This window comes from Acinetobacter sp. 148, from assembly GCF_031196675.1.
Classification (GTDB): domain Bacteria; phylum Pseudomonadota; class Gammaproteobacteria; order Pseudomonadales; family Moraxellaceae; genus Acinetobacter; species Acinetobacter baumannii.
Window position 1 is genome coordinate 1 of sequence record NZ_JAVIMT010000071.1, and the last position, 115,343, is coordinate 115,343.

The 115,343-nt window shown below is 39.4% G+C and carries 98 protein-coding genes, 1 tRNA gene and 1 pseudogene (1 of these 100 running past the window's edge); 66 read left to right on the forward strand and 34 right to left on the reverse strand.

The features are described 5' to 3' along the window. Together RFX69_RS12325 and RFX69_RS12330 are read left to right on the forward strand one after the other, a co-directional pair. Positions 1–546, forward strand: a 546-nt coding sequence (locus RFX69_RS12325) for a tyrosine-type recombinase/integrase (protein WP_309169455.1), incomplete at its 5' end; no start/stop codon positions are given. 278 nt (positions 547–824) lie between these two features. After that, positions 825–901, forward strand: a tRNA-Pro gene (locus RFX69_RS12330). A 155-nt stretch (positions 902–1,056) separates the two neighbouring features. Here RFX69_RS12330 and add read toward each other — a convergent pair. After that, positions 1,057–2,052 (reverse strand): adenosine deaminase, encoded by a 996-nt coding sequence (gene add / locus RFX69_RS12335; RefSeq protein ID WP_045900414.1) that lies wholly within the window; start codon positions 2,050–2,052, stop codon positions 1,057–1,059. A gap of 403 nt (positions 2,053–2,455) precedes the next feature. On the opposite strand from add, the gene RFX69_RS12340 reads away from it, so the two are divergent. Then, on the forward strand, positions 2,456–3,631 hold the full coding sequence (locus tag RFX69_RS12340) for a zinc-binding dehydrogenase (RefSeq protein WP_000843791.1): 1,176 nt from the start codon (positions 2,456–2,458) through the stop codon (positions 3,629–3,631). 88 nt (positions 3,632–3,719) lie between these two features. On the opposite strand, the gene RFX69_RS12345 is transcribed toward RFX69_RS12340, so the two are convergent. After that, entirely contained in the window at positions 3,720–4,667 is a 948-nt protein-coding gene (locus RFX69_RS12345; protein WP_002124034.1) for a LysR substrate-binding domain-containing protein, read from the reverse strand. Positions 4,668–4,912: 245 nt separating this feature from the next. On the opposite strand from RFX69_RS12345, the gene RFX69_RS12350 reads away from it, so the two are divergent. The 3 genes from RFX69_RS12350 (at position 4,913) to RFX69_RS12360 (ending at position 8,964) form a co-directional block, all read left to right on the forward strand. Beyond that, complete coding sequence (locus tag RFX69_RS12350) at positions 4,913–6,133, forward strand: acyl-CoA dehydrogenase (protein WP_017393219.1); 1,221 nt, start codon at positions 4,913–4,915, stop codon at positions 6,131–6,133. Between the two features lie 226 nt (positions 6,134–6,359). Continuing rightward, on the forward strand, positions 6,360–7,682 hold the full coding sequence (locus RFX69_RS12355) for an MFS transporter (protein WP_086377864.1): 1,323 nt from the start codon (positions 6,360–6,362) through the stop codon (positions 7,680–7,682). 52 nt (positions 7,683–7,734) lie between these two features. Beyond that, positions 7,735–8,964: a CaiB/BaiF CoA-transferase family protein gene (locus RFX69_RS12360; protein ID WP_289332866.1), complete on the forward strand. Its 1,230-nt coding sequence runs from the start codon at positions 7,735–7,737 to the stop codon at positions 8,962–8,964. 104 nt (positions 8,965–9,068) lie between these two features. Here the strand turns inward: RFX69_RS12360 and tcuB are convergent, their stop codons facing one another. The 6 genes from tcuB to RFX69_RS12390 form a co-directional block, all read right to left on the reverse strand. Next, positions 9,069–10,202, reverse strand: coding sequence for a tricarballylate utilization 4Fe-4S protein TcuB (tcuB, locus tag RFX69_RS12365; protein WP_289332867.1), 1,134 nt, complete (start codon positions 10,200–10,202; stop codon positions 9,069–9,071). After that, positions 10,192–11,598 (reverse strand): FAD-dependent tricarballylate dehydrogenase TcuA, encoded by a 1,407-nt coding sequence (gene tcuA / locus RFX69_RS12370; RefSeq protein WP_000543960.1) that lies wholly within the window; start codon positions 11,596–11,598, stop codon positions 10,192–10,194. Before tcuA ends, tcuB begins: the two co-directional genes overlap by 11 nt. Positions 11,599–11,701: 103 nt before the next feature. After that, complete coding sequence (locus RFX69_RS12375) at positions 11,702–12,631, reverse strand: LysR substrate-binding domain-containing protein (protein ID WP_000421131.1); 930 nt, start codon at positions 12,629–12,631, stop codon at positions 11,702–11,704. A gap of 131 nt (positions 12,632–12,762) precedes the next feature. Beyond that, a complete protein-coding gene (locus tag RFX69_RS12380) occupies positions 12,763–13,557 on the reverse strand; it encodes a substrate-binding domain-containing protein (RefSeq protein ID WP_289332868.1) in 795 nt (264 codons plus the stop codon). Between the two features lie 92 nt (positions 13,558–13,649). Next, the gene (locus tag RFX69_RS12385; protein ID WP_000383639.1) at positions 13,650–14,960 is read right to left on the reverse strand and encodes an MFS transporter; all 1,311 of its coding nucleotides are present in this window, start codon (positions 14,958–14,960) and stop codon (positions 13,650–13,652) included. Between the two features lie 278 nt (positions 14,961–15,238). Next, entirely contained in the window at positions 15,239–16,168 is a 930-nt protein-coding gene (locus RFX69_RS12390; protein WP_000403829.1) for a LysR family transcriptional regulator, read from the reverse strand. Positions 16,169–16,467: 299 nt separating this feature from the next. Between RFX69_RS12390 and RFX69_RS12395 the strand changes: the two genes are divergently transcribed. Together RFX69_RS12395 and RFX69_RS12400 are read left to right on the forward strand one after the other, a co-directional pair. Continuing rightward, positions 16,468–17,853 (forward strand): long-chain fatty acid transporter, encoded by a 1,386-nt coding sequence (locus RFX69_RS12395; protein ID WP_001012250.1) that lies wholly within the window; start codon positions 16,468–16,470, stop codon positions 17,851–17,853. A gap of 33 nt (positions 17,854–17,886) precedes the next feature. Further along, a complete protein-coding gene (locus tag RFX69_RS12400) occupies positions 17,887–19,254 on the forward strand; it encodes a M20 family metallopeptidase (RefSeq protein WP_031999817.1) in 1,368 nt (455 codons plus the stop codon). Between the two features lie 58 nt (positions 19,255–19,312). On the opposite strand, the gene RFX69_RS12405 is transcribed toward RFX69_RS12400, so the two are convergent. Further along, a complete protein-coding gene (locus RFX69_RS12405; RefSeq protein ID WP_289332869.1) occupies positions 19,313–20,320 on the reverse strand; it encodes an AraC family transcriptional regulator in 1,008 nt (335 codons plus the stop codon). 216 nt (positions 20,321–20,536) lie between these two features. On the opposite strand from RFX69_RS12405, the gene RFX69_RS12410 reads away from it, so the two are divergent. After that, positions 20,537–21,562 carry a fatty acid desaturase gene (locus RFX69_RS12410; RefSeq protein ID WP_098729695.1) on the forward strand — a complete coding sequence of 342 codons (1,026 nt, stop codon included), beginning with the start codon at positions 20,537–20,539 and terminating at the stop codon, positions 21,560–21,562. Between the two features lie 101 nt (positions 21,563–21,663). Here the strand turns inward: RFX69_RS12410 and RFX69_RS12415 are convergent, their stop codons facing one another. Further along, on the reverse strand, positions 21,664–22,272 hold the full coding sequence (locus tag RFX69_RS12415) for a LysE family translocator (protein WP_289332870.1): 609 nt from the start codon (positions 22,270–22,272) through the stop codon (positions 21,664–21,666). A 255-nt stretch (positions 22,273–22,527) separates the two neighbouring features. Here RFX69_RS12415 and RFX69_RS12420 point away from each other — a divergent pair, with 255 nt between their 5' ends. The 5 genes from RFX69_RS12420 to RFX69_RS12440 all read left to right on the forward strand — a co-directional run bounded on the left by RFX69_RS12420 (position 22,528) and on the right by RFX69_RS12440 (position 27,733). Next, complete coding sequence (locus RFX69_RS12420) at positions 22,528–23,400, forward strand: LysR family transcriptional regulator (protein WP_245147164.1); 873 nt, start codon at positions 22,528–22,530, stop codon at positions 23,398–23,400. A 366-nt stretch (positions 23,401–23,766) separates the two neighbouring features. Continuing rightward, on the forward strand, positions 23,767–24,753 hold the full coding sequence (locus tag RFX69_RS12425) for a DUF1852 domain-containing protein (protein WP_000031355.1): 987 nt from the start codon (positions 23,767–23,769) through the stop codon (positions 24,751–24,753). Between the two features lie 21 nt (positions 24,754–24,774). Continuing rightward, positions 24,775–25,818: a methionine synthase gene (locus RFX69_RS12430; RefSeq protein WP_289332871.1), complete on the forward strand. Its 1,044-nt coding sequence runs from the start codon at positions 24,775–24,777 to the stop codon at positions 25,816–25,818. 187 nt (positions 25,819–26,005) lie between these two features. After that, a complete protein-coding gene (locus RFX69_RS12435; RefSeq protein WP_000249482.1) occupies positions 26,006–26,497 on the forward strand; it encodes a flavin reductase in 492 nt (163 codons plus the stop codon). Between the two features lie 681 nt (positions 26,498–27,178). Further along, positions 27,179–27,733: a TetR/AcrR family transcriptional regulator gene (locus tag RFX69_RS12440; RefSeq protein WP_289332872.1), complete on the forward strand. Its 555-nt coding sequence runs from the start codon at positions 27,179–27,181 to the stop codon at positions 27,731–27,733. A gap of 37 nt (positions 27,734–27,770) precedes the next feature. On the opposite strand, the gene RFX69_RS12445 is transcribed toward RFX69_RS12440, so the two are convergent. From RFX69_RS12445 to RFX69_RS12455, 3 genes and pseudogenes are all read right to left on the reverse strand, one after another. Continuing rightward, positions 27,771–28,916, reverse strand: a complete 1,146-nt coding sequence (locus RFX69_RS12445) for a hypothetical protein (protein WP_000242994.1) — start codon at positions 28,914–28,916, stop codon at positions 27,771–27,773. Beyond that, complete coding sequence (locus RFX69_RS12450; protein ID WP_289332873.1) at positions 28,904–31,090, reverse strand: Piwi domain-containing protein; 2,187 nt, start codon at positions 31,088–31,090, stop codon at positions 28,904–28,906. The genes RFX69_RS12445 and RFX69_RS12450 overlap by 13 nt, the downstream gene beginning before the upstream one ends. A gap of 171 nt (positions 31,091–31,261) precedes the next feature. Further along, a pseudogene (locus tag RFX69_RS12455) lies at positions 31,262–31,592 on the reverse strand (darcynin family protein). 121 nt (positions 31,593–31,713) lie between these two features. Here RFX69_RS12455 and RFX69_RS12460 point away from each other — a divergent pair. Next, positions 31,714–32,313: a TetR/AcrR family transcriptional regulator gene (locus tag RFX69_RS12460; protein WP_289332874.1), complete on the forward strand. Its 600-nt coding sequence runs from the start codon at positions 31,714–31,716 to the stop codon at positions 32,311–32,313. Between the two features lie 109 nt (positions 32,314–32,422). Here the strand turns inward: RFX69_RS12460 and RFX69_RS12465 are convergent, their stop codons facing one another. The 4 genes from RFX69_RS12465 to RFX69_RS12480 all read right to left on the reverse strand — a co-directional run bounded on the left by RFX69_RS12465 (position 32,423) and on the right by RFX69_RS12480 (position 40,626). Next, positions 32,423–35,347, reverse strand: coding sequence for a hypothetical protein (locus tag RFX69_RS12465; protein ID WP_289332875.1), 2,925 nt, complete (start codon positions 35,345–35,347; stop codon positions 32,423–32,425). An 832-nt stretch (positions 35,348–36,179) separates the two neighbouring features. Then, the gene (locus RFX69_RS12470; RefSeq protein ID WP_000025827.1) at positions 36,180–37,463 is read right to left on the reverse strand and encodes a ribonucleotide-diphosphate reductase subunit beta; all 1,284 of its coding nucleotides are present in this window, start codon (positions 37,461–37,463) and stop codon (positions 36,180–36,182) included. 137 nt (positions 37,464–37,600) lie between these two features. After that, positions 37,601–37,735: a hypothetical protein gene (locus RFX69_RS12475; protein ID WP_000465010.1), complete on the reverse strand. Its 135-nt coding sequence runs from the start codon at positions 37,733–37,735 to the stop codon at positions 37,601–37,603. 56 nt (positions 37,736–37,791) lie between these two features. Continuing rightward, a complete protein-coding gene (locus tag RFX69_RS12480; RefSeq protein ID WP_000111540.1) occupies positions 37,792–40,626 on the reverse strand; it encodes a ribonucleoside-diphosphate reductase subunit alpha in 2,835 nt (944 codons plus the stop codon). Between the two features lie 329 nt (positions 40,627–40,955). Between RFX69_RS12480 and RFX69_RS12485 the strand changes: the two genes are divergently transcribed. Genes RFX69_RS12485 through bfmS form a run of 3 tightly spaced genes read left to right on the forward strand, consistent with a single transcriptional unit; the run spans position 40,956 to position 43,557 of the window. After that, positions 40,956–41,162, forward strand: a complete 207-nt coding sequence (locus RFX69_RS12485; RefSeq protein ID WP_000143214.1) for a hypothetical protein — start codon at positions 40,956–40,958, stop codon at positions 41,160–41,162. Next, positions 41,159–41,875 (forward strand): response regulator transcription factor BfmR, encoded by a 717-nt coding sequence (bfmR, locus tag RFX69_RS12490; protein ID WP_000076440.1) that lies wholly within the window; start codon positions 41,159–41,161, stop codon positions 41,873–41,875. The genes RFX69_RS12485 and bfmR overlap by 4 nt, the downstream gene beginning before the upstream one ends. 32 nt (positions 41,876–41,907) lie before the next feature. Then, positions 41,908–43,557, forward strand: a complete 1,650-nt coding sequence (gene bfmS / locus RFX69_RS12495; RefSeq protein ID WP_000472466.1) for a sensor histidine kinase BfmS — start codon at positions 41,908–41,910, stop codon at positions 43,555–43,557. A gap of 22 nt (positions 43,558–43,579) precedes the next feature. Here the strand turns inward: bfmS and RFX69_RS12500 are convergent, their stop codons facing one another. After that, positions 43,580–43,933, reverse strand: a complete 354-nt coding sequence (locus tag RFX69_RS12500; protein WP_001047855.1) for a hypothetical protein — start codon at positions 43,931–43,933, stop codon at positions 43,580–43,582. Positions 43,934–44,025: 92 nt separating this feature from the next. Then, positions 44,026–45,447, reverse strand: coding sequence for a sensor domain-containing diguanylate cyclase (locus RFX69_RS12505; RefSeq protein WP_001147027.1), 1,422 nt, complete (start codon positions 45,445–45,447; stop codon positions 44,026–44,028). 427 nt (positions 45,448–45,874) lie between these two features. Here RFX69_RS12505 and ndhC point away from each other — a divergent pair, with 427 nt between their 5' ends. From ndhC to RFX69_RS12580, 15 genes are all read left to right on the forward strand, one after another. After that, positions 45,875–46,426, forward strand: coding sequence for an NADH-quinone oxidoreductase subunit A (gene ndhC / locus RFX69_RS12510; protein WP_001274550.1), 552 nt, complete (start codon positions 45,875–45,877; stop codon positions 46,424–46,426). Between the two features lie 6 nt (positions 46,427–46,432). After that, positions 46,433–47,110, forward strand: coding sequence for an NADH-quinone oxidoreductase subunit B family protein (locus RFX69_RS12515; RefSeq protein ID WP_000878003.1), 678 nt, complete (start codon positions 46,433–46,435; stop codon positions 47,108–47,110). Positions 47,111–47,194: 84 nt separating this feature from the next. Then, positions 47,195–48,982 (forward strand): NADH-quinone oxidoreductase subunit C/D, encoded by a 1,788-nt coding sequence (gene nuoC, locus RFX69_RS12520; RefSeq protein ID WP_000852150.1) that lies wholly within the window; start codon positions 47,195–47,197, stop codon positions 48,980–48,982. 13 nt (positions 48,983–48,995) lie between these two features. Then, positions 48,996–49,505, forward strand: coding sequence for an NADH-quinone oxidoreductase subunit NuoE (gene nuoE / locus RFX69_RS12525; protein WP_000973142.1), 510 nt, complete (start codon positions 48,996–48,998; stop codon positions 49,503–49,505). Further along, positions 49,502–50,833, forward strand: a complete 1,332-nt coding sequence (nuoF, locus tag RFX69_RS12530) for an NADH-quinone oxidoreductase subunit NuoF (protein WP_001091095.1) — start codon at positions 49,502–49,504, stop codon at positions 50,831–50,833. The genes nuoE and nuoF overlap by 4 nt, the downstream gene beginning before the upstream one ends. Positions 50,834–50,844: 11 nt before the next feature. Beyond that, positions 50,845–53,529: an NADH-quinone oxidoreductase subunit NuoG gene (nuoG, locus tag RFX69_RS12535; RefSeq protein ID WP_000190953.1), complete on the forward strand. Its 2,685-nt coding sequence runs from the start codon at positions 50,845–50,847 to the stop codon at positions 53,527–53,529. 3 nt (positions 53,530–53,532) lie between these two features. Beyond that, complete coding sequence (gene nuoH / locus RFX69_RS12540; RefSeq protein WP_001070989.1) at positions 53,533–54,549, forward strand: NADH-quinone oxidoreductase subunit NuoH; 1,017 nt, start codon at positions 53,533–53,535, stop codon at positions 54,547–54,549. A gap of 18 nt (positions 54,550–54,567) precedes the next feature. Next, a complete protein-coding gene (nuoI, locus tag RFX69_RS12545; RefSeq protein WP_000276693.1) occupies positions 54,568–55,110 on the forward strand; it encodes an NADH-quinone oxidoreductase subunit NuoI in 543 nt (180 codons plus the stop codon). Beyond that, entirely contained in the window at positions 55,110–55,628 is a 519-nt protein-coding gene (nuoJ, locus tag RFX69_RS12550) for an NADH-quinone oxidoreductase subunit J (protein ID WP_014205902.1), read from the forward strand. The genes nuoI and nuoJ overlap by 1 nt, the downstream gene beginning before the upstream one ends. Next, positions 55,628–55,936 carry an NADH-quinone oxidoreductase subunit NuoK gene (gene nuoK / locus RFX69_RS12555; protein WP_000529822.1) on the forward strand — a complete coding sequence of 103 codons (309 nt, stop codon included), beginning with the start codon at positions 55,628–55,630 and terminating at the stop codon, positions 55,934–55,936. The genes nuoJ and nuoK overlap by 1 nt, the downstream gene beginning before the upstream one ends. Continuing rightward, positions 55,933–57,822 (forward strand): NADH-quinone oxidoreductase subunit L, encoded by a 1,890-nt coding sequence (gene nuoL, locus RFX69_RS12560; RefSeq protein WP_000121137.1) that lies wholly within the window; start codon positions 55,933–55,935, stop codon positions 57,820–57,822. The genes nuoK and nuoL overlap by 4 nt, the downstream gene beginning before the upstream one ends. A 1-nt stretch (position 57,823) precedes the next feature. Then, positions 57,824–59,422: an NADH-quinone oxidoreductase subunit M gene (gene nuoM, locus RFX69_RS12565; RefSeq protein WP_000429844.1), complete on the forward strand. Its 1,599-nt coding sequence runs from the start codon at positions 57,824–57,826 to the stop codon at positions 59,420–59,422. A 2-nt stretch (positions 59,423–59,424) separates the two neighbouring features. After that, entirely contained in the window at positions 59,425–60,921 is a 1,497-nt protein-coding gene (gene nuoN / locus RFX69_RS12570; protein WP_001011955.1) for an NADH-quinone oxidoreductase subunit NuoN, read from the forward strand. 100 nt (positions 60,922–61,021) lie between these two features. Further along, positions 61,022–61,657, forward strand: a complete 636-nt coding sequence (gene upp / locus RFX69_RS12575; RefSeq protein ID WP_001007343.1) for a uracil phosphoribosyltransferase — start codon at positions 61,022–61,024, stop codon at positions 61,655–61,657. 116 nt (positions 61,658–61,773) lie between these two features. Further along, positions 61,774–62,067, forward strand: coding sequence for a cold shock domain-containing protein (locus RFX69_RS12580; protein ID WP_000806837.1), 294 nt, complete (start codon positions 61,774–61,776; stop codon positions 62,065–62,067). A gap of 19 nt (positions 62,068–62,086) precedes the next feature. Here RFX69_RS12580 and gigC read toward each other — a convergent pair whose 3' ends face one another. After that, positions 62,087–62,974 (reverse strand): LysR family transcriptional regulator GigC, encoded by an 888-nt coding sequence (gene gigC, locus RFX69_RS12585; protein ID WP_001242992.1) that lies wholly within the window; start codon positions 62,972–62,974, stop codon positions 62,087–62,089. Positions 62,975–63,060: 86 nt separating this feature from the next. On the opposite strand from gigC, the gene RFX69_RS12590 reads away from it, so the two are divergent. Then, positions 63,061–63,822, forward strand: coding sequence for a ferredoxin--NADP reductase (locus RFX69_RS12590; protein ID WP_024433423.1), 762 nt, complete (start codon positions 63,061–63,063; stop codon positions 63,820–63,822). A 46-nt stretch (positions 63,823–63,868) separates the two neighbouring features. On the opposite strand, the gene RFX69_RS12595 is transcribed toward RFX69_RS12590, so the two are convergent. Continuing rightward, the gene (locus RFX69_RS12595; protein WP_289332895.1) at positions 63,869–64,288 is read right to left on the reverse strand and encodes a hypothetical protein; all 420 of its coding nucleotides are present in this window, start codon (positions 64,286–64,288) and stop codon (positions 63,869–63,871) included. A 292-nt stretch (positions 64,289–64,580) separates the two neighbouring features. Here RFX69_RS12595 and RFX69_RS12600 point away from each other — a divergent pair, with 292 nt between their 5' ends. The 3 genes from RFX69_RS12600 (at position 64,581) to RFX69_RS12610 (ending at position 67,011) form a co-directional block, all read left to right on the forward strand. Next, positions 64,581–64,808, forward strand: a complete 228-nt coding sequence (locus tag RFX69_RS12600) for a hypothetical protein (RefSeq protein WP_000543705.1) — start codon at positions 64,581–64,583, stop codon at positions 64,806–64,808. 227 nt (positions 64,809–65,035) lie between these two features. Next, on the forward strand, positions 65,036–66,712 hold the full coding sequence (locus tag RFX69_RS12605) for a mechanosensitive ion channel (protein WP_001001666.1): 1,677 nt from the start codon (positions 65,036–65,038) through the stop codon (positions 66,710–66,712). A 128-nt stretch (positions 66,713–66,840) separates the two neighbouring features. Continuing rightward, positions 66,841–67,011, forward strand: coding sequence for a hypothetical protein (locus RFX69_RS12610; RefSeq protein ID WP_000742883.1), 171 nt, complete (start codon positions 66,841–66,843; stop codon positions 67,009–67,011). 12 nt (positions 67,012–67,023) lie between these two features. Here the strand turns inward: RFX69_RS12610 and RFX69_RS12615 are convergent, their stop codons facing one another. Further along, a complete protein-coding gene (locus tag RFX69_RS12615; protein WP_162277848.1) occupies positions 67,024–68,220 on the reverse strand; it encodes an NAD(P)/FAD-dependent oxidoreductase in 1,197 nt (398 codons plus the stop codon). Between the two features lie 279 nt (positions 68,221–68,499). Between RFX69_RS12615 and RFX69_RS12620 the strand changes: the two genes are divergently transcribed. Genes RFX69_RS12620 through RFX69_RS12635 form a run of 4 tightly spaced genes read left to right on the forward strand, consistent with a single transcriptional unit; the run spans position 68,500 to position 71,146 of the window. Further along, positions 68,500–68,901, forward strand: coding sequence for a hypothetical protein (locus RFX69_RS12620; protein ID WP_032009317.1), 402 nt, complete (start codon positions 68,500–68,502; stop codon positions 68,899–68,901). Positions 68,902–68,903: 2 nt separating this feature from the next. Continuing rightward, positions 68,904–69,560, forward strand: a complete 657-nt coding sequence (locus RFX69_RS12625; protein WP_001243391.1) for a CDP-alcohol phosphatidyltransferase family protein — start codon at positions 68,904–68,906, stop codon at positions 69,558–69,560. A 3-nt stretch (positions 69,561–69,563) separates the two neighbouring features. Next, a complete protein-coding gene (locus tag RFX69_RS12630) occupies positions 69,564–70,208 on the forward strand; it encodes a 1-acyl-sn-glycerol-3-phosphate acyltransferase (protein ID WP_001076400.1) in 645 nt (214 codons plus the stop codon). Beyond that, complete coding sequence (locus RFX69_RS12635) at positions 70,205–71,146, forward strand: phosphatidate cytidylyltransferase (protein ID WP_289332876.1); 942 nt, start codon at positions 70,205–70,207, stop codon at positions 71,144–71,146. Before RFX69_RS12630 ends, RFX69_RS12635 begins: the two co-directional genes overlap by 4 nt. A gap of 31 nt (positions 71,147–71,177) precedes the next feature. Here the strand turns inward: RFX69_RS12635 and RFX69_RS12640 are convergent, their stop codons facing one another. The 4 genes from RFX69_RS12640 to RFX69_RS12655 form a co-directional block, all read right to left on the reverse strand. Next, on the reverse strand, positions 71,178–72,038 hold the full coding sequence (locus RFX69_RS12640) for a 1-aminocyclopropane-1-carboxylate deaminase/D-cysteine desulfhydrase (RefSeq protein WP_289332877.1): 861 nt from the start codon (positions 72,036–72,038) through the stop codon (positions 71,178–71,180). A gap of 65 nt (positions 72,039–72,103) precedes the next feature. Continuing rightward, positions 72,104–73,219: an HlyD family secretion protein gene (locus tag RFX69_RS12645; RefSeq protein ID WP_289332878.1), complete on the reverse strand. Its 1,116-nt coding sequence runs from the start codon at positions 73,217–73,219 to the stop codon at positions 72,104–72,106. A gap of 40 nt (positions 73,220–73,259) precedes the next feature. After that, positions 73,260–74,903 (reverse strand): MFS transporter, encoded by a 1,644-nt coding sequence (locus tag RFX69_RS12650; RefSeq protein WP_000047790.1) that lies wholly within the window; start codon positions 74,901–74,903, stop codon positions 73,260–73,262. Next, positions 74,900–75,469: a TetR/AcrR family transcriptional regulator gene (locus tag RFX69_RS12655; RefSeq protein WP_000044601.1), complete on the reverse strand. Its 570-nt coding sequence runs from the start codon at positions 75,467–75,469 to the stop codon at positions 74,900–74,902. The genes RFX69_RS12650 and RFX69_RS12655 overlap by 4 nt, the downstream gene beginning before the upstream one ends. A 178-nt stretch (positions 75,470–75,647) precedes the next feature. Here RFX69_RS12655 and RFX69_RS12660 point away from each other — a divergent pair, with 178 nt between their 5' ends. Further along, on the forward strand, positions 75,648–76,271 hold the full coding sequence (locus RFX69_RS12660) for a LysE family translocator (protein ID WP_289332879.1): 624 nt from the start codon (positions 75,648–75,650) through the stop codon (positions 76,269–76,271). A 162-nt stretch (positions 76,272–76,433) separates the two neighbouring features. After that, positions 76,434–76,622, forward strand: a complete 189-nt coding sequence (locus RFX69_RS12665; protein WP_000735804.1) for an NF038215 family lipoprotein — start codon at positions 76,434–76,436, stop codon at positions 76,620–76,622. Between the two features lie 127 nt (positions 76,623–76,749). Here RFX69_RS12665 and metG read toward each other — a convergent pair whose 3' ends face one another. Continuing rightward, a complete protein-coding gene (gene metG / locus RFX69_RS12670) occupies positions 76,750–78,813 on the reverse strand; it encodes a methionine--tRNA ligase (RefSeq protein ID WP_001226780.1) in 2,064 nt (687 codons plus the stop codon). A 286-nt stretch (positions 78,814–79,099) separates the two neighbouring features. Here metG and RFX69_RS12675 point away from each other — a divergent pair, with 286 nt between their 5' ends. The 3 genes from RFX69_RS12675 to RFX69_RS12685 all read left to right on the forward strand — a co-directional run bounded on the left by RFX69_RS12675 (position 79,100) and on the right by RFX69_RS12685 (position 81,993). Next, positions 79,100–79,600, forward strand: a complete 501-nt coding sequence (locus tag RFX69_RS12675) for a hypothetical protein (protein WP_289332880.1) — start codon at positions 79,100–79,102, stop codon at positions 79,598–79,600. Between the two features lie 145 nt (positions 79,601–79,745). Continuing rightward, positions 79,746–80,975 (forward strand): iron-sulfur cluster carrier protein ApbC, encoded by a 1,230-nt coding sequence (apbC, locus tag RFX69_RS12680; RefSeq protein WP_000118708.1) that lies wholly within the window; start codon positions 79,746–79,748, stop codon positions 80,973–80,975. Between the two features lie 145 nt (positions 80,976–81,120). After that, positions 81,121–81,993: a 5'-methylthioadenosine/S-adenosylhomocysteine nucleosidase gene (locus RFX69_RS12685; protein ID WP_001159887.1), complete on the forward strand. Its 873-nt coding sequence runs from the start codon at positions 81,121–81,123 to the stop codon at positions 81,991–81,993. Between the two features lie 30 nt (positions 81,994–82,023). Here RFX69_RS12685 and RFX69_RS12690 read toward each other — a convergent pair whose 3' ends face one another. Then, positions 82,024–82,590 (reverse strand): DUF2062 domain-containing protein, encoded by a 567-nt coding sequence (locus RFX69_RS12690; RefSeq protein WP_000605097.1) that lies wholly within the window; start codon positions 82,588–82,590, stop codon positions 82,024–82,026. Positions 82,591–82,946: 356 nt separating this feature from the next. Between RFX69_RS12690 and RFX69_RS12695 the strand changes: the two genes are divergently transcribed. The 7 genes from RFX69_RS12695 to RFX69_RS12725 all read left to right on the forward strand — a co-directional run bounded on the left by RFX69_RS12695 (position 82,947) and on the right by RFX69_RS12725 (position 92,478). After that, the gene (locus RFX69_RS12695; protein WP_000626780.1) at positions 82,947–83,540 is read left to right on the forward strand and encodes a LysE family translocator; all 594 of its coding nucleotides are present in this window, start codon (positions 82,947–82,949) and stop codon (positions 83,538–83,540) included. A gap of 114 nt (positions 83,541–83,654) precedes the next feature. Further along, positions 83,655–84,224, forward strand: coding sequence for a dCTP deaminase (gene dcd, locus RFX69_RS12700; RefSeq protein ID WP_000985728.1), 570 nt, complete (start codon positions 83,655–83,657; stop codon positions 84,222–84,224). A gap of 296 nt (positions 84,225–84,520) precedes the next feature. Then, positions 84,521–85,822, forward strand: a complete 1,302-nt coding sequence (locus tag RFX69_RS12705; RefSeq protein WP_005129521.1) for a hypothetical protein — start codon at positions 84,521–84,523, stop codon at positions 85,820–85,822. Between the two features lie 223 nt (positions 85,823–86,045). Then, entirely contained in the window at positions 86,046–88,178 is a 2,133-nt protein-coding gene (locus tag RFX69_RS12710; RefSeq protein ID WP_005129520.1) for a hypothetical protein, read from the forward strand. 15 nt (positions 88,179–88,193) lie between these two features. Beyond that, on the forward strand, positions 88,194–88,919 hold the full coding sequence (locus RFX69_RS12715) for a DUF6160 family protein (RefSeq protein ID WP_005129519.1): 726 nt from the start codon (positions 88,194–88,196) through the stop codon (positions 88,917–88,919). Positions 88,920–88,951: 32 nt separating this feature from the next. Continuing rightward, entirely contained in the window at positions 88,952–91,363 is a 2,412-nt protein-coding gene (locus RFX69_RS12720) for a DUF6160 family protein (protein ID WP_289332881.1), read from the forward strand. A gap of 161 nt (positions 91,364–91,524) precedes the next feature. Then, positions 91,525–92,478 (forward strand): DUF6160 family protein, encoded by a 954-nt coding sequence (locus tag RFX69_RS12725; protein WP_000791869.1) that lies wholly within the window; start codon positions 91,525–91,527, stop codon positions 92,476–92,478. Positions 92,479–92,558: 80 nt separating this feature from the next. Here RFX69_RS12725 and RFX69_RS12730 read toward each other — a convergent pair whose 3' ends face one another. After that, positions 92,559–93,503 carry a tRNA-dihydrouridine synthase gene (locus RFX69_RS12730; RefSeq protein WP_001984199.1) on the reverse strand — a complete coding sequence of 315 codons (945 nt, stop codon included), beginning with the start codon at positions 93,501–93,503 and terminating at the stop codon, positions 92,559–92,561. A gap of 84 nt (positions 93,504–93,587) precedes the next feature. Next, positions 93,588–94,397 (reverse strand): inner membrane protein YpjD, encoded by an 810-nt coding sequence (locus tag RFX69_RS12735; RefSeq protein WP_000624642.1) that lies wholly within the window; start codon positions 94,395–94,397, stop codon positions 93,588–93,590. A 140-nt stretch (positions 94,398–94,537) separates the two neighbouring features. Here RFX69_RS12735 and ffh point away from each other — a divergent pair, with 140 nt between their 5' ends. Beyond that, positions 94,538–95,947, forward strand: coding sequence for a signal recognition particle protein (ffh, locus tag RFX69_RS12740; protein WP_000460626.1), 1,410 nt, complete (start codon positions 94,538–94,540; stop codon positions 95,945–95,947). Positions 95,948–95,995: 48 nt separating this feature from the next. Here the strand turns inward: ffh and RFX69_RS12745 are convergent, their stop codons facing one another. Continuing rightward, positions 95,996–96,733: a pantothenate kinase gene (locus RFX69_RS12745; protein ID WP_272247672.1), complete on the reverse strand. Its 738-nt coding sequence runs from the start codon at positions 96,731–96,733 to the stop codon at positions 95,996–95,998. Between the two features lie 15 nt (positions 96,734–96,748). Beyond that, positions 96,749–97,501 (reverse strand): biotin--[acetyl-CoA-carboxylase] ligase, encoded by a 753-nt coding sequence (locus RFX69_RS12750; RefSeq protein ID WP_000362828.1) that lies wholly within the window; start codon positions 97,499–97,501, stop codon positions 96,749–96,751. Between the two features lie 30 nt (positions 97,502–97,531). Between RFX69_RS12750 and RFX69_RS12755 the strand changes: the two genes are divergently transcribed. The 7 genes from RFX69_RS12755 to RFX69_RS12785 all read left to right on the forward strand — a co-directional run bounded on the left by RFX69_RS12755 (position 97,532) and on the right by RFX69_RS12785 (position 108,115). Further along, the gene (locus RFX69_RS12755; protein WP_000420176.1) at positions 97,532–98,335 is read left to right on the forward strand and encodes a sulfite exporter TauE/SafE family protein; all 804 of its coding nucleotides are present in this window, start codon (positions 97,532–97,534) and stop codon (positions 98,333–98,335) included. Between the two features lie 249 nt (positions 98,336–98,584). Next, positions 98,585–99,280, forward strand: a complete 696-nt coding sequence (locus RFX69_RS12760) for a GntR family transcriptional regulator (protein WP_289332882.1) — start codon at positions 98,585–98,587, stop codon at positions 99,278–99,280. Between the two features lie 10 nt (positions 99,281–99,290). After that, positions 99,291–102,740: a chromosome segregation protein SMC gene (smc, locus tag RFX69_RS12765; RefSeq protein WP_045900373.1), complete on the forward strand. Its 3,450-nt coding sequence runs from the start codon at positions 99,291–99,293 to the stop codon at positions 102,738–102,740. 1 nt (position 102,741) lies between these two features. Next, positions 102,742–103,779 (forward strand): cell division protein ZipA C-terminal FtsZ-binding domain-containing protein, encoded by a 1,038-nt coding sequence (locus RFX69_RS12770; protein WP_289332883.1) that lies wholly within the window; start codon positions 102,742–102,744, stop codon positions 103,777–103,779. A gap of 94 nt (positions 103,780–103,873) precedes the next feature. Further along, positions 103,874–105,910 (forward strand): NAD-dependent DNA ligase LigA, encoded by a 2,037-nt coding sequence (gene ligA / locus RFX69_RS12775; protein WP_289332884.1) that lies wholly within the window; start codon positions 103,874–103,876, stop codon positions 105,908–105,910. A 252-nt stretch (positions 105,911–106,162) separates the two neighbouring features. Next, positions 106,163–106,627 (forward strand): bacterioferritin, encoded by a 465-nt coding sequence (gene bfr / locus RFX69_RS12780; RefSeq protein WP_001214863.1) that lies wholly within the window; start codon positions 106,163–106,165, stop codon positions 106,625–106,627. 294 nt (positions 106,628–106,921) lie between these two features. After that, positions 106,922–108,115 (forward strand): MFS transporter, encoded by a 1,194-nt coding sequence (locus tag RFX69_RS12785; protein ID WP_001992131.1) that lies wholly within the window; start codon positions 106,922–106,924, stop codon positions 108,113–108,115. 67 nt (positions 108,116–108,182) lie between these two features. Here the strand turns inward: RFX69_RS12785 and RFX69_RS12790 are convergent, their stop codons facing one another. Continuing rightward, the gene (locus RFX69_RS12790) at positions 108,183–109,613 is read right to left on the reverse strand and encodes a trehalose-6-phosphate synthase (protein ID WP_289332885.1); all 1,431 of its coding nucleotides are present in this window, start codon (positions 109,611–109,613) and stop codon (positions 108,183–108,185) included. Further along, positions 109,601–110,452: a trehalose-phosphatase gene (gene otsB, locus RFX69_RS12795; RefSeq protein WP_114253396.1), complete on the reverse strand. Its 852-nt coding sequence runs from the start codon at positions 110,450–110,452 to the stop codon at positions 109,601–109,603. The genes RFX69_RS12790 and otsB overlap by 13 nt, the downstream gene beginning before the upstream one ends. Before the next feature lie 355 nt (positions 110,453–110,807). On the opposite strand from otsB, the gene RFX69_RS12800 reads away from it, so the two are divergent. From RFX69_RS12800 to bioD, 5 genes are all read left to right on the forward strand, one after another. Next, on the forward strand, positions 110,808–111,542 hold the full coding sequence (locus RFX69_RS12800) for a hydrolase (protein ID WP_289332886.1): 735 nt from the start codon (positions 110,808–110,810) through the stop codon (positions 111,540–111,542). Positions 111,543–111,632: 90 nt separating this feature from the next. Beyond that, positions 111,633–112,913, forward strand: coding sequence for an adenosylmethionine--8-amino-7-oxononanoate transaminase (gene bioA, locus RFX69_RS12805; protein ID WP_000131440.1), 1,281 nt, complete (start codon positions 111,633–111,635; stop codon positions 112,911–112,913). Position 112,914: 1 nt separating this feature from the next. Continuing rightward, complete coding sequence (locus RFX69_RS12810; RefSeq protein ID WP_000054329.1) at positions 112,915–114,072, forward strand: 8-amino-7-oxononanoate synthase; 1,158 nt, start codon at positions 112,915–112,917, stop codon at positions 114,070–114,072. Beyond that, the gene (gene bioC, locus RFX69_RS12815) at positions 114,069–114,818 is read left to right on the forward strand and encodes a malonyl-ACP O-methyltransferase BioC (RefSeq protein WP_000055881.1); all 750 of its coding nucleotides are present in this window, start codon (positions 114,069–114,071) and stop codon (positions 114,816–114,818) included. Before RFX69_RS12810 ends, bioC begins: the two co-directional genes overlap by 4 nt. Beyond that, positions 114,819–115,343, forward strand: partial view of a dethiobiotin synthase gene (gene bioD, locus RFX69_RS12820; protein WP_289332887.1) — the 5' portion only. It continues 132 nt past the right edge of the window; only the first 525 of its 657 coding nucleotides appear in the window; the start codon lies at positions 114,819–114,821; the stop codon falls past the right edge of the window.

The following is a 115,343-nucleotide window of genomic DNA, read 5'->3' on the forward strand; positions in this document are numbered from 1 at the left end:
CCACGATACTGTCTAGGATCACAAATCCCGATAGCTTGGGAAGATATTGATCTTGAAAAGGGGACTATTCAAATTTCTAGGTCGTATGTCCGGGGAATTTACCGGGTGACGAAGAACAGACGAAGAAAGCGGAGAATCAAGTTACTCGAACCGGCAATTACGGCATTAAAAAAACAATATCAAATCACCGGTAATGCTCGAGCTAAAACAATCGAAGTACTTCAGCGTGACAACAAAACAAAGCGAACTGAAAAGGTCCGGTTCGTCTGGATCAATCACGAACGGTCGAACCATTTTGAATATCATGAATTACGGTACCGGTGGAATAAGCATTTAACGAAAGCAAAAGTGCGTAAACGTGGTATTAATCAAGGCCGCCATACATTCGCCAGTCAACTTTTAACTTCTGGCCAAGTTCCCCCGGAGTGGATCGCTGAGCAGCTTGGCCATAGTGATACGTCGATGATCTATAAACATTATGGAAAATTGATCGCTGAAGATATGCCGGACTACATAACAAAGCTGAATAACTACATCATGATGTAATAAAAGGGTACTTAAAAAATACTTCAAAATTTACATTCCAATTTCCTGTAAGTGCTTAGAGACCTAAGCACTTTTTTTTCATTATTACTTTATTACTCCAATATCCCTTTAATCCGGTAAATCAAGATAAGAAAATTCATGGCCATAAACTGGTTTAACTTTCCTTTTCATTCCCATATTCAGTGATTTTTAACATTAAGAAATAGCTAAGTTATTAATTTTTATATATCATTTAATGAAATTGTGGTGGGTTCGAATCCCGTCATTCACCCCAATTTCGGAGCATAGCACAGCCTGGTAGTGCACCTGGTTTGGGACCAGGGGGTCGTAGGTTCGAATCCTACTGCTCCGACCATATTTAAAAGCGTTTAAGCTTTCTAAAATATCCCATATATTAAAATCATTTCTTCTTATCTTATAGATAGAAGGAATTTTTTTATTTTCTATAATAAAATTTTAATTCCAAATTGCTCCAATATCTGAACTTATTTATATAAGCTCTGTTCTTTGCTATTGATATTTCTGTCTTAACTCATCTTTTTCTTGTTCTGATAAAAATGCGATTTTAAGTCCATTTTCTTGAGCTGTATAAATTTGCTCAGGACTTAAACCTGCCAATGGGGCAGCAGTTAAATATTCATGCTGTATCTCAATACCTTCTACAGCAGGGTCATCCGTATTAATAGTGGCAAGTACACCATGTTCTAAAAAAGTCTTTAATGGATGCTCTGCTAAAGAAGGCACTGTGTTGGTTTGAATATTTGAGGTGAGACAAGATTCAATACCAATCTGGTGTTTAGCCAAATAATCTAGAAGTTTTAAATCTTGAACTGCTTTAACACCATGCCCAATCCGTTCTGCACCTAATTCTTCAATGGCTTGCCAAATACTTTCTGGGCCAGCAGCTTCGCCTGCATGTACGGTAATGTGCCAACCTGCATCACGTGCTTTTTTAAAGTGATCAATAAATAAATTGCCCGGAAAACCAAGCTCATCTCCAGCGAGATCCAGCGCTTTAATATCATTTTTATGGGCGAGTAGAGCATTTAACTCTTTTTCACAGGCTTCTTGGCCAAAAGTACGACTCATAATGCCAATTAAATTCGCTTTTACGCCGTACGCCTGACTGCCTTCTTTTACTCCAGCAATAACTGCTTCAACAACGCCTTCAAGTGGGAGTTGATGGGTCATACCCATGTAACCTGGTGAAAAACGTAGTTCTACATAGTCTAGGCCTTGCTGTGCTGCATCCTGCATGTTTTCAAAAGCAATACGTTTGCAGGCATCTAGGCTCACTAATACCTTTACGCCCCAATCGAGCTTCGATAAAAAACTTAATAAGTCGGGTTGGTTATCCATCACTTGTACGTGTGGTCGTAAAGATTCAATGTCGTAAGCAGGTAAATCTAAATGGTATTGTTGCCCCAATTCTAAAATGGTTTGAATGCGGATGTTGCCATCAAGGTGGCGGTGTATATCTGTAAGCGGGAGCGTTTTTGTAATCATAGATTTCTTCTTATCTGTTTGCATCAATTCATCATGCCTGTTTAGATGCACTGATAAAAGTTTGGTTTTGCTATGTTTTTGTGAAAATGGTTGAGTTGAGTTTTTTGAAATTACTATATTTGTATAACTTTTAATTTTGATGACATTGTTCTGGCCTAAGAAGACAACACAGTCTGTGTAAGATACAAGCACCAAGATTTTTATTGTTTTTAATTTCGCAGAGCCTGTTTGTCTGTTGACTCTTTAAGAGTGGATTGGCTGAAGAATGGCCATTGGTATTTTGCCTTTTACTTGTAAAGATGAATAAAGGCTTGCTAAAGACCAAACCGATAAAGCGATTAATTTATCTGTAGAAATCTATTTCTGGCAAGTAAATGAAAAAGAAGAAATAGGAAGCACTCAAATGAAGTCGGTACTTTGTCATCAAGCAACATTGCAAGTAGTGGACCAACCGAACTTAACACCTGCAAAAGGACAAGTTTTATTGGAAGTGGTGCGATGTGGGATCTGTGGTTCAGATTTACATATGCAGCATCACTGCGACCACATGCATGATTTGGCTGCACGTGTCGGGTTTAATGGTTTAGCGAAGTCTACAGACCCATTTGTACTTGGACATGAGTTTTGCGGCAAGGTTTTGGACTACGGTCCAAAAACACGCCATAAATTTAAAGCGGATACACTCGTTTGCGCAATGCCGCTTTTGAATGTAGATCAGCATGGTTATTTGTCTACAGGGCTTTCCCCAAATGCTTCGGGTGGCTATGCCGAGCAAGTATTGGCTCAATCAAGCTTGATGTTTGAAGTACCTAACGGTCTAGATGCGGATAGTGCTGCCATGACCGAACCTATGGCGGTTGCATTGCATGCTGTTCGCCGTAGCCGTGTAAAAACAAGTGAACCTGCGATTGTGATTGGCTGTGGTCCTGTCGGGCTAGGTGTCATATTAATGCTTAAAGCTGCTGGGGTTAAAACCGTAGTTGCCAGTGACTTTTCTCCAAACCGACGTAAGCTTGCCGAGCAATGTGGTGCGGATATTGTGGTAGACCCTAAAGAGACATCGCCATTTGCCAACTGGAAGGAGTTTGGTTTGCTTGGCAATGTTTCTGATGCCATTAACATGGGCATGGGGTTGTTTGATAAGTTGCAAGCGACACGCTTACCGTGGTGGCATGGATGGCGCATGATTGATAAATTGGGCGCTCTACCAAAACGTCCTGTTATTTTTGAGTGTGTGGGCGTACCGGGCGTTTTGCAGCAAATTATTGAAGGTGCACCTTTGTTTTCTCGAATTGTTGGGGTAGGCGTGTGCATGCAAAGTGACAAAATAGAACCAGCACTTGCAATTAATAAAGAGTTAGAAATTCAGTTTGTGTTGGGCTATACACCGCTTGAGTTTAGAGATGCGCTACACATGATTGCAGAAGGGAAAGTGAACTGTTCACCGCTCATTACGGGTGTTGTTGGCCTAGAAGGAGTTACCAATGCATTTGAGGCATTACGTGATCCTGAACAGCATGCCAAAATTTTGATTGACCCAAAACGTAGTGGTTCAGATATTCAATTGATGAGTCATTAATTCAAAGTAATCTATGCTTAACTAAAAGGTTGTGATCTCATCAATCACAATCTTTTTTTATGCGTATAGATCGCACAAAGTAACTTAGCTAATTTGTATTACTTTTTAGTTGTTCTAGTTCTTGGTAAATCCACTCAACAAATTTTTGAATAGTCGGTGAGATGTCTTGGCTCGAATGGATGAGGTAGTACTTTCGGCTGCCTTTTAATTTTTTATTGGAAACAATCACCAGTTCCTTTTTTTGTAGTTCAGACTCAATCAACATTTGTGGAATTAAAGCCATTCCCATGTCATGACTGGCAGCAACGGCAAGCATCGAAAATAACTCATGGCGCTGTCCATCAAAAGGCTTAGGGTGCTGCATGTGATGAGTTAGAAACCATTCTTGCCAAATGCTAGGCCGAGTGGTTTGTTGCAGTAGGGGAATTTTCAGTAAATCTTCAGGACTTAGATCATAGGTATTTTCATTGATCATCACAGCATTTGGAAAATACTTTTCGATTAGTCTTGGTGAGCACACAGGTACAATTTCTTCATCCATTAAATAATGTGCTTGTATGCCGGGCCAATGGTCAATTTGCTGCTGCGTACCTGCAAAAATAGCAGCATCAAAAATATTGTCATTAAATAAAAAGGGCTTGGTACTGGTTTCTAAATGAACCGTAATTTCCGGGTGTTTTTGATTTAAAAGATGGAGCTTGGGTAATAGCCAACGTGTTGCAAAGGTAGGAACCACACCTAATTTTAGTGTGCCACCTAAACCCTTATGAGAAATCACATCGGCTGTACATTTTTCTAGTCCTAATAAGTAGGGCTTGATGCTTTTAAAATACTGCTGACCTGCAATGGTGAGTTCAACACCATGCCGAGTACGTATAAAGAGTTCAACGCCCAAGAAATCTTCTAATTGCTGAATTTGGCGCGAGACTGCACTTTGGGTAATACATAACTCTTGGGCAGCATAGGTATAACTTAGATGTTTTGCTGCACTTTCAAAGCAAATTAGACCCTGAATGGACGGGATACTTCTTCGCATAAACAAATCCTTTTATTTGTCATCATATTTCAAAACAGCATATGACCTAAATGCAGATATCCGAGTTTAGTATAAAAATAAGCCATTTTTAATGAAATACAACGAATTAAATAGTTAAATTTAATGCGACCCATTTTAAATATGCGTAAGTCGCATATCTGCATGAACATTTATCGTTTGATTACTGCATTTTTCACGCATAACATCGAGTTAAATAAAGAAGATCAAATCAAGCAGAGGATGCGATGAATCACATGGTGACAACAAAAAAAGCAAAAGTTCAATTTAACTGGCAAGACCCATTTTTAATTGAGCAACAGCTTAGCCCAGATGAGCGCATGATTCGTGATGCGGCTCATGCCTATTGTCAAGAACGTTTGCAACCCCGTGTACTTGAACAATTCCGTCATGAAACAACAGATCCATCTATTTTCCGTGAAATGGGAGAGCTTGGCTTACTTGGCCCAACCATTCCTGAGCAATATGGCGGCGCGGGTTTGAACTATGTGAGTTATGGTTTGGTTGCGCGTGAAATTGAATATGTCGACTCGGGCTACCGCTCTATGGCGAGCGTGCAAAGCTCATTGGTCATGGTTCCGATTCATGAATTTGGTACTGAAGAGCAAAAGCAGAAGTACTTACCTAAACTGGCTACAGGTGAATACATTGGTTGTTTTGGTTTGACTGAACCTGATCATGGTTCAGATCCGGGCAGTATGATTACCCGTGCTAAAAAAGTTGACGGTGGTTATCGTTTAAGTGGCGCAAAAATGTGGATTACCAATAGCCCGATTGCCGATGTATTTGTCGTCTGGGCAAAAGAAGTTTCTGCTGAAGGCAATGTCGGTGATATTCGCGGCTTCATTTTAGAAAAGGGCTGGGAAGGCCTATCTGCGCCAGCTATTCATGGCAAGGTCGGTTTACGTGCCTCGATTACGGGTGAAATCGTGATGGATAACGTTTTTGTACCTGAAGAAAATGCATTCCCTGAAATTCGAGGCTTAAAAGGCCCATTTACCTGTCTAAACAGTGCTCGTTATGGCATTGCATGGGGTGCAATGGGTGCTGCCGAGTTCTGTTGGCATACAGCACATCAATACACCATGGACCGCAAACAATTTGGTCGCCCGTTGGCTGCAAATCAATTGATTCAAAAGAAGCTGGCAGATATGCAAACTGAAATTGCTTTGGGTTTACAGGCAGCTTTACGTTTTGGCCGCATGAAAGATGAAGGCATTGCATCAGTTGAGGGTACATCTCTAATTAAGCGTAACAACTGTGGAAAGGCGCTTGATATTGCCCGCATGGCACGTGACATGATGGGTGGAAACGGCATTAGTGACGAGTTTGGTGTGGCACGCCATTTGGTCAATCTTGAAGTCGTAAATACCTACGAGGGTACACATGACGTTCATGCCTTGATTTTAGGTCGTGCACAAACTGGCATTGCCGCATTTAGTAACTAACACACTCATTTTTAAAAATAGAGGTGTTCTTTCGGGAGCACCTTTAGGGATTTTTACGCAAAAATTTATGGAAAATGACAAGATTCATCGTAAGGATACTCATGTGAAGATGTGCCTCTATGTACTTAAAACCAAATGTAAGATACTGAAAAATATAGAAGATTAAGTCATACAGAAAACATAAGTAAGCTACCGATGACTCATTTGGGAAAATGAGGAACTAAAGATGAACAATGACGTTCAAGTAATATCGAAAGAATTAAGAAATACATTTCCAAGTAACCTTGGAACATACGAAAGGATTGGACCTCATACATGGAAATGGGCATTGTTATTTGCTTATTTTGCAATGGTGGTCGATGGCATTGATATTATGCTGCTGTCTTATAGCTTGACCAGTTTAAAGGCAGAGTTTGGTTTAAGTACCTTTCAGGCTGGTGCATTAGGCAGTGCTTCTTTAGCAGGTATGGGTATTGGCGGTATTTTGGGTGGCTGGGCATGTGACAAGTTTGGCCGTGTACGAACCATTGCCAACTCGGTGACTTTCTTTTCTGTAGCAACTTGTTTATTGGGTTTTACGCAAAGCTTCGAGCAATTTATGGCTCTACGTTTTATTGGTGCTTTAGGAATCGGAGCACTCTATATGGCGTGTAATACCTTAATGGCTGAATATGTGCCAACTACTTACCGTACAACGGTCTTGGGCACATTACAGACTGGTCAGACCGTAGGTTATATTGCTGCAACGTTATTAGCTGGCGCAATTATTCCAGATTATGGCTGGCGCGTTTTATTCTTCCTGACCGTAGTACCTGCTTTCGTTAATATTTTCCTGCAACGGTTTGTGCCAGAGCCAAAATCTTGGCAGCTCACCAAAATTGAAAGCTTACAAGTCAACAGACAGCCTAAAGAAAGAGTGGTGGCTGAAAAGCCAAAAAGTAGCAGTATCTACAAACAAATCTTTAATAACTTTAAGCACCGTAAAATGTTTTTGTTGTGGATGACCACAGCATTCTTCTTACAGTTTGGTTATTACGGTATTAACAACTGGATGCCAAGTTATTTAGAAACAGAAGTGCATATGAACTTTAAAAACTTAACCAGTTATATGGTGGGTTCATATACTGCAATGATTTTAGGCAAAATTTTAGCGGGTTATCTTGCTGACAAGTTTAACCGCCGTGCTGTTTTTGTGTTTGGAACAATTGCCAGTGCTGTGTTCTTGCCAATCATTATTTTCTTCAATACCCCTGACAATATTTTGTATTTATTGATCACTTTTGGCTTCTTATATGGCATTCCATATGGTGTAAACGCGACCTATATGGCTGAAAGTTTTTCAACCGACGTGCGTGGAACAGCCATTGGCGGTGCCTATAACATTGGTCGTGTCGGGGCAGCGATTGCACCAGCCACCATTGGATTCTTGGCATCGGGCGGTACGTTTACCATGGCCTTTATTGTGATGGGCGCTGCGTATTTTGTTGCGGGTGTATTGCCGGGATTATTTATTAAAGATCGTCAGTACGATCCGCAAAAACAATCATAAACAATGACAGGAAGGTACGTTGAGTACCCTCTAAAAAGATAAGGGTATCGTTATGGGTGCATTACAAGGAATTCGGGTTTTAGATTTAAGTCGTGTGCTTGCAGGGCCTTGGTGTGGGCAAATCTTGGCAGACCTTGGCGCGGAAGTGATTAAAATTGAACGTCCTCGAGTCGGTGATGACACCCGTATGTGGGGGCCACCTTGGATGCCCGATCAAGATGGAAACATGACCCGTGAATCTGGTTATTTCCAGTGTACCAACCGCAATAAATATTCGGTTGCGGTAGACATAACCACACCAGAAGGTCAGGCCTTAATTTATGAAATTGCCAAGACTGCCGATGTCGTGATTGAAAATTATAAGACAGGGTCTTTGGCTAAATATGGTTTGGACTACGCGTCATTAAGTGAGTTGAACCCGAACATTGTTTATTGCTCGATTACCGGTTTTGGGCAAGATGGCCCACGTGCAGAAGAACCCGGTTATGATTTTATTATTCAGGGTATGTCTGGCTTAATGAGCATTACTGGCGAGCCTGATGATGTGGCAGGTGGTGGTGCGCAAAAGGTTGGTGTGGCTGTGGCAGATATTCAAACTGGATTGTATTCCACCATTGCCATTCAAGCGGCACTGATTGCACGCTCACACACAGGACGCGGTCAGTATATTGATATGTCACTCCTTGATGTGCAGGTCGCGGCACTGGCAAATCAGGGAATGAATTATTTAGCTTCAGGTAAAGCCCCACAACGCATGGGTAATCAACACCCAAGTATTGTGCCGTATCAAACTTTTAAGGCTAAAGATAAAGAATTTATTATTGCTTGCGGTAACGACAAACAGTTTAAAGATCTGTGTATTGCGATTGGTTATCCAGAGTTGCTCGAAAATGAAAAGTTTGTGCGCAACCAAGACCGCGTAAAATATCGAAATGAACTGATCCCTTTATTGTCGGAGCACTTTTTGCAGAAAAGTGCCAAAGAATGGGTCGACATGATTCATGCCTTAAAAGTACCTGTAGGTGTCATCAATTCTATTGAAGATGCTTTGGCTGAACCACAAATTGTACATCGCAACTTGGTGGTGAATATTCCTCATCGTTTAAATGAAAACTTCCAAACCATTGGCTCACCCATCAAACTGTCTGATACTCCCGTTGAATATCATCATGCACCGCCAGAGCTTGGTGAACATACTGCTCAAATCTTATCGAGATTTAAAACGGCAGAAGAGCTAGCTGCGTTAAAAGAGAAAGGCATTATTGATGGAAAAATTGCTTAAGCTATTGCCGTTTTCAATATGTCCATTCAATTATCATTGTAGTTGAATATAAAAAACCGCTTTTATAGCGGTTTTTTATTAGGAAGTTTTTCTAATCTTAAACATTATGACTTCTTGGAAATACGCTCTTCGATGGCGAATTTGAGTAAAGAAGCACTGCGGTAAAAACCATGTGCGAACTTTCCAAATGGCATGGTAATAAAAAACGTCATGACCGTAGCTAAATGGAAAATCAGTAAAAGTGCCATGTAAGGGGTATTGCGAAATGCCATGAGTGCTAACCCTGAAGCGCTAATGATAAGTAGAAGGAAAATAAAGCCTCGATCTACAGTTTTTTGCTCACGGTCACCATGTAATGGATGGCGTTTAAGATTTAAATAGAGCAAGCCAGCAGGCCCGACAACTAAGCCAATTCCACCCAAAGTACCCAAAATCACAGGCAAGCTAAAGATAGGGTAAGGCGCATGTAGGTCAAGAAAATAGTGGTATAAAGTCGCTACACCTGTAGCTGCAAAGCAGAGCATAAAGCCATAAAACGTCAGGTGATGGAACACACGGCGGATTTGTGTGTAACGGTCATCTTGCTCATTACAGCCTTTGCCATGTCCACCATCTAAATATTTAAGCGTTAATACGTTTTGGGTAGCTTGAACCAGATCGGGTTTCTCAACTTTGCCATGAATGACTTTAGAGGTTTGACGCCAGAATTTGCTAATTCCAATACCGAGCAAAACAATCGCAACTGTAAAGGTCGCTCCAAACAATAGTGCTAAAAAGTTATGCGGGAAAATCGCATAGAAATTACCTTGATAGCCTGCAAATAAGTCAGTGTCTTTGTACCACACCACAGCTAGCATGCATAAAAAGAAAATAAGTGTTAGAGCCGAGACAAAAGGAATACCTACAGACTTATAAAGTTGACCTAAAGGCTGAGGTGTCGCAAACTCTTGGTAAGTTTCCAAACGTACTTGTGCCATCGCTTTTGGAATGTTTACACCAAACTCATGCGGCGGGGCATATTGGCAAGCGTGTAAACACGCACCACAGTTATGGCACAGGTTTGCGAGGTAATGAATATCGGCTTGGTTAAACTCAAGACGTTTAGTCATGGCAGCAAATACAGCACAAAATGACTCACAGTAGCGACAAGCATTACAAATCTGTAGGGCTCTTTGGACTTCTTGCTCGTGGTCTGAGAGCTGAACAACTGGAATTAGGGCTTTGGTACTAGCATTCATGTTCAACTCCTTGTGAAAGTGCATAGTGGGCTGCATTTTTTCCGGCAATGCGCCCAAAGGTCGTGCCAATCGACATACCAACGCCTGCGGTATAACCCTGTCCGAGTACGTTGCCTGCCATCATTTCACCTGCGACAAACAGGTTGCGGCTTGGCTTATTGTTAAAACGCACAGCAGCATCGTCTTCTACTTTTAAACCTAAATAGGTAAAGGTAATGCCGGGTTTAAGGGCATAGGCATAGAAGGGTGGTTGATCGAGAGGAACGGCCCAATGGGTTTTGTTGGGAACAATATTTTCGGTGGTGCAGTCATCTAAAACCGTGTGGTTAAAGGTGCCTTGTACGCAGGCTTGATTAAATTCTTCTACGGTATGGCATAAGGTTTTTGCATCCAGCCCGATTTTTTCGGCCAGTTCTTGAATGCTATTTGCTTTTACACCTGCAAACACAGGGGGCATAAAGCGACCAATGGCTTTTGAATCAATAATCGAATAAGCAATTTGCTGGGGTTGTTTAGCAACAAGACGTCCCCAAATCGCATAACGTTTTGGCCAGAAGTCTTCGCCTTCATCATAAAAACGTTCGGCTTTGTTATTGACCACAATTCCCAAGGAAACGCAGTCAATGCGAGTACAAATACCACCATCATATAATGGTGCGCGTGCGTCTACTGCGACGCAATGTGATTGTGATGGGTCACCAATAATATCGGCGCCTTGATCTATCATAAATTTGAGTAAGTTGCCCTGATTAAAGCGGGTTCCGCGAATAATGAAATTATCGGCAGGCCATTCACCGTTTTCATTTTGTCCCCATGCTTCTCTTAACCATTCCAAATTTGACTCAAAACCGCCTGCGGCCAATACACAGCTTTTTGCTTTAAACACACGGCCATCTTCAGCAATTGCAGCTTCAAAATGTCCTTGGTTTAACTTTAGATCTTTAATTTTTGTGTTGTATAAAATCTCGATGCCAAGCTCTTGGGCACTTCGGTAATACGCATTAATAAGGGCTTTACCGCCCCCCATAAAAAAGGCATTGGTACGTGCAACATGCAAAGCACCCGATAGGGGTGGTTGAAAATTCACGCCATGTTTACGCATCCAGTCACGACAGGTCGCCGTGCTACGAATAACCAGACGGGCTAAGTGTTCATTGGTTTTGCCCGCAGTGACTTTAAGTAGGTCTTGCCAATATTCTTCTTCTGGGTAAGCATCGACCAATACGTCTTGAGGAGCATCATGCATGCAGCGAAGGTTACGAGTGTGTTGTGAGTTACCACCACGCCACTCTTTGGGCGCTGCCTCTATTACCAACACAGAAGCGCCGCTTTCTTTTGCTGTGAGTGCGGCACACAGTGCGGCATTCCCACCACCAATCACAATTACATCATGCATGGATTTCTCCCTTTCTCAGCTAGGGCTAATGTAGCTTCAAATGGGAAGATGAAGTGAGAGGCTAGGCTTGAATGGGTGTTTAGTAAAAATAAACACTAATGGCTTAAGTGTTTATGAGTTCCGCACCGGGCCAGCGCTTTTCATTAATCAAGTTAATTACACAGGCACGAATCACCACTTTTGTGGCTAAGGTGGCAGGCGAGAGCTCTTCTTCAGAGAGACTAATTAAATAATTAATACGTTCAATAGCAGGTTCTACAACGCGTAGTAAACATAAGTCTTGCCGCGAGTTTAACGATGCACCCGCAGGTTGAATAGTTGCCATTTCGAGTTGGCTAATACTTTCCATTAACAAATGCAGCCCATCAATTTCATATGCCACTTTAAGTTGATGAATTTTCTGTTCAAGCAACAAGCGCAGCCCATGTCGTTGGCTCGGTAAAATTAGGGGAAGTTCTTTAAGCTGTAAATGAGTAATGGTTTGAGTGTCGATACAGCTTTCAAGATGGTACTGACCCAGTACTTCTTTAGGCGAGATTAAAAACATCTGTTCTTTGACTAAAGGTTGTATGGCCCACTGTGGGTCGACATCGTCACTAAAGATGATCGCGACATCGAGCTGCCTTGCATTAACTAAAGCTTTGAGATCACCCGATAACCCTTCAATTAAACGGACTTTAATGTCGGGGTAACGGTTTCTCATCAGTTTTAAAAAGTGTGTGCCAATAACAGCTGCAACACTCGGTGAAAAACCGACGGTGACGTGGCCACTTAAACGTGAAGAATGCGCAGAGTCTACGGCATGGTCTAGGTGTCTAAGTGCCAGTTGCACTTGTTGAAAAAAAGCTAAGCCCGCAGGGGTGGGAACCGTACCCAAAGCAGTACGTTGTAAAAGGCGAATAGAAAGCTCGCTTTCTAATTTTGAGATTTGCTGACTTAATGCAGACGTTCCAATATCGAGATTTTTTGCAGCTTTACCCAAGCTTCCTGACTCGATCACTGCAATAAAATACTTTAATTGTTTAAGTTCCACGGCAAATTCTACTTTGACCTTTGTTAATTATTCTACACTGGTTTATTGCTCTACATTTCGTTCTATTGCTTTGAGTAAACCGTTCAAAGAGGAAAGGCAACATCCTCTCAAAATGCTGCCTTTTAGAGCTTTTATTCTTTAACCTGCTCAAGACCCTGTTCTTCAATAATTTGTGTTGCTTGTGGCGATTTCACAAATTTAATTAACTCTTTTGCGACTTTTGCATGTTCCGAGTTTTTACCAATGCCCGCTGCAAAAACGGTAACCTTTTGGTAAGGCGCAGGGATTGGACCAACTAACTCAACTTGACCATATTTGCCGGTAAAAGGTTTGATTTCACTAATTTGCTGGAAACCAATATCAAACTGGCCTTCGGCAATACGTTTTGCAACGCGGTCGCCTACCACTTTTTCTGCTTTACTCGAAATTACTTTGTATTCGACAGGTGGAAAGCTTGGGAAAACATCTTTTTCAAGATGCGTACCACTCGCACTTGCAGAATAGCCTATGTGCTTGGCATTTAATAAAACTTTTTCAAATTTTGCTGCAGAGCTAATGTCTGGTTTTGGTGCACCTTTAGGCACAGCCATGCCAATGCTTGAATTCACCAAAGCGCTTTGTGAGTTTGGGTCAACATAACCTTTTTCTACAAGTTTGCTTAGTTCAGGAGCAGCCAACACAACGACATCAAAACGTTCACCACGATCAAGTCGATTTGGAATTGCAGTCGGTGACTCCCCCATAGACGAACCAGATGAGAGGTGAACAGTGTGACCAGTTTGCTTTTCAAATATTGGAATGAGCTTTTCCATAGATGAATAGAAACCGCCTGAGCTAATTACTTCGAGCGTATCTGCATTGGCAAATGTAGATCCTAAGCCTGCACCAGCTAGGCAAATGGTTATGAAGATAGGGGACTTTTTCATGGTGCCTCACTTGAATTGCAAGAAAGCACAGTACGGAGATTTAAGGTCTGCCGTACTGTTTATTAAAATTTCAGGTTAAGGAATGAGTTGTTTTAAGCGCTAACCTTTGCAGGTTCAGCAATTGCGTCAGGGTCTTTCTGTTTAGAACCACGACATAAATACAAGCTTGAGATGAGACTACATACCGCAGCGAGCATGAGCCAGAATGCTGGTGTGCTTGCATTGCCTGTGTTTTCCACAAGGTAAGTACACGCCATTGGCGTCATACCACCAAAAATCGCGGCTGCAAGACTAAATGCTAAAGAGAAGCCAACGGTACGTACACGTTTTGGCATCACTTCGGCAAGCGTTGCGACCATAGTGCCGTTGTACATACCAAAGAAGAATGAGAAGTAAGCAAGGGTAATAAGTAGGTTTGAGAAGCTAATGTCGCTCACCAACCAGCTTAAAACCGGATAGCTGGTAAAGATCGCAAGAGTCGTAATACCCACTAATACTGGACGACGGCCAATTTTGTCTGAAAGCAAGCCACCCATTGGTAACCAGAAGAAATTCGACAAACCTACAAACACGGTTGCTAAAAGGCTATCTGTTACCGACATTTCTAAAGTACGTTTCGCATACACCGTGGTGTAAACCGTAATAAAGTAGAATGTTGTCGTAGTCATCGCACTCATCATCATGCCGGCAAGTACAATGCGCCAGTTGCTTACAAGTGTGCTGAAAATTTCTTTTGAAGATGGATGAGTTTTTTGTGCTTTAAAGTCTTCAGTTTCTTCTAAAGTACGACGGAACAAGAAGATTAAAGGAATGATTAAACAACCAATTAAGAACGGGATACGCCAGCCCCATTCACCTACTTGAGCATGAGTTAAAATGGTGTTGAGCCAATAACCAAGTAAGGCCGCAAACACAACCGCAATTTGTTGGCTACCAGACTGCCAGCTAGTAATAAAGCCACGGTTTTTATCGGTTGCAATTTCAGCGAGGTAAATTGAAACACCGCCAGATTCAACGCCTGCCGAGAAGCCTTGTAATAGACGCCCAATCACCACCAAAATTGGCGCGATAATACCAATGGTTTCATAACCCGGCACAAAGGTAATTAAGATGGTGCCAATTGCCATAAGACTTAAAGTCACAATTAAACCTTTACGGCGACCGACTTTGTCGACATAGGCACCCAAGAAAATAGCGCCGAGAGGACGCATAAGAAAACCCGCAGCAAACACGGTAAATGTCATCATTAAAGAGACATATTCATTGTCAGAATGGAAAAACTTTGCTGCGATATAGGTGGCATAGAAACCAAAAAGAAAAAAATCGTACTGTTCTAAAAAGTTGCCACTCGTTACATTTAATATTTTTTTAAAAGTAGCCCTACGGTTATTAACGACATCCATTGGAGACCTCCTTGGCCTAACAAAATGGAAACATTCACGATCTTCAAGGTTTGGACGTAAACTGATTCAATCAATAAACCTAAATAGGAAATGGGTTAGAGATGAGATTTAAAGGTGTCCTTCGTAGAAAATGTGATGCCTTGTTTCCAGTTCAAACTACACATCTATGTTTCGATAAACAGAAAACCACTTATCATTCGAAGGAAAATGTAATCTTAAAAAGCAGGAGGGAGTGAGAGGAGAAAATTAATTAGGTATTTAGAAAAATTAATGACCCTTTATAAAATAATTTCAGAACATGGCCAAATCTGGTTTTGAATCAATTCTTTCACACATGCCTTAATGGCTGACTTGGCAGCAAGTGCGGCAGGTGATAATTCTTCTTCGGCAAGGCTCACCAAATAGTTAATTCGTTCAACTTCCGGGTCGACAACCTTAAGCAATTGCAGCTTGTGTTTATACTCTTGTAAACAAGCACTACCGGGCCTCACACTTGCAAGGTCAAGATGAATCAGGCTGTCCATAAGCAAATGCAAGCCATCAATTTCATAGACGACATTAAGCTGTCCAATCTTGTGCTCAAGCAGTTTTCTTAAGCTATGGCGTTGACGTGGCAGCACTAAAGGAATATCGCCAATTTGCTGCGACTGAATAATTCCACTTTTAATACATTCGCTAAGCCCGTATTTTTCGAGCACTTCTTTGCGTGCCATTAAATACATTTGCTCGCGCACCAAAGGCTGAATTGACCACTGTTTATCAATTTCATTGGTAAAAATAATGGCGATATCAAGCTGACGCGAATTAATCGACTGAATCAGGTTCCCCGACAGCGTTTCTACAATCTCTAAACGAATATCTGGATAACGTTCAGACATTAGTTTCATTAAAGGGATGCCAATTAAAGCGGTAATGGTTGGTGGAAAACCAAGGCTGACATGACCGGAAAGCCGTGCTGAATGTGCAGCATCTACCGCGAAGTTCACTTGACGCAAAATAAGTTGAGAGTGCTTTAAAAAGGCAAGGCCAGCAGGGGTTGGGGTCACACCAAAAGCATTACGCTGTAATAAGCGAATGCTTAACTCTTGCTCGAGCTTACTAATTTGCTGACTAATCGCCGAAGCACCCACATCGAGTTTTTGAGCAGCTTTTCCAATACTGCCTGATTCAACGACCGTCAAAAAATACTTTATTTGCTTGATTTCCATAATAAATGTATTCGCTCATCATCCTTGATTTATAGAGATATGAAGGATTGGGAAATCTATCATGCGTTTTAATATTAACAGCAATACAGGCAAAAAGTTCTTAAAAAAAATAACTTCTCATTTTAAAAGAACAATCGTTTTTAGGGTGATTGAAAAATAATATCCATGTTGTAGCTACACAAACTATAACTTTTCAATATGGCATCTACGGTCAAATTATTGGCGTTTTGAGCTAAGCATAATCGATCAAATCTACATAAAGTGAGGAATCAAAATAAAAAAATATCCAGGATGGAACTATGAATTTTGTTGTGAATAAAAAAATATTTATCTTAGGAATAGCATCGATTTGCACAAGCACATTACATGCTGCTGCATTTGATAAAACAGGGCAGTCTGTAGCGGCATTTTTACAACCGGGCAACTATTTTGAAGCAAGTTTAGGAATAACAGATGCCGATTTAAGTGGTGTAGAGTCGGGTACCAATCCTTCACATCATTCAATTTCAGATATCGCCAATACCGATTATCGGCCTACGGCAGCGTTAAAACTACAGTTGGCACCGCAGTATTCATTTGGTCTGTTATATGATCAGCCTTTTGGTGCTGACACGGAATATTCAGGTGTAAATGGCTTCGTTGCAACGCCAAAAGATACCGTTATGTTACCTGGAATTACAACCACAGGGCTTGCCAGCGCTACATTGGGCCATGCTCCTACAGGAAATGCAAAATCAGAATTTGATATACAAAATTTAAGCTTCATTTTGGGTTACCAACCCACAAAAAACTGGAATCTTTATGCGGGGCCAGTCTATCAAACTTTTAAAAGTCAGGTTGAATTAAGGGGTAATGTATTTAGTCTCTATAATGGATATGACTTTCATACTAAAACTGTCAGTGATTTAGGGTGGTTAGCAGGACTTGCTTACCAAATTCCAGAAAAAGCTGTGAAAGTCTCATTAACCTACCGTTCAGCCATTACCCATAAAGTAAACGCGACTGAAAATGCCCCACTCATTGATATGTTAAGCACTCAACAAGGTCGTGATTTAGTTAATCAGCATCTAGATTACATGATTTCTATTGGTCAGATGACTCCACAAAAGAAAGCTTACTTAAATCAGATTATTGCTAATTTGCCAGAACAAGAAGATACAGGTACAACAAAATTTAAATCTCCTGATTCAGTGAATTTGGAGTTCCAGACTGGACTGCGTCAGGGAACGTTACTATTTGGTAGTTTACGCTGGGTAAATTGGAGTGATCTCGCTCTACAGCCTTATCGCTTCGGTGAGATCTCAAAAGTTGTTGGCGTACTCTCAACGCCAAGCCGTCCGGAAGGTTTTAATTTGGTTCGTTATTATGACGACCAATGGTCTTTAAATTTGGGTTTAGGACAACGCTTTTCGCCAAAATGGTTAGGTTCTGTGTCAGTTGGATGGGACTCTGGAGCAGGAGATAAAGTGTCAACGGGTGGCCCAACTAAAGGGTATTACAACTTGGGCGTGGGTGCTCAATATAGCCCGACATCGCGATACTTTATTTCTGGTGGTGTGAAGTATTACTGGTTAGGCGATGCAAAAGCTCAGCTTGGCGCACAGGCGGGTAGTGACTATTATGTAGGTGAGTTTAAGGATAACCACTCAGTCAGCTATGGCTTAAAAATTGGATATAAATTTTAAAATTAAATTAGTCATTTATAAGGTTTTAATTACATGAATAAAATCATTAAAAACGGTATGTTTTTAGGGTTGTCGACTTTGATTTCAGGTTATGGAACTCTTCTCCATGCGGAAGCAAGTCCAACAAATTTACCCGCAGTTTCACAAAAAGCGTTAACCATTATTGATGGGCAAACCGAGTGGTTAAATAAGGTCTATAAAGACATTCATGAACACCCTGAACTTGGGTTTATGGAAAAGCGTACTTCTGCCATTGTTGCCAAAGAGCTTAAGTCACTAGGTTTTGACGTTAAAACGGGAATAGCCAAAACAGGCGTGGTCGGCATTTTAAAAAATGGTGAAGGGCCAACGGTTATGTACCGTGCCGATATGGATGCCAACACTGTTGAAGAGGCAACTGGTCTACCATACGCGAGTAAAGTGCGCGTAAAACTTGATGATGGAACCGAAACGCCTGTAGCCCATATGTGTGGTCATGATGCACATGTGACATGGATGCTTAGCATGGCAAAAACATTAGTCGCTTTAAAAAAGGAATGGAGCGGAACTATTATTTTAGTTGCACAGCCTGCTGAAGAGCCGATCACAGGTGCAAAAGCTATGGTGACCGATGGCTTATGGACAAAATATAACTTGCCAAAACCTGATTATTTCTTTGCAGTGCATACAACACCTGCACCTGTGGGCGTGGTCATCAATGCACCGGGGCCACGTATGGCAGGAACCGATCAGCTTGATGTTTTATTTAAAGGTGTGGGTGGGCATGGCTCATTACCAATGCTCACCAAGAACCCGATTAGCATGGCGGCCAATGCACTAAATCAATATCAAACCATTATGGGTAATGCAGTTGATCCGCAACAAGCGGCAGTGTTATCAATTGGCTCAATCCAAGCTGGAAATTCGAATAACGTGATTCCTTCTACGGCCTTGGTCAAAATGAATTTGCGCTGGTTTGATCCAAAAGTACGCGAGACCATGTTAAATAACATTAAGTCTATGAGTGAAGGCGCGGCTCAAATGCAGGGGATGGGTAAAGACCAAATGCCGACCTTTACTTTTAAAGGTTCAAGCACACCTGTAATTAACAATAAAGAATTTTCTGCACGTTTAAATGGGCCTTTAAAAGCACTATTGGGAGATAAACATGTTCTAACTGAATATCCTGCGGTTATGGGGTCAGAAGATGTTCATCATTTATTGGGCGAACAAAAAGACATTCCTTTTAACTTTATGTTTATTGGTGTGGCAGACCCAGTTGTGTTTGCAAATGCAGTCAAGCAAGGCAAACCTGTGCCTTATATTCCACATAGTCCAAACTACATTGTTGACTTAAAAGCTTTACCAGTGGGTGCTAAAGTCACTACAGTTTCGATGCTAGAACTACTTACTAAAAAATAAGTTACTCATAAAAAAAAGATGCACTTACATGCATCTTTTTTGTCTAAGTTTTTAAAAGTTAAGAGCAAGCCAGATATTTTTCTCGATAATGGATAGGTGATAAATCGGTCCAGCGGCGAAATGCGCGGGTAAAACTACTGACATCAGTAAAGCCAAGAATATAAGCAATCTCAGTAATATTGTGGCTTGAATTTTTAATATACGATAAGGCGAGTTCGTGCCGAGTCTGATCCAGTAACTCACTATAAGAGGTGTTTTCGGCAGAAAGTTTGCGTTGCAGACTCCGTATGCTTAAGCCCAGACTTTTCGCAATGTCTTGTTGTTGAAAATCACCTGTAGATAATTTTTCAATGAGTTTTACTTTCACTCGTGCCAATATATTTTCTTTATCGAGCCGTGCCAGATAACGAATAATAATTTCATCATACTCTTGGGATAGGCTTGGATTTGCACCTTCAAGCGGCTTTTCTATCGTTGCTGTATCAAACACAATCATGTCTTTAGGTGCATTGAAAATAATTGGTGCTTTTAAAATATTCTGAAACGTGTCTAAATCTTCAGGTTCTGAACGTCTAAGTTCAATCCGTAACGGAGAAAAAAGCGATTCTTGCAGTGCTCGACATGAGCGAATAAATATCGAAATAAAAGCATCAATCGATTCAGGCTGAACTTCCTCAGGCACATGAATAACAAAATAATGATTATTACCTTGCCCATAAAATTCGAGTTCAGGAATATCAGTCACAATACGAAAGTAACGGATAATTTTTAAAAACATTTCTTTTAAAGTTGTACTTGTAGTGAGAGAGTGACCGAGTACATGAAATGTGTTTTGATTAACTTGGCTTGCGACTTTAAGGCCAAAGCACGAATCTTGAGTGGCCTCCACAGCCAGTCTCCATAAAGTTGCAGTGTGCTCAAGTGAGTAACGTGCATCGGGATTATGAAGGGCCTGAATATCTAGACCTGCTTGTTTTAGTAAAGTTTGGCTATCACATCCTGCCTTATCAAGAGCTTTTTGAATTGCTTTAACCCAGCTGGCTAGCGCCGTTGCTGTCTGTGACATGTTATATCCTATAACTTCTGATTTTTATTCCTTACCTCATTATAAAAGAATTAAAAAATAAAAAAATCTTTTGTTTTTTGAGCGAAATATCAATTGGCATCTCCAGCCAATATTTTGGCGTTGTCGGTTAAGCGTATTAAGTAGCTTGGAAATAAAGTAGAACCATGAGAAAAGTGAGGGACAATCATGACCTATATTTATAAAAATCCTGCCGGAATGACCGATAGCGAAAAAACGGAACATATTAAAAAAGTAGTAACAGCAGAAGGCGTGGCTTTACGCAAACGCCATCCTATTTTGAACCATCAAAATGCTATTGGGGCGATGATTCTATTTATATCTTTGGTCGGCATGATAGCGACTGCCGTGCTCTATATAAATCATCAACTTTCAGCTTGGTTTGCAATTCCGATTATTGCTTTTTTTGCATCGCTCACCCATGAGTTAGAGCATGACCTGATTCACTGGATGTATTTTAGAAAGAAACCATGGGCACATCATTTAATGATGGGTTTAGTCTGGTTAGCTCGACCAAGTACAATTAACCCGTGGAAACGTCGTGAGCTGCATTTTAACCATCATAAAAACTCAGGCACCGAAGTTGATTTAGAAGAAAGAGCTTTAACCAACGGAGAACAGTGGAGTATACGTCGTCTCATCGCGATTGGTGATAACGGCTTGGCTGTCTTGTTCCGTATTATTTCTGCAAGCAATTGGACGGTGAGAAAAGTAATTTTTAAACGTGCATTTATGGCTTATTTTCCGTTAGGAATTATTCATTGGTCGCTGTGGTATATCTTTATAGGTTTTCATGCAGTAGATGCTGTTTCAAGTTGGGCAAATGCACCGATTGCTTGGTCAGCTACCACTTTAAATATTATGCATGTGGTTAATATTTTGACTGTTGTTTGGGTTGCACCGAATGTACTGCGTACCTTCTGCTTGCACTTTGTGACTAGCAATATGCATTACTACGGCGATGTCGAATTGGGTAATGTCATTCAGCAAACTCAGGTGTTAAAACCTTGGTGGATGATGCCGTTCCAACTGTTTTGCTTTAACTTTGGTTCAACGCATGCCATCCACCATTTTGTGGTGAAAGAACCATTCTACATTCGCCAAATGACGGCACCGGTTGCCCATAAAGTCATGCGTGATATGGGAGTACGGTTTAACGATGTTGGAACCTTTAAAAGAGCAAATCGTTGGAACATAAATGATTTATCAGAGTCAAAAAGTTAAAACATAGCTTTTTATCTCACTCAAATGGACTGAGTTCTGTACGAAGCGCTCAGTCCATTAACCATAAACTCACTATAGAGTTTCTTAAAAATTAAGCGGCTCTACTGAAACTTAGTAAAAAGCAAAATCACTCCTAATACACATAAAATTGAACCAATCACTTTATTAATCTGCACTTGCTTGGCTAACATTTTTTGTCTCAACAGCATTGAAGAGAAAAGCATAGCTACCAGTGAAAACCATACAAAATGGGCAAAAGACATAAAAAAGCCATAAGCTAAAAGAATGGTTTTAGGCGTGGTTAAACTCACAATTTGCGTATAAGTACTAATCACAAATAGCGTGGTTTTAGGGTTCAGGGCGTTAGTAAAAAAGCCGTATTTTATCGCTTGAAGAGTACCTATAGAATTTAAAGCAGCAGAGTCTAAAACAGGTTTTTGAGTAAAAGTTTTATAGCCAATATAGATCAGGTAAAGCGCGCCAATATACTTAACAATATTCAAAATTTGCGGCGTATAAGTCATCACAAAGGCAACGGCGACTAATGTATAGGTTACATGTACCAACACACCAAGCGATATTCCAAGTGAAGTGAACACACCTATTTTTCTGCCGTACAAGTAACTATTTTTGGTCACAATCGCGAAGTCTGCTCCGGGACTAATCACTGCCAAAATTGTAATGAGAATAACCGCAATAAACTCAGCCATTATCTTGCACCCTCACTGAAAACGAACGGTTTTATCTGTACTTTTTGGAATGTATTCAAGAGGAGAGCTGTTTTACTTAAAGCTGCTATTCTTTTGGTGAGAAAGATTGGGGCTTTACATTTATGAAGATAGATATCGATATTCAATATGTTTTTCATCATCTAAAATGGGGTTTAATAAAGATGATTTTTATTTTGAACAGAAACCTAAAAATAAAAATCGATAAAAACGACAACATAACTATGAGTTTTTGGAATGATCGAGAGAATATCGCTGAATTCACTAAAATTTTTCTATTTTGTGGCGAAGTATGGCAGCGTGACTTTAGCTGCAAAGAAATTATTTGTGACGCAAAGTGCGGTCAGTAAACAGATTTATAATTTAGAAGAAGCTTTAAATACGACTTTATTCGAACGAAAAAATAAAACGCTTGTGATGACTAAGCAGGGTGAGATTTTATTGAGTTGTTGCCATCAGGTTTTTGGTCAACTCGATGAATGTTTAATCCAGCTAAGTCAGCCTAAAACCCACAATAAACAACTGGTTTTGTCGTGCGAACCAACTCTTTCTATGAAATGGCTCATACCACGATTATCAAAATTTAAAAAGCTCGGTCATGATTTTGAGGTTGTGCTACTCACAGCAGGCGGCGTGGTCGATTTTGAAAAAGATAATATTGATATTGCGATACGTCGAAATGACTTTGATTGGGGTGAGCATATCTATAGCGAAAAAATTGCCGATGAATATATCACTCTAGTTCAAGCAACCAAGCCATCGGAAACCAACGACGTACTCATTTCGACTTCTAGACCAAATTTTTTCAAAAGCATTAGCCGTATTGTTGAGTTAAAGCAAAGCTTAAAAGGCTACACCAAAGTTGAACTTGAACATTTTTATTTATGTTTAGAAGGTTGTTTGGCGGGACTTGGCGCGACAGTCATCTCAATTTATATGATTGAAAAAGAGCTTGAGTGGAACTTACTGCAAAAAAATTCATCAGTCGTTCAAGATGGTTCAGCCTATTTTCTACTTTCTCATCGTGCTTTTGAGGAAGATCCACGCAAAACCCTATTTTTAGAATGGCTAAAAGCAGAGATGAATGAGAGTCAACATAAATTGCTCTAGGCTTATCTGTTTTATTTAAAGAAAAATGATTTAATTAACTGAAAATAATAATAAATTCTAAATTTTTAGGCACAACAAAGCGAGTGCTGTATATTGAATTTCTGCTGTCTAAAATTCCCTAAGATGAAAAATATTTAACTTCATACTTATTTATAAAACCCTAAACATGAATTTCACTCAGTTTTGAATGAGACTAAATCATTTTTATTCATGTTGTGATTGCGGTATAAATCTATCCATGCTCTGAAGCGCTCCAGTTATTCACTTTTGATAAGACCACAAGGCACAAAATTGATAAGGCTGGAAAGTTCAAAAAGAGCAAAAAGATTTTTTAGGTTTATCTCAGAAATTAGGGTACTGATCACAATGAGTAAAGAATTTACATTTACGATTAAGAGTATTTGTTTCGATGAGAACTATCGTCCAGCAGACAATACGCGTATTACAACCAACTTTGCTAACTTGGCGAGAGGGATGAGCCGCGAAGAAAATTTGCGCAACACATTACGGATGATCGACAATCGTTTCAATGCCTTAGCTCATTGGGACAACCCTAAGGGCGACCGCTATGGCGTTGAACTTGAAATCATTTCAGTTGAAATGAACATTGATGCCGAAAACCGTACTAGCGGGCTTCCTCTCATCGAAATATTGAAAACCAATATTGTTGATAAAAAAACCAATGAACGCATCGAAGGTATTGTAGGTAACAACTTCTCGTCTTATGTCCGTGACTATGACTTTAGTGTGCTGTTGTTAGATCACAACAAAAACAAGTCTACGTTTAGCACGCCAGAAAAGTTTGGTGAATTGCACGGCAACTTGTTTAAGAGCTTTATTAATTCTGAGACTTATAAAGCTAACTTTAAAAAGGCACCAGTCATTTGCCTAAGCGTTTCAACAAGTAAGGTGTATCACCGTACTGAAAACGAACATCCTGTTTTGGGTGTTGAATACAAGCAAGAAGACTATTCATTAACCGATGAATATTTCCAAAAAATGGGCTTAAAGGTTCGCTATTTCATGCCGCCGCATAGCGTTGCGCCGTTAGCGTTCTACTTTACTGGCGATTTGTTGAGTGATTACACCAACCTTGAGTTGATTAGTACCATTAGTACGATGGAAACCTTCCAAAAGATTTACCGTCCTGAAATTTACAATGCAAATTCAGTGGCTGGAAAGTCTTATCAACCAAGCTTGAAGCACCAAGATTATTCACTTACTCGAATTGTGTATGACCGTGAAGAACGTAGCCGTTTGGCTATTGAGCAGGGGAAGTTTGTTGAAGAGCAATTTATCAAACCATACCAAGCGATTCTTGAGCAGTGGTCTGCGAATTACGCTCCTAATTAATCAACATATAGGTCATTTATTATGAAAAAGTTATTACCGACTTCAACTGCTGGCAGCTTACCTAAACCGTCTTGGCTTGCAGAACCTGAAAAGCTTTGGTCGCCGTGGAAACTCGAAAACGAAGGCTTAGTTGAAGGTAAAAAAGACGCGTTACGTTTAGCACTTCACGAACAAAAACTTGCGGGCATTGATATTGTTAGCGATGGCGAACAAACCCGCCAACACTTTGTGACTACGTTTATTGAACACTTAAATGGTGTAGATTTTGAGAAGCGCGAAACAGTTCGTATTCGTGACCGTTACGATGCAAGCGTACCATCTGTGGTAGGTGCGGTGTCTCGTCAAAAGCCTGTGTTTGTTGAAGATGCAAAGTTTTTACGTCAGCAAACTGATCAGCCAATTAAATGGGCGTTACCTGGCCCAATGACTATGATTGACACGCTTTACGATGGTCACTACAAGAGCCGTGAAAAGCTTGCTTGGGAATTTGCCAAAATCTTGAACCAAGAAGCGAAAGAGTTAGAAGCTGCTGGTGTAGATATTATTCAGTTTGACGAACCTGCATTTAACGTATTCTTTGACGAAGTAAATGACTGGGGTATTGCAACTTTAGAGCGTGCAATTGAAGGTCTAAAATGTGAAACTGCGGTGCACATTTGCTATGGTTACGGTATTAAAGCCAATACTGACTGGAAAAAGACACTCGGTTCAGAATGGCGCCAGTACGAAGAAGCTTTCCCGAAACTTCAAACTTCTAACATTGATATCATCTCGTTAGAATGTCACAACTCTCGTGTGCCAATCGACTTACTCGAACTTATTCGTGGTAAAAAAGTCATGGTAGGTGCGATTGATGTTGCAACAAACCAGATTGAAACACAGGAAGAAGTTGCAAATACACTACGTAAAGCGCTTCAGTTTGTAGACTCAGACAAGCTTTACCCGTGCACAAACTGCGGTATGGCGCCTCTTTCTCGTGAAGTGGCACGCGGCAAGCTAAATGCCTTAAGTGCAGGTGCAGAAATCGTTCGCCGAGAACTGACAGGTTTTGATCTTACTGCTTAATATTTACTAATAAGTGGTATAAAGGGTTACTTTTTTGATGGTGGTTGATAATCAAACAAGTAACCCTCATTTTACTTACTACACATGTCGCTCTAATCAGAACGCATGTCGATAGTACCTTCCTGATGGAGTTGGGCGGTATAGCAAACACACAGGAAAAGGTACGGTTCAATTTAGGAATAATGTCATGGTTCAAGCAACAGACTTTAGAAATGCAATGTCTTTACTCACAAGTGCGGTTAGTGTTGTGACCACGGCAGGCATGTCTGGCCGTTTTGGATTTACTGCCTCTGCTGTTTGTAGTGTGACTGACACACCGCCGACATTATTGGTCTGTATGAACCAAGCTGCGAGTTCACATGCACATTTCCTAGATAACAAAATCTTAACGGTAAATGTATTAGGCGCGCACCACGAACATATCTCAAAAGCATTTTCATCTAAGCTCACACCAGAAGAACGCTTTAAACATGGCGAATGGATTGAGTTAGAAACAGGCGCACCTGTGTTGGAAGATGCTTTGGTGAGCTTCGATTGTGAGATTGAGCAAATTCAACAAGTCGGCACACACACGATTTTTATATGTCCGATTGTGGCGATTAAACAAAGCCAACATGACCAAAGTTTGGTTTATTTTAACCGTGCTTATCACCAAGTGGGGCAGACTGAGACTGTCTAATCCTACTTATCATTTCGTTATTTCATATTAAAAGTCTCATTAAGAAATCAATAAGCACGGATCGCTTCTGTTTAATTTTAAAAATACAATTAAATATAATATCTTAAATAATAATTAAGTTAATCTAATGAAAAACAATAAGAAATTTAATCACTTGTCATTAAAGCTACATTGACACATCTCAACTCTCAGATTATGCTTTGCGTGCTGGCCACATTGCCAGCCGGCTTTGACAGGCCGCGCTCAAGAACATTGAAAAAACTCGTTTTTTTGATGTAGACCCGTTCGTCTCCCTTTTTGTAGCGGTAGGACGGAAGGGGGACACCTTCGGGTGTGCTGGGTCTTGAGCCAGTCTGTCAACCCTCTTTCGTTCTGCCACCATAATTCCAAATGAATGCTTTGGCAGAACTCCCAAAATCAGGAGTTGGCTATGCACATCCACCATTTCTTGGCCTTGAGCGCCAAAAGCTATAACGACACCACTTAATTCATCTTTAAACAGTTTGAAGGCATAACCGCTTTTCAGACTTTAAGTCATTACGGCTAAAAACTTATATCAACAATAAAACTTGAGATGTGCCAAGCACCGTCTTACGGCTTTGCTGTGCCTTTTTTTCTCCCAAAAAGGGCACAGGCTTTTTATCTCATTTAGAAACAACAAGAATTTATAACGGTAAAACTATGCCAATTTTAGAAATATCTTCCAAAAAATTACAGGTGGTCCAAACTGCCATCCAACTCTTTACCACGCATGGGTTCCATAATGCAGGGGTAGACCTCATTATCAAAGAAGCCAAAATACCGAAAGCCACGTTTTACAACTACTTCCACTCCAAAGAACGCCTAATTGAAATGTGCATCGCCTTTCAAAAAAGCCTACTCAAAGAAGAAGTGCTCTCGATTATTTACTCAAGCCGTTACTACACCCAAAAAGATAAACTCAAAGAAATTATTGTCTTACATACCAATTTAAACAGTCTGTACCATTTGCTGCTTAAAGCGGTTTTTGAAATAAAACGGTTGTACCCGCAAGCCTACCGTATGGCAGTTGAATACCGAAAATGGCTACATCGGGAACTTTTTGACCTGATTTTTAGCTGTGAGACCCGTGCTTTTAAATTCGATGCAGATATGGTTTTAAACCTTATAGATGGCTTGATGCTACAGGTTTTAAGCTCTAACAGTTTGGATGAAAGAGATGTGGTGTTGGAGAGGTTTTGGGGGAAAGCCATCTGAGGGATGGCTTTTTTATTACATTAAATTTTAAAAATAATTAATTAATAAAAGAGGGTGAGTTCGCAACAATACATTCATTTATTCCAGAAATACTTTTAATACCCATCTTAAAAGTTGCATGTTCTTGTGTTGATCTAGTTTGGTCCCATAGGAAAACTATTACTTTAGCATCAGAATAGCTTTCCGAGGATAAGTATAAGGAGGCATCTTCTCCAATTTCACCAATTAATTCAGAAAATGACTTCGAAGTATTTTTTCTATATTTAACTTCAATTAGAGTATGCAAAGATGGTATATATAAATCTATCCTAGGTTTTTTTTGACCTATTGATGGTAAATTTTCCTCGTCTTTGATGTCTGGGAAAATAGGAGCCAGTAAAGTGTATAATAAATTTTGAACATGGTATTCGTTATTTATTTGCCAGCGAACAATTTCTGCTCCTTGTGTTCTTGGTTTTAACTCCCAAGTCCATCTTCTTAAATTAGGTGTAATATTATTTAAATAGTTACACAGATCTTCAAAAGACCACCCATTTGGAGGAACTGTCGAAATATCTTTGTCTGCCTTATCAAAAACATAAATTAACGCAGCTAAAATATTTTCAGAAAAGTTTTCATCGATAAAACTATTTTTAAATTCTGTATTTAAAAAAATATGGATTAGATTTAATCTATTTTTATTTTCATAAATGGGTTGTATCTTGAGATAATGTAAAAATAAAGGAATAATGGCGGTATTGTATTTTTCATTTTCTCCGATAATAAATAAGGAAATATCTTTTTCATAAGAAATTAAGTGTCCTTTATTTATTTGATTAGGTAAAAAGCTGGATATCCATATTTTAAATTTCTCAGTTAATTCTAAGTCTTTTAAATTATCGACATAAATTTTTATAGATAATAAGCCCCAGATATCCATAACCCATGGTCTCGGCGTTCCATCCACAATAGCTGCTTGCCCAAATAGTCTAACTAGCTCATTATGTAAATCAACTTCTTTATTAATTAAGCTTTCTATTGTACATTTTTCATAATTTGTTAGATTTGAAATATCAATTTCAGTAATAGGGCTTAAATTCAAATGAATTAAAAAAGCCTTAAGAAAATTATTACTTCTTGAAAACAAATGCAATTTATTTAGTAAAAACTCTCTTAATTCAAATTTATTATTTATAAGAACCATTGTGTCTGACCTAATTTACCTAAAAGAATAGTATCATCCCAACCAGATAGTTTATTTAACCATCCTAAGTTCTCTGCAATTAAATCAGAATAATGAATAGTAACTGGTAAAGGGCTAGGGAAATAGCTACGCCATGAGTGTGAGGAAAAACTAAAAATTTGATTAGATAAATATTTTAAGTCTTGGAAAGAAGAATCTTTATGTAAACTAACTATAACTCCTTGAGGATGACCATCAGATACTTGTTTTAATTCTTTTTGACCTACCAAGTAAAGTAAAATTTCATGAGAAGATAATTCAAAATATTTACCTCGCTTAGGAGCAAGTTTTCCTCTGATCTCACTTTTAGTAGAATGATCAAATAAATGTAAACCATGATCTGATGAGATTTTTAAAAAAGCATATTCAATTTTGTATCCACTATATTTTTTAATTACTTCTTTTACAGCTGAAATTTCATTTTTATTAAAGGTTTTAACTGCTGCATGAAATACTAGGCGAATAGTATCGTTGCTTTGCCAATTCATAAGTTTTTCTACTTTTTTAATTGTTTGTTCTAATGTATCAACTAATGCATTGCAATATTCATTTGGCACTACCGCCTTGGAAGTATTACTTACTATATAACTCCCATCTCCAGAAAAGACAGTCGTAATTCCCATAATCCTTTGATTTAATCCATCTTCTTCAATAATGATATTGGAACTACCAATACCTATTACTAATTCGTGAGATATGGTCGGTGTTGACTTAAGTAACCATGGCTTTCCACTCATTTTAGCATAGCATGCTAAAGCCATATTATTTAAAGAATACTCTAAGTTTTTATCATTTTGGTTAGTTAGCTCTATAGTGAAATCTTGAACTGGAATTTGATGTTGAAAAAACATTTTTTTACCAATGTAATATGGGTTCTGTTCTACTAATAGCTTTTTGAAAGACTGCTTTGTTTGTACTAGAGCAAGGTCCCATTGAGAAGAGTTTTGATTTGTTCTAGTTTGAATAGCTTGTTGGATAGCTAGTTGATAGCTCCCTAAAGAATCATCAGGTGTTGTAAAAAATTCGATTTGACTAAGACCGATATGAAATTTTCCTTCAAAACCAGTTTTGAAGTTGTGACTATTTGGAATACCTTTTAAAAATTTGTGTAAAAATTGTTCAATCTTCCCTTGTTCTTTAGCATTACAAACAACACAAATAGAAGGATTATTTCTATCAAAGTAATTTCTAGTGTATGGCCCATAGTCTTTAAGACCATTTTCTTTTGAATTATTTTCTCTATTATTCGAGAAAAAAAATCTAGGGTAAACTAAATGTTTACACTGTTGACTAATATCTGGAGCAAAACCTATATTTATTTTATCTCCATTAAAAAGAAAAACTCCATTTTGACTAAAAAAGTTCCATATTTTTCCTATGTTAATTTGCTTACTTACTCCTTGAGTAAAAGTAGATATAGCTTTTTTTATATTTTCTTGAATTTGTTCGAATTTATTTGGAAATTTATAAGCTAAATAATCTTTTGTATTTTTACTATTAGCTTCTAAAGTAATTTCTTCTGCATAATAATTTTTTATTTTATCGTATGACTGAACTGTAACGATATTGTTGTCTATACTTAGAATTCTTCCAATTCTTTTATACTTTCCATTTTTCTTACTAATAGCATGTCGATTAATCAAGTTAAAGCCATCATTAATGAAGTAAAATAAATTTTCCTTATTGTACTTTTTTGTTGAACAATCAATAGTTAAACATGGAACTCCTTTTATTATTCTAGTATCTATACTGTATTTTGCATTTATTTGAAAAGGGTAATTATCACCTAAAATTTTTTCAGTAATATTTTCTTTTGGACTTATAAATTCAATAGGCTTAAATTTAAAAGGTTCTCTTCTAATTTGTTTTAAGGTTTTAATAATAGATTCTCTAATAAGAAAAAATAAAATTTTATAATTTTCTGTTAAATTTATTTCTTTTATATTACCTTGAATTGGATAGGATTTAGATTCTGAAAATATTAATATTTGGTTCCCATTACGGATCGCATGATAGTCTTTCTGTGGATGACCATGTAATGAATATAATACTTCTTTATCGTAAGGTACTTCACAAGCTTCTACTACGCCTATATTGCTTATATCTATTGGAAATGCATTCAGCTCTATAGTCATTTATCCCTCAAGTTTTTATCAAAATTTATTTTATATTTAAGAGAACTTATTTTTTATTTCTGGATAAATTCTCATATTGAATTACTATATCAACTCTTTCTTTTTTTGAAAATAAGTATATACACTTTAGAAGTTTGAATTTTTAACTGTAAAGTATGCAAAATAATAGTTTTACAAAGAACCCTCATACTCCACATATCCATCTTCAATTGCAGGAATAATCTCTACAAACTCAAAGTAGGGCACTGTACAAAACTCAGAGTCTCGTATCGCATCAATCACAAAATAATAATCTTGCAAAGATGACGTCTCAAACACAGCAATATCACTTGCTTTAGTGCTAAACGCTTCAACGTCATACCACCGAACTTTTACAGTCGGGTACTTCGCAAAAATAGGTTCAAGCTTTTGTGCACTAAACTCAGCCCGCTTTTCACGAGCTAAAGCCAGCCAAGTAGGCAAAGCTCTTAAATGAATAAAAAAAAGTATAGGTTCTAGACATAACCACTCCATGACTGGGCCGAGTTGTAGTTCAACTGAAAAGACAGGATTTTCTTGTCATATCAATATGACTCAGTCAGTATATGAGTGATTACTCACATTAAATACTCGCATTTCGGCCCATGTCAGAAACACTTCCAGACCCACGTAAACGCCCGCGTCAAGCACGTTCAGTGGCTACCTTTGAAGCTATTTTAGAAGCGGCTGCTCGCATTTTGGAGTCTTTAGGCTTTGCTGGATTTAACACAAATGCCGTGGCTGAACGTGCTGGCGTAAGCATTGGTAGCCTATATCAGTATTTTCCATCTAAAGAGGCTTTAATCGTTGAGTTAATTCGACGTGAACGCGCCAAGCTTTCAACCCATATTGTTGAAGCCATACAGCAGCATGAAGCCGCAGACTTAAAAGAAAAATTAAAACTCATCATACATGCTGCTGTGCAACATCAATTGAGCCGTCCGCAGTTGGCACGAACTTTAGAGTTTGCTTCAGAACTGATTGGAAAAGATGTTGAGGAAAGTGAGCTTCAACACGAGCTTGAGACCATGATTTCTGATCTGTTTATACATTCTGGTATTTCACATTCACAGATAGCCGCACAAGATGTGATTGCTTTAAGCAAAGGAATGATTAACGCTGCAGGTATAGCTGGGGAAAGTGATTTAAATGATTTACAACAGCGAGTTGAAAATGCTGTATTTGGTTATTTAGATCTGGATTAATGGTCTATAAGCATGAGCGTATTACTGTCAAAAGCTCTTTAATAAAAAACACCTTCCAAACTCAAGATTTGAAAGGTGCTTTTATAGGGGTTATATCTTTACGAAAACATTAGACAGTCGGTAAAGCATGTAAAAGTTGGTCAGTTAACTGATTTACTGTGTTAAGTGAAATCGTATGAATCAAACTACCGCCCGTTGGATCAGGTTCACCAACAGCAATACCTTGATTTGAACCTACCGAGCCAAGAATATTTCCTAAAATATCTTCTACATCTACAGAGTTACTATTGTCTGAGTCGCCATAGTTAATGTTAATTAAGCCATCTAGGCCACCCAGTAAACCACCGTCGCCGCTATCAACGCCACCAATAATCGTGGTGATTGAACCCAATAGGCCACCGTTTTCAGTGACTAGGTCATCACCTACAATATGCTGAATAATGGTAGATGCCGTTGAACCATTGGTAATAAGTGTATCAATTACACCAGTAATCGAGCCACTTGCACCCTCAAGGTCAGCGCCTGCAAGGTCAGAAATAGCCTCAAGCGTACCGTTAACACTATCGCGTGAAGTTTCGAAAAGTAGTTTTCCAAGATCTGCAAAATCACCGACAGGGTGCTCTGCATCAGGGAACACACCAATAATTGTTCCGGCAATCGTATCAATACCTGTATTAATCAAACCTGTTTTTAAACTTTCTAAATTTTGTAGAACGTCAATACCGCTTTGAATAATACCTGTAAGTGGGTTATCGCCCAGATCCCCACCGATGCCGCCTATGCCACCGATAATGCCAGTAATCGGGCTTAAGATATCCCCATCACCACCAATACCACCGATGATTCCAGTAATCGGGCTTAAGATATCTCCATCACCGCCAATACCACCAATAACGCCAGTAATCGGACCTAAGATATCGCCTGTACCTTCACCACCAATAAATGAGAAAGAGTTGCCTAATACATTAAGTGGTGTAGTGATAGGGGCAACAACGTCAACATCATCGCCATTACCGTTGCCAATGCCATAATTATGTTCACCGTTACCTGATGAGATGCCATTTAATAGGCCATCACCAGAGCCGTTGCCTGAGTCGCCAGAACCAATCACACCACCTGAAGTGTTGCCGTTGTTAGTAGTGTCATTGTCATTGACTGTGTTTGAAGTAGTTGTCGGTGAAATATTAATAGAGTCAGTCGAAGAACCACCTATACCAGATAAAGCATTGCCCAAAATATTTAAACCGCCAGTAAATGGAAGCGTAAAGTCTGCATCGTCACCGTTTCCGTTACCAATGCCATAGTTATGCTCGCCATTACCAGACGCTGCACCATTTAAAAGGCCATCGCCAGAGCCATTGCCTGAACTGTCACCAAGGCCGCCTGTGTTGGCATTATCAATGGTGTCATTATCATTGACGGTATTGGTTGCCGTGGTTGGTGCTACATTTACCGAGTCACTAGATGAACTGCCAAAGCCTGAAAGCGAGTTGCCGGAAAAGTTAAGTACACCAGTAAGAGGGAAGGTGAAATCTGCATCATCACCGTTTCCGTTACCAATACCGTAGTTGTGTTCGCCATTGCCAGAAGCAGCGCCGTTTAACAGGCCATCACCAGAGCCATTTCCAGAACTTCCACCCACAAGGCCGCCTCCATCATTTCCATTAACAGTCACGTCATTGTCATTAACTGTATTAGTCGTTGTAGTTGGGGCAGTATTAATTGAACTAGAAGATGAATTGCCAATGAGTGAGAAAGAGTTACCAGAGAAATTAAAAACACCTGTAATTGGTGCTGTAATATCTACATCATCACCATTTCCGTTGCCAATGCCGTAGTTATGCTCGCCATTGCCAGAAGCAGCGCCATTAAGTAAACCATCACCAGAGCCATTGCCTGAACCACTACCTGTGCCGCCGCTATTACCATTATCAATGGTGTCATTGTCGTTCACTGTATTTGATGTGGTGGTTGGCGCAGTATTGACTGAACTTGAGGAAGAATTACCAATGAGAGTAAATGAGTTTCCTGAAATGTTTAGAACGCCGGTAATCGGAGCAGTAATATCAACATCGTCGCCGTTACCATTGCCAATACCATAGTTATGTTCACCATTGCCAGAAGCGATACCATTACCTGCGCCATCACCTGAACCATTGCCAGAACCGCCCAGAGCGCTCACGCCGCTATCACCAGTACCATTACCGTTATAGGTGGTGTCGTTGTCATTCACAGTATTTGACGTTGTAGTTGGCGAGGAATTAACAGAACTTGCAGATGAATTGCCAATTAGAGTAATTGAGTTACCAGACAAGTTAATAGGAAGCGTAATTGGGGCTGTAATACTTGCGTCATCCGCAATCCCATTTCCGATACCGTAGTTTTGCTCGCCATTGCCAGAGCCAATTCCATTTAACAAGCCATCGCCCGAACCATTACCAGCACCTGAGCCATTGCCGTTATAGGTGGTGTCGTTGTCATTCACGGTATTTGATGTATTGGTTGCAGAGTTGTTGACCGAACTAGAAGATGAGTCACCAATTAGGGTAATAGAGTTACCCGCAAGGTTAATTGGAATTGAAAGTGGGGTAGTAATGCTTGCGTCATCGGCAATACCATTACCGATGCCATAGTTGTGTTCACCATTACCAGAAGCGGCGCCATTTAAAAGCCCGTCACCAGAGCCATTGCCTGTACCGCTACCAATGGTAGAGCCGTTACCATTATTTGTTACATCGTTGTCATTAACGTTATTTGAAGTGGTGGTTGGAGAGCTATTCACCGAACTTGAAGATGAATTGCCTATGAGAGTAATTGAGTTACCAGAGAGGTTGAGGGGAATGGTAATTGGGGCGGTAATGCTTGCGTCATCGGCAATACCATTGCCAATACCATAGTTGTGTTCACCATTTCCGGAAGATATTCCATTAAGTAGGCCGTCACCAGAGCCGTTACCTAAATTACTGCTTGTGTTACTATTTTCAGGAAGTGGGATAATACTAGTAATCGAAGATAAAATACTTTTAATAAACATAATCTATTTCCATGTGATTTGTTTGAGATGTTGTTATTACTATTTATTGATTATGTGTTTCAGAGCACATAATTGAGAAAGAGTATTTAATTTTTTACTATTTGGTGTCAAGTTGTGTAATTTGTCACGGCTGATATAGCGAGTTTGTAAATATATTCAAAATCAACAAAATAAAAAATACGGTGATTTTTAATAACATTTTTAAACACAAAAAAATGGCTAAGTTAATAAAAATTTTTAAGATTAAAATAATATATGTATTTAAAAAATGATTTATCTTTTTGAAATAAAATAATTTTTACTTAAAATTAAAATATCTATTTTTATAACTTTTTGTTTTTAAAATAAATTTAATTTATTTATAGGGTTTAAAGCTATCTCTTTAAATAAAGAGAGTGACAAAAATAATATAGATAAATTTTGTGATATTTTTACTTGAGTATTTATTCGGATTTGTAAAATAATCGTAGGGATATAAGTTTTTGTAATAATTATTTGGTATATCTACGCCGTCGGCTGAGTTTTCGTTCGTTTAAAAGCCAGAGTGGGTCAGCCGACACCTTATTTTATCTATTTCTAAAATTCTTTTTAAAACAATAATTTTTATTTTAGTATTTTAAATTGTTTTTATAAATTATTTAGATTTTTATATTATTTAATTTTAAATTAAAAGAATATAACTTATATACGATTAAGTTCAGAACAGCCTTATATAAATTATTAAATATTTATTGAATAAAGAATAAATAAATGAGGCTTGAGCTGAGCCTAAATAATTCTGGTAATAAAAAAGCCACTCTAGATGAGCGGCTTTTTGGGAAAGCGGTAAAACTTACCAGCTTAACGCACCACCAGTTTGGTAGTCAGTTACGCGAGTTTCAAAGAAGTTCTTCTCTTTACGTAAGTCCATCATCTCCGACATCCACGCAAATGGGTTAGTTACACCAGCAAATTGCTCTGGTAAACCTAACTGAGATAAACGACGGTTACAGATGAATTTCAAATATTCTTCCATCATGCTTGCGTTCATACCCAATACACCGCGTGGCATTGTGTCACGTGCGTATTCGATTTCAAGCATCGTACCTTCAAGAATCATTTGAATTACTTCTTGTTGGAACTCGGCAGTCCAAAGGTGAGGGTTCTCAATCTTGATTTGGTTAATCATGTCGATACCAAAGTTCAAGTGCATAGACTCATCACGCAAAATGTATTGGAACTGCTCAGCAACACCATTCATCTTGTTACGGCGACCCATACTCAAAATTTGAGTAAAGCCACAGTAGAAGAAGATCCCTTCAAGAACACAGTAGAACGCGATCAAGTTACGAAGTAAACGTTGGTCGTTTTCAGGCGTACCTGTGTGGAAAGTAGGATCACTTAACGATTGAGTGTACTTCAAGCCCCAAGCTGCTTTACGCGCAACCGATGGAATCTCGCGGTACATGTTGAAGACTTCGCCTTCGTCCATACCTAAAGATTCGATACAGTATTGGTAAGCGTGAGTGTGAATTGCTTCTTCAAACGCTTGACGCAAAATGTACTGACGGCATTCAGGGTTCGTGATGTGACGGTAAATTGCCAATACGAGGTTGTTCGCAACCAAAGAGTCCGCAGTCGAGAAGAAACCTAAAGAACGCATAACGATCGTACGCTCATCTTCAGTTAAGCCATTTTCAGACTTCCAAAGTGCGATATCGTGGTTCATGTTCACTTCTTGAGGCATCCAGTGGTTTGCACAACCATCTAGATATTTTTGCCAAGCCCACTCATATTTAAATGGAACAAGCTGGTTCAAGTCGGCGCGACAGTTAATCATGGCTTTGTCGTCAACCTGAACGCGTTGCGCGCCCATTTCTAACTCTTCAAGGCCAGGAGCAACATCCAAATGTTCTAAGGCTTCAGATGCTCGAGCCATTGAATCGGTTGGATTTGTTGATCGCACGGAATGGGTTCCAGTGGATTGTGGAGCTGCCACGCTCTGCGATGATGGCTGCGCAGCAGATACATTCTGCGAATCAGGCGTTTTTTCCGGGTTGACGGGCGCAGACTTGTGTTCAGGTGCAGCCGGTTTTTGCGAATCATCTTCAAAATCGTCCCAACTAAGGATAGACATTGTTGTTCTCTCTTCGTTGTATATATCTATGTTCGACATCTCTAAACGAAGATGTCACTACTATACGCTCATAATGTGTAAACAAAATTAAGTTTTATTGATGTATGACCAAATTTTGGGCCTTTGGTCCATTATCCCTACAACTTATTTTGCTTACGCTGTTGTTTACGGATTTTAAAAAAGGCGTAAACCATAGGCGTATAAAAGAAAATAAAGGCAAAGATTAAGATTCCAACACCAAGCATATAGTTATGGCTGAGATGAAAAAACATAATCTTTACCTCGTTTAAAGTTGCTCTTTTGTGTTAAAGAGCAACTTTATTGAATGTTATTGGCAAGCTTCGCAATCTGGGTTGTCGATTGAACAAGCCATAGGAACCGGAGCTGCTTGAGTGAAGCCGTCTTCTTCAACTGCTTCAGGCTTCTTCGCTTCTACGACCGGAGCTGCCGCAGGTGCTGCTGCTTCTACAGTTGCAGGTTTAACCGCGTTTAACGCACCTGTGTTAATTGTAGATTTTTCAGCAGATGTTGCACCTAACGCACGGAGGTAATAAGTCGTCTTAAGACCACGTAACCATGCCATCTTATAAGTGATGTCAAGTTTCTTACCGTTTGCACCAGAGATGTAAAGGTTAAGAGATTGTGCTTGATCAATCCATTTTTGGCGGCGTGATGCAGCATCAACAATCCAGCGTGGTTCAACTTCAAACGCAGTTGCAAAGATTGCTTTTAATTCTTCAGGAATACGAGCAATTTTTTGTACTGAACCTTCAAAGTGTTTGAGGTCATTAACCATCACTGTGTCCCAAAGACCACGTTCTTTTAATGCGCGAACAAGGTAAGGGTTAATTACAGTGAACTCACCAGACAAGTTAGATTTCACATATAAGTTTTGGAATGTTGGCTCAATAGACTGAGAAACACCACAAATGTTCGAAATGGTTGCAGTTGGAGCAATCGCCATTACGTTTGAGTTACGCATACCGTCTTTTTGAACTTTGGCACGTAAACTGTCCCAATCTAAACGTTGAGTACGGTCAACTTCAAACATACGTTCTGGACGAGATTTCGCAACAATTTCTAAAGAGTCGATTGGAAGGATACCTTGATCCCACAATGAACCTTTAAATGTTGAGTAAGCACCACGTTCAACAGCCAAGTCACTTGAAGTTTGGATTGCATAGTAGCTAATCACTTCCATTGACTCGTCAGCAAAGTTCACAGCTTCATCAGAACCGTAAGCCATACCCATTTCGTAAAGCGCATCTTGGAAGCCCATGATACCCATACCAACAGGGCGGTGTTTCAAGTTAGAGTTCTTCGCTTGTGGTACAGCGTAGTAGTTAATGTCGATAACGTTATCGAGCATACGAACTGCTGTTTTAACAGTGCGCGCTAACTTTTCACGGTCTAATACGCCACCTTTAACGTGTTGAACAAGGTTGATCGAACCTAAGTTACATACCGCAATTTCGTCTTGGTTGGTGTTTAACGTAATTTCAGTACATAGGTTAGATGAGTGAACTACGCCAACGTGTTGTTGTGGTGAACGTAAGTTACAAACATCTTTAAACGTGATCCAAGGGTGACCAGTTTCGAACAACATAGAAAGCATTTTGCGCCATAAGTCTTTCGCACGTACTTTCTTGTGCAACATGTTCTGTTCTTTTGCAACAGACTCATAGTATGCATAGCGTTCAGCAAACTCAGCACCAGTTAAATCGTGTAGGTCTGGAGTTTCAGACGGAGTGAATAGTGTCCATTCGCCATCTTCAAACACACGTTGCATAAATAGGTCAGGAACCCAGTTTGCAGTGTTCATGTCGTGAGTACGACGACGGTCATCACCCGTGTTTTTACGAAGTTCTAAGAATTCTTCGATGTCTAAGTGCCAAGTTTCTAAGTACGCACATACCGCACCTTTACGCTTACCACCTTGGTTTACCGCAACGGCTGTATCGTTCGCAACTTTAAGGAACGGAACAACACCCTGAGATTTACCGTTTGTACCTTTAATATAAGAGTTCAAGGCACGTACAGGTGTCCAGTCATTACCTAAACCACCTGCCCATTTAGAGAGCATCGCGTTGTCACGCATTGCACCATAAATGTCATAAAGGTCATCGCCAATCGTTGTTAAGTAACAGCTTGAAAGCTGTGGACGTAATGTACCTGAGTTAAACAGGGTAGGCGTAGAGGCCATGTAGTCAAAGCTAGACAACAAGTTATAGAACTCGATTGCACGCTCTTCTTTGTCTTGCTCATTAAGTGCAAGACCCATTGACACACGCATGAAGAATAATTGTGGTAATTCGAAGCGAACGCCATTTGAATGGATGAAGTAACGGTCAAATAGAGTCTGTAAACCTAAATAGGTAAACTGGTTAGAACGTTCCGGTTGAATCGCTGCTGCTAGTTTTTCTAGATCGAACTTAAGCAAGTCCGGTGAAAGCAAATCAAGCTCTACACCTTTTTTCAAGAATGCTTCAAGTGCATTGTTTTCAGCTGTATCAGCCGGTAAACCTAAGAATGCTAAGCCAGTGCTTACCAACTCATCACGAAGCAAACGTGCAGTTACGTATGTATAGTTAGGTTCTTGTTCAATACGTGTACGTGTTGCCATCATCATGGTGGTAGCAATATCGCTTTCTTTTACGCCGTTATATAAGTTTTTAACGGTTTCATCGATAATTGCTTGAACATCAATACCTTCTAAGCCTTCAGCAGCTCGATTTACAGTTGCTTGCAGTGCACTTAAATCAAGTGGTTGAAGCTGACCGTTTGCATCGGTAACTTGCAAGGTAGGGTGATGATTAGAATTTGTGTCTTTACGGGCACTTGCGCGTTGATCGCGATAGATAACGTAAGCACGAGCGACTTTGTGCTCCCCAGTACGCATCAGTGCAAGTTCAACTTGATCTTGAATCTCTTCAATATGAATGGTACCGCCAGAAGGTAAACGGCGAGTGAAAGTGTTCAGTACCATTTCCGTCAGTTGGGTAATACGGTCGTGAATACGGCTCGAATCCGCACTTTGTTGACCTTCCACAGCAAGAAAAGCTTTACCAATCGCAACAGAAATTTTCTCTGCATCAAATGCAGCAACATCTCCGGTGCGTTTAATCACCTGAATTTGACCGGGAGTCGAAGTAATTACGCTCATGCCAGCATAGCTCCATTGTCACTTTTGTTATGTTCATAGACCGTTTGAACCGAGCAAAAAACATGCCACGATATTTGAGGGATAAACACAAGACTTAGTAGTTAAAGTTTATTTTCAACACAAGATACGGGATTTTTTACGGTAGATCAATCTTGACTTTTTAGTAATTTTTTATCTGTATGATTTGTCGGGAGATAGCATACCAAAGCTGTGAAAAAACACTTATAGATAACTTTGTGGATAACTCAAAAAACAAACACTTGAGTGAATTTAAATTTAGTGAAGAAATAATTTGTTTAATATTCATACATAGGAAATATGAATAGATTATGACATTTAAGAACAATAAACAGATAATAAAAATACCTGAAAATTCAAAGATTAATAAAATGCAACAAAACATGGTTGTCATGTATCAGTTTGGTGAACGCCTACTTGTTTACAATGTAAACGTGTGTATATTGCAAATGATAAACGAATGTATCTGCAAGATTTTTAAGATACATGTAATGAGATTTATAGGGGCAATGATATGAGCCAAGAAGAAAAGTTACCAAAGATTCTGATCGTTGAAGACGACGAGCGTTTAGCGCGATTAACTCAAGAATATTTAATCCGTAACGGTTTGGAAGTTGGTGTAGAAACCGATGGTAACCGTGCAATTCGTCGTATTATTAGTGAGCAACCGGATCTTGTGGTCTTGGATGTCATGTTGCCGGGTGCAGATGGTTTAACCGTTTGTCGTGAAGTTCGCCCACACTATCATCAACCAATCTTAATGTTGACTGCACGTACTGAAGATATGGATCAGGTACTTGGTCTGGAAATGGGTGCAGACGATTATGTCGCGAAACCAGTTCAACCACGTGTATTATTAGCGCGTATTCGTGCTTTGTTACGCCGTACGGATAAAACTGTTGAAGATGAGGTTGCTCAACGTATTGAGTTTGACGACCTCGTCATCGACAATGGTGGCCGTTCGGTAACGTTGAACGGTGAGCTTGTTGACTTTACAAGTGCTGAATATGACTTGTTATGGTTGCTTGCATCAAACGCTGGCCGTATTTTATCGCGTGAAGATATCTTCGAACGTTTACGTGGTATCGAATACGATGGTCAAGACCGTTCAATTGACGTACGTATTTCACGTATTCGTCCAAAAATTGGCGATGATCCTGAAAATCCAAAACGTATTAAAACTGTACGTAGTAAAGGTTACTTGTTTGTTAAAGAAACCAATGGATTGTAAAATCTGATTAAACTTCCTATAAGGTTGGTCGAGTGTTTAAACACAGTATATTCCTGCGAATATATGCGGGGCTGGTAATTCTTGTTGTTTTGGTGGCTGTTTTTGGGTATTTACTGGTACAAATTATCAACTACCAACGCGCACAAGAATACCGAGAATCTTTAACTGATGGTATTTCTTATGTCATTAGTGAAGGAGTCGCTCGACAACCTGGGAAGCAGCAAAAAATAGATTGGATTTCTGACGCATCTGATTTGCTCGAACTTCCAATTTATTATACCGATGCAAGTAAGGTTGAGCTGTCTCGAACCGAGAAAAAGCGGATCGAAGCACAAAAATCTGTAGTTCGTTACGATGCAAGCAATAGCATTGCATATGTCATTATTGGCTTGCGTGACGACCCACAACATTACCTATCTATAAAAGTCGACAAAATCACTGAACGCCAAATGAAGGCTCTTCCTATTTTTGTGCTCGACTATTTAATGTTTTATCCGGGGCAGGAACAAGAATATCTTGCCAAGATTCAAAAGCATTTCTCATATCCGATCAATATTCAAAATATTCAAGATGTAAATCTGGATTCTGAACAGATTGGACGTTTGCGCCAAGACCAAAGTGTTATGTTGTACAAAGATAGCGCAACAGTGCGCGGTACAACCATTTCGATTGTGTCTCCAATACCGAATCATCCTGCGCAAGTGTTAGTGCTGGGTCCGGTTCCAATGTTTAACTGGATGCCTTTACAGCTTTCGGCGGGTATTACCTTATTTAGCTTATTCTTATTAAGTCTAGGTGTTTACGGTTTGATTTTGCCGTTAGAGCGCAAAATCCGACAGGTGCGTTATGCATTAAACCGTATGAAATCGGGTGATTTGTCACTGCGTGTTCCTATTGAGGGAAGCGATGAAATGGCAAACTTGGCTTCAAGTTATAACAATATGTCTGACCATATTCAGCGTTTGATTGAGGCTCAACGTGAGTTAATGAGAGCAGTATCTCATGAACTCAGAACACCTGTGGCACGTATTCGCTTTGGTACAGAAATGTTAGCCGAAGAAGATGATTACAATCATCGTATGCATCAGGTCGACATGATTGATAAAGATATTGAAGCGCTCAATACCTTAATTGATGAAATCATGACTTATGCAAAACTAGAGCAGGGTACACCTTCACTAGATTTTGCAGAAATTGTACTCTTCGAAGTGTTGGATCAGGTTGCAGTTGAAACTGAGGCTTTAAAAACACAGAAAGAAATTGAACTTATTCCACCGCCTTTATATGTGAAAGTAGATGCAGAGCGTCGTTACCTTCACCGTGTTGTACAAAATCTGGTAGGTAATGCAGTCCGTTATTGTGATAACAAAGTTCGGATTACGGGCGGTATTCATAGTGATGGCATGGCTTTTGTCTGTGTCGAAGACGACGGACCGGGTATTCCTGAGCAAGACCGCAAACGTGTATTTGAAGCCTTTGCACGTTTAGATGATAGCCGTACACGTGCATCTGGTGGTTATGGTTTAGGACTTTCGATTGTAAGTCGTATTGCTTACTGGTTTGGTGGTGAAATTAAAGTAGATGAAAGCCCAAGCTTGGGAGGCGCACGCTTTATTATGACTTGGCCAGCACATCGCTTTAAACAACCGCCATTAAAGACCAATAAAAAAGCACCTGCATAAGGTGCTTTTTTTATTGGTTCATTTATAACTGAGTTGCATCAGGTTCCAAAATAGGTTTGCCGCTTCTCAGGCTATTGAGTGCATCTGTATTAAAGTCAATCAAGAGCGAATTATTTTTAGCATCAATTTGATATTTTTGAATAAGAGGCTGATCCCCATTCAAAGTCTCAACTCTATATGAGTCTGCAATATGTAAAATGCCTTCTAGATTTGTTGTGGTTGATGCGAAATCTTGCCTAAAAATTTCATAGACATCTCGCAAGTCAAAAATGGCATTATCTGCATCTGGGTGTTTATGAATATAGCTTTCTATATGTCGCACCAGTAATTGTGCAAACAAGTAATAGTCTGGTTTATGCGTATATTCTAGATTCATGCATTTTTCTCCTTATTATCTGTTATTAGCATACATGGCAAAACAGAAGATATTGTATAAAATTCATTACACTAGATGATGACTTGGAAATATTACAAAGAAATAAAAACTCTATTACGCCCTTGGCGCTTTGCTTGATAGAGTGCATCGTCTGCTTCTTTAAACAAACTTTCAATAGAACGGTGATAGCTTGGAGAATATAAGCTAATACCAATACTTACCTGCACAAAGATGGGTAATTTGCCATATACATAAATCGGTTGCTGACTAATTTGAATGCGTATTCTTTCCGCGAGTTCAAAGGCAGCCTCTCTGGTGGTATCCGGAATAAAAATTGCGAATTCTTCTCCACCAAAACGTCCTAGTAAGTCATGAGGGTGTAAAATATTTTGTATGGTCGTTACACAGGTCTGTAAGGCTCTATCCCCAATTAAGTGGCCATAACTATCATTCACTTTTTTAAAATGATCGACGTCCAACATAAAAAATGCAGAGGTCTTATTTTCCTTTTGTACTTTTTCTTGGAGTAGGCGGACTGACTGTAAAAATTGGCGTCGAGTTAAACTTGAGGTGAGTTCATCATGGGCAATTGCATGTTGTAACTTCTGAATTAATTCAGAATGGAGTGCGCTAATACTGGAAACGGTAAGTGGCGCAACCGTCATCATGATCAGCCCTATACGTATAGAAATGGTATTGCCTAAATAGTCTTGCGGATACAGTAATAAATAATGCCCTGAGACATGATAAATAATATATGCACTGGTAAAGGATGTAATGAGAGCAACAATAATGGGTTTATAGCGGATAGCGCACCAGATTAATGCGGCGATGGGGTAGAGGAGGGAACCTGGACCCGAGTCGTAATAACTCACTCCTATCGAAATTAAAACAGCGAATAAAGGCAAAAAATCAATCGCTTTGATATATATACGATTACCCTTAAGGTGGTTTTTTATTTTAAGGTAAGGGGGGATGTTTAAAATAATGGGCAGCAACAATAAGGCATTTTGAAGCTCTGAAGTAACCCAATAACCAAATTCGGCCCAAAAACTACCAATCATAAATTTGGTGTTAAACATAGGCACAAAAGTTGCTGCAAAAAAAGCACCAGTTATGCTGCCAATCCCGCATAGTGCAAATAAGAGTAAATAAGAATAGCCTTGATAAGCTGCTTTTATATGGCGATTAAACAATATTGCGAGTGCTAAAGTCGTTACTACATACAGGTAGTTGGATATCGTTAAAATAAGGGTGAGAAAAAGAGGTGTGCCATTAACTAAATCGGCAATCATGTAACCAGTAAAAGCACCAGCAAAACTACCTATTTGGCGTGTTTGTGGAAATCGAAGCAATAGGCCTAGAAATACCGAATTAGCAGGCCAGAAAAAAGCAAGAAAACTAAGAGGACGAGATGCAATTCCAATAAAGCAACATAGCGTAATAATGATGGTAAATAAGAGAAAAAATTTCAGGGAGGTAGAAAATGAAAATTCACGAAGTGAGTATGGCATCAGCTGCCCTTAATGATAAATACTCTTATCCAAGAGTAATAAAATATTAATGCATGATTAAACATTCATCATAATTCAGAGGGGAAGATGAATACAATAAAAAACCGATTAATATTATAAAAAAGTAAGGTGTTTAATTTGACCGATTGAGCAATTGTGCAAATAATATTAAAAATCAGAAAATGAAAAAAATCATTACAAGTGCGAAAACTATCAAATAAACCGATTATAAGCGGTGAAACCCCCTCTACAAGACATAGATGATTACTTTTGATTGGAAAATCATCCAAAAGACTAAGACGCTTCAACTAGCAAGGGAAATTAGAAATCAGGTACAATTGGCGGGATTAATTTTGTGTTTGGTGTATTTGAAGGCCAATACATACATTCTTTGTTAAATAATAGGCCTGCCAGGAGTTATCCCCGCATGAGTGCCATTACTCCATACGACTGGGCGATTATCGCCTTCGTGATCGGCGTTACATTTCTTTGCGTCTTTATGCTCACAGTTCCCTTACTCCTCGGGGGGAAATCGTGGGGACGTGCTAAGCAAGAGCAGTTTGAATCAGGTGTCGTGAGTGCTGGTGGCGCTCGCATTCGCCTGTCTGCAAAGTTCTATCTAGTTGCAATTTTCTTCGTTGTTTTCGACTTAGAGGCACTTTACCTCTATGCATGGTCTACTTCGGTGCGTGAAGTAGGATGGTTGGGTTATACCACTGTCGTAATCTTTGTCGTTGACCTATTAATTGCGCTTGTTTATGCCTTCTCTGTAGGTGCTTTAAGTTGGGCACCGGCAGATCGCCGTAAATTAGCAGGTGAGAAGATTAAAGTCGGTTCACCAACAATGAACATTGCTGAAATTACACGCTTTAACTCTATTGAAGAGCTCGTAACTGACCCTACAGGCCAGATTCCAGCCCAATCATCAGGTCGTGTTAAGTCAAAAACTACACCTGCATTGTCATCTGAAAAGGAGTAAGTCGGGATGAAATATACTCTGACCCGCGCGAATCCGGATGCTGATCAATATCCATTGCAAGATCGTCAAATTGTGACAGATCCACTTGAAGAGGAAGTGAATAAAAACGTATTCATGACTCGTTTAGAGGATGTCTTGCATACAGCAGTAAACTGGGGACGTAAAAACTCTTTGTGGCCATTTAACTTTGGTACATCATGTTGTTACGTTGAATATGCAACGACCTTAACAGGCGTGCATGACTTGTCCCGTTTCGGTGCAGAGGTTATTCGTGCTTCACCTCGTCAGGCTGACTTGATGATTGTTGCAGGTACCTGCTTTGTAAAAATGGCTCCGGTTATCCAACGTTTGTATGAACAAATGTTAGAACCTAAATGGGTTATTTCAATGGGTGCTTGTGCAAACTCTGGAGGTATGTACGACATCTATTCAGTAGTACAAGGTGTAGACAAAATTATTCCTGTTGACGTGTACGTCCCAGGTTGTCCGCCTCGTCCTGAAGCATTAATCCAAGCATTAATGCTTTTACAAGACCAGATTCAATTAGAGCGACGCCCGCTTTCTGCCGTGATTGGTGATGATCTTCAGCCAGTGTATAAGCCAAAGATGATGCCAGAACGTGATCGTAAGAATGCGCAGCGTATTGCCGTTAAAAACTTACGCTCTATGGATGAGATTAAATAATTTTTTGACGGTGTTTTGACATATCTAACCGATATGTTCATCGAGAAAATTGACAGAATTTGTATTAAATAGGAAGCCAAGCCAATGGCTGAAACTGACATTGCTATGCCAGAATCAACACCAGTTGATTCACGCCCAGCATTTGCAATCGTAGAAGAGCTCAAAACCAAATTTGGTGAGAACTTTTATGTGCAGGCGACTTTTGAAGAGTTTCCAACAGTCTGGGTTGAGCGCGCACGCGTGCAAGAAGTCCTCATGTTCCTGCGTAAAGTGGAACGTCCTTATGTAATGCTGTTTGACTTATCAGCGATGGATGAGCGTTTACGCCAACATCGTGATGGTTTGCCAGCATCTGACTTCACTGTGTTCTATCATTTATTATCGCTTGAGCGTAATAGTGACATTCGTATCAAGGTTGCCTTGAACGAAAACGATCTTAACCTCCCGACAGCGACAAATATCTGGCCAAATGCCAACTGGTATGAACGTGAAGCTTACGATATGTTCGGTATCAATTTCGAAGGGCATCCAATGCTTCGTCGTATCTTGTTACCAACTTATTGGGAAGGTCACCCGCTTCGTAAAGAATATTCAGCACGTGCGACAGAATATACGCCGTACATGCAAGACAAAGCGAAGCAAGATTTCGAACAGGAACACTTACGCTTTGTACCAGAAGACTGGGGTCTTAAGCGTGGTAACGCTGACGAAGACTTCATGTTCTTGAACTTGGGTCCTAACCATCCATCTGCGCACGGTGCATTCCGTATTGTATTGCAGTTAGACGGTGAAGAAGTGAAGGACTGTGTTCCTGATATCGGTTATCACCACCGCGGTGTGGAAAAGATGGCTGAGCGTCAAACATGGCACTCTTTCATTCCTTATACTGACCGTGTTGACTACTTGGGTGGTTGTGCGCAAAACATGCCATATGTCATGGCTGTTGAGCAGCTTGCTGGAATTAAAGTTCCTGAGCGTGCACAAGTGATTCGTGTTATGTTGAACGAATTGTTCCGTATTAATAACCACTTACTTTACTGTGGTACGGCAATTCAGGATGCCGGTGGTATGACACCAGTATTCTATATGTTCGCAGACCGTCAAAAAGTATACGACATCGTTGAAGCAATTACGGGTTACCGTATGCACCCAGCATGGTTCCGTATTGGTGGTACAGCACACGACCTTCCAAACAACTGGCAAAAACTTGTTAAAGAGTTGCTAGATTGGATGCCAAAACGTTTGAACGAATACTACACAGCTGCATTCAAAAACTCTGTGTTTATTGGTCGTACACGTAATGTTGCTCAATACGATGCCAAATCTGCGCTTGCATGGGGTGTAACCGGTACTGGTTTACGTGCAACAGGTATTGATTTCGACGTTCGTAAATATCGTCCATACAGTGGCTATGAAAACTTCGACTTCGAAGTTCCGGTTGAGTATGAAGGCGATGCGTACGCTCGTGTACTTGTTCACTTCCGTGAAATTGAACAATCACTCAAAATTATCAAACAGTGTTTGGATAACATGCCTTCTGGTCCATATAAAGCGGATCACCCATTGGCTGTTCCACCACCAAAAGATAAGACGTTACAAGATATTGAAACTTTGATTACGCACTTCTTGAGCGTGTCATGGGGTCCTGTCATGCCTGCTGGTGAAGCGTCATTCATGACTGAAGTTGTGAAAGGTGCAAGTACTTATTACTTGACTTCGGATAAGGCAACGATGAGTTATCGTACTCGTATCCGTACACCGACGTTTACTCACTTACAGCAAATTCCTTCAGTGATTAACGGCAGTTTAGTATCTGACTTAATCATTTATCTGGCGACCATTGACGTGGTTATGGCTGACGTGGATCGCTAAGAGGTAACGCAAAATGATGATTCTGACTGATAAAAAACCACGTGTGAATGTTGAAGGGATTTTGACTGCTGAAGAAATCCACGAAATTGAACATCACATTGGTCACTATCCATACCCACGTGCAGCTTCTTTAGATGCATTAAAGTGCGTACAGCGCCGTAATGGCTGGGTAGATGATGCTCAAATGAACGCCATCGCACAATTATTGACGATTAGTGTTGCAGATTTGGAAGGTGTAGCAACGTTCTACAACCGTATCTATCGCCAACCTGTAGGTCGCCACGTAATTTTGCTTTGTGACTCAATTGCTTGCTTCTTGATGGGTGCTGAAACACTTGCTGAAGCATTCCAACGCGAATTAGGTATTCAGTTTGGTCAAACGACACAAGATGGTCGTTTTACGCTGCTTCCAATTTGCTGTCTAGGCAACTGTGACAAAGGCCCAACGTTAATGATTGATGAAGATACTCACGGTTTAGTAGAAGTGACATCAATCAAACAGTTATTGGAGAAGTATGTATGAATACTGAACCAAAACCAATTTATGGCGACGGTAATCCGGAAACTCATCCACTGACTTGGCGTTTAAGCAAACAAGAATCGGTACGTAGTGCTGACGATTACGAAGCACTTGAAGGTTATGCCGGCTTTAAAAAAGCATTAGGTATGAAACCTGCTGAAGTGCTTGAAGTCATTAAAGCTGCAACTGTAAAAGGTCGTGGTGGTGCAGGCTTCCCTGCAGGGATCAAATGGTCTCTTATGGCGCCAAATGATGGCGGTCCACGTTACTTGATCTGTAACGCCGATGAGATGGAACCAGGTACCTTTAAAGACCGTTTGTTGATGGAAAAACTTCCTCACCAATTGATCGAAGGTATGTTGATTGCAGGTTATACCCTAGAAGCAACTCAGGGTTATATCTTTATTCGTGGTGAATATATCGAGGCTGCACAATACCTAAATGAAGCGCTTGAGCAAATCCGCGCTAAAGGTTACTTAGGTGACAATATTTTAGGTTCTGGCTGGAACTTCGAGTTACACGTGCACACTGGTGCAGGTCGTTATATTTGTGGTGAAGAAACTGCATTGATTAACTCACTTGAAGGTCGCCGTGCTAACCCACGTACTAAACCACCATTCCCGCAAGTTGCTGGTGCATGGGGTCGCCCAACGATTGTGAACAACGTTGAGACTTATAACAACTTGCCAGCAATCATGCTTCGTGGTCCAGAATGGTATATCGGTTTATCAGCAGGTAAATCAAAAGATCCGGGCACAAAGATTTATGGTGCGTCAGGTAAAGTAAAATTCCCTGGTCTTTGGGAACTACCATTTGGTACGACTGCACGTGAAGTAATCGAAGAACATGCTGGTGGTATGCGTGATGGCTTGAAGCTTAAAGCATGGTTACCAGGCGGTGCGTCTACTGACTTTTTACCGGCAGACACCATTGATTTACCAATGGATGCTGAAACCATTATGAAAGCAGGTTCTCGTTTAGGAACATGTTTATTAATGGTGGTAGACGAGACCCAATGTATGGTGTCGTTGACCCGTAATCTGGAAGAATTCTTTGCGCGTGAATCATGTGGCTGGTGTACACCTTGCCGTGATGGTTTGCCATGGGCTGTTAAAGCGCTTAAAGCACTTGAGACAGGTGAAGGTAAGAAAGAAGATATCGACCACTTACAAGAACTTACTCGTAAATTGTGGATTGGTAAAACTTTCTGTGCCCACGCACCAGGTGCGATGGAGCCGCTTATGGGCGCACTCAAACATTTCCGTAGCGAGTTTGAAGCGAAAGTGACTGATCGTCCTGTCGTGCAAACTAGCAACGTAGAACAAGCTTAAGGGATTCGACTATGGCTACAATTCATGTCGATGGAAAATCGTACGAAGTCAATGGATCAGAAAACTTGCTACAAGCATGTTTATCCCTTGGCATTGATATTCCGTATTTTTGTTGGCACCCATCCTTAGGTTCTGTTGGTTCATGTCGTCAATGTGCCGTAACTCAGTATGCAAATCCTGAAGATACGCGCGGACGTCTTGTGATGTCATGTATGACACCAGCATCTGACAATACCTATATTTCGATTGAAGACAAAGAAGCAGTAGATTTCCGTGAATCTATTGTTGAGTTCTTAATGACCAATCACCCACACGACTGTCCAGTGTGTGAAGAGGGTGGTCACTGTCATTTACAAGATATGACTGTAATGACAGGTCACGACCGTCGTCGCTATCGTTTTACTAAGCGTACACATTACAACCAAGAACTAGGCTCATTCATTGCACATGAAATGAACCGTTGTATTGCTTGTTATCGTTGTGTTCGTTACTACAAAGATTATGCAGGCGGTACAGACTTTGGTGTATATGCCAATGCATCACGTGTTTACTTTGGTCGTCCAGAATCAGGTACTTTAGAGTCTGAATTCTCTGGTAACTTGACTGAAGTATGTCCAACTGGTGTATTTACCGATAAGACTCATTCAGAGCGCTATAACCGTAAATGGGATATGCAATATGCACCAAGCGTGTGTCATGGCTGTTCTTCAGGTTGTAACATCTCTCCGGGTGAGCGTTATGGCGAAATCCGTCGTGTAGAAAACCGTTTCAATGGTTCGGTTAACCAATACTTCCTTTGTGACAAAGGCCGTTTTGGCACAGGTTATGTAAACCGTGCAGATCGTCCACGTCAACCTCAGTTCCGTAATGGCGAAACAGTAGCTACTGTTTCTGTTGACCAAGCGTTGGACCAAACAATTGCGAAACTTGAAGGTAAAAAAGTTCTAGGTATCGGTTCGCCACGTGCAAGCTTAGAATCAAATTACGCATTGCGTGAACTAGTGGGCCAAGCAAACTACTCAACAGGTGTTGCACAAAAAGAGCAAAGTCTCGTTGAACTTGCTGCTTCAATCATGCAAACAGAGGGTATTTACAACCCGAACATGCGTGAAATTGAAAGCTACGATGCAGTATTAATTTTGGGTGAAGATTTAACTCAAACTGCTCCACGTATGGCATTGTCAGTTCGTCAAGCTGCAAAAAATAAAGCTCGCGAAATGGCTGCAAAAACACGTACACCGGACTGGTTGGCTGAGCCTGTACAACGTATTGGTCAGGAAGCGAAATCCCCGATCTATATCTTGGCTGCAACTCAAACTCGCCTTGCGGATGTTGCGACTGGTGAAGTTGTTGCATCACCAAATGATATTGCACGTTTAGGTTTTGCAGTTGCTGCGGCAGTTAAAGGCGAAACAGTTAATGGTTTAGATGACGATGCAAAAGCATTTGCTCAAACTATTGCCGACACTTTAAAAGCAGCAAATAAACCGTTAATTATTGCGGGTACGAGCTTGCAAGATGCTTCAATTATGGAAGCAGCAGCAGAGTTAACGCAAAACCTTGGCTCAAAAGCTGGTTTAAGCCTTGTTGTTCCTGAAGTGAACTCTATGGGCTTGGCATTATTTGGTGGCTTAAGCCTTGAACAAGCATTTGCTCAAGACTACGACACACTTGTTATTGTTGAAAATGACTTATTCCGTCGTTTACCGGCCGCTCAAGTTAAAGCAGCACTTGATAAAGCTGAAACAGTAATCGTGCTTGACCATAGTGAAACTGAAACTGTGAAACAGGCTGATATTGTACTTTCAGCAGCAAGCTTTGCTGAAGGTGATGGTACTGTCGTAAGCCAAGAAGGTCGTGCACAACGCTTCTACCAAGTTTACGATCCAAGCTACTACAAACCTGAATACGCGATTAAAGAATCTTGGCGTTGGTTGCATGCCATTGAAACTGGCCTTAAAGGCAAGCCAATTGATTGGACAGTACTTGACGACGTAATCGAAACAATCGTGAAGAACGTTCCAGTACTTGAAGCAATTCAAGATGTTGCGCCAGACGCTGGCTACCGTGTACATGGTTTGAAAATTGCTCGTGAACCACGTCGTTATTCTGGTCGTACAGCAATGCGTGCGCCTTTATCGGTTCATGAACCTAAACAACCGACAGATCCAGACTCAGCATTAACATTCTCTATGGAAGGTTATGTAGGTCCGCAAAAAGCTTCTTCGCTTGTACCATTTGCGTGGGCACCAGGTTGGAACTCTCCACAATCTTGGAACAAATACCAAGATGAAGTGGGTGGTCACTTAAAAGGTGGTGATTCAGGCGTTCGTTTATTCGACCGTTTAGCAAAACGTCCAGCACGTAGCTATGTCGCTCCAACAGCTGTAGTTGCAAATCCTGAAAGCTTCCGTCTTGTACCAATGCACCATATCTTTGGTTCTGGTGAATTCACAATTAAAACACCTGCAATGGAAACTCGTATTCCTGAAGCTGTATTTGCTGTGGGCGAACAAGACGCAACACGTTTGAATCTACAAGAAGGCCAACGTATTACAGTAAAAGCAGGCGAAACAACTGTGAGCTTACCTGTACAAGTAATCGAATATTTACCTACAGGTTATATTGGTTACCCAGTTGGTTTAGCTCCGACAGTATCTTTAGCTGAACCTGTTTCAGTGGCATTAGGAGTGTAATTCATGAATCAAGAAATTATACGTCAAACGCCACTTTGGGCTGAGAACTGGCCAATTGCTTACGCTGTTGTTCAAGCAGTTGTGATTTTGCTTGTTGTTGTTCTTGTTGCAGCGTTGATGTCTTTCATTGAGCGTCGTTTGCTTGCTTGGTGGCAAGACCGTTATGGTCCAAACCGTGTTGGTCCTGGTGGTATGTTCCAGATCGTTGCCGACATGCTTAAGATCATGTTCAAAGAAGACTGGACACCAAAATTTGCTGATAAATTAACTTTCCGTTTAGCTCCGGCAGTTGCGATGGCAACTGCGGTGCTTTCGTTCATGGTTATTCCTGTAAGCCCTGCATTGGGTGTTGCGGACATGAGCATCGGTTTGTTGTTCTTTATGGCAATGGCTGGTATTGCGGTTTATGCAGTGTTATTCGGTGGTTGGTCATCAAATAACAAATATTCATTACTCGGTGGTTTGCGTTCAGCTGCTCAAACAATTTCTTATGAAGTGTTCTTGGGTATCTCGCTAATGGGTGTGGTTGCAATCGCTGGTTCATTTAACCTTCGTGAAATTGTTGAAGCTCAACGTGATGTTTGGTTCATCATTCCACAGTTCTTAGGTTTCTTGATTTTCGTTGTTGCAGGTGTTGCGGTAACTCACCGTCACCCATTTGACCAACCTGAAGCAGAACAAGAATTGGCCGAAGGTTACCATGTTGAATATGGCGGTATGAAATGGGGTATGTTCTTCGTTGCTGAATATGTAAACGTTGTACTTATCTCTGCATTGATCGTGACTTTATTCTTTGGTGGCTGGTTAGCTCCATTTAATTTAGAAATTCCATTTGTTCCACCAGTGTTCTGGTTTGTGATTAAAACAGCATTCTTCGTAATGATGTTTGTATTGGCACGTGGTTCTTTAATGCGTCCACGTTACGACCAAGTCATGAACTTCGGTTGGAAAATTTGTTTGCCGCTGGCGTTGGTTAACCTATTGGTAACTGGTGCTGTGATTCTGATGAATCAGGCCTAAGACAGCAGGGAGTACAAAATGTATAAAATTCTAGCTGGAGTTGGGTCAATCGTTCGGACGTTATTCATGGTATTTACCCATGGTTTCCGTAAACGTGACACAATTCTTTATCCAGAAGTACCAGCAGAGGAAATTGTACCACCTCGCTATCGTGGTCGTATTATCTTGACACGTGACCCGGATGGGGAAGAGCGTTGTGTGGCATGTAACCTTTGTGCGGTTGCATGTCCGGTTGGCTGTATTTCACTGCAAAAAGCTGAAAAAGAAGATGGACGTTGGTATCCGGAATTTTTCCGTATCAACTTCTCTCGTTGTATCTTCTGCGGTATGTGTGAAGAAGCATGTCCAACTACAGCGATTCAGCTAACTCCAGATTTCGAGTTGGGCGAATACGTACGTCAAGACCTCGTATATGAGAAAGAAAACTTGCTCATTTCAGGTCCAGGTAAATACCCAGACTATAACTTCTACCGTGTAACTGGTATGGCAATTAACGGTAAAGAGAAAGGTCAAGCACAAAAAGAAAGTGCACCAATCGATGTACGGAGTCTATTACCATGATGTGGCCGTTTTATTTGATGGCGCTCGTGGCCATCGTTTCTACGGTTCGTGTAGTGACTAACACGAACCCTGTACATGCATTGCTTAGTCTGATTGTTTCATTGCTTGCTGTTGCTGGTATTTTCATGATCGTAGGTGCGCCGTTTGCCGGCGCCCTCGAAATCATTGTTTATGCTGGTGCGATTATGGTCTTGTTCGTATTCGTTGTGATGATGCTTAACTTAGGGCAACACACAGTTGAACAAGAACGTAAATGGCTTTCTTCAGATGCTTGGGCATATCCAGCACTCATGAGCTTTTTACTTGGCTTACTTTTAGTTTGGATGCTCGGTGGTGAATATACAACCATCTCTGCACCACTTGGAGCACAAGTAATTGGACCAAAAGTTGTTGGTCAAGCGCTCTTTACACACTATTTATTGTTGGTTGAAGTTGCCGCGATGTTATTGCTAGCAGCCCTTGTTGCAGCATACCACTTAGGTAAACGTGAACCAGGTGCAGAAGAGGAAAAAGAATAATGGGCCAGATCCCTTTAGAACATGGTTTGATTGTTGCAACCATTCTTTTTGCACTCGGTTTTTACGGTGTAATGGTGCGACGCAACCTTTTATTTATGTTAATGAGCCTTGAGATCATGATGAATGCTGCAGCGTTAGCATTCGTTCTTGCGGGTAGCGTATGGGCACAACCAGATGGACAAGTCATGTTTATTCTGATTTTAACCCTTGCTGCTGCAGAGGCGTGTATCGGTCTTGCGATTGTCCTTCAGTTCTATCATCGCTTCCATCATTTGGATGTGGATGCTGCTAGTGAGATGCGCGGATGAGTTATTTATATCTAACAGTATTATTTCCGCTAATCGGTTTTATTTTATTGGCGGCTGGGCGTGATAAGCTCTCTGAAAATGTTGCAGCAATTATTGGTGTAGGTTCTGTAGGTTTATCTGCATTATTTGCATTGATTGCTGGTATGGCATTTACCAGTAGCGGCCAGCAAGTTTTTGTTCAAAATCTTTGGACATGGTTCAATGTTGGTGGTTTCGCGCCTGGCATTAGCTTACATTTAGATGGCTTATCTTTACTCATGATGGGCATGATCACGGGTGTTGGTTTCCTAATCCACATCTTTGCATCATGGTACATGCGTGGTGAAGAAGGGTATGCGCGCTTCTTCTCTTACTTCAACCTGTTCGTTGCAAGCATGCTTTTGCTTGTGTTGGGTGACAACTTAGCGTTGTTATTCTTAGGTTGGGAAGGCGTAGGTCTATGCTCTTACTTGCTGATTGGTTTCTATTATGCAAATCCAGCAAATGGTTGGGCAGCGATCAAAGCATTTACAGTTACCCGTGTAGGTGACGTATTCTTACTTATCGCTTTATTCTTGCTTTACCAACAATTTGGTACGCTTAATACTCAGTATATCGTTGAACATGCAGCAGAAGTAATGACGAAGAGTTCGTCACTTACTATCTGGACTGCATTAATGTTGTTCTTGGGTGCTGCTGGTAAATCTGCACAAATTCCATTGCAAACATGGTTAGCAGATGCGATGGCAGGTCCTACACCTGTTTCTGCATTAATCCACGCAGCAACAATGGTAACAGCTGGTGTGTACTTGTGCTGCCGTCTATTCAGCGTATTTGAACTTGCACCTGAAGTGATGCAATTCATTTCGGTAACAGGGGCTGTAACTTTATTAGTTGCAGGCTTTGCTGCTCTCGTACAAACAGACATCAAACGTATTTTAGCTTACTCAACTATGAGTCAGCTTGGTTATATGTTTATGGCTGTAGGTGCTGAAGCGTATCAAGCTGGCTTGTTCCACATGTTGGCTCACGCATTCTTCAAAGCATTATTATTCTTGTCTTCTGGTGCAGTTATTCTTGCTTACCATCACGAACAAAATATTTTCAAAATGGGTGGTTTGTTCTACAAAAACAAATTCCTATTTGCATGTTTTGCGATTGGTGGCGGTGCATTAGCGGCTATCCCATTCTTAACTATCGGCTTCTTCTCTAAAGACGCGATTCTCGGTGAGGTTTGGGTACAAGGTCAATCGATTGCTTTATATAACAGCTTATATTGGGCTGGTGTAGCAGGTGCATTCCTGACTTCAATCTATACCTTCCGTTTAATCTGGGTTGTATTCTTCGGTAAAGAAAATACACATTACCATGAGATTAAAGGTGCTACTTACTGGGCTCCATTAGGTATTTTAGCTGTATTGTCTACTTTTGTTGGTGCTGCATTAAAAGCTCCGGTGGCAAATATTTTGAATACGGCAAAAATTCCTGAATTCCATGTTGCTGAACAATTTGTTGAAGGCATGCATGGGGCAGAGCATTTAGCAGTAGGTATCGCGCTTGTTGGTTTAGCTGTTGGTATTGGTCTATTTGCATTTGCTTACGGTGCAGTAAAATCGTTTGCAAAAACAAGTCTTGGTGCTGGCTTAGCTCATATTTGTCGTACTGCATTTGGTTTCGATGCGTTGTATGACATCGTTTTTGTTAAACCTTATTTATTCTTCGCCAAACTATTTGGTCGTGATCCGATTGACAGCTTATGGCTTGTTCTTCCTGCGCTTGTTAAAGGCGGAAACAGTTTCACAAGCTCACGTCAAACAGGTTCATTGCGTGAATACGCATCAAGTATGTCACTCGGTGTAGTGGTGTTATTGATGATCTTGATCGTTATTCAGGTAGTGGGGAAATAAAATGGAAAACAATTTAATTTTACCCGCGCTGATCCTTGTTCCGTTCATTGCAGGTTTTACTTGTTGGTTAGTCGATAAACTCGACAAAACTTTGCCACGCTGGATCGCCTTAATTGGTATGCTCATTACGTTGGGCTTAGGTCTTGCACTTTGGCAAAGTGGTACTTATAGCTACGAGTTAGGCTCAAAAGTCCCAACTTGGACAGCTGAGTTTTATTTACCGTGGATTCAATCTCTCGGTATTGGCATTCACCTAGCAGTGGATGGCTTGTCTTTACTCATGGTGTTATTAACAGCTTTACTTGGTGTACTTGCTGTTGGTTGTTCATGGGGGGAGATCCAAAAGAATGTTGGTTTCTTCCACTTAAACTTGTTATGGAGTTTAGGGGGCGTTATCGGCGTGTTCTTGGCAATTGATTTGTTCCTATTCTTCTTCTTCTGGGAGATGATGCTTGTACCAATCTACTTCTTGATTGCGTTATGGGGTCATAAGGGTTCAAACGGTCGTTCACGTGTTTACGCTGCAACCAAGTTCTTCTTATATACGCAAATCGCTGGTTTAGTAATGTTAATCGGTATCCTTGGCCTTGTGGTTTATGGTTACATGATGACTGGTATGATCGGTTTTGATTACAACTATTTATTAGCTGTAGCGAATCGTTTACCTGCTGGCTTCGCGTATGGTTTCATGATCTGCTTCTTTATTGGTTTTGCAGTGAAGTTACCAGTTTTCCCATTGCATGGCTGGTTACCGGATGCCCATGCTCAAGCACCTACAGCGGGTTCTGTAGACTTGGCTGGTATCTTGATTAAAACAGCAGCGTACGGTTTGCTTCGTTTTGTAATTCCATTCTTCCCGGCAGCTTCTGCACAGTTTGCAGATATTGCAATTATTTTCGGTTTGATTGGTATTTTCTACGGCGCGTGGTGTGCTTACCAGCAAACTGATATGAAACGTTTACTTGCGTATACGTCGATTTCACATATGGGCTTCGTTTTACTTGCTATTTATGCAGGTAATATTTTGACCTTCCAAGGTCTAATGATCATGATGTTGGCACATGGTTTGTCATCAGCTGCATTGTTCATTATGTCTGGTCAAATCTACGAGCGCTTACATACACGTGATTTACGTTTGATGGGTGGTCTTCGTGGTCAGCTCCAGTATTTACCGTTCTTCTTAATGTTCTTCGTCGCAGCTCTTGTTGGTGTGCCAGGTTTAGGTAACTTTATTGGTGAATTCCTGATTTTGATGGGTTCATTTAATAAATATCCTGTATTCACGATCATTGCTTCTATCAGCCTTGTATTTGCAGGTTTGTATGGTTTGATCTTGATTCACCGTGCTTTGTTTGGTGAACCAAACTCTGAACAAAAGCAACACTACACTAGTCCATTAAAAGACTTATCTGCTCGTGAAGTTAGTATTTTGATGATTTGTGCGATTGGTCTCGTTTGGCTTGGTATCTATCCACAAACATTCTTGGATGTATCTCATTCAAGCATGCAGTGGTTGGTCAATAGTTATGTACCAGTACAAGAAGTCGTTGAAACTGTTCAGCAAACAGCTACTCAACTTGACCATGTGGAGATCCAATAATCATGAACTTCACAGTATCATTTTCTACGCTTATGCCTTTAGCACCGGTGATGATTGTTGCTTTGACAGCAGTCGTCGTCATGCTGTTAATTTCAATTAAGCGTAACCATAATTTAATCGCAACAACCTCTGTTGTCGGTTTAAACCTTGCTGCACTTTATATCTTGTTAGAATTATTTGGCGGCAAATTTGTGCCGGCAAATGTGATGGGCATGTTTATGGTTGATCCATTTACCATGTTCTATCAATTCATGATTTTAGTTGCATCATTGGCTTGCTGTACTTTGTCTCATGCATATATTGAGACTTATAAAGACAACCGCGAAGAACTCTATCTTCTGTTACTTGCTTCTGTAGCAGGGGCAATGTTGATGGTTGCAAGTTCACACTATGCATCATTCTTCATTAGCCTTGAGTTAATGTCGATTCCTGTATACGGTTTACTTGCTTATACATATCAACGTAGTCAGTCGCTTGAAGCAGGGATTAAGTACCTTGTACTTTCTGCGACAGCTTCTGCAATGTTGTTGATGGGTATGGCGTATATCTACGCTTACACTGGTTCGCTTTCATTCTATGATTCTGTACAAGCTTTATTTGGCGCAATCAAACAGCCAATGGTGTTATTAGGTTTAGCACTTATTATTTTCGCTGTTGCATTCAAATTGTCGCTTGCACCGTTCCATAAATGGACACCAGATGTATATGCAGGTGCACCGGCTCCAATGGCAACGTTCTTGGCGACTGCTGCTAAAGTTGCAACAATTGGTTTGTTCGTACGTTATTTGCTTGCTTCTGGCGCAATCATGGTGAACTCGCTAGTGACTGTTTTGACAATCATTGCCGTATTGTCAATTTTAGTCGGTAACTTGCTCGCTGTTCGTCAGGTCAACTTAAAGCGTATTTTGGGTTATTCATCTATTGCTCACTTTGGTTATTTGTTAATTGCTTTAATCAGCATGACATATGCAAGCTTGGGCAGCGTAACTGTGTATGTGGTGACTTATGTATTAACGACTATTGGTGCTTTTGGTGCAGTAGCGTTAATGTCTAGCCCATATAACAACGTAGATGAAGCGCAAAGCCTTGCAGACTACCGTGGTTTGTTCTGGCGCCGTCCAGTACTTACAGCAACATTAACAGTCATGATGTTATCTTTGGCTGGTATTCCATTAACAGCAGGCTTCATTGGTAAGTTCTTGGTTGTTATGGCTGCTGTAACAACTCAACACTGGTTCTTAGCTGCAATGATTATTGTGGGTAGTGGTATTGGTTTGTATTACTACTTACGTGTGATGGTTGTTATGTATATGACTCCACCTGAAACTCCTCGTATTGATGCTGATGCACATTGGGGACAAAAAGTGGGTGGTTTAATGGTATTGGCTGCTGCTGCATTAGTTATTATTTTGGGTGTTTATCCAGATCCAATGATTAATTTGGCATTAAAAGCAGAAATTTTATCTCCATTACATTTCATGCTTTCTCAGCAACAATAATTCTTGTGTACAAAAAAGCCTCCAAATATGGAGGCTTTTTTTTATTGATAGTTAAAAAAAGATTATAATAAATACGTTTTTATATTTTTAGGTAACATCTGTGGCCATTCAAGAAATTCGTCACCCACTTATTCGTCATAAATTAGGTTTATTACGTCGTGCTGACATCAGTACTAAGAATTTCCGTGAGCTTGCTCAGGAAGTGACTATGTTATTGACATATGAAGCGACGAAAGACTTACCAGTTGTGGATTGTGAGATTGAAGGTTGGGCTGGCAATGTTACTACTCAGCGTATCGCGGGTAAAAAAATAACGATTGTACCGATTTTGCGTGCAGGTATCGGTATGCTTGATGGTGTGCTTAACCTAATTCCAAGTGCAAAAGTAAGTGTGTTAGGGCTTGAGCGTGATGAAGCAACTCTAGAAGTACGTACTTACTATAAAAAGTTAGTTCCTGATGTCGCTAACCGTATTGCCATGATCATTGATCCAATGTTGGCAACAGGTAATTCTTTAGTTGCTGCTATTGATGTATTAAAGGCAAGTGGATGTAAAGATATCCGTGTTATGGTGTTAGTTGCAGCACCTGAAGGAATCGCGAAAGTAGAGGCAGCACATCCTGATATTCAGCTTTATACTGCATCTATTGACAATGGCTTAAATGAACATGGTTATATTGTTCCAGGTTTAGGCGATGCTGGTGACAAGATTTTTGGTAGTGTTCAAAAAGACTAATTTTTGAAATAACGATAAAAAGAGACTTCATTAAGCCGTATAACTTTTAAGAGCGGAAATGAAAGTCTCTTTTTATTTACTACAGTAATTGCATTGGGAAAGTAGGGTGAAAAATCATGAAGCAAGAGTTTTATACTGGAAGGGTAAAACAATATAACGCCGATAAAGGGTTTGGTTTTATTTCGACGACTGAAGGAGATATTTTCTTTCATATTTCTGATTTTCCTGCATCCGAAGGTGAACCGAAAAGAAATGAAAAAGTGAGATTTCTTGCTGCAGATAATCGAGGAAAATTTAAAGCAATTAAAATTGAGCGTATCGATCCTAATCCTGCAAAGACTAAGAAAACTAAAATTGCTGATCACAATAAAGCGATCACAAGTGAGTTATTGTCTAATTTCCGACGCTAATAAATATGAAGATCAAGCTTTAAGCCTGATCTTCATCGCAAAATTTTAAAAATGCTTTAAGGCCCGGACCTTGATATTTTTGTCGGTGCACTAGCATATAAAGAGGGCGGGTAAGTTGCCAAAATGGAGTATCTAAAATAACAAGTTGACCTTTTTCACTTAAAGGTTCAATCGCTAACTTTGAAATACAAGACATTCCTAAACCGCCAGCCACTATTTTTAAGATCGCTTCGTTATGTCCAAGCGTCAAACGAATGTTTGCATCTGGTAAATCTTGCAAAATTGCATTATCAAAGACTTCACGAGTACCTGAACCTTCTTCACGTAAAATCCATTCTACGTCATGAAAATCTTGAGGGGTAAGTGGGCGATTTAAACGTGTTAACGGGTGGTCAGGTGAGCAGCACACTGCTAGCTCATCGTCACGCCAGTGAATACATTGGAGTTGAGGTAAGTGACAAGACCCTTCAATTAAAGCTAAATCAAGCTGAAACTGATTTACAGCTTCAATCATTTGGCGTGTGTTACCAACTTGAAGTTGTAAATGTGCTTGTGGATGACGTTGTAAGAAGTTAGCCATTAAATCTGGCATGAGGTAATCACTGATGGTTAAAGTAGCCCCGATACGAAGGTCAATACTCTGTAACTCACCCTTGGCTGCTTGTTCAAAGGCTTCACAGCGGCCTAAAATTTCTAATGCTTGGGGAAGCAGAAAACGTCCAAGATCATTTAGCTGCAAGCGCTTACCTAAACGATCAAATAAAGGAGCACCTAAGCCGTCTTCTAAATCGGCTAAAGCCATACTTGCTGCACTTTGCGTCAGTCTGACCGCATCACTGGCTTTAGTAACGGTTCCTTCTTGGGCGACTGCTACAAAAACAGCCAACTGGCGTAATGTCATCCGCATGTTTAAAAAGCCTTAACGTTTAAAAGTATTCATTATTTCGGCTGTCATGCTAACATGAGCGCACTATTTCATGCCACGTTGAAATCATGTCAATTGAAAAATTTAGCGTAGAAAAAGTTTTATCTGTTCATCGTTGGACCCCAACACTTTTCAGTTTTACCATGACGCGTCCTTCGCATTTTAAATTTACGGCAGGGCAATTTGCGCGTATTGGTTTAAAGGTAGGAGATGAGCTGGTTGTCCGTGCGTATTCGGTGGTGTCTTCTCCGTTTGATGAAACGCTAGAGTTCTTCTCAATTGTAGTACCAGACGGTGCCTTCACCTCGAATCTCCAACATTTGAAAGTCGATGATGAGCTATATTTGGAAAAAATTCCATATGGTTACCTGACGTTGGCACGCTATCAACAGCCTTTACCGCATGATTTGTGGTTACTGGCAACAGGTACAGGCTTGGCTCCATTTTTGTCGATGCTACAAGACTTTGAAACTTGGTCTAATTACCAGAAAATTAACTTGGTCTACAGTGTTCGTACTGCGGCTGAGCTGGCTTATGTTGACCGTATTCAAGAGATTGCTGAAACTTTTGGGGAAGGGCATTTAGGTTTTAAATTTATTCCTATTATTACCCGAGATCCATCTGCACCGTTACATGAACGCTTGCCCGTGTTAATCGAAAATGGTGAGCTAGAAAAAGTAGCAGGCTTAGAACTCAGCCCAGCATCAAGTCATGTCATGCTTTGTGGAAACCCACAAATGGTTGATGATACGAAAGAGGCTCTAAAACGCCGTGGTCTTACAATGAATCGTCGCGGTGAAGGAAATATTGCGGTAGAAAATTACTGGTAAAACAGGAAGTAAAATATTTTAAGAAAATTTTTTATGGATATGTTTATTAATGGACAAACATATCCATAAACTCACGGATCTCTGTAATCGCACTGTCGACATCTGTTGAAAGCCATGTTGGTTCAAATAATCCCGCATAGTGTTCAAGGCGGTCTTGAGGAACAACTAGGCGAACAGGACAATCTTCTTCGAGTAAACGCCACGGTAAAATTGGAACTTCATTGTCCAGAAATACATTGATATTACGAATATCAACAATCATCGCATTAATGCATTCAGGAAATGGCATGACCGAGAACTCTTCGGTGCGGCGACGGAAATATTCAAGATCACCCCATTTGAGTTCATAACTTGGTTTATTAAATTCAATAATACCAATGAGATGGTCATCTCTTGTCTGATGCAAATAACATTGATGTGTGACGTCAGTGTCGAGATCAAGAGTTACGCTTTGCTGACGATACATCATAAAATTGAGTAGCTTTAAAACAAGGGGGCTTATTATAGCCTATTTTATAAAAAGTAAGGGCTAAAACATATTGTATTACAAATCGGACTTTAGCGAAGATTCTGAATATCGAGAAGTTAGATTCTAAAACGTTATAATTAAAGTGGCTAAATTTTATACTAAATTAATATTTTTAAAAGTAGAGTTTTGCAACCGTAGACACCTTCTCATAATGCTTTTTCACACAATGCAACAAATCAAATTGTTATGATGAATATAAAGTTAATGATAATAGAAGAGGGGAAAGAAGATGCATGATTTTTCAAAACCGCCTCATGTGACGAGTCCGGAAGAGACTGCAAAAAAAAGAAGATTGCCAGTTTATATTTTAATTATTGTTGGGCTTTTTCTTCTCGCACTTGTGGTTTATATGGTTGCTGATCACAGCAAAACGCCAAAAGAGGAAGCCGCTTTTCAACATGAGACCATACCACAAGTCATTAGTGGTACTTCTGATTTGAAGACCTATGAAGGGTAATAAGCTAACCAGTATATCGTGATAAAAAGCCTTTAGGATGTGACCTGAAGGCTTTTTTTGCAATCTTTTGCATCAATTTGTTGTATTTATGCAGAAGGTTGTTGATTGAAAAATATTCAAAACATAAGGTGACATAGACCGCATTTATCGTCATTTTTTACAACGAACTGGTGTTTTTCATTTAGTGATAACACTGAAAAGAACATAACAATTGAGGACATAACAATATGAATGAATTTTTTAATGGGCCTCGCGGCGCTCAGTTTGATGCGATGTATTACTGGGATCAGTTTCATCCTATTTTAGCTGCAATTGTCATCTTACTGGTAGGCTGGATCATCGCTTTATTGGTGGCGGCAGGTGTAAAAAAACTTCTGCAAAAAGTAAATACCAATGCGAAATTATCTTCAGCGACTGGACGTACACCTAATATAGAAGGTCTGATCTCCAAAGTCGTATTCTGGTTTATTCTGATTCTCGCCGTTGTTGCTGCTTTAAATGTGCTCAACATTAGTGGAGTGAGCGGTCCATTTAGCAACATGGTTAATCAGGTACTCGTCTATATACCAAATATCATTGCTGCTGTAGTGGTGGGCTTTATTGGCTGGATCGTTGCTCGATTAGTGCGGGCGGGGGTGACCAATGTTTTATCCCGAACTCAACTTGATGATAAGTTAAGCAGCGAAGTGGGTGTAGGGGGAATTAGCCAGAATATTGGTGAAATTCTTTATTGGCTTGTATTGTTACTTTTCCTTCCGATTGTTCTTTCAATCTTAGGATTAACAGGCTTACTGATTCCAGTTCAAAATATGGTAAATGATGCTGTAGCATTCTTACCAAATATCTTTATTGCTGGCGTCATCGTTTTTGTTGGTTATATCTTGGCAAAAATTGTACGCGGTATTGTTGAAGGATTAATTAATAGCTTAGGTGTGCAATCTCAAGCGGAAAAAATTGGTCTTTTCAAAAATTCAAATGTAGGCAAATTCTTAGGTTCATTTGTTTTTGCCATCATTATTATTACGACATTGATTGTAGCATTTGAAGCTTTAGGTATTGAGACTATTTCTCAGCCAGCAACAGCAATGCTCAATGAAATTTTACAAGCTATTCCAAACATTATTGCTGCTGGTTTAATTTTACTGGTTGCTTATATTGTTTCACGTTTTGTTGGTCGCTTGGTTGCTGAGTTAATTGCAGGAACTGGTGTTGATGAAATTCCTGCAAAATTAGATGTACAACGCTTTTTAGGTCAAACTAAAGTTTCTAATGCCGTTGGTTGGCTAATCGTGTTCTTTACCATGTTGTTTGCAGTTTCTGAAGCTGCTGACCGTCTTGGTTTCGATCAGATTAGTGGTCTAATCGCAATGTTTATCCATTTCGGTGCAAACATTCTATTGGGCGCTGTAATCTTGGTGATTGGTTTCTGGCTTGCAAATGTTGTGGCGAACGTTGTTCAACGCGGTGAATATAATAGTTCGCGTTGGTTAGGTAGTTTGGTTCGTGTCTTGATTATTGGTTTAGTCCTTGCACTTGGTTTAAGAGCGATGGGTATTGCCGATTCGATCGTAAACCTTGCGTTCGGCTTAACGCTAGGCGCAGTTGCAGTTGCTTTCGCTCTTGCATTTGGTTTGGGTGGTCGTCAACCAGCAGAAAGACTTTTATCTGATTTACTGGATAAAGCTAAGAAAGAGGCAAATCAACCAAATCCTTTATATCAACCGCCTACTACTAATAATACAACAGGTAGTTCGTCTACGGCTTCAACTCCGTCAACGACTACAACTGCACCATCAACAACAGTTTCATCTGATGCAAAACCAGCTGATTCTGCACAAGTAAATCCATCACAACCACCAGTAAATAAACCATTTGGTTCTACTGGCGAAAATGATGAAATTTAGTAGGTGTAACTAATTTTCAGATAAACAGTACAAAAAATCTTTGATTTTTGTGATAAGTTCGACCACTCTATATTGAGTGGTCGTTCTGTCTTTGACAGCTATAAAAACAAATAAGTGAGGAAAATACGATGAAAAAACCTGGTCGTTTTTTAGCACCTGTTGTAATTGCTGGGATTACCGTTGGTTTTTTAGCAAGTGCTTATAAATTTGTATTTAGCAAATCCGAATCATCAAAACAGACAACAAGCCATAAGCATGATTCTGAAAAATCATCCAATGATTCGAAAGCATCAAATTAGCTTATTCATCATTTAAACATATTGTGCTGCTGCATAAGCCGAAGACCAAGCCCATTGGAAGTTATAGCCTCCTAAGTGGCCAGTCACATCAAGTACTTCTCCAATAAAGAATAGTCCTTTCTGCTTTTTGCTTTCGAGTGTTTTAGATGAAACTTCAGTTGTATCAATTCCACCTAAGGTAACTTCAGCAGTACGATATCCTTCTGTGCCTGATGGTTTAACAGTAAAACCATGTAGCTGCTCGGCAATATGCTCTAGCTGTGCATCACTGATATTACCAATGGCTGTCTCGCTTTGCTCTGGCCATATAAGTTGTTGTAACTCTTGTACGATACTTTTTGCCGTAAATTCGTTCAGAAGAGTACGCAGTAAAACTTTAGGTTGGGCTTTCTTTTTATCTTTTAAATAAGTTGCTAAATCTTGGCTCGGGAAAAAGTCGATTTTAAAACTTTCACCTGTATTCCAATAGTTTGAAAGCTGTAAAGAACTTGGGCCACTCAAACCACGATGCGTAAATAATAATGCTTCAGTAAAGCTATTCTTCGAGTTAGTTAGAGTCACATCTAAAGCATTACCACTTAGGCGTGTAGTGACTTCTTTAATATGATCCGAAAAAGTAAATGGTACTAAACCAGCACGGGTTGGGAAAACTGTATGTCCAAATTTTTGTGCCAATTCATAGCCAAAACCAGAGCCACCTAAAGTTGGGATGGATAATCCACCTGTAGCAACCACTAATGATTCACAGCTAAAACGGCCCTGATTGGTGTGTACTGAAAAACCACCTTGTTCTAATGGATCGACTTGTCCAACCTCACAATGGGTCTGGATTTCGACATTGTTTGTTTTATTACACTCACTCACCAACATCTCTAAAATTTCTTTAGCGCCGTTTAGCGTAAATAATTGCCCGTGTTTACGTTCTTCATAGGCAATTCCATAATCACAGACCAGACCAATAAAGTCCCAGTTGCTATAGCGTGATAGGGCAGAAATAACAAAGTGCGGATTATGAGAAATATAGTTTTCAGGTTCTACATAGAGGTTGGTAAAGTTACATTTCCCACCGCCTGACATTAAAATCTTTTTACCAATTTTATTGGCTTTTTCTAAAATTAAGACCGAACGTCCCCGTTTAGCAGCATGTGCAGCCAACATGAGTCCAGAAGCACCTGCACCTAAGACAATGACATCGATATGATTCATCATGCTGACTCACCTGAAAATAAAGTGGGCGATTATAAAAGTTTTTCTTTCTTTTTTATATATGAGTTAGATGGGGCTATTGTACAGCTTTGTAGGAGATCTGGTATGTTTGTTATCTATGATGGCCAAAGTAAAATATATATAATATGAGTCTATTTAATCAGAAATAGTATATTCAGAATATAATGAAAGCATTTTATAGATCTTGTAATAAACAGGAAATTAGTAATTTTCTTGAAATTAAAGGAGTATTATTTTGAATAAGAATCAGGTGGGTAAAAAATGTTAAGAAATACAAAATACTATAAATTTGCTTCAGCAATTTTTGCTTTTTTATTATGGGGAGGGTGGTCTTTTTATATTAATACTCAAGTGAGTAATTTAGTACGAGGTGTTGTTGCTGGATTTGTACAAGGGGTGAGTAGTTTTACGATTACCCTATTTATCGCATTTTTAATTGAAAGGCAGTTCAATTTTTATAAAAAAGCATGGGCTAAATTAATTTTTCCTCCAATATTAACTGTTCTGCTAACAGGTTCAGCACTGATATTAGTTCATGTATTATTTTCTACACCTGATATTATTAAAACGATTACTCCCGCATTAACAGTTGCTTTTATATTTGCAGAATTTAGTAATTTGAAATTGTATAAAAGATTAAAGGCAACCAGAGGACGAAATTAATTATGAGAAATGAACTGCAAGAAAATCGTAGACCTCTCAAGGTTCGTAAACAAGACTGGGTTAAAAATATTACAAAATGGTTGTCGAACCGTTCTGTGACACCTAACCAAATTTCTATATTGAGTATCGCTTTTGCTTCATTATCTGCTTTATGTTTTGTGATTGCTCCATTATATATTGCTATGCATCAAGTGCTTTTGTATATATTTGCAGCACTTTTTATACAGGGACGGTTACTGTGCAATTTGTTTGATGGTCTGGTTGCAATTGAAGGTGGAAAATCGACAGCATCTGGAGAGTTATTTAATGATATACCTGACCGTATTTCAGATCCTATAATTATTATTGCTGCTGGTTACTCGATTGTTTGTGTTGATTATGGGAATATTTTAGGCTGGTGTGGAGCATTATTGGCTATTTTTACAGCTTATGTACGTACGCTTGCTGTTTCAATTCATGCTCCGGCAAACTTTATGGGACCTATGGCAAAACAGCATCGTATGGCATTACTCACTTTAGCAGCTGTACTAACTGCAATTGAACAATATTTCTTCCAACATGATTATGTATTAGTTATTGCTATTATTATTTTAAATATCGGATGTTTGTTAACAATTTTTTATCGTGTAAGAGCGGCTTATTGTTATCTGGAAAAGTAAAAGATGAATCAGAGTGAAAAACGGTATGTTGGTCGTAGTATTGCTTTTATTATCCGTAGGTTAGTTCGAGCGCTTACAGGTGCTAGAAGTTTATGGGTAGGCTGCCAGCCCGAATTTAAACAGCGTATTTATTATGCAAATCATAATAGCCATATGGATTTTATTTTGTTATGGGCATCTTTACCGCAAAATATTCGACGTCAGACACGTCCCGTTGCAGCATCTGATTATTGGAATAAGACTGCTTTAAGACGTTTTATTATTCGAGATGTATTTAATGGAATCACCATTGCGCGTGAACGAAAAGAGGGCGCCGATCCTCTTATATCAATAAAAGAGGTCTTGGAAAATCAGGAGTCAATTATTTTCTTTCCTGAAGGTACACGGAATTTAGATGAAAATCAGTTACTGTTACCTTTTAAATCAGGATTATTTTATTTACATCAGGCTTTTCCTGAGATTGAAATTATTCCTGTATGGATTGCCAATTTAAATCGCGTTATGCCTAAGGGGGCTTTTCTTCCTTTACCTTTATTGTCAACCGTCACTTTTGGGCAGCCATTAAAGGTTCAGGTTATAAAAAAGAATGAATTTATAGAACAGGCAAGAAATAAATTACTTGAATTAAATGGGGAAGAATATAAATGAATGATTATAATGCCATAACATTATATGTGCTTATTATTGTAGCTGGTGTTTTAATCACAGCTTCTACTATTGGTTTCGTACTGAAACAAAGAATAAACCATCAACCCCATGCTGTAATTGATAATCTAAATGCTCGTATTAATGCATGGTGGGGAATGATTTTTATTCTGTCCTGTGCAATTTTATTGGGACGTTTGGGGTTGATTATACTGTTTACATTAATTTCATTTTTTGCAATGCGGGAATTTATTACCTTGTTACCTACACGTCGTGGGGATTACTTAGGATTGCTCATTGCATTTTATTTTGTTTTACCTTACCAATATTATCTGATTTATACAGATTGGTATGGTTTATATTCTATTTTTATTCCCTTGTATGCATTTTTACTTATTCCTATTGGACTCTTGAAACAAGAAGATACCGCCTTTTTCCTGGAAAGAACCGCGAAGATTCAGTGGGGTTTAATGATTACAGTATTTTGTATCTCACATGTCCCTGCATTACTTAATTTAGAGTTAAAACATTTTAATGGTAGTAATATCTGGCTAATTATTTGGCTTATTTTAGTAGTGCAAGTGTCAGATGTCTTACAGTATGTTTGTGGAAAATTGTTCGGAAAACATAAAATTGCGCCTGTTTTAAGTCCTTCTAAAACAATTGAAGGACTAGTTGGTGGAGTTTTATTGGCCACTGGTATTGCCGTATTGGCTCATCAGTTAACTCCATTTACAATGCTGCAAGCAGCTGTAATTGGTCTAATTGTCTGTATTTTTGGCTTTTTTGGTGGTTTGGTTCTATCTGCTATTAAACGTGACCGTGGTGTAAAAGATTGGGGGCATTTAATTCATGGACATGGTGGAATGCTAGATCGTATGGACTCGATTTGTTTTACTGCTCCAATTTATTTCCATATCTTGCGTTACTGGTGGTCATAGTATATTTGGGGAAATTAAAACACTATTATTTTTATTTCCCTTGTAAACCACCGGAATGAATTGCCAAAATACGAGTATTCTCTGGAAAATAATTGTTTTTTATAAGTTCAAACAGACCAAACATCATTTTTCCGGTATAGATCGGTTCAAGGGGGACCGTATATTGCTCTTCAAAATTTTCAATAAATGCGAATAGTTCAGGTGAGGTTTTCGCATAACCGCCCCAGCAGTATACATCTGTCAAAGACCAATTTTGTTTTTTAGTCCATTGCCTAATCTCTTGTTGTAAGAAATCACCTTTTAAAGCCGAAAATCCTAAGACTTTCTGATGTGCTGCACTTCTTTCAATCAGACCTGAAATCGTTCCGCCAGTTCCGACTGCACAGCAAATCACATCATATTGCTCTAAGTCATATTGGCTCAGGATTTCCTGACAACCTTGAACTGCCAGTTCATTGGTACCACCTTCGGGAATGATATAGGTCTGCGGAAATTGTTGCTGTAATTGTTTAAGGTAATTTGCTTCATCTCGTAAGCGATATTCATGGCGAGAGACAAAATGTAGCTGCATTCCTAAACTTTGAGCTTTTGCCAAGGTGGGATTAAGTGATTTACCAGCTAACTCTTCACCACGAATAATACCTATACTTTTTAAACCAAAAAGATGAGCTGCATAAGCTGTTGCAGCAATATGATTTGAGTAAGCCCCACCAAAAGTCAAAATGCTTGATAAACCTTGTTCTTTTGCAGCAAGCAAATTGTATTTTAATTTGAAAAACTTATTACCCGAAATTTGAGGATGAACTAAATCTAAACGTTTAATGTCGAGATGAACAGGGAAGGATAGTTCAACGTGCTGATAGGAGATAGGTTGGGCAATGTGATCAAACATTAGAAATTGAGAAAAATAATGATTGATCACATTGTAGCTTTTTAAAGAGGTTTTTAAAAAGCTGATTAAGAGCTTGTGTCGACAGAAGTAATCACTGACATACCAGGGCGTAAGTGTTCTATTCCTTCCTGATTTGGGTCAATAGTAATACGCACGGCAATTCGTTGAACGACTTTGGTAAAGTTTCCTGTTGCATTATCAGGTTTTAGTACACTGAACTCGGAACCCGCGGCCGGAGAGATTTGTTCAACATGACCTGTAAATTTTTTATGTTTCATTGCATCGACTGTAAACCACGCTTTTTGTCCAATTCGCATATTGGCAATTTGGGTTTCTTTAAAGTTGGCAATCACCCAAGTTTGCTGTGGAATCAGATAGAGTAACTGTGATCCTGCGGCCACATATTGCCCAACACGAGGATTTACTTCACCAAGTTGTCCATCCATTGGAGCAACAATAATACTATAGTCTTTGGTGGTTTGTGCTTGGTCTAACTGTGCTTTAGCACTGGAAACTTGTGCTTCTAAGCCTGCTTCTGCGACTTGAGCTGTTTTAAGTGCTTCTTTGGCAACTAGAACATTAGCCTCTGCCTGTTTAAGGGCTGCAAGATTATTCTCGGCATCAGCAGCGGCTTTATCTTGCTCAGATTTAGAAGCTGCTCCGCTATTTCCTAACTGTTGATAGCGTCTAAGCTGTGCTAAAGAAAGCTCATATTGAGCCCTAACTTGTTCTACTTTAGCCTGCGCAGCCACAATATCTGCTTGTTTTTGAGCAATTGACTGAGTTTGATTGGCTAAAGTATTTTTGGCCTGTTCTACTCCCGAAGCCGCTTGTGCTACTTTTTGGTCATAAGTGGTGGCATCAATATGCATTAATACTTGACCCTTTTTAACATGGTCAAAGTCTTTCACTAATACATCTTTAACATAGCCATTAATTTGCGACGATAAAATGGTAGTTTTACCTTTGACATAACTATTGTCAGTTTGCTGCACACTTGTGGCAAAAGGCCCAATTCTCCATGCCCACAAAATTACTAAAATACCGATAATAAGCACACCCAACATCCATAATAGGGTTGAGCGTTTTGTCGGAATCAGTTTACTTGCAGGTGCAGGTGCAGGCTCATTATTAGATGTTTGAGCAGGGGTTTGTTCCGGTTTATTTTGATCATCTGACATATATCAATCTCAATTTCTATTTCATCAATAACAAAAGCCGTTAAGGGCGGCTAATTCCTCTGCGTTGTAGGTATTTACTACGTGCAATATTAAATCCGCCCCATAAGAGTAAGGCGACGGCAAAAATACCGTTTAATGCAATCACATCATTGTAGGCACGGACCTGAGCTTCACGAGTAACCACTTGATTAAGTGAGCGCATAGACTGAGCTGTTTGTAATGCGGGATCATTTGTTGTGATGGCTGCACTACGTTGATAGGTAGAAAGCCTTTGAGCAACTAATGGGTCGGCTTGTTCCAAATCTTTAATAATCTCGACTTGATAGTTTTGTGTACGATGTTGTTGATAGGTCGAGAAAAAAGATGAGCCAACAAGGCCACCAAATGTTTGGGTTGCAGAGAATAAGACAATAAAAGTCACTACATACGAAGGACCTTTAGCCAAAGTTTGTGCAAATCCAATTAGAAGTAAAGGACCGATAAACAGGCCGCCGGCAAAGCCTACTAAAAACTGGCTTGCAAAGAAGTTTGAAGGCCGTACATCGCTCGTAAGGTGATAATCTAATCCACAGGCAATGAGAATCAAAAACTCTGCAAAAAGTAAGTGAAAAATAATTCGTTCACGCGAGAAAGTAAGCGCACTAAATAGAGTTCCGCTTAAAATCCCCACCAATATGACCACATAGAGTGGAACAAATTGGTCTGGACCCATTCCCATAGTTTTTAGGAAGTTAACGGCTGCATAGCTTTGTTCTGACATTAAAAGACGAATGGCAAAAGCACCAAAGATAAAGCGTAGAGTTGAGGAGGCGCCTAACCAACGTGTCATAATTAATGGATTGGCACGATAATGTTCATAGAGCAAACCTAAAACAACTAAGCTAAAACCTGCAATTAATACATAAGCAAGCCATTCACTGTTAAACCACCACAAGATTGGGCCTTGTGTCAGCACAATACATAGACATGCAAAACCTGGCGCCAGTAAAGCAAAGGTGAAGAAATCCTGTTTTTCGAAAACATAGATTCGTAAGCTACGTGGTAATTTCAAAGAAACCACCATTGCTAAACAACAAAGTGCTAAGCCGAGTTCAAAGGTGTAAAGAACAGACCAACTGTCTGTACTCACAAGAAAAGGGGAAATAATCCAGGCGAGCGGTACACCTAACTGCTGAAAACCAAAGGCAATATATATACCTTTTGCCATGTCGGCTTTTTTAAAAGCTTGCATGGTGTAATACATACCTAAAGAGCTAAGTGGTGCGCCAGCTAAACCTGCTACAACCCGAGCGAACAAGGCCATTTCATAGGTATGCACAAAAATGTGCAAAACCAGCACGGCAATAAAAATAACAAGTCCTATTTCTGAAAAGACTCTCAGACCATATTGTTGCCTAGCTTTAAACAAAATCAGATTCGAACTGACATTGGCCATTACATAAGCAGCAGGAAGCCAAGCGGCTTCAGAAGGTGTCAGGCCATACTCACCTTGGATTAAGGGCAAATTTGCCGTAATGAAACCATTACTTAAGCTTGCTGAAATAGCGACAAACAGACCAATAAAAAAATAAAGAAATCGCTTAGGTACAGAATGCGCAATCGCTGCTGGCGAACCAGGTAAAGTCGGTTGTTCTTCTGGTGTCCAGTCAGGTGGCGTTTCTAAATAACGAGGCGTTTTACTCATTCTATCCCTCGAATTTTTTGTACTTGAATACCATGAAATAGTAATTCAATTGCTCGTTTCGCTAAGCGGGTTTGTTCTTCAGGTTCATGTCCTTGAAATGAAGAACCCAACATTGCTGTGACCATTGCATAGTCATCAGCAGTTAGATCAGCTCGGCACAGTTTTTGTTCTATTGCATTTTCAATCAGTGGCTTAAGTGCATTATTCCGCCGTTCATAAATTTTTAGCATAATTGGATCTTGTCGATCAATCACTCTCCAAAAATCTTGCAAAATTGCGAGCTTGGGAAGTTGTGCAATATGTCCTTCAATTAAACGAAATAAACCATCTTCGAATTGTTGAAAATGAGCAGCTTTTTGCTCTAGCTGTGTAATCGCACGCTCTAAAAGGGCACTAATTAAAGCCTTTCGGTCACAAAAGTTGCGGTAGAACGTCGCTCTACCTACACCTGCATGATCAATCACGACTTGTAGGGGGACATTAATACCATGAATACGAAAGCATTCCTCGGCTGCATTGAGTAATTCATCCCGATTATGGGCTGCAATTTTTTGACGTTTACTCATGTCACTGATTTGGGAGGTTTAAAGATGATATATTTAACGGACATTTTTGTCCGTTGTGAATAGCTAAATTGTAAAAACATGAAAATTCAATTTTTATAATTTATCTCTTTTCCATTTTTATATGTGTCATAAAAAGCTGCTAGAATATCGCGCAATTGCATGATGCTAGGTCAATACAATGTTTGAGTCCCTTATTCCTCTTTTTTCAATTGCGATGGCATTGATGCTTGGAGCAATAAGTCCTGGGCCAAGCTTTATTTATGTAGCGCAAAATTCAATATCTAAATCACGTAAACATGGCTTATTTACGGCTTTAGGGACGGGCACAGGTGCAGCTCTTTTTGGCTTTTTAGCGGTTATGGGGTTACAGGCAGTTTTATTGGCAGTGCCTTCAGCTTATCTAATTTTAAAAATTGGTGGTGGGCTGTATTTGCTTTGGCTTGCTTTTAAAATTATTAAACATGCCAAAGAACCAATTGCCATGGAAAATGATGCCAAATCGAAAATCACTTATAAACAAGCCTACCGATATGGTTTGATTACTCAGTTAAGTAATCCGAAAATTGCTGTTGTACTAGCGAGTGTTTTTACTGCTTTACTCCCAAAAGAAATTCCAAATTATTACTACGTCGCATTACCGCTCATTTGTTTTATGATTGATGCAGGTTGGTACTCATGTGTAGCAATGCTTTTATCTTCAGAGAAGCCGCGAAAAATGTATTTAAAAGCAAAAACGGGTGTTGACCGAGTGGCTGGAAGCATTGTTAGTGTATTGGGCTTAAAGTTAATCTTCTTCAAATGATAAATCTTTAATTAAAATATCTAAAAAATATAAAGCCAGCTCTTTATAGTCTGGCTTTATTTTTGCGCAAAATATATACAAATTGAAATATCTTTTTTAGCACTTAAATATTTAAAAAGTGGTAACTTAATTAATAAAACAAAAAGAAATGAGGACCACGTTATGAAAAAACTAATGGTGAGCATTTCGGTTGTTTTTTTCATCTTAACTACAGGATGTGAGATGAGAACAACAAGTAAACAGCAACCTTCAAATGAACGGGCGATGAGTATTGCTGGTTCTCCGGTTTATGAAAAAGACTACAAAATTCCCGATTTACAAGCCAATAATCATGAGCAATCTAATTATTAATTGATGGATAGAATGTCTCACATATAACACTTTAAATGTACTCAGTGCAGATAAGCCTGCTTATTTTAAAAAGTAGGTTAGAAATAAAAAAGCTCCCAATGTAGGGAGCTTTTTTTATGAATCTAGATTAAGAAACTTTATCGCCAGGTTTTGCACCGCTATCTGGTGAAATAATGAAAATGCCTTCACCATTTCCGGCAGCAAGTACCATACCGTTTGAAACACCAAAACGCATTTTACGTGGTGCAAGGTTAGCCACCATCACGACCAATTTACCTTTTAGGTCTTCTGGCGCATATTGACTACGAATACCACTAAATACATTACGTGGTTCAGCTTCACCTACGTCTAAAGTAAGTTGAAGTAATTTATCTGAACCCTCAACTGTACCTGCCTCAACGACCTGAGCAACACGTAAGTCAACTTTTAAGAAATCTTCAATACCGATAATTTCAGCTTCACCAACTGCTGGAGTAGGAGCTGCTTTTTTCTCGGCAGATTTCTCTTTTTTCGCCGCTTTAGTTGCTTGTGGCGCAGGAGTACCTAAAGACTCTTTAGAAGCATCGACCATGGCTGCAACAGCTTTTGGATCAACACGTTGCATAAGAGGCTGGAACTGCGCAATCTCATGGCTTACAAGAATTTGTTTACGTGACTCGAAATCAAAGCTTTCAAGTTTTAAGAAATCTTGAACTTGCTGAGCTAAAGTTGGCAGAACTGGGGCTAAGTACACTGCTAATTGACGGAATAAGTTGATACCGACAGAGCATACATCAAGAACTTGTTGTTCTTGACCTTCTTGTTTAGCAAGAGCCCAAGGTTTTTTCTCATCAATATATTGGTTTGCGCGGTCAGCAAGCGCCATAATTTCACGGATTGCCGTAGAGAATTCACGCGCTTCATATGCAGCAGCAATTGAATCACCAGCATCAATAAAGCTTTGTACTAAGTCAGATTCAGCACATGTACTTGATAGCGTATTGTTAAAGCTGCTGTTAATGAACTTAGCACAGCGACTAGCAATATTAACTACTTTACCGACTAAATCTGAATTTACTTTCTGAACAAAGTCATCAAGGTTCAAGTCAGAGTCTTCAACTTTATCTGAAAGTTTAGAAGCAAAGTAATAGCGTAAATACTCTGGGTTTAGATGTTGTAAGTACGTCTCGGCTTTAATGAAAGTACCGCGAGACTTAGACATTTTTTGTCCATTTACAGTCAAGAAACCATTTACGAACAAGCCCGTTGGGGTGCGATAGTTCGCGCCTTCAAGCATCGCAGGCCAGAATAAAGCATGGAAGTAAACAATGTCTTTACCAATAAAGTGGTAAACCTCATTTTGACTATCTTTCTTCCAGAAATCATCAAAGTTTAAGTCTGGGCGCTTAGTTTTGATGTAGTTTTCAAAACTAGACATATAACCGATTGGGGCATCTACCCACACATAGAAATATTTATTCGGTGCATCCGGAATTTCAAAACCAAAATAAGGAGCATCACGAGAAATATCCCAGTCTGCTAAACCTGCTTCAAACCATTCATCTAACTTGTTCGCAATTGAAAGAGGTAAGCGACCTTCATCGCGGGTCCATTTTTGCAAATATTCAGCAAAGTTTGGGAGCTTGAAGAAATAGTGATCTGATGATTTTTCAACTGGTGTTGCACCACTTAAAGTCGAACGCGGATTGAGTAACTCAGTCGCATTATAAGTTGTACCACACACTTCACATGAGTCGCCATATTGATCTTCGGACTTACATTTTGGGCAAGTACCCTTAATGAAACGGTCAGATAAGAACATACCTTTTTCCGGATCAAATAATTGAGTTACAGGTCGAACTGCAATATTTCCGGCTTCACGGTTTTTAATATAGATATCTGTTGAACGAGCTTTGTTTGCATCACTATGAGTTGAATCATAATGATCGAAATGTACGCCAAAACCGTCAAAATCACGGATGTGTTCTTTTTGAACATTCGCGATTTGCTCTTCTGGGCTAATACCATTTGCTTCGGCACGTAGCATAATTGCTGTACCGTGAGCATCATCCGCACATACATAAGTCACGTCATGACCCATTGCCCGCATGGCACGAACCCAGATGTCTGCCTGGATATAACCGAGTAAATGACCCATATGAATTGGACCATTGGCATAAGGGAGGGCATTGGTGACTAAAATTTTACGCACGGATCTCATTCTCTCATTCGTATTTATAAGGTGGAAGATTTTAACTGATGCAGGAAGATAAGCAAAGATTAATAATCTTTGACTAAATATAAGAGGTATCTACAAAAATGGACTTAAAGCCAGAAGTTATTTCTCTTTAGAACAGATAAACAAATCAAAAAATATTTGAATCTTCCTGTATTGTCTTTGTTTCAAATTGCAGTTACGGTCAGAAAATAAGCCATAACGATGTATAACTAATAACTTATTCAGGTAATTTTATTAATTAACGATGAGGATAACAACGATGACTACTGAAAATAAATTAGATGAATTAAAGGCAAAAGCGGCTGATGCAAAAGTACAAGGTGAAAAAGCTTTGGACGATTTAAAAGAAAATGTAAAAGAGAAACAAACTGTGGGTAAAGAAGCAGTTGCAGATAAAGTAGATGAGCTAAAGACCAAAGCGGCCAATGCAAAAGTACAAGGTGAAAAAGCCTTGGAAGATTTAAAGGAAAATGTAAAAGAAAAACAAGCTGCTGCAAAAGAGGCAGTTGAAGATAAAGCTAGTGATTTGAAAGGCAAACTTGATGATGCTCAGCATAGCCTGCAAGACAAGTTTGATCATTTACGTACTGAAGCAGCGCATAAACTTGATGATGCTAAAGCCAAAGCTGCAGAATTAAAGGAAGAGGCGGCTACAAAATTTGATGAGTTAAAAACTCAAGCAACTGCGAAATTTGATGAGTTGAAGAAAACAGCTACCGAAAAACTTAATAAATTGAAAAATCATGATTCTGCTGAATAAGCTGATTTAAACTAAAATCCGTACTCCTTACCTAAAAGATGAGTTCTGAAGTTAGTAATTATTCATCCCAAGGTGAGCGAGTGCGGAGCAATACTGTTACACTATCTCCATTAAGCTGTAATGATCTGTTTTTGGAGTAAACAATATGTCTTGGCTTTCTTCATTAAAATCCGTTTTTTCACCCGCACAAGAAGTGAAAGAAGAGGAAATCCAAACCGTACTCCAAAATTATTTATTGCCACATTCAAAAGATGCTTTAAAAGAGCGCATTAGTCAGCTTCAAGTGCAAGGTCGTGTTTTACAACTCACCATTAATACTTTCCCAGACGAAAAAGAATACTTGCAACAAATTCATGATGATTTAGCTGGCGCTTTGCAAAAGTGCGGTATTGAAGAACTTAATTTACATGTAGTTCAACAAAAGCGCCCTACACAAGAGAGTTCGGGTCAAGGTTGTTCATCTAAAGCACCGAAAGAGAATTCGAATTTACCTCCTGTGCTTGATGCTTCACCTAAGTCTGAACCGGATCCAAATAACCCACCAATTCAGAAAGCAGCGCCGCAACAAAGAGATGTGCCACTTCATCCTCGAATCAAGAATGTTATTTTAGTTTCATCAGGTAAAGGTGGTGTTGGTAAATCGACAACAACGGTCAATTTGGCGCTTGCCTTACAAAAAATGGGACTTAAGGTTGGGGTATTAGATGCTGATATCTATGGACCAAGTATCCCGACCATGCTAGGTAATGCTGGTAAAACTCCTCTGATTGAAAGTGAAAATTTTGTGCCTTTAGATGCTTACGGTATGGCAGTACTTTCTATTGGACATCTAACTGGCGATAACAACACACCTGTTGCATGGCGTGGACCGAAGGCTACAGGCGCTCTAATGCAATTATTTAATCAAACGCTTTGGCCAGATTTAGATGTACTCATGATTGATATGCCGCCGGGTACTGGTGATATTCAACTCACGCTTGCTCAGCGTATTCCAGTGACTGGCTCAATCATTGTGACGACCCCACAAAATGTTGCTTTGCTTGATGCGACTAAAGGCATTGAATTATTTAATAAAGTTGGTATTCCTGTATTAGGTGTCGTTGAGAACATGTCGACCCACATTTGTTCAAATTGTGGTCATGAAGAGCAAATTTTTGGTATCGGTGGTGGTGATAAGCTTTCCGAGCAGTACCATATTCCATTGCTGGGTCGTTTGCCTTTAAATGCTCAAATACGTGAGCATGCGGATCAGGGCAAACCGAGTGTTGTTGCAATGGATGACGCAGCTGATAGTTATATCGATATTGCGAAAGCAGTCTGGCAACAGATTGAAAAAATTCCTCAGCGCACACGAGATGACAAACGAATCTTTTGATTCATCTGACCCGACTTTAAGTCGGGTTTTTTATTGGCTGATTAAAAGAAAAATTTAAATTACTGAATCTAAATAACAAAGCTAAACTTGAAATTGGCATGTAGATTGCTACTTTACGCTTCTTTTTCAAAGAAACAGGTGGAAAATGCAATTTAAGTATAGTTTGGGCGTAATCAGTTTATGTAGCGCTTTATTTTTAGTTGGATGTAATGATGACAACTCATCAGTTTCACAAACACCAACAGTTCAGGAACAAAAACAGAAGTTACAGCCGATTATTATTCAGGGTGCTTTACCCGTAGAGTCGGAAAGAATGGCTTCAAAGTTAGAAAATAAAACTGTTGAAACAATAGGTGGCTGGACCTTTTGGAAAGGAACCTACAATGGCTATCCAATGATTATTTCTAAAACACGTATGGGGATGAGTAACTCTGCTGCCGCAACCGCTTTGGCAATTGAACGGTATAAACCGATTGCGATTATTAACCAAGGAACAGCAGGGGGGCACGATCCTGATCTCCATGTTTATGATATTGTTTTAGGAAAATATGCAACCAATATTGGCGCTTTTAGAACGCCTAAACAGCCATTAGGTGGCGGTTCAAACTCACTAACATGGGTTGAGGCTTTCGACGTTTTACCAACAAAAGAATCTGACCCTGAGCCTATTGCAATTCGCAAATTTGAAGGTGACCAAGAGCTATTAATGGCGGCACATAAAGTACGTTATGACAAAGGTGAAGTGGTTGAAGGGACGATTGGCTCGGCAGATGTTTGGAATAATGAACTTGACCGAATTCAATTTTTCCATGAGCGTTATGGTACCTCAGTTGAAGAAATGGAAGCGGCTTCTGTTGCACAAATCGCCAGCCAGTTTAATGTTCCGTTTTTAGGAATTCGAATTTTATCTAATAATATTACAAATAATGGTGCTTATGACCCTGGTACAGGAGAAGCTTGCCAAGACTACGTGCTTAACGTAGCTGAAGAATATATGAAATCTAAACTACCAAAATAACAATTTAATTTTAGGCAAGAAGATGAATTCTTATAGAGCGTCTTCTTGTTTTTTATGTCCTGTTCTATTTTTCCAGTTTCGAATGACCATCCAACGCCAAAAAACCTCAGTCACTATATATAGTATGGTTGCAAATACAAACGCTTCGACAATGAGACCTGATATTAAAATTTTAGCGAGGCTCAAATCGATATGACCATGACCAAAATGCGTAATCCAACGTGAAATCTGGTGAAGCACCCCTAAAAGCATTTTCTTATTTATCATATGCACATGATAAATATGTGCACCAAACCAGAAACCAATATACAAAATAGGCGCTAATGTAAGAGGATTGCTGAGCCAAGCAAGCATTAAGCTAATAGGTAAATTAACTTCAAACAGTAAAACTGCCATAACAATAAATACACTATGAAAGGGTATAGGCAGTAAACCGAAAAAAGTCCCTACAAAAATGGCACGGGTAATAGATTTACGGTTGACATACCAAAGCACAGGATTAAGGGTCTTTTGCCCGAAAATCCTTAAAAATTTCATATTTGAAACTTTCTCTGGAGAAGGAAGCCAAGATTGAAAAAATTGCTTTGCCATAATCATAGGATAGTAGAGCGTAGGGGCTCATATAAACACAGAGAAACAATATATTAATTGAAACTTATTAAAAGCTTAAAAATTAAACTTACTGCGGTAATAATTTATTATAGGCCTTTTTAAGGTAAAAATAGATTTAAAATAAAAATACTTATATTACTTAAATACAATTTGGTACGTAAAACGCTGTGACTGACTCTATAGTTTTTTAGCTTAGAATTAATAAAATTTTAATAAATTGTTGTTTATAAATAATTTTTAAATTTTATTTCTTAAGATATTAAAAAATTGTCTTACAATTAGATTTTGCCTTCTAGAATAATATCTATTAATCTGAGATGACTACATTGTGAGGTCATTCAATGATTTCATGGCTTTTTATTGGCTTGGTTGCCACTATTTTACTTACCCCTGGCCCAACAAATACTTTACTTGCATCATCAGGAGTACAAGTAGGCCTTAAAAAATCTGCTAAATTAATTCCGGCAGAAGTTCTAGGGTATGTGATTTCGATTTCAGCTTGGGGAATGTTAATCGGGAAAGTTTCTGCAACGCTTCCTTTATTACCTCCTCTACTTAAATTGCTCAGTGCTTGTTATATTATTTTTTTAGCAATTAAATTATGGCACACGGCAAATCAACAGCTTGAACTAGATCAGCCAACTATTCGCCCACGTGAATTATTTTGTGCAACTTTACTAAATCCTAAGGCATTACTTTTTGCTTCAGCGATTTTCCCTGTTGCAGCGTGGACTAATTTTCATATTTATCTCATTCATATGCTGGCTTATTTAGCTTTAATTACCCCGATTGCCTTATTCTGGATTTTTTTAGGGTCAGTCTTGGCTGCAAATAAAGTACGTTGGTTAAATCAATCAAATTTACAAAGAACAGCTTCGTTGGTTTTAGTTAGTTTCTCAATTCCAATTAGCTATTCTGCTTTATTAAATCTTTAAAAATTTATTCCGGGCTATTCTTGGCGATAAGAGTAGCCGCTATTGTTTTCATAATTGCTTTTTTACGTTAAAGTACGTCGCAATCAATGAAATTACCTTTTGGATAGAAAATACATGGCTATTAAGTCTGATCGTTGGATTCGCGAGATGAGCGAAAAACACGGCATGATTGAACCTTATGCAGAGAATCAAGTCCGTTTTGATAAGAATGGCGAAAAATTGATTTCATACGGGGTCTCTAGCTATGGTTATGACGTACGCTGTGCCCGCGAATTTAAAGTTTTCACTAACGTACATTCTGCAATTGTTGATCCAAAAAATTTCGATGAAAAAAGTTTTATCGATATTGAGTCTGACGTTTGTATTATTCCGCCTAACTCATTTGCTCTAGCGCGTACAATTGAATATTTCCGTATTCCACGTAATGTTTTGACTGTGTGCCTTGGTAAATCAACTTATGCACGTTGCGGTATTATTGTAAATGTCACTCCTTTAGAGCCAGAATGGGAAGGGCACGTTACTTTAGAATTTTCTAATACTACGAACTTGCCTGCGCGTATTTATGCGGGTGAAGGTGTAGCACAAATGCTATTTTTCGAAAGTGATGAAGTATGCGAAACCTCTTATAAAGATCGTGGTGGTAAATACCAAGGCCAAACTGGGGTTACACTTCCTAAGACATAAGTTGTTATAAATAGATGAGCTTTAAAAATGGGTCACTTTAAGTGGCCTATTTTTTATATATACCTTAAAAAGTGACGTTTATCGGAATATTAATAAGGTACGTTTTCTTTTGTAGAAAATGATATAAAATGATCAAGAATTGATTTTTTTCTTTGATGTGGATCACACAAATTAAAAAGAAGCGAAATCGTAAATATCGGTATTTTTCTTATGTATTTAGTTTAAAAGTACATTAAAGAAAAAGAAGCCAAATAAAAAGAAATTAGATTATGCCCCCAAGGATACGGAGGTCGGTCATGCGACAGTTTACGTCTCTTCTGGTTGCGATATTAGCACTCGGAAGTTTATGCTTTTCTACAGCCTATGCTGATTCTACTTTAGTTCCAATGTCAGATGCTGAGCTGTCAGCTACTCGTGGCCAAGCCTTGATGAGTATGTCTTATATTGCCCCTACCGATGCTGCAAGTAACTCTAGTACTAATGGAAACATGGGCTTCTATCGACTTGCCCTAGATGCCCAATTAGAACTGAATGCCAATATTAAAAAATTACAGTTAGGTTGTGGCGGTGTCAATGGAGCAGGGGCCTGTGATATTGATATCGATTATTTAAGCTTAAGTGGTGGTACTGTAGATAGTACCAGTGCTGAACGTGCTGCCTCTTCAGCAGTTATTACTAATCCATTTTTAGAGTTCGCTGTTAAGAACCCGAATTCAGCGTCTACACGTGAAATACAAGGTTTCCGATTAAGTGCTAAATCGCTTTCGGGCTTACTTACTTTTGGTTTAGAAAATGGTGATGCACCTAGCGGTATTAATTCATTAAGTGGATATATGGTCACTAAACCAACTGGTGGTACGGTAACTACGAATCCTTACTATGGTATTACCCAAGATGAAACAGGAACAGCAATTACAGGACGAGCGCAAGTTCTAGGTAATCTATATACAGTTCCATTTACATCTAATTCTTATAACCTAAACTTGGGTACTGGTACAGGTACATTATCAATGGGGCAACAAATTATTACGGGTAAGCGTATTAATACAGCGAATTTAAATGCGACTGCAAGGGTCGGAGGAATTTCAGTTACAGGAACTTTAGATGCAACGGCTTCAGTGCTCGGTCTTCCGGTTGCGATTTCAGGTAATGTAACTGGAACAGTAAATAATCTTGATGTAAATGTGGCAATTAAACAAAGTCTAGGTTATTTCCATGCCGCGCAATTAAATGGATCTGCAGGTTATTTATCTGTACAAGGTGTAAATATATTATGGCCTGAGGCTGCTTCAACGGCACAAACAGGATGGTGGTTAGAACTTACTAATCCAATTGATATTGGTCAAATTACTCCTACGGGAAATGTTGATATTGCTCTAGCTACTATTAATGATGCTTTAGGACAAGTGAGCTCCTACTTAAATAGTAATCCTGTGCCGTGTGGAGCACTTGCATACAATTGTCTACTTTTAGGTAATCTTCCAATTGGAACTGTTGATTTAACAGGAAAAACGCCAGCCTCTATGTCCTTAACTAATGTTGTCTTACAAAAACAGAACTTCTCAGCTAACTGCTATGGTTCTTTAAAATTCTGTTAATTGATTTTAATGTATTTGCCATATTTCATTCATCGGAAAAGTGCTTTTTTATTTATTTACTTTTGCATTTGTATAAATATTCAGCATAATGTAAATGTGGAAAGGTTGGCAATTTTTAAAAGTTTGCCCCCTTGTGAGATGAAAAAGGAAATAATCTCACATCAAGGACTGTTAAAGAAAAAGAAATATGGTGCGTGGCATCGTATAAAACAGGAAGGTCACGATGACTACACTTAATTATACGGTAAGGTTTCAAAAAACCGTTTTAGCAAGTTTAATTGGACTTTTTTTAAGTCAGTCAAGCTTTGCTCTTGAAGAACTTTCTGATGCCGGTTTAAGTGAAACTACAGGCGAAGGTATTGCAATATTACCCCAAAATGCATTTATGGTATTCCGTGGCGCTGGTCCAAATGAATCTGTAAATCAAATTATTACTGATCGTAGTAAGGATACTGGCTATATCAACTATATGCCTGTGGGACCCTTGAGTGTGGCTGCTGCCGATACTAGTGGTAATGGTAGCGTTGGACCGGAAGATAAAGCAGTAGGTAAAGCTGATATCTTTCTTTATGGTTTAGCACTTTCCAAATCGGACGGTGATGCAAACTCACGTATTGCCAATACTGCAACAGCAGCAGCGATTTCGAGTTGGGGCACAGGAGCCAATCCTTGGATATTTAAGGTAAAAACTGCTACGAATGTTCCTAATTTTAGTACAACGGATAGTTCTCTTTACCCTGTAACATATTTATCTTTAGAGGCTCCTTTATATCAACCAACAATTGATGGTGCAGAAGGAGCTGATGCATATAATTTAAAATTAGGATTATGGGCTGATGCATTTGTACGGAATCCTAATATTGTAGCGACTACAGATGGCTCTTTAGCACAGTTCCAGTATGGCGATAGTAATGGATTAATTGGTACCAGTATTGATACAAATCGGGCTAACCGATTGCGCTTACAAGGTGTTTTAAATGGCTTTAGTCTGAATGGCAGCCAGATTAGTGTGTTTCAAACTTTAGGTGGAGCAACTACTACAGGTGGAATGAGCCCCTTTTACAATAATACTTTAGGTATGTCTGGCCTAGTCCGCTTAAATACAGGTGATAGTAAAAATACCAGTATAGTGACTGAAAACGTTACGAGTCAAACCCAGACATATACATCGAGTACCAATAATGGTTGGCAAACAGTACATGCTGGTGCAAACTCAACTTTAAGTACAAGTAGTAGTGGCGATTGTGGTAACAGTGGAACAGGAAGTTTTAGTACTTCTCGTGGATGTCGTTACTATGTAGAAAATAGAACTAGAACAGATACAAAAACATCGAATAAAACACGAATTGCCTTTAATGATACAAGTAAAGTCTTACGATTAAGCACTCGTGAAACATCAGATTCACCAAATGCATCAAATAATTTATATACACCAGCATTAGGTTCCACAAGTGCTGTAGCACCAAAATTTGCTGATAGTGAAGGCTTATATCTTTACAATCCAAATATTAACTTAGTATTAGGTAACTTATATCAACCGCTTATTTTAGGTTCTGACGGCAAAAACTTTAGTATTGAAATTGCAAGAATTGCAAATAAACCAGAAATATATAAACAGATTTATACTGATTACACAGGTGCTGACACGTCTTATAAAGGTTCTACTTGTAATGTTTATTCATGTGTTAACCCTACGCATAGTAGTATTACGATTGGTACCGTATATAGTCCTGATAATGGGAAAACCTTGTTAGCAAATACAGGTGAAGGGGCAATAGGCGTTTCCTTTGGTCGTTTAATTTCAACAGGTACGCAAGTTTCTGGAACTTCTGCCGGTAGTTTGGTATCACTGACTAATTCAGTATCTGGTACCACTTCTGCAACTATGACAGAGGTCCGTTTTAAACAAAGACAGCAGAACACTCAAACTTGGAATCAAGAATATAGTTGTGGTTTATTTAATTCGGACTGTGGTTATAAGACTGTTGGTTATTTAAATCAGTGGGAATATAACAAAGGGACTGGTGTTTGGGTCATTACAAATCCAACGCCAAAACCAGCAGATGCTACACCTTGTTCGGGTGTATTAGGATGTACGAGTACATCGGGTTCGACGCCAATGTACGGAGTTACTTCCAATCGTGATTGGAGTAATTCTGCTATTCCATGGCTCACATCAAGAAATGCTGTTGTCAACGATTTAATTGGAAGTAGTAACGGTACCACTGGTTATGTGATTCCAACTGCCAATCAGGCACCTGCATTAACAAATATTACTCCTCTCAACAATTTAGGTTCCGCTGTGGTGGATGGTTTGCTCATTCAACATTTAAAACTGACAACGAAAGGTCTCTAAGAGGAGGGTAACGAGATGAAAAAAATAACTGCTTTACTCTTTGCTCTTTGTGCAACTGTGACCCATGCAGAGTTACAGACCTTGGATAATGATGCATTACAGGCAATCAATGGCCAAGCTGGTGCTGATTTATCTTTGATGCTTAATTTAAACCAGACCAGTAACGGTATATTTGATAATGGCAGTGGTGGAGTTTGTGAAAACGTAGAGTTCTGTCACATTGGTTTAGCAATTAACAAACGTTTTGTGCAAGCAGACACGACTAAGCCAAGTGGTTGGGTTGAAAATAGTGATAGCGGTAATAAACTTTGGTTAGTATTTAAAGGTGTACAAGGCACTTTAAATATTCAAAAAATGGGTTTAGATGGCGCTGATTTAAAGTATCTTGATAAAAGTAATACTGAAATTATAAAACCGGCTATTCAACTTAGTTTTAGTGCAGCACAGCCAATTTTAATTCGTAACTTTGGCTTTAATGCCCTGTCAATTGAGCAAGATAACTTTACGAGCTCAACAACAACGCAAGGCTCGAGTGCAAATATGTATGATTATGCATATTTCAAAAAACCAACTTATGCAGCGACTGCTAATAGTGCGAACCAGCAAGTGGCTACTGCGACCCCATCGGCGTATGACTACGGTCGTGAAACAGGTTTTATGGGCTTAATGATGAATGGCAACTTAGCAATTCAAGGAAAAGTCATGGTCTTTAGCTGTGATGGTAGCCATCCACGTTGTTAAAGGTTAATGTAGATTTCAAAGGAACTGAAGTGATGAACAAAAATAAAGAAAGTCACGGCTCAAAGTTTATTTTAAATACATTAACAGCCAGTATGTTGTTAGTGAGCGGACAGATTTTTGCTTTAGAAGCGTTAACAGATGCCGATTTGAGTGCGGTCAATGGTCAAGATGGAATCTCGATACAAACGACTTTCAACGAAATCAATATTGATAATGCTTATTGGGACGACCATGCAGGCACACCAACAAGTGCTGATCAAATTTTAAGAGCTCAAGCGAGTGGTGTAAAAATACAAAAAAGTAATGCCTCTACACAAGCTTTAGGTACAAACTACCGTTTAGACGTAGGAAGTAATGCGACTACAGGTAAAGCAGGGGTCGATTTTTCTATGCAAAGTAGTCCCTCGCTCATTACTGTAAATAGCTTCAAAGTCTGTAATAGTTCGGCTGCTTGTTCACCTACTTTAGGACAGTTGGCTATACAAACAACTTCGCCTTTAAACTTGGCTCTTACTACTCAAGATGGTTTATTTAGCCCGAATAGTCAGTCAAGCATGACGCTTGGTCTAAATAATGCAAATATTTATTTAGGGCAATTAGACGCGCGTAGTCAGCTAAATCAATTGATATTAAAGAATTTTAACTTTAATTTTGTTGGTAAAGGCGTCATGTTTATTGATCCTACCCGTGGCATAGTCTTACAAACTAATACAGGGAATAATACTGCTGCGGTTGGGCAAACTCCAAATAGTACCTATGGCTATGTCGATTTTAATCGTGTCGCCGATTCTGCTTCTGGTTTAACTGCTGGTACATATGTAGACAGTAGTGGGAAAGTAACCAATTCAGGTCTAAATATTGAGATAATGCTTAGCTCAAATGTTGATAAGTCAAATCCTTATGCCCTAGACACAACAAATAGCCCACAGAATTCTAAAGGCTTGATTCGTTTAGGTGCTAGCGGCCGTATGGTTAACAGTTACCTACAAGTCCGTGGTATGGATGGTTCTTCAGATAAAACAACATTAGGTACAGCTAATACGGCTTCAGGTACGGGATCGAGTAATAGTATTTTAGGTAACTCTGGAATTGCCTTTCGTATGAAAGGGGAGTTCACTAAAGATAATGATTCGATGTTAGGTTCAGATGGCAAAGCAACTACCTTAGAAATTGGTGGTGCAGGTCTAAATGCTTATGGTTTTGAATTCGGTAATTTAACGGGGCTGAACTCGGCTACACGCGGTTATTTTGACAGCGGAAATATTTATCTAAATCTTGCTGATACAAAAATTTTATTAATGCCAAATAACGCAACGTTAAATGCAATTCGTTTAGGCTCCGGCACTTTAACAACTGCTGCCGATTATCAACATAATATTCATCGTGATACGGTGACTAATCCATTTAGCTTAATTCTTGCCATGCGTGGAGCAGAGTTCCAGGCATTCTCAAGACGAGGTCGTTTTACCACCAGTGCAAATGTCGCTGCTGCTAATCAATTTGCAGATAATGGTTTAAATAACCAGTGGGGTTTGGCATTACCTTTTTATAATTTAAATGCGAATGCCGCTGTCTATGGTGTAGATGCGCCTGCAAATAGTGCTTATTACTATACAAAAGATGCCAACGGTAAACCGATTCAAAATTTAGTTGCAACATCTGGTACAACTTCACGTTTAGGTTTTGGTATAGCTGTCGGAACGACAGGTCGAGATGCAGGCGGTACTAAAACAACTTCAATTTTATTAATTGATGGTTCTCCAAATGCTAATAATGCGGGCAACCCTACCGATTATTATATGGGGTTACGTAATATTGATATGTTCCTCAAAGGCAATGGCACTATTGGTTTAGAAAATGGCAGTTTAAATATCGGTTTAAAAGATATGTTACTTGCTTTATCAACCGAAATTGCAGCAGGTTATTTACCAGGAGCTAAATATAAAACTTGTCCGGCAACCGGGTCTTGTACTTCGCCAATCGATAACTTTGCCAAAAATAATGATGTCTTATTTGGTTTAAAACTACGTTTAGGCGGCGATCTTAATTTATCGATAGTGCCGAATAGTTCAATTGCAGATGGTAGTGCTTTAACTGTACTCGGCGATTTTACAATGCCTGCGACAGCAACTGGAAATACTGTACAAATTAGTGACCCGATTGATGGTTCTGCAATTGGTTTTGACAATATTACTGGAAAGCTAGCGTTTAATACCGCTTTAGTTGTGGGCAAAGATACCGCAAGTGGTTTAGGTAAAGTTGGCGTAAATACCGCGGTTTATTTTAACCCTGATAAGAGTATTGACGGCGCATTACGTGTGAAAGATATTAATTTCTATCCACCTTCAACAGGTGCAGGAGCACGTTTAGGTGAGCTTGCAATTACGGGTGGACGTCTAAATAGCAGCTTTAGCATTGTGCCTAGAAATGGCGCCTTTAACTAATCAATAAAAGTGACGTTTAACGTCACTTTTTTATATAAATTTTAGTTTAGTGTGATTGGATTTGCATTCGTCGGGTTATAGAGATAATTGCTTTGTACTTGAATATTATTCTGATAGTCTGAACAAATAATAAACGTTTGTCTCTTAAGGATTAGAGCGACATGAAAAATAAAAATATAGGGTGCTGGCTGTTACTTGCCGGTAGTTCAAGTGTTTGCGCGATGCAACCTTTGGATGATCAAAGTCTTGCGGCTGCGACGGGTCAAAATGGTTTAACCCTAGGTATTCAGGCTGATCAAGTTAAATTTAATCAAGTCGCCTTGATTGATACGAACGGTATTGCATCTACGTCTTACAACAGTAAAGCAGGTCTTGTCATTGCAGGAAACTCTACTAATCCGGTTCCTGGCATAGAGTTTATTAAAGCTGCTGTATCTACAAATCCTTCTTTTAATATTGCAATTGATACCGATGCTGGTGGTGGAAATCCTTTTTTAAATTTAGCTGTCACGATGGGGAGTGACGTAAATGGTATTCGGCTTTTACCATTTTCAGTTTATTTAGCACCAAGTACATCTTTATCTAGCCCATCCGATTATGCATTAACAAGTTATGCACCAAAATCAATTTTTAGTTCGGGCACAACGGTGAATACCGGGGTAAAAGAGCTGATTCGTTCTACTGGTAATCTTGATATTAACTTTGTTCAAACCAATAAGCCTCGTTTAAATATTCAATTGGGACATGCTGCCCAGTCGGTTATGGTTAAATTCGGAGGAGCTATTCAATCGATTTGTTCTGCTGCATCTGGCTGCCCGATTACTTTAGTTTCCGATAACACAGGTGCTACATTTGGGTTTAAATTTGCAGGTACGAATGCGTCAACGGGTTTTGTTCTTGATGGATTTTATGCTGGGGTTGACCCGACAGGACTTACCTTTGGAAATATAGGTGTATCTAGTAAATTTGATGCATCACTTAACAATGTGACTTTAGGAAATTTAGGTACACAAAGTACAACAACCTTTAATAATTTACCCAATGGGTCTATGGGGAGTTTTGGAGTTACGGGTGCTTCGGTGACCGACTTTAAAATGAAAGTAAGTGGCTTTTAAAAAAATAATTAATAATTACTTAACCTGAAATACCAAAAGAGGGCGGTTGTCTAAACAATCGCTCTCTTTTGTTTGAGTGATTAAATACGAGAAGAACTGGTTTGCTCTAGCTGCTGAACAATTTCATCTAAAGCTTTAATGCGTTTCACTTGGTCCCATAATTCTTTCGCTTGAGGATAGGCTTTGGTCATCATACCTAACCACTGCTTATAACGGCCAACCATCCCAATTTCTGTTTTTGCTTGACCATTTAAAAAACGAATTTGTAAGTCAACCAGTTGTTCCCAAGTAAACAGTGCTTCATCCATATTTTGGCGAATACATTGTGTTAAATCTGGAGTAGTCACTGCACCACGGCCAATCATTAAATCTTCACAGCCAGATTGTTGCTGGCAAGCTCTAGCATCAGCATTGGTCCAGATTTCGCCGTTAGCAATCACATTAATTTTTAAAGCTTCTTTAATAGGCAGAATTTTTTCCCAATAAGCTGGTGGCGTATAACCATCTGCTTTAGTTCGAGCATGTACAGTTAACCAGCTTGCACCCGCATCTTCAACAGCATGGGCGTTTTCCATGGTGTGGTTTTCATCTAGATAACCTAAACGCATTTTTGCTGAAACAGGGATGTGCGCAGGTACAGCATCTCGAACAGCTTTAATGAGCATATGTACTACGTCTGGTTCATCAAGAAGTACCGAACCACCTCGATGTCGATTAACGGTTTTTGCAGGACAACCAAAATTAAGGTCAATTGCAGGAGCACCCAGCTCAACGACTTTTGCCGCATTTGCTGCAAGCATCTCTGGATTATTGCCTAAGAACTGAACGTGTACAGGTGTTCCAGCAGCTGTTTTACCATCATTTTTAAGTTCAGGACAAAAACTATAGTAAATATGGTCTGGCAAAATACTGTCTGTAACGCGAATAAACTCGGTTACACACCAGTCGAAGTGACCAACAGATGTGAGTGTATCCCGCATGATCGGGTCAGTTAAACCTTCCATTGGAGCGAGTATGAGTTTCACAGTCTGAGTCACCTGAGCAAAACAAAAACAGCGTTATACGGGATATGTATAACGCTGTCTAGTAGTGCTGAAATTTTAATTGTTTTATCGACCCAATATCATCTCAAGCACAAATTTACTGCCAATAAAACCGATCGCTAATAATGCAAAACCAATTAAGGTAAAACGAATCGCTTTTTGTCCGCGCCAGCCAAGTTTATAGTGGCCAATCAATAAAGAGCCATAAATAAACCATGAAATAATACTAAATACGGTTTTATGAGCGAGATGCTGGGCAAAGAAGCTATCAACTGTTAAGAAACCAAACGCGAGAGCAATGGTTAATAAAATAAAACCAGTAATGATGAGGTCAAATAATAAAGACTCCATGGCCTGAATGGATGGAAGTAAATTGACCCAAATACGTTTTTTTTGTTTCTTTTTGAGTTCACGGTTTTGGAACCATATCAAGATCGCATGTATGGTTGCCATCAGTAAAACAGCATAAGCAGAAAGTGAAAGAATAATATGAGTATCTAAACCTAATGAATGCTGTTCAATAAACTGATCGGGACGGCTAAATGCAAAACCTAAAATAAGACCAATCGCCGCTACAGGAATGCCGAGCAAGTTTAAGGGTACAATCGGGCGGAAAGTACTAAAAACTAAGCTTAACAACAACATAAGTCCTGATGTAAAAGACACCAGATTAAAAACATCGTAGTTAATTCCTGATGGCGTCAGCATGGCATGACATAAAACTGTGCCATGTAACAGCAGTGCTAAGGTCGTAACAAAAGCAAATAACCATGGGTTTGGTTCACGTTTTGACATTAAACGTATGAACAGATACCAGAAAGAAGTGGTATATGCGATGAGTGCCAAAATTGTGTAAACCAAGGGGAGGCTAATCATGTCAAACCTTTTTCAGGATTAATTCATCTAGATAAGATATAAATTCGCTGCGAACTAAAGTATCCTATAGCATTCTATGCATAAATTTTCTATTTCGAGAAAGATTTTTTTGCAACTAGCCATTTTAAGCGGATTTTGCAATGTTTGATACCTTAACAGAACGACTCACGCAGAGTTTAAGAAATGTTACTGGCTCAGGGCAGCTGACCGAAGACAATATTAAAGATACCTTACGTGAAGTACGTATGGCTCTTCTTGAAGCCGATGTCGCGTTACCTGTAACTCGTGAATTTATCGCGAAAGTTAAGGAAGAGGCATTGGGCCAAGAAGTGATGACGCAGTTATCTCCAGGCCAGGCATTTGTAAAAATTGTCTATGATGAACTCACCAAGATGATGGGTGAGGCTAATGAAACACTGGATTTAAGTGCTAAGCCTCCAGTTGTGGTATTACTTGCTGGTTTACAAGGTGCAGGTAAAACAACTACAGCAGCCAAGTTGGCACGTTTCTTAAAAGAACGTCAAAAGAAAAAAGTAATGACCGTTTCTGCCGACGTTTATCGTCCGGCAGCGATTAAACAGTTAGAAACTGTGTCAGCAGAAGTTGGTGCAGGCTTTATTCCATCAGATCCTTCTGAAAAACCAATTGATATTGTTAACCGTGCAATTGAACAGGCAAAAATCCAGTTTGCTGATGTGTTGATTGTCGATACAGCGGGTCGTTTACATGTCGATGAAGACATGATGGATGAAATTAAAGAGTTACATGCAGCAGTTAAGCCAACTGAAACTCTGTTCGTGGTTGATGCCATGACAGGTCAGGATGCTGCAAATACAGCAAAAGCATTCAATGATGCTTTAGCACTTACAGGTGTGATTCTTACTAAAACTGATGGTGATGCGCGTGGCGGTGCGGCACTTTCTGTGCGTGCTATTACCGGTAAGCCAATTAAGTTCTTAGGTATGGGCGAAAAGCTTGATGCTTTAGAACCATTCCATCCGGATCGTGTTGCCCAACGTATTTTAGGTATGGGTGACGTACTTTCTTTAGTCGAAGAAGTTGAACGTAAAATCGACAAAGAAAAAGCCGAAAAAATGGCGAAAAAATTGCAAAAAGGCGGCAGCTTCAACTTTGAAGATATGCTGATGCAATTTGAGCAAATGAAGAAGATGGGCGGCATGATGGGCTTCTTAGACAAGTTGCCAGGCATGAGCAGTGCAGGAATTCAGCAAGCAATTGAGCAAGCGAACCCTGAAAAACAAGTCAAGAAGATGGAAGCGATTATCCAGTCAATGACTGTTAAAGAGCGCCGTAATCCGGACTTAATGAACCCAAGTCGTAAAAAGCGTATTGCGGCAGGTTGTGGTATGGATGTTGCTGAAGTGAATAAACTCATTAAGCAACAAGCACAAATGGCCAAAATGATGAAGAAGTTTGCGAATCCATCTGGTATGAGCAAAATGATGCGTTCATTAGGCAATATGCAAAAACAATTTGGCGGTGGCGGCGGTATGGGACCACTATTTGGTAACAACGACCAAAAGAAATAAAACCATAAAATAAAAGGCGCCTAGAGCGCCTTTTATTTTGCAGAGTATTTATTCATCTTTAGGATGATAAGCAATATATTGTTGCAACCCTTTAAGTAAAAGATCTGTTTCAACAGTAGGTTGGTACTTCTGTAGAAATTTTGCAAAAAGAGGAGCATCGCCACCTGTGAGGAGTAGTTTCTTAGGTGATTGTTGCATAATGCTTTCAATCGTACTAATGAGGCCCAGTAAAATACCATGATGTACTGCATCTACGGTGTTATTGCCTGGATTTAGATTATCAAAAGCCGAATCAGGAATTTTAATGCCTTTGGTATTTTGAATCAGTGCATCACGCTGTAAATAAAGGTTTGGCAGAATATAACCGCCTAAATGCTGTTTGCCTTTGGTTAAATCAATGGTAAGCGCTGTTCCACAACCAATAATGCAATAGTTTTCTTTTTCCTCAGCAACAGCGAGTACCTGTAGCCAGCGGTCAATCCCGAGCTGACTTGGAACTTCATAGCCACATTGTAAACCTGCATATTCAGCATGCACTTTGGCAAAAATAACAGGAATTTCTAGCCATTTTAGAATTTGCTGAATACGCTGATTATTTTCGGTATCGAGAACCGAAGAAATCCCAATACGATGCAAGCCTTGATGTTTAAAGTGTTGGATTAATCCCAGTAATAAATCGGCAGGAGACTGTAAATGTAACTCAGCTGCATGTTCAATAATTTGCTGATTTTCAGTAATCCAGTATTTTAAACGGGTGTTTCCGATATCAAGCCATAAACTTTTCATGGGAAAAATACCTGATTACTGAGTGGTTTGTGGTCTTAGACGACCTTGATAAAACTGCTGTGGTTCAGGAGTTTCAAGAATCACCGCACCTTCATTAGAGATTCCAACGAAACGGCCATATACCAGTCCTTGACTATGTTCGAACTGAACTAACTGATTAAGCCATGCTGCATGGTGGTTAAAACGTCCTGCAAGGTTATAACAACCATGATCAAACCAGCGGGCTGCATTTTGAATTGCAACATAAAGCTCCGAAATTAACTCAAGACGACTCATTTGCTCTAGGCCTAAATCTTCTAGAGACGTGATCGGTTGATCACTATCAGTGACTGGTGGTGTTTTTAAATTAATACCTACACCCACAATCGCCTGATGTTGGGAAAGAGGTTCAACCAAAATTCCGCCCCATTTTCCTTGTGTACTATACAAATCATTTGGCCATTTCACTTGTAGGCTCAAAGGTTGTAGCTGTGGAATTTGTAAAATATTCAACGCAACTTCAAGTGCTAAGCGACCATCTAAGGGTGTTCGAGTTTGCACCAATGTGCTTAAATAAATGTTTCCTTCAGGTGAAATCCATTGCCGTTGATGTTGACCTCGCCCTTGAGTTTGTTGAGCACTGCAAACCAAGCCTGTTGTAATGCCTTTTTGGGCAATTTCACGAATATCATCATTGGTCGAAGTTGTGGTTGCTTTTAATAAAACCACTTCTGGAAGCTGGTTTTTTGCGCTTAAAAGTTGTTGTAGTTGGCGAGTCTCTAAATCCATGTTGAATATGAGCAGAGTGGTAAAACATTTATGGAGTTAATCATATATTTACTCATTGGCGCAATTGCTGGTTTTACTGCCGGACTGTTTGGAGTTGGTGGTGGACTAATTATTGTACCAATTCTCTATGTCGTTTTTACCCAGTTGCACTATGATCCCGCGGTAATCATGCATATTGCAGTCGGAACCTCCCTAGCAACCATTATTGTGACTTCCTTTAGTTCAGTTTCGGCTCATCATAAAAAAGGTGCAGTCCTCTGGCCTGTTTTTCGTAATTTAGCACCGGGACTAGTGATTGGTTCCTTTTTAGGTGCAGGTATTGCCGACCTCTTGTCTGGACAGCATTTACAGCTTCTTATTGGTGTCTTTGCTGTTGTGATGGCTTATCGGATGTTCAAAGGAGCCCATGTTGTGGTTGACCCAACACGTCAGCTTCCTTCAACACCTATGCAATTTATGGCGGGTGGAGGCATTGGTATTGCCTCTGCAATTTTTGGTATTGGAGGCGGAAGCTTAACTGTCCCATATTTAAACCGTCATGGCGTAGTCATGCAAAAAGCAGTTGCGACCTCTGCTGCTTGTGGTTTACCTATTGCTATTGCAGGTGCAATTGGTTTTATGTGGTTTGGTGCTAAAGAGCACATTTCTGTACCTAATACAATTGGATATATCCATATCTACGCTTTTATTGGTATTAGTGTCATGAGTTTTGTCACTGCTAAACTTGGGGCTAAGGTTGCCCACGCATTGTCACCACAAATGCTAAAAAAATGCTTTGCTTGCTTGTTAGTCGTGGTCGGCAGTTACTTTATTTATAAAGGTTTTATGAATTAAAAACGTTTTATTAAAAATATATAGAAAAGAAAGCTTAGACTCTCACGGTTTAAGCTTTTTTTATTTGAAGACTTGAAAAGATTAACGGTGAGTTTTTCATCCGATTTGTGTATGGATTTTGGGTGGGTTGGCTTAAAATGCAATAAAATTGTCAGACAATGACATAGTTTTTAATGGATGGGATCAGTTAAAAACAAGGATGCGAAAGAAAAGCATGGATTAATGCATATAAAAAGTAGCGGGTGATTTATGAATCTCGAAGAGACAGAAAGTCTTTCTGAGCAAATTGTCAAATATATTAGCGAACAGATTATTAGTGGCGAATTGGTTGAAGGCGAACGCATACAAGAGCTTCGTATCGCTAAAGAACTTGACGTAAGTAGGGGATCAGTTCGTGAGGCGCTATTATTACTCGAGCGTACGCATCTCATTGAAATTTTTCCGCGTCGTGGTGCAATTGTTTCGGAAATGTCGGCACAACAGGTCAAAGCGTTGTTTGATACAAATATGATGTTATTGGGGCATATTGTACAACGCATAAGCGAAACATGGCGTGCCCATGAAGCTGATCAATTACAGCTCTTGTTAGAACAGCTTCTTGAGCATGTAAAAGCAGGCGATATCGAAAAATTCTACGATGCTATTTTCCAATATCTTGCTGAACAACAAGATATGGTCGGTAATCCTTATTTAATGAAATTTTATAAAGAATTATTACCATCATTACGTCGTAGTTATTTTTTGACGCTAAATACCTCTAAACGGGAAGTACAAGAAGCGTTTGCATTATTTAAACTCGTGACTGATGCAATTTTAATCCGAAAATCACAACAAGCTGCTTTATTTATGGAAGATTTTTGTCGACACTTACGTAACCTTGTGTTGGAATCGCTGACACGAATGAAACAGATTGAATTGGCTTGGGCGAGACGCTCACGCCGCTAGTTAGGGCATTATGCGTTTAAGCAGTTTAAAACTTTCCGGCTTTAAATCTTTTGCAGATAGTACAACTTTAAATTTTAAGGCGAACCGCACAGCAGTGGTTGGTCCAAATGGTTGTGGCAAATCCAATGTTATTGATGCGATCCGCTGGGTGATGGGGGAGTCAAACGCTCGTCAGCTGCGTGGTGGTAGCATGCAAGATGTTATTTTTACCGGAACATCCAAGCGTAAGCCTGTTGGGGTTGCCAGTGTAGAACTGCGTTTTGACAATACCTATGGCAAATTAGGTGGAGCTTATAACGCTTATAATGAGCTCGCAGTTCGTCGTCAGGTGACTCGCGAAGGTAAATCTGAGTATTTCTTAAATGGTACACGTTGCCGCCGCCGTGATATTACTGACATTTTCTTGGGAACAGGGTTAGGGCCACGCTCTTACGCAGTCATTGAACAAGGCATGATCAACCGCTTGGTTGATGCCAAGCCTGAAGAAATGCGTATTTTCATTGAAGAAGCGGCAGGTGTTTCACGCTATCAAGCGCGTCGACGCGAAACCTTGCAACATCTTGAACATACGGAGCAAAACCTTTCACGCTTGGAAGATATTGCGCTTGAGTTAAAATCGCAGCTTAAAACGCTTAAACGCCAGTCAGAAGCAGCAGTTCAATATAAAACATTAGAAAGCCAGATTCGTACACTCAAAATTGAAATTTTGTCTTTTCAGGCAGAGAAAAGTGTACGTCTACAAGAAGAATATACCGTTCAAATGAATGAACTGGGGGAAACTTTTAAATTAGTTCGTTCAGAATTAAGTACGATTGAACATGATTTAGAATCTACCAGTGCTTTATTTCAGAGACTTATTCAGCAATCTTCACCGTTACAGCAAGAATGGCAACAAGCTGAAAAGAAACTGTCTGAACTGAAAATGACTCTAGAGCAAAAACAAAGTTTATTTCAGCAAAATAGTACAACTCTCGTTCAGTTAGAACAGCAAAAAGCCCAAACTAAAGAACGTTTACAGCTTTCTGAATTGCAACTCGAAACACTGAATAGCCAGTTAGAAGAGCAAACCGAAGCTTTAACTGCAATTGAGCATACAGCAGCTGAAGCAGAGCAAAGTTTTGCCGGTTTACAATCACAGCAACGGCAAGCGCAGCAACAATTTGAGCAAGTAAAAGCTCAGGTTGAAAAACAACAGCAGCAAAAAATGCAAATGTCTGCTCAAATCGAGCAATTAGGCAAAAATGTTCAGCGCATTGAACAGCAAAAAGAAACGCTGCAACATCAAGCAAACCAGATCCAATCGCAAGTACACGAAGATGAACAAGGCGAGCTTGAGCAATTACAGCAGCAGCTTTGTCTTGAAATCTCAACGCTAGAAGCGGAAATTGAGCAGTATGTGCAGCGTATTGAACAAGCTCAACAATCGTATCAGGCAAATAAAAACCAGCAGCAAACGTTAAAAACAGAAATACAGGTCTTATTATCAGAGCAGAAAAACTTAAGCCAGCTTGTTGCTAAACAAAGTCCAAAGCAAAACCAAGATACGCTACGTTTAATGCAGGCTTTAGAGTTAACAGAGCAGGGCAAACCACACGCGCAGATTATTGAAAAGTTTTTAGCAAAATGGTTGCAGGCACATATTGTTGAAACTGAACAAGCCTTTCAGGAAGGAATTGCTCGCCAGTTAAAGCCTTCAGAGCAATCAAGCAAATTTAAGGGGAACCTGATTTGCTTGAATGATTGGATTGCATCGCCACAGCTATCAATATTCTCGAATGTAGCAATTGCACAAGATTTATCTCATGCTTTAAATGAACAAAAACAACTGCAATATGGCCAGTCTATTTTGACTTTAGATGGTTATCATGTCGGGCAAGATTGGGTAATTGCTCTTATGTATGATGACGAAAGCCAAAGTGCGCAAGGTATGCTCAGTCATCGTATTCGTCTAGACGAAATTGAACAAGTTCTTCAAAAGCAGCAACCAGAATTACAAGCATTAGATCAAATTGTAGCTCAGCAAAAAGATGAGTTGGGACAGCTACAAGTTGACTTACAGCAAAAACAACAAGTCATTAAACAAAAACAAAAAGACTTGCAACAGCTTGATGTACAAATTGCCAAGCAACAAACCGCAGCACAAGCATTTTTATTGCAAAAACAGCAATTGAAAGATCAACTCGCTCAATTAGATACACAGCTTGAAGAAGATGCGATGCAAAAAGATGATCTGGAAATTGATTTGCATGCATTGGCAATGAAGCTCGAAACCATTTTACCTGACTATAAAACTTTACAATTTCAGGTAGAAGAATTAACAGAGCAGCTTGAAGAACAGCAACAAGTCTTGCAACAGCAGCAGCAAGAGCGCGAGATTTTACGACGTAATAGTACGCAGACAACTCAACAGATTGAGCTACTTGAAAAAGATATTTCTTTCTTGCAGAGCCAATATCAACAAATTACAGCGCAAATGGAACAGGCGAAAAAGTTTGTGGACCCTATTCAGTTAGAGCTGCCAAACCTTGAGTCAGAGTTTCAACAACAATTTGCTCAAACCGAAAAGCTGCAAAAGACATGGAATGAATGGCAGATTGAGCTTAATAGTGTCCAAGAGAAGCAACAAACGCTTACAGACCAACGCCATCAATACCAACAGCAAGATGAAAAGCTTAGAGAGCAGCTTGAAGCCAAACGTTTAGCATGGCAAGCCGCCAAGTCGGATCGTGAGCACTATCAAGAACAGCTCAAAGAGTTAAATGCCGAGCTTCAAACGGGTTTGAAAATAGATTTAACTGAACACCAGCAAAAACTAGAAAAAGTACAGAAACAGTTTGAAAAAATCGGTGCAGTTAACTTAGCTGCTTCACAAGAGTTTGAAGAAGTTTCTCAGCGTTTTGATGAGTTGAGCCACCAAATTCAAGACTTGGAAAATACGGTAACTCAGTTAAAAGATGCGATGAAGAGCATTGACCAAGAAACCCGTAAGTTGTTTATGTCGACTTTTGATCAGATTAATCAAGAGTTACAAAATCTATTTCCAAAAGTTTTTAATGGTGGTGAAGCCAGTTTAAGTCTTGAGGATGATTGGCAATCTGGGGTTAAGCTCATGGCGAGACCACCGGGTAAGAAAAACAGTTCTCTGGCATTACTTTCCGGTGGAGAAAAAGCGTTAACAGCGTTAGCATTAGTATTTGCTATTTTCAGGTTAAATCCGGCACCGTTTTGTGTACTCGATGAAGTGGACGCTCCACTCGACGATGCGAATGTACAGAGATATTGTAATTTGGTAAAAGAGCTTTCTGAACATGTACAATTCATTTACATTACACATAATAAGCTGGCGATGACCATGGCAACTGACTTGTTGGGTGTAACCATGCCTGAACCGGGTACATCAAAATTAGTCACTGTCAATTTAGAACAGGCAAAAGAATACGGGTTAGTTTCGGAGTCATAGAATGGAAATCAATACGATTATTGGCATCGTTGTTGCCATTATTATCATGCTAGTTGGCTTAAGAATGATTTTAAAAAAGCCGAACCATGCTGAACCCTCGCTAGACAGTGATTTGCATATTAATCCTGAAAGTAATCAACCGGTTATCCCTCGTCATGTACGAGATCAACTTGAACAGCCAGAAGTTACTGTTGCGTCAGCAGCCGTTGCTGAACGAGTGGAACCAACTTTAAGCGAGCCGGCACAGTCAGAAGAAAAGGGAACAAAAGAACTAGAACAGGCTTCACAAGCTCAAACAGTCCAGACACAAGTACCCGTTGAAAATACGCCAGTAGAAGTAGAAGAAGTTAAAGCTGAAGAAAATACTGTTAGCCCAACTGTAAGTGAAAATAGTTCAGTTGAGTTAGTTGATACCGTTTCTACTGAACCAGAAGTTGTTAGCTCATCAGAACCAAAAGTTGCAGAAGTGCAACCGAAAACTGAGCCGGAATTAAGCTTAAATCCAAATATCGAAACTGCTGAAATTGCTGAGTTTGATGGTGAAAGCAACATTCTTGATGTACATTTACATGAGCAGCAGCGTTTTGATGACGAAAGTGCGTTAGCAATGGCTGAGCAGATTATCGCATTAAATGTATATCCAAATCCGCGCCGTGCGTTATCGGGTGATAAAGCACTGAAAGTGCTTTTAAAATATGGTCTACGTTACGGTGAAATGTCTTGTTTCCACCGCTATGAAAATACCGATGAGCCAAGTGCATTGATGTTCTCTGTATTGCGTATGACTGATAATGGTCCTGCTGGTTTCGATTTAGAAACTTTATCGACTGAACAAGTTCAAGGCTTAGCATTTTTCCTTGCACTTCCAAACAGCAAAGCTGTTACCGGTTTTGACATGATGACCAGTATTGCAGGCCTTATTGCTCGTGAAATTGATGGTAAGGTTTATGATGAAAATAACCTTGAATTTACGCCACAGTTAAAAGAACATTGGCGCCATCATGTGATTGATTATCGTCCAGCACAGGAAACAGCCTAGTTTAAATTTTTGGTATAGGTTGCGATAATTGTAATATATCTAGTCGCAGCTCAGGGTGGAGAAATTTCCACCCTTTTTTATGGTGAATAAAATAATGGCAATAACTTCCGTGATCGAACAGATGCGTCAGCTTATTCAACTGATTGCAAAGCATAACCATGCCTACTATGTCATGGATCAGCCGACAATCTCGGACAGTGAATATGATCATTTATTTCATCAGTTAAAAGCTTTAGAAGAACAATATCCGGAACTTGTACAAGCCGACTCACCAACAACGAAAGTAGGTGGTCAAGCGCTTTCAAAATTTGAGAGTGTGACACATGTGGTGCCAATGCTTTCACTTGGTAATGTATTTAACCAAGAAGACTTATTTGCATTTGCACGCCGTGTAGAAGAGCGACTTCCGAACCAGAAAGTACAATATGAAGTTGAGTTAAAACTCGATGGCCTTGCGATTTCACTATGGTATGAAAATGGTGTACTCGTTCGCGGCGTAACCCGTGGGGATGGCGAAACGGGTGAAGTCATTACTCAAAATGTTAAAACCATTCGTAACTTACCTAAAGTTCTGCATTCAGAAAAATATGAAATACCTCGTCTACTTGAAGTACGTGGTGAAGTATTGATGCCAAAGTCTGGTTTTGAAAAACTCAATGCTGACCAAGAAGCAAAGGGAGAAAAAACCTTCGCTAACCCTCGAAATGCAGCCGCTGGAAGTTTAAGACAACTTGATCCAAATATTGCTGCTGCTCGACCTTTGGCATTTTATGCGTATGGGATTGCACAGTGTGAACCAAATCATGGCCTAACAACCATGCATGATAGCTTGCAATGGTTAACGGAACTTGGGTTCCAAATTGCTGAGCGTCAGTACTTGTGTAATTCAATTCAAGAAGTACAGCAGCGCTATGAGCAAATTCAGCAAGAACGTCCAAACTTGCAAGTTGAAATTGATGGCATGGTGGTGAAGGTTGATAACCTAAAACAGCAACAGCAGCTTGGTTTCTTAAGTCGTGAACCACGCTGGGCAACTGCTTATAAATTCCCGGCACAAGCTGCATTAACTACAGTTGAGCAGATTGACTGGCAAGTAGGGCGTACAGGGACTTTGACACCAGTAGCACGCTTAAACCCTGTTTTTGTAGGTGGTGTAACTGTTTCTAATGTAACGTTGCATAATATTGGGGAAATTCATCGTCTGGATGTACGCATTGGCGATACGGTAAGTGTATATCGTACGGGTGACGTGATCCCTAAAGTAGAAAAAGTTTGGCCGGAGTTCCGTCCTGCTGAAGCAGAAGTTGTTCATTTACCAGAGTCCTGCCCAGTATGTGCTTCGCCTGTAGTGATGCCTGAAGGTGAGGCTCTTGCACGTTGTTCAGGCGGTTTATATTGTGCTGCACAGCGTATTGAAGCCATTCGTCACTTTGTATCGCGTAAAGCGATGGATATCGAGGGTTTGGGAGATCGTTGGGTAGAATCTTTATTACGTCTCGATTTACTTAAAGATGTTGCTGATATTTACCATTTGCATGAGCACAGAGAAACTCTGTTGGGCATCGAAAAAATGGGAGAAAAGTCAGTACAGAACTTAATAGATGCGATTGAAGCAAGTAAGAAAACAACTCTAGCACGTTTTATTTATGCATTAGGTATTCGTGGAGTAGGTGAAACAACGGCTAGAATGTTAGCAAATACATTTCAGACACTTGAGGCTCTTAAAGCTGCGAATGTAGAAGCTTTAAAGAAAACTCCAGATGTAGGGGATATTACAGCAGAGTGGATTGCTGACTTTTTCTTGGCACCGCATAACATTGAAGTGCTCGATCGTTTAATTGCCGCAGGAATTCATTGGGATGCGCCAACAGCACCAACGCGACAACCTTTAAATGGTGAAAGCTGGGTACTTACAGGTACATTAGAGCAAATGACCCGTGATCAGGCCACTCAAATGCTACAAGCATTAGGTGCACGAGTAAGTGGGAGTGTTTCTAGCAAAACGAAATGTGTAGTTGCTGGTGAGAAGGCGGGTTCAAAATTAGAAAAAGCTGCAAAGTTAGGTATTCCTGTCATGAATGAAACAGATTTCTTATCACTCATGGCAGGCTATGGGCAAACTTTGAGCTAAAAGGTTAGCGAATAAGAACCATTGATTTTAGTTACAAATTTATAAATTGATGGTTTTTGCCATATTTGAACGCTTGTCTGAGCTTATAAATCGGACAAGCGTTTCTTTTTGCAAAGGAAATTTAAATAACTTAAACTGCAAATGCGTATGTTTCTCATTTTAATTTGATAAAAATCATAAACTTAACTATTTTTTGTTTTGCAATCATTTTTAAGTTTGCCCATAATAGACTCATACGATAGGAGATTTATTATGCGTGGCAATCCAGAAGTCATAGACTATTTAAATATGCTCATTGGCGGAGAGTTGGCTGCCCGTGATCAATATTTAATCCATTCTCGTATGTATGAAGATTGGGGCTTAAACAAGATTTATGAACGTATTGACCATGAGATGCAAGAAGAAGCGTCTCACGCCGATGCGATTATTCGTCGTGTATTATTTTTAGGTGCCAAACCAAACATGCATCGTGAAGATATCAATGTTGGTACAGACGTTGTATCTTGCTTAAAAGCTGATTTAGCACTTGAATATCATGTGCGTGAAAAATTAGCGACAGGTATTAAACTTTGTGAAGAAAAAGGCGACTACATCAGTCGTGACATGTTACGTCAACAATTATCAGATACTGAAGAAGACCATACTTATTGGCTTGAAAAACAGTTGCGTTTAATTGAACTGATTGGCCTACAAAATTATATCCAGTCTCAAATTTAATGACTTGAAAAACCCAGCTTAGGCTGGGTTTTTCATTGGCTCATTTTAATAAAATGAAGTCACCATTTAAATGTTAATTCTGCCAAATTGAATATATTCAAAGCCTTACTACATAAGGCTTTGGCAGTTACAAAAAAGTCAGAAAATTTGTATCAGACCCCATGTTTTTTTTGTGGAATTGGATATAATTTCGCCAACAAAAACCCTTGCCTAGAAATTTAATGAGGCAAGGGTTTTTCTATGGGGAATCGGTTGGTATGGATCGCCAATGGTTTTATGGTGAGCTTCGCGTATATGTTATTTTCCAAACCTGCTGTTTTAGATACAGCTACTCTCTTAAGTACACAACGATTAGCAACTCGTCTTAGCTTTTTTAGCTTGGGCTTTGCGATATCTGCATGGGCACCACTTATTCCGTATGCTCAGCAACGTTTAAACCTAAATCACGCAAATTTTGGTTTATTGCTGCTTTGTATGGGAATCGGCTCAATGATTGCTATGCCTGCGACAGGGGCTTTAGTTAAGCGTTGGGGATGTCGTCCATTAATTGCTGTGGCGACCATACTCTTGATGGTATTACTACCAAGTTTAACGATCTGGCATAGTCTTGTATCGATGGCTGTAGCGTTATTCATTTTTGGTACGGCAGCAGGTAGTCTTGGTGTTGCTATCAATTTACAAGCAGTTGTGGTGGAAAAGCACAGCTTACGTGCGCTCATGTCTAGTTTTCATGGTATGTGTAGCCTTGGCGGTTTAATCGGTGCCATGCTTGTCACAGCACTATTAGCAATTGGTCTTTCACCACTCATGAGCACATTGTCTGTGGTGATGGTTTTATTGGTGGTGAGCTTTGTTGCCATTCCATCTGCCTTAACAACATTTGAGCAAGATGAACAAGGTGCAGCGGAAATAACTGACGCGCCTAAAAAATCTTCACGTCCGAACGGTACGATCCTTTTGATTGGGATGATGTGTTTTATTGCCTTTTTGTCAGAAGGTGCAGCAATGGATTGGGGGGGAATTTATTTAACCAGTAAATACCAGCTTAATCCTGCCTTTGCTGGGCTGGCTTATACTTTCTTCGCGCTTAGTATGACAAGTGGTCGTTTTGCAGGCCATATCTTGTTAAAACAGTGGGGTGAGAAAACTATTGTGACTTATAGTGCAATTGTTGCTGCTCTTGCTATGGTCACTATTGTGATGGCACCTGTTTGGCAAGTTGTCGTATTGGGTTATGCACTTTTAGGTTTAGGCTGTTCTAATATTGTACCAGTCATGTTCTCTCGTGTTGGACGCCAAAATGATATGCCTAAAGCAGCGGCATTGTCTTTAGTGTCAACGATTGCTTATACAGGTTCATTAAGTGGCCCGGCCTTAATTGGTTTGATTGGCCAGTGGACTAGCCTAACCACTGTCTTATCAGGAGTGGCGGTTTTATTAACCATGATTGCTATACTCAATCGCTTTACTCTTGTGAAGGCAAAGTAATCTAAGCTTGCTTACCAACAGCGGAACATCGAGTAAAACATCCTCGATGTTCCATAAGCTTAAATTATTATAAGACATGGTAAGTGGGTTGATACTTTTCTTGTAAGGACAACTTAGACTTTGTGAATGTCGGAGAATTTTCTAAATCCTTCAAGAAATTATTTCGCCAATCGCTCAGGTCAGTAGCTGCTAAACCTTCTATTAACTGTTCATAACGATTAATACGTTCAGCTTTAGACATCTCTAGAGCGGTTTTTAAAGAATCCATCATGGCTGCTCTATCTAATGGATCAACAATCAATGCTTGAGTCATTTGTTCAGCAGCACCGGCATATTTAGATAAAATCAGCACACCTGGGTTCTCTGGATCTTGAGCCGCAATATATTCTTTTGCGACCAAATTCATACCATCACGTAATGAGCTAATCCAGCAAATGTCAGAACGACGATAAATATGCATCAAGCTGTCATGTTGAACTGTGTCGAAGCAACAGTCGATAGGTCGCCAATCTTCATGAGCAAACTCTTCATTAATCAGTTCTAATTTGGCCTTAAAGCGTTGGTATAAGCGTTGATAGGCCGGAATATCTGTACGTGAAGGCGTTGCAACTTGAAGGTGACGTACCAATCCATGATATTCAGGATTAGTTTCAAGAAAGGTTGCAAATGCATTGAAACGCTCAAGTAAACCTTTTGAATAATCAATCCGGTCAACCCCAATAATTGTTTTTTGACGTGGTATATCTTCAAAGTTAAATACGTATGGGGTATGAAAGGCCTGTTGTGCTTGGCGCTGAATAAGCTCTGGTTGAACACCAATAGGATAGGACTTAATCAAGATTTGACGTTTTTTATAACTGATTCTGTCGCTTAGTATTTTTTGAGCTTCAAGTAAGCCCATACAAGTTTGCATACAGGTGTTCTGATCGGTTTGAGTTTGTAAACCAATCACATCATATTGGCAAAGATCTTGGACCAATTGTAGTGCAACTGGGATCTTGCGCCAGATATTTAAGCTTGCGAAAGGAATATGCAAAAAGAAACCGATTTTATTTTGCATACCTAATTCACGGCAATGACGAGCTACGCTGAAAAAGTGATAGTCATGCACCCAAATCAGATCATCAGGCTGAGTAATCTGCTGTAATTTTTCAGCAAATAAACGATTTACCTTTTGGTAGGTATTATATTCTTCTGCATTATATTCGATCAGGTCATCTCGATCATGCATGGCAGGCCATAATACTTTATTGGCAAAACCACAGTAGTACTGTGCATATTGCTGATGTGTAAGAGGGCAGGTAATGTAGTCGATCCCATGAGAATATGCCTGATCGAATTCAGGCGCTTCAGTATCGGTAATTTGCTGACCATTCCAGCCTAACCAAATGCCGTTACTATCATTTAATGCGTCTTGTACAGCTACTGCAAGGCCACCTGCTGAAGCCTTACCCGATGGCATACTAATTCGATTCGATAACACGATTAATTTAGACATATTTGTTCTCCATTCTGATCTTGACTATTTTTGACGTATAACTTTTTTATTTTTTCTAGGAAGAAAAAAAGAAAATTAGAAACACTATTAATATCTTTTAATCTATATTGAGCTTCTGTTTCACCAGAACCTACTTTAATTGAAGTGCCAAACTGTTGATTAATAAAAGTGAAACCTGTTTCATCCGTTAAATCATCTCCTATAAATATGGGATGGGTTAGCGGTAAATTAAGATGATTTAATATTGTTTGTATTGCTTTGCCTTTATCTGCCTGTTTAGGTAATAATTCAACGACAAATTTTCCTCTATTTAATTTTAATTGAGGATAAAAATATTTAATCTGTTGCATAATATAAATTGCATTATTTTCTAATTCCGGGTTTTTTCGATAATGTAAAGCAATAGAATGTCCTTTATCCTCAATTAATAAATCGGGATATTTTTCACAAGAATTTATAATATCTTCTTTTAATTTTTGAAAATTAATATCGCTTAAATCTGGGCGAATATAAGTATCAGAATCAAAATAAATATCTAAACCATGTAAGCCCGCTATAGGTAATTCAATAGACTGAAGTAGCTTACTTGCTGTTTCAACATCACGTCCTGTTACAGCAATCACCGGTATATTTAATTCAATAATTTTTTTTATAACTTCTAAGGTAGTATTTGGAATAAAACTATGTTCAGGATGAATTTGAAATGGAGCTAATGTTCCATCAATATCCAGAAATAAACAATAATTTTTATCTGTAGGTAAGGTATTTATAATATCATTGGGTGTAACAAAATATGTATCTTTTTCTCTCCCATCAGATATTATACTTTGATTGTTCATATTTGCCTGCCCATATTTTTTGATCAATATTTAATCTTCTAACATTAAAATGAATTGATGAGTCATTTTTTTTAATAAAAAAACATAAGTATTAACATTAATTACATTGCATGATGGATTTATGGGTGAAGTGTGGATTATGTTGTTTTTTGATTTGCTTCAATGTTTAGATAATTAAATTTTTGTATATTTCATATAAATATTTTAGGTCTTATTTATCAATATATTTCAGAATATTTAACAGCCGTAAATAGTTGTTTTTAATTTTTTGAATTCAATTTTTATATTGATTTTAAAAGATATTTTAAATTGATATTAATATATAATTTCCATAAATTTGTCTTTGAGCGTGCATATGAAGTTACAAAATAAAATTTTATTGATTACAGGTTGGGGAGTAGGAATAGAACCTTTGCAATCGTTAAAATTAGGTTTAACGAAAGCTGGGTATGACACGCAACTTATTAATATTTTTAATGTTTTAGGTGGTGACTTTCACGAGCAGCTTGATTTTTTAACTGATATTGATGTGGTTGTAGGTTGGTCTTTAGGTGGACAGTTAGCAACATACCTGATTGACTTTTTTTATAAACAAACGGGCCAAACTAAAACGTTAATTACGCTTGCCTCTAATCCTTGTTTTGTGGCTAATACCTCGTGGCATACTGCTATGCCTGCTGATGTATTTAGTCAATTTAAAGCATCCTTTTTACAGAATCCCCAAGCTACTTTAAAACGTTTTTATTATTTAATTACACTTGGCTCATCTCAGGCAAAACAAGATTGGCTTAGTGTACAAAACATAGCAAATCCGCCCTCAAATAAACTGTTGTTAGAAGGTTTGCAAATGCTTGAGCAGCTAAATTTGGTAGATAACTTGAAAACCTATCCGGGACGACAGCTTCACCTGTTTGCTGAACAAGATAATGTCGTTCCTTGCAAGATTGTTGAAAATTTTAAAGATATAGTGACAGAAAACATGAGTTATAAGCTAATAAAAGATGCTACACATGCTTTTCCCTACTTACAGGTAGAAAGAACAATTGAAGAAATCTGCCAATTTTTAACAATTCATCAGCAAAGTTCATAAGCTTTGATTGATCTCGCAATTTTCTTTCATTCTTAACAGGTTTAACATGTGCTAAATGAAAGATTTGATTGCTGTAAAAGGGTATAGAGGATGACCGATAATTTTGATTTGGAACATATTTGGCATCCATATACTTCAATGACCCAACCTTTACCCACATTTAAAGTGAAGCGTGCCTATGGGGCAACGATTGAACTTGATGATGGTAGAACTTTAATTGATGGTATGTCATCTTGGTGGTGTGCAATTCATGGCTATAACCACCCTGAACTTAATCAGGCAGTGACCGACCAGCTACAAAATATGTCTCATATCATGTTTGGCGGTTTAACTCATGATCCTGCTATTGAACTTGGCAAAATTCTTTTAAAAATTACACCGCCGAGTCTCGATAAAATTTTTTATGCAGACTCAGGTTCGGTTGCCGTTGAAGTTGCTTTGAAAATGGCTGTGCAATTCTGGACAGCACAAGGCCAGCCACAAAAAACAAATTTTATTACTACACGTTCTGGTTATCACGGTGATACATGGAATGCGATGTCTGTTTGTGATCCAGTGACAGGCATGCATCAGATTTTTGGTACCAGCTTACCGAACCGTCTTTTTGTAGCAGCTCCGCAAACCAAATTTCATGAGGAGTGGAACCGAGAAGATATTGCCGAGTTAGAGCAAGCTATTCAGCAAAATCATGAAAACCTTGCTGCACTGATTATTGAGCCGATTGTCCAAGGGGCAGGAGGCATGCGCTTTTATCACCCTGAATATTTACGTCAGGCTAAAGCGCTTTGTGAAAAATATCATCTGTTGTTAATTTTTGATGAAATTGCCACTGGTTTTGGCCGTACAGGTAAGCTCTTTGCTTGGGAACATGCTCAAGTCGAGCCGGATATTATGTGCCTAGGTAAAGGGTTAACAGGCGGTTATATGACTTTGTCTGCGACCTTAACGACAAAGTATGTAGCAGAAACCATTAGTCGCGGTGAGGCTGGGGTATTTATGCACGGCCCAACTTTTATGGCCAATCCACTCGCTTGTGCCGTTGCTTTAAAAAGTACGCAATTATTAATTGAGCAAGATTGGCAGGCCAATATTAAGCGAATTGAGCAACAGCTTAGCCAATATTTAATGCCTTTAAATCAGCTTGATTATGTTGCTGATGTACGAGTGCTCGGTGCAATTGGTGTGGTAGAACTCACCTTTAATGTCGATATGAAAACTTTACAGCAACAATTTGTAGAGCGTGGAATCTGGATTCGTCCTTTTGGAAAATTAGTTTATGTCATGCCGCCTTATGTCATCACTCAACAAGAGTTAAGTGACTTGCTCGAACAGTTGGTTGAAGTAGTTAAAACGATGCAGGGGGCACATTAAGATGTCATTGCTCGATCATTTTGCTACAGAGTTAGATGAGTTAAAACGACAAGGTAATTTCAGACAATTTACCCAAAATGTGCAGCATGGCCGTTTTATTACAATTCAAAATAAAACGATGCTCAATTTAGCTTCAAATGACTATCTTGGGTTGGCAGCTGATATTGATCTTCGCCAAGAATTTTTAGATTGCTATCCATTAGAACGTAGCTATTTTAGTTCTTCATCTTCACGTTTATTAACGGGCAATTTTGATGAATATGAACAGTTGGAAAATAGCCTAAGCCAAGCATTTGGTGGTCGGGCGGCTCTATTATTTAATAGTGGCTACCATATGAATATTGGTATTTTGCCCGCTGTTGCTGATAGTAAAACTTTAATTCTGGCAGATAAGTTAGTTCATGCCAGTATGATTGATGGGATCCGTTTGTCTGGTGCCCAGTATGTGCGGTATCGACATAATGATTTACAGCATTTAGAGCAACTTCTACAAAAGTATCATGATGATGACCAGATTGAACGAATCATTGTGGTCACGGAAAGTATTTTTAGTATGGATGGCGATGAAACAGATTTAACCGCTTTAGTCCAGCTTAAAAAACGCTTTGCTAAAACCATGTTATATGTCGATGAAGCGCATTCAATTGGCGTACGTGGACAGCAGGGTTTAGGGTGTGCCGAACAATATAATGTAATTCAGGAAATTGATTTTCTAGTTGGTACCTTGGGTAAAGCGCTAGCAGCAGTCGGTGGTTATATTATTTGCCATCCAATTATTAAAGATTATCTCATTAATAAAATGCGCCCGCTTATTTTTAGTACTGCTCAACCTCCGATTGTTATGGCTTGGGCAAATTTTATTTTTCAAAAAGTATTAAACGCTCAATCTCAACGTAAACATTTAAAAAATATTAGCCAATATCTTCAACAAGCAGTGGTGCAAAAGGGGTATGTGAGTCCATCGACTAGCCATATTATTCCAGTGATTGTGGGAGAAAGTCAGGCTGCTATCGATAAGGCGAAACAGGTTCAGGAAAGCGGTTTTTATGCCATGCCTGTACGTCCACCAACAGTACCTAAAAATAGTTCGCGTTTGCGCATTTCCTTAACATCAATGGTTGAGCAACATGAACTTGAAGCCTTGGTGAGTTTCCTGTGAGTTTGAATAAAAATTTGGTTGCCCAACGTTTTGCTAAAGCAGGGCAAAGCTATTCAAAGCATGCAATTGTCCAAAAACAAATTTGCCAAAACTTAACGAACTTACTAAAGCAATTTTGTCCAAGCACGATGTCACGTGTCTTTGAAATTGGTTGTGGTTCTGGCAATTTAACTCGTCTGCTTGTTGAATCTTTTCAAATTGAAGATTTAGTTTTAAATGATTTGTATGCAGAGGTGCAACAGCACTTTAATCATGAAGAACATGTGAAATGGTTAATTGGAGACGTTGAAACCTTAGAACTCCCTCAGCAGCTCGATATGATTGTTTCCGGTTCAGCTTTGCAATGGATGCAAGATTTACCACGGTTACTTCAACATTGCGATGCTGCTTTAAATGAGCAAGGCTGGCTATGCTTTTCAACATTTGGTCCTAAAAACCTCATTGAAATTAAAGAGTTAACTGGACAAGGTTTAAATTATTGGAATCTTGAAAATTGGAATAGTGCCTTAACTCAGGCTGGTTTTGAGATTTTGCATTTGGCACAGTCAGAAACTCAGCTTTATTTCGATTCGCCTAAAGCTGTGTTGCAGCATTTAAAAGCAACAGGTGTAACAGCAACTGCTCAGCATCGTTGGACTAAGCAATCTTTACAGCAGTTTTATCAAGATTATGACCGGTTTAAGCACACCGAGGGGTACTCCCTAACATATCACCCGATTTATTGTATTGCCCGGAGAATGAAGTAAATGAGTGGCCAGATCTATTTTGTGAGTGGGATTGATACCGAAATTGGTAAAACCTACGCGACAGGTTTCTTAGCAAAATTATGGACTGAGCAGGGGAAAAAAGTAATTACCCAAAAACTTATTCAAACAGGTAATGCTGATATCTCTGAGGATATCCAGAAGCATCGTGAAATTATGGGGCAAGGCTGGTTTCAGGAAGATCATGACAAGCTGACTATGCCGGAAATCTTTAGTTATCCTGCTTCACCTCATTTAGCAACGCGTCTTGATAACCGAGAGATCGATATTCAAAAAATTGAGAATGCGACTCAAACATTGGCTGAGCGTTTTGAAATTGTATTGTTAGAAGGTGCAGGTGGCTTAATGGTACCCTTAACCACCAGTTTACTTACTATTGATTACGTTGCTCAGCATCAGTTTCCTGTTATTTTGGTGACGTCTGGTCGTTTGGGGAGTATTAACCATACATTGCTTAGTCTCGAGGCACTTAAGTCACGTGGTCTGAAATTAAAAGCTTTGGTTTAC

What these genes read in the sequence shown, in the direction of transcription:
- RFX69_RS12405 (WP_289332869.1), bottom strand. Translation starts at nt 20,320, where the DNA reads ATGTCACAGACAGCAACGGCGCTAGCCAGCTGGGTTAAAGCAATTCAA.
- RFX69_RS12420 (WP_245147164.1), top strand. Translation starts at nt 22,528, where the DNA reads ATGATCGAGAGAATATCGCTGAATTCACTAAAATTTTTCTATTTTGTG.
- RFX69_RS12440 (WP_289332872.1), top strand. Translation starts at nt 27,179, where the DNA reads ATGCCAATTTTAGAAATATCTTCCAAAAAATTACAGGTGGTCCAAACT.
- RFX69_RS12645 (WP_289332878.1), bottom strand. Translation starts at nt 73,219, where the DNA reads ATGTCAGATGATCAAAATAAACCGGAACAAACCCCTGCTCAAACATCT.
- RFX69_RS12380 (WP_289332868.1), bottom strand. Translation starts at nt 13,557, where the DNA reads ATGAAAAAGTCCCCTATCTTCATAACCATTTGCCTAGCTGGTGCAGGC.
- RFX69_RS12470 (WP_000025827.1), bottom strand. Translation starts at nt 37,463, where the DNA reads ATGTCTATCCTTAGTTGGGACGATTTTGAAGATGATTCGCAAAAACCG.
- RFX69_RS12715 (WP_005129519.1), top strand. Translation starts at nt 88,194, where the DNA reads ATGAAAAAAATAACTGCTTTACTCTTTGCTCTTTGTGCAACTGTGACC.
- RFX69_RS12355 (WP_086377864.1), top strand. Translation starts at nt 6,360, where the DNA reads ATGAACAATGACGTTCAAGTAATATCGAAAGAATTAAGAAATACATTT.
- RFX69_RS12760 (WP_289332882.1), top strand. Translation starts at nt 98,585, where the DNA reads ATGAATCTCGAAGAGACAGAAAGTCTTTCTGAGCAAATTGTCAAATAT.
- RFX69_RS12625 (WP_001243391.1), top strand. Translation starts at nt 68,904, where the DNA reads ATGAGAAATGAACTGCAAGAAAATCGTAGACCTCTCAAGGTTCGTAAA.
- RFX69_RS12505 (WP_001147027.1), bottom strand. Translation starts at nt 45,447, where the DNA reads ATGCCATACTCACTTCGTGAATTTTCATTTTCTACCTCCCTGAAATTT.
- RFX69_RS12665 (WP_000735804.1), top strand. Translation starts at nt 76,434, where the DNA reads ATGAAAAAACTAATGGTGAGCATTTCGGTTGTTTTTTTCATCTTAACT.
- bioA (WP_000131440.1), top strand. Translation starts at nt 111,633, where the DNA reads ATGACCGATAATTTTGATTTGGAACATATTTGGCATCCATATACTTCA.
- RFX69_RS12595 (WP_289332895.1), bottom strand. Translation starts at nt 64,288, where the DNA reads ATGTATCGTCAGCAAAGCGTAACTCTTGATCTCGACACTGACGTCACA.
- RFX69_RS12675 (WP_289332880.1), top strand. Translation starts at nt 79,100, where the DNA reads ATGACTACTGAAAATAAATTAGATGAATTAAAGGCAAAAGCGGCTGAT.
- RFX69_RS12500 (WP_001047855.1), bottom strand. Translation starts at nt 43,933, where the DNA reads ATGAATCTAGAATATACGCATAAACCAGACTATTACTTGTTTGCACAA.
- RFX69_RS12685 (WP_001159887.1), top strand. Translation starts at nt 81,121, where the DNA reads ATGCAATTTAAGTATAGTTTGGGCGTAATCAGTTTATGTAGCGCTTTA.
- ndhC (WP_001274550.1), top strand. Translation starts at nt 45,875, where the DNA reads ATGAGTGCCATTACTCCATACGACTGGGCGATTATCGCCTTCGTGATC.
- RFX69_RS12635 (WP_289332876.1), top strand. Translation starts at nt 70,205, where the DNA reads ATGAATGATTATAATGCCATAACATTATATGTGCTTATTATTGTAGCT.
- RFX69_RS12615 (WP_162277848.1), bottom strand. Translation starts at nt 68,220, where the DNA reads ATGATGAATCATATCGATGTCATTGTCTTAGGTGCAGGTGCTTCTGGA.
- RFX69_RS12475 (WP_000465010.1), bottom strand. Translation starts at nt 37,735, where the DNA reads ATGTTTTTTCATCTCAGCCATAACTATATGCTTGGTGTTGGAATCTTA.
- bfmR (WP_000076440.1), top strand. Translation starts at nt 41,159, where the DNA reads ATGAGCCAAGAAGAAAAGTTACCAAAGATTCTGATCGTTGAAGACGAC.
- RFX69_RS12350 (WP_017393219.1), top strand. Translation starts at nt 4,913, where the DNA reads ATGAATCACATGGTGACAACAAAAAAAGCAAAAGTTCAATTTAACTGG.
- RFX69_RS12385 (WP_000383639.1), bottom strand. Translation starts at nt 14,960, where the DNA reads ATGGATGTCGTTAATAACCGTAGGGCTACTTTTAAAAAAATATTAAAT.
- RFX69_RS12620 (WP_032009317.1), top strand. Translation starts at nt 68,500, where the DNA reads ATGTTAAGAAATACAAAATACTATAAATTTGCTTCAGCAATTTTTGCT.
- RFX69_RS12750 (WP_000362828.1), bottom strand. Translation starts at nt 97,501, where the DNA reads ATGGATTTAGAGACTCGCCAACTACAACAACTTTTAAGCGCAAAAAAC.
- RFX69_RS12480 (WP_000111540.1), bottom strand. Translation starts at nt 40,626, where the DNA reads ATGAGCGTAATTACTTCGACTCCCGGTCAAATTCAGGTGATTAAACGC.
- RFX69_RS12340 (WP_000843791.1), top strand. Translation starts at nt 2,456, where the DNA reads ATGAAGTCGGTACTTTGTCATCAAGCAACATTGCAAGTAGTGGACCAA.
- RFX69_RS12770 (WP_289332883.1), top strand. Translation starts at nt 102,742, where the DNA reads ATGGAAATCAATACGATTATTGGCATCGTTGTTGCCATTATTATCATG.
- smc (WP_045900373.1), top strand. Translation starts at nt 99,291, where the DNA reads ATGCGTTTAAGCAGTTTAAAACTTTCCGGCTTTAAATCTTTTGCAGAT.
- RFX69_RS12410 (WP_098729695.1), top strand. Translation starts at nt 20,537, where the DNA reads ATGACCGATAGCGAAAAAACGGAACATATTAAAAAAGTAGTAACAGCA.
- RFX69_RS12425 (WP_000031355.1), top strand. Translation starts at nt 23,767, where the DNA reads ATGAGTAAAGAATTTACATTTACGATTAAGAGTATTTGTTTCGATGAG.
- nuoJ (WP_014205902.1), top strand. Translation starts at nt 55,110, where the DNA reads ATGTGGCCGTTTTATTTGATGGCGCTCGTGGCCATCGTTTCTACGGTT.
- RFX69_RS12720 (WP_289332881.1), top strand. Translation starts at nt 88,952, where the DNA reads ATGAACAAAAATAAAGAAAGTCACGGCTCAAAGTTTATTTTAAATACA.
- RFX69_RS12650 (WP_000047790.1), bottom strand. Translation starts at nt 74,903, where the DNA reads ATGAGTAAAACGCCTCGTTATTTAGAAACGCCACCTGACTGGACACCA.
- RFX69_RS12450 (WP_289332873.1), bottom strand. Translation starts at nt 31,090, where the DNA reads ATGACTATAGAGCTGAATGCATTTCCAATAGATATAAGCAATATAGGC.
- apbC (WP_000118708.1), top strand. Translation starts at nt 79,746, where the DNA reads ATGTCTTGGCTTTCTTCATTAAAATCCGTTTTTTCACCCGCACAAGAA.
- RFX69_RS12710 (WP_005129520.1), top strand. Translation starts at nt 86,046, where the DNA reads ATGACTACACTTAATTATACGGTAAGGTTTCAAAAAACCGTTTTAGCA.
- RFX69_RS12695 (WP_000626780.1), top strand. Translation starts at nt 82,947, where the DNA reads ATGATTTCATGGCTTTTTATTGGCTTGGTTGCCACTATTTTACTTACC.
- RFX69_RS12755 (WP_000420176.1), top strand. Translation starts at nt 97,532, where the DNA reads ATGGAGTTAATCATATATTTACTCATTGGCGCAATTGCTGGTTTTACT.
- add (WP_045900414.1), bottom strand. Translation starts at nt 2,052, where the DNA reads ATGATTACAAAAACGCTCCCGCTTACAGATATACACCGCCACCTTGAT.
- tcuA (WP_000543960.1), bottom strand. Translation starts at nt 11,598, where the DNA reads ATGCATGATGTAATTGTGATTGGTGGTGGGAATGCCGCACTGTGTGCC.
- otsB (WP_114253396.1), bottom strand. Translation starts at nt 110,452, where the DNA reads ATGAACAATCAAAGTATAATATCTGATGGGAGAGAAAAAGATACATAT.
- RFX69_RS12725 (WP_000791869.1), top strand. Translation starts at nt 91,525, where the DNA reads ATGAAAAATAAAAATATAGGGTGCTGGCTGTTACTTGCCGGTAGTTCA.
- RFX69_RS12515 (WP_000878003.1), top strand. Translation starts at nt 46,433, where the DNA reads ATGAAATATACTCTGACCCGCGCGAATCCGGATGCTGATCAATATCCA.
- RFX69_RS12400 (WP_031999817.1), top strand. Translation starts at nt 17,887, where the DNA reads ATGAATAAAATCATTAAAAACGGTATGTTTTTAGGGTTGTCGACTTTG.
- RFX69_RS12415 (WP_289332870.1), bottom strand. Translation starts at nt 22,272, where the DNA reads ATGGCTGAGTTTATTGCGGTTATTCTCATTACAATTTTGGCAGTGATT.
- gigC (WP_001242992.1), bottom strand. Translation starts at nt 62,974, where the DNA reads ATGCGGATGACATTACGCCAGTTGGCTGTTTTTGTAGCAGTCGCCCAA.
- RFX69_RS12790 (WP_289332885.1), bottom strand. Translation starts at nt 109,613, where the DNA reads ATGTCTAAATTAATCGTGTTATCGAATCGAATTAGTATGCCATCGGGT.
- RFX69_RS12630 (WP_001076400.1), top strand. Translation starts at nt 69,564, where the DNA reads ATGAATCAGAGTGAAAAACGGTATGTTGGTCGTAGTATTGCTTTTATT.
- RFX69_RS12605 (WP_001001666.1), top strand. Translation starts at nt 65,036, where the DNA reads ATGAATGAATTTTTTAATGGGCCTCGCGGCGCTCAGTTTGATGCGATG.
- RFX69_RS12640 (WP_289332877.1), bottom strand. Translation starts at nt 72,038, where the DNA reads ATGTTTGATCACATTGCCCAACCTATCTCCTATCAGCACGTTGAACTA.
- RFX69_RS12360 (WP_289332866.1), top strand. Translation starts at nt 7,735, where the DNA reads ATGGGTGCATTACAAGGAATTCGGGTTTTAGATTTAAGTCGTGTGCTT.
- RFX69_RS12460 (WP_289332874.1), top strand. Translation starts at nt 31,714, where the DNA reads ATGTCAGAAACACTTCCAGACCCACGTAAACGCCCGCGTCAAGCACGT.
- bfr (WP_001214863.1), top strand. Translation starts at nt 106,163, where the DNA reads ATGCGTGGCAATCCAGAAGTCATAGACTATTTAAATATGCTCATTGGC.
- RFX69_RS12430 (WP_289332871.1), top strand. Translation starts at nt 24,775, where the DNA reads ATGAAAAAGTTATTACCGACTTCAACTGCTGGCAGCTTACCTAAACCG.
- RFX69_RS12580 (WP_000806837.1), top strand. Translation starts at nt 61,774, where the DNA reads ATGAAGCAAGAGTTTTATACTGGAAGGGTAAAACAATATAACGCCGAT.
- nuoG (WP_000190953.1), top strand. Translation starts at nt 50,845, where the DNA reads ATGGCTACAATTCATGTCGATGGAAAATCGTACGAAGTCAATGGATCA.
- RFX69_RS12785 (WP_001992131.1), top strand. Translation starts at nt 106,922, where the DNA reads ATGTTATTTTCCAAACCTGCTGTTTTAGATACAGCTACTCTCTTAAGT.
- RFX69_RS12445 (WP_000242994.1), bottom strand. Translation starts at nt 28,916, where the DNA reads ATGGTTCTTATAAATAATAAATTTGAATTAAGAGAGTTTTTACTAAAT.
- RFX69_RS12660 (WP_289332879.1), top strand. Translation starts at nt 75,648, where the DNA reads ATGTTTGAGTCCCTTATTCCTCTTTTTTCAATTGCGATGGCATTGATG.
- nuoL (WP_000121137.1), top strand. Translation starts at nt 55,933, where the DNA reads ATGAGTTATTTATATCTAACAGTATTATTTCCGCTAATCGGTTTTATT.
- RFX69_RS12435 (WP_000249482.1), top strand. Translation starts at nt 26,006, where the DNA reads ATGGTTCAAGCAACAGACTTTAGAAATGCAATGTCTTTACTCACAAGT.
- RFX69_RS12345 (WP_002124034.1), bottom strand. Translation starts at nt 4,667, where the DNA reads ATGCGAAGAAGTATCCCGTCCATTCAGGGTCTAATTTGCTTTGAAAGT.
- dcd (WP_000985728.1), top strand. Translation starts at nt 83,655, where the DNA reads ATGGCTATTAAGTCTGATCGTTGGATTCGCGAGATGAGCGAAAAACAC.
- RFX69_RS12655 (WP_000044601.1), bottom strand. Translation starts at nt 75,469, where the DNA reads ATGAGTAAACGTCAAAAAATTGCAGCCCATAATCGGGATGAATTACTC.
- nuoH (WP_001070989.1), top strand. Translation starts at nt 53,533, where the DNA reads ATGAATCAAGAAATTATACGTCAAACGCCACTTTGGGCTGAGAACTGG.
- RFX69_RS12800 (WP_289332886.1), top strand. Translation starts at nt 110,808, where the DNA reads ATGAAGTTACAAAATAAAATTTTATTGATTACAGGTTGGGGAGTAGGA.
- RFX69_RS12590 (WP_024433423.1), top strand. Translation starts at nt 63,061, where the DNA reads ATGTCAATTGAAAAATTTAGCGTAGAAAAAGTTTTATCTGTTCATCGT.
- RFX69_RS12600 (WP_000543705.1), top strand. Translation starts at nt 64,581, where the DNA reads ATGCATGATTTTTCAAAACCGCCTCATGTGACGAGTCCGGAAGAGACT.
- RFX69_RS12690 (WP_000605097.1), bottom strand. Translation starts at nt 82,590, where the DNA reads ATGATTATGGCAAAGCAATTTTTTCAATCTTGGCTTCCTTCTCCAGAG.
- nuoF (WP_001091095.1), top strand. Translation starts at nt 49,502, where the DNA reads ATGAATACTGAACCAAAACCAATTTATGGCGACGGTAATCCGGAAACT.
- RFX69_RS12810 (WP_000054329.1), top strand. Translation starts at nt 112,915, where the DNA reads ATGTCATTGCTCGATCATTTTGCTACAGAGTTAGATGAGTTAAAACGA.
- RFX69_RS12485 (WP_000143214.1), top strand. Translation starts at nt 40,956, where the DNA reads ATGACATTTAAGAACAATAAACAGATAATAAAAATACCTGAAAATTCA.
- nuoM (WP_000429844.1), top strand. Translation starts at nt 57,824, where the DNA reads ATGGAAAACAATTTAATTTTACCCGCGCTGATCCTTGTTCCGTTCATT.
- RFX69_RS12745 (WP_272247672.1), bottom strand. Translation starts at nt 96,733, where the DNA reads ATGAAAAGTTTATGGCTTGATATCGGAAACACCCGTTTAAAATACTGG.
- RFX69_RS12610 (WP_000742883.1), top strand. Translation starts at nt 66,841, where the DNA reads ATGAAAAAACCTGGTCGTTTTTTAGCACCTGTTGTAATTGCTGGGATT.
- nuoK (WP_000529822.1), top strand. Translation starts at nt 55,628, where the DNA reads ATGGGCCAGATCCCTTTAGAACATGGTTTGATTGTTGCAACCATTCTT.
- RFX69_RS12390 (WP_000403829.1), bottom strand. Translation starts at nt 16,168, where the DNA reads ATGGAAATCAAGCAAATAAAGTATTTTTTGACGGTCGTTGAATCAGGC.
- nuoN (WP_001011955.1), top strand. Translation starts at nt 59,425, where the DNA reads ATGAACTTCACAGTATCATTTTCTACGCTTATGCCTTTAGCACCGGTG.
- nuoE (WP_000973142.1), top strand. Translation starts at nt 48,996, where the DNA reads ATGATGATTCTGACTGATAAAAAACCACGTGTGAATGTTGAAGGGATT.
- nuoC (WP_000852150.1), top strand. Translation starts at nt 47,195, where the DNA reads ATGGCTGAAACTGACATTGCTATGCCAGAATCAACACCAGTTGATTCA.
- tcuB (WP_289332867.1), bottom strand. Translation starts at nt 10,202, where the DNA reads ATGAATGCTAGTACCAAAGCCCTAATTCCAGTTGTTCAGCTCTCAGAC.
- nuoI (WP_000276693.1), top strand. Translation starts at nt 54,568, where the DNA reads ATGTATAAAATTCTAGCTGGAGTTGGGTCAATCGTTCGGACGTTATTC.
- RFX69_RS12705 (WP_005129521.1), top strand. Translation starts at nt 84,521, where the DNA reads ATGCGACAGTTTACGTCTCTTCTGGTTGCGATATTAGCACTCGGAAGT.
- RFX69_RS12395 (WP_001012250.1), top strand. Translation starts at nt 16,468, where the DNA reads ATGAATTTTGTTGTGAATAAAAAAATATTTATCTTAGGAATAGCATCG.
- ligA (WP_289332884.1), top strand. Translation starts at nt 103,874, where the DNA reads ATGGCAATAACTTCCGTGATCGAACAGATGCGTCAGCTTATTCAACTG.
- ffh (WP_000460626.1), top strand. Translation starts at nt 94,538, where the DNA reads ATGTTTGATACCTTAACAGAACGACTCACGCAGAGTTTAAGAAATGTT.
- RFX69_RS12465 (WP_289332875.1), bottom strand. Translation starts at nt 35,347, where the DNA reads ATGTTTATTAAAAGTATTTTATCTTCGATTACTAGTATTATCCCACTT.
- RFX69_RS12735 (WP_000624642.1), bottom strand. Translation starts at nt 94,397, where the DNA reads ATGATTAGCCTCCCCTTGGTTTACACAATTTTGGCACTCATCGCATAT.